Source organism: Streptomyces sp. NPDC058619, assembly GCF_042717785.1.
Lineage (GTDB): Bacteria > Actinomycetota > Actinomycetes > Streptomycetales > Streptomycetaceae > Streptomyces.
Genome location: NZ_JBHXQN010000003.1, coordinates 282,500 through 372,789 on the forward strand (window position 1 = coordinate 282,500; position 90,290 = coordinate 372,789).

The 90,290-nt window shown below is 73.2% G+C and carries 80 protein-coding genes, 1 tRNA gene and 8 pseudogenes; 54 read left to right on the forward strand and 35 right to left on the reverse strand.

The features are described from left to right. The first annotated feature begins 435 nt into the window (after positions 1 to 435). The 6 genes and pseudogenes from ACFWTC_RS05335 to ACFWTC_RS05360 all read left to right on the forward strand — a co-directional run bounded on the left by ACFWTC_RS05335 (position 436) and on the right by ACFWTC_RS05360 (position 9,965). Positions 436 to 1,023 (forward strand): RNA polymerase sigma factor, encoded by a 588-nt coding sequence (locus ACFWTC_RS05335; RefSeq protein ID WP_383932618.1) that lies wholly within the window; start codon positions 436 to 438, stop codon positions 1,021 to 1,023. A gap of 926 nt (positions 1,024 to 1,949) precedes the next feature. After that, positions 1,950 to 2,666, forward strand: a pseudogene (locus tag ACFWTC_RS05340) (IclR family transcriptional regulator C-terminal domain-containing protein); the annotation flags it as partial. A 422-nt stretch (positions 2,667 to 3,088) separates the two neighbouring features. After that, positions 3,089 to 3,958 carry an alpha/beta hydrolase family protein gene (locus tag ACFWTC_RS05345; RefSeq protein WP_383932622.1) on the forward strand — a complete coding sequence of 290 codons (870 nt, stop codon included), beginning with the start codon at positions 3,089 to 3,091 and terminating at the stop codon, positions 3,956 to 3,958. 205 nt (positions 3,959 to 4,163) lie between these two features. Then, complete coding sequence (locus ACFWTC_RS05350) at positions 4,164 to 7,550, forward strand: LuxR C-terminal-related transcriptional regulator (protein WP_384026171.1); 3,387 nt, start codon at positions 4,164 to 4,166, stop codon at positions 7,548 to 7,550. A gap of 104 nt (positions 7,551 to 7,654) precedes the next feature. Then, positions 7,655 to 8,914, forward strand: coding sequence for a PucR family transcriptional regulator (locus ACFWTC_RS05355; RefSeq protein WP_383932615.1), 1,260 nt, complete (start codon positions 7,655 to 7,657; stop codon positions 8,912 to 8,914). A gap of 154 nt (positions 8,915 to 9,068) precedes the next feature. After that, positions 9,069 to 9,965, forward strand: a complete 897-nt coding sequence (locus ACFWTC_RS05360) for an aminoglycoside phosphotransferase family protein (protein WP_383932614.1) — start codon at positions 9,069 to 9,071, stop codon at positions 9,963 to 9,965. Positions 9,966 to 9,974: 9 nt separating this feature from the next. Here the strand turns inward: ACFWTC_RS05360 and ACFWTC_RS05365 are convergent, their stop codons facing one another. Next, positions 9,975 to 10,250 carry a hypothetical protein gene (locus ACFWTC_RS05365; protein WP_384026168.1) on the reverse strand — a complete coding sequence of 92 codons (276 nt, stop codon included), beginning with the start codon at positions 10,248 to 10,250 and terminating at the stop codon, positions 9,975 to 9,977. 322 nt (positions 10,251 to 10,572) lie between these two features. Between ACFWTC_RS05365 and ACFWTC_RS05370 the strand changes: the two genes are divergently transcribed. Together ACFWTC_RS05370 and ACFWTC_RS05375 are read left to right on the forward strand one after the other, a co-directional pair. Beyond that, positions 10,573 to 12,018 carry a glyceraldehyde-3-phosphate dehydrogenase gene (locus tag ACFWTC_RS05370; RefSeq protein WP_383932610.1) on the forward strand — a complete coding sequence of 482 codons (1,446 nt, stop codon included), beginning with the start codon at positions 10,573 to 10,575 and terminating at the stop codon, positions 12,016 to 12,018. A gap of 369 nt (positions 12,019 to 12,387) precedes the next feature. Beyond that, entirely contained in the window at positions 12,388 to 14,328 is a 1,941-nt protein-coding gene (locus ACFWTC_RS05375) for an NAD-binding lipoprotein (RefSeq protein ID WP_384026165.1), read from the forward strand. A 20-nt stretch (positions 14,329 to 14,348) separates the two neighbouring features. Here ACFWTC_RS05375 and ACFWTC_RS05380 read toward each other — a convergent pair whose 3' ends face one another. The 5 genes and pseudogenes from ACFWTC_RS05380 to ACFWTC_RS05400 form a co-directional block, all read right to left on the reverse strand. After that, a complete protein-coding gene (locus tag ACFWTC_RS05380; RefSeq protein ID WP_383927671.1) occupies positions 14,349 to 16,316 on the reverse strand; it encodes a flavin monoamine oxidase family protein in 1,968 nt (655 codons plus the stop codon). A gap of 238 nt (positions 16,317 to 16,554) precedes the next feature. After that, positions 16,555 to 17,017, reverse strand: a pseudogene (locus ACFWTC_RS05385) (NADPH-dependent F420 reductase). A 215-nt stretch (positions 17,018 to 17,232) separates the two neighbouring features. Then, the gene (locus tag ACFWTC_RS05390; RefSeq protein ID WP_383927673.1) at positions 17,233 to 17,610 is read right to left on the reverse strand and encodes a peptidase inhibitor family I36 protein; all 378 of its coding nucleotides are present in this window, start codon (positions 17,608 to 17,610) and stop codon (positions 17,233 to 17,235) included. A gap of 221 nt (positions 17,611 to 17,831) precedes the next feature. Next, on the reverse strand, positions 17,832 to 18,812 hold the full coding sequence (locus tag ACFWTC_RS05395) for an alpha/beta fold hydrolase (RefSeq protein WP_384026161.1): 981 nt from the start codon (positions 18,810 to 18,812) through the stop codon (positions 17,832 to 17,834). Between the two features lie 201 nt (positions 18,813 to 19,013). After that, on the reverse strand, positions 19,014 to 19,808 hold the full coding sequence (locus ACFWTC_RS05400) for a GntR family transcriptional regulator (RefSeq protein WP_383927679.1): 795 nt from the start codon (positions 19,806 to 19,808) through the stop codon (positions 19,014 to 19,016). 351 nt (positions 19,809 to 20,159) lie between these two features. Between ACFWTC_RS05400 and ACFWTC_RS05405 the strand changes: the two genes are divergently transcribed. The 5 genes and pseudogenes from ACFWTC_RS05405 to ACFWTC_RS05425 all read left to right on the forward strand — a co-directional run bounded on the left by ACFWTC_RS05405 (position 20,160) and on the right by ACFWTC_RS05425 (position 26,431). Next, on the forward strand, positions 20,160 to 21,419 hold the full coding sequence (locus tag ACFWTC_RS05405; protein WP_384026158.1) for an extracellular solute-binding protein: 1,260 nt from the start codon (positions 20,160 to 20,162) through the stop codon (positions 21,417 to 21,419). 7 nt (positions 21,420 to 21,426) lie between these two features. After that, positions 21,427 to 22,328, forward strand: a pseudogene (locus tag ACFWTC_RS05410) (carbohydrate ABC transporter permease). Continuing rightward, a complete protein-coding gene (locus ACFWTC_RS05415; RefSeq protein ID WP_384026155.1) occupies positions 22,325 to 23,266 on the forward strand; it encodes a carbohydrate ABC transporter permease in 942 nt (313 codons plus the stop codon). The pseudogene ACFWTC_RS05410 and the gene ACFWTC_RS05415 overlap by 4 nt, the downstream one beginning before the upstream one ends. Positions 23,267 to 23,444: 178 nt before the next feature. Beyond that, positions 23,445 to 24,968 (forward strand): beta-N-acetylhexosaminidase, encoded by a 1,524-nt coding sequence (locus ACFWTC_RS05420; protein WP_384026152.1) that lies wholly within the window; start codon positions 23,445 to 23,447, stop codon positions 24,966 to 24,968. A gap of 26 nt (positions 24,969 to 24,994) precedes the next feature. After that, positions 24,995 to 26,431, forward strand: coding sequence for a cellulose binding domain-containing protein (locus ACFWTC_RS05425; protein ID WP_384026149.1), 1,437 nt, complete (start codon positions 24,995 to 24,997; stop codon positions 26,429 to 26,431). A 103-nt stretch (positions 26,432 to 26,534) separates the two neighbouring features. On the opposite strand, the gene ACFWTC_RS05430 is transcribed toward ACFWTC_RS05425, so the two are convergent. Beyond that, on the reverse strand, positions 26,535 to 27,044 hold the full coding sequence (locus ACFWTC_RS05430; RefSeq protein ID WP_384026146.1) for a MarR family transcriptional regulator: 510 nt from the start codon (positions 27,042 to 27,044) through the stop codon (positions 26,535 to 26,537). Between the two features lie 100 nt (positions 27,045 to 27,144). Here ACFWTC_RS05430 and ACFWTC_RS05435 point away from each other — a divergent pair, with 100 nt between their 5' ends. From ACFWTC_RS05435 to ACFWTC_RS05475, 9 genes are all read left to right on the forward strand, one after another. Next, entirely contained in the window at positions 27,145 to 28,326 is a 1,182-nt protein-coding gene (locus ACFWTC_RS05435; RefSeq protein ID WP_383927698.1) for a PP2C family protein-serine/threonine phosphatase, read from the forward strand. Positions 28,327 to 28,960: 634 nt separating this feature from the next. Further along, positions 28,961 to 30,250: a PP2C family protein-serine/threonine phosphatase gene (locus ACFWTC_RS05440; protein WP_383927701.1), complete on the forward strand. Its 1,290-nt coding sequence runs from the start codon at positions 28,961 to 28,963 to the stop codon at positions 30,248 to 30,250. Further along, positions 30,232 to 31,989, forward strand: coding sequence for an ATP-binding protein (locus ACFWTC_RS05445; RefSeq protein ID WP_383927704.1), 1,758 nt, complete (start codon positions 30,232 to 30,234; stop codon positions 31,987 to 31,989). Before ACFWTC_RS05440 ends, ACFWTC_RS05445 begins: the two co-directional genes overlap by 19 nt. Beyond that, positions 31,986 to 32,444: a response regulator gene (locus ACFWTC_RS05450; RefSeq protein WP_383927707.1), complete on the forward strand. Its 459-nt coding sequence runs from the start codon at positions 31,986 to 31,988 to the stop codon at positions 32,442 to 32,444. Before ACFWTC_RS05445 ends, ACFWTC_RS05450 begins: the two co-directional genes overlap by 4 nt. Before the next feature lie 27 nt (positions 32,445 to 32,471). Next, positions 32,472 to 32,849, forward strand: coding sequence for an STAS domain-containing protein (locus ACFWTC_RS05455; protein WP_383927710.1), 378 nt, complete (start codon positions 32,472 to 32,474; stop codon positions 32,847 to 32,849). A 156-nt stretch (positions 32,850 to 33,005) separates the two neighbouring features. Then, the gene (locus tag ACFWTC_RS05460; RefSeq protein WP_384074057.1) at positions 33,006 to 33,401 is read left to right on the forward strand and encodes an ATP-binding protein; all 396 of its coding nucleotides are present in this window, start codon (positions 33,006 to 33,008) and stop codon (positions 33,399 to 33,401) included. Positions 33,402 to 33,752: 351 nt separating this feature from the next. Beyond that, positions 33,753 to 35,558 (forward strand): diacylglycerol kinase family protein, encoded by a 1,806-nt coding sequence (locus tag ACFWTC_RS05465; protein ID WP_383927715.1) that lies wholly within the window; start codon positions 33,753 to 33,755, stop codon positions 35,556 to 35,558. Between the two features lie 108 nt (positions 35,559 to 35,666). Then, positions 35,667 to 36,620 carry a YihY/virulence factor BrkB family protein gene (locus ACFWTC_RS05470; RefSeq protein ID WP_383927718.1) on the forward strand — a complete coding sequence of 318 codons (954 nt, stop codon included), beginning with the start codon at positions 35,667 to 35,669 and terminating at the stop codon, positions 36,618 to 36,620. A gap of 63 nt (positions 36,621 to 36,683) precedes the next feature. After that, the gene (locus tag ACFWTC_RS05475) at positions 36,684 to 37,532 is read left to right on the forward strand and encodes a phosphatase PAP2 family protein (protein ID WP_383927721.1); all 849 of its coding nucleotides are present in this window, start codon (positions 36,684 to 36,686) and stop codon (positions 37,530 to 37,532) included. 100 nt (positions 37,533 to 37,632) lie between these two features. Here ACFWTC_RS05475 and ACFWTC_RS05480 read toward each other — a convergent pair whose 3' ends face one another. Beyond that, a complete protein-coding gene (locus tag ACFWTC_RS05480; RefSeq protein WP_383927723.1) occupies positions 37,633 to 39,720 on the reverse strand; it encodes a SpoIIE family protein phosphatase in 2,088 nt (695 codons plus the stop codon). A gap of 14 nt (positions 39,721 to 39,734) precedes the next feature. Next, complete coding sequence (locus ACFWTC_RS05485) at positions 39,735 to 40,712, reverse strand: helix-turn-helix transcriptional regulator (RefSeq protein ID WP_383927726.1); 978 nt, start codon at positions 40,710 to 40,712, stop codon at positions 39,735 to 39,737. Positions 40,713 to 41,062: 350 nt separating this feature from the next. Between ACFWTC_RS05485 and ACFWTC_RS05490 the strand changes: the two genes are divergently transcribed. The 4 genes from ACFWTC_RS05490 to ACFWTC_RS05505 all read left to right on the forward strand — a co-directional run bounded on the left by ACFWTC_RS05490 (position 41,063) and on the right by ACFWTC_RS05505 (position 44,970). After that, positions 41,063 to 42,388 carry an ice-binding family protein gene (locus tag ACFWTC_RS05490; protein WP_384074060.1) on the forward strand — a complete coding sequence of 442 codons (1,326 nt, stop codon included), beginning with the start codon at positions 41,063 to 41,065 and terminating at the stop codon, positions 42,386 to 42,388. A gap of 144 nt (positions 42,389 to 42,532) precedes the next feature. Continuing rightward, positions 42,533 to 43,270, forward strand: a complete 738-nt coding sequence (locus ACFWTC_RS05495) for a DUF5819 family protein (RefSeq protein ID WP_383927732.1) — start codon at positions 42,533 to 42,535, stop codon at positions 43,268 to 43,270. Next, the gene (locus tag ACFWTC_RS05500) at positions 43,260 to 44,462 is read left to right on the forward strand and encodes an HTTM domain-containing protein (RefSeq protein WP_383927735.1); all 1,203 of its coding nucleotides are present in this window, start codon (positions 43,260 to 43,262) and stop codon (positions 44,460 to 44,462) included. Before ACFWTC_RS05495 ends, ACFWTC_RS05500 begins: the two co-directional genes overlap by 11 nt. Then, complete coding sequence (locus ACFWTC_RS05505) at positions 44,440 to 44,970, forward strand: hypothetical protein (protein ID WP_383927738.1); 531 nt, start codon at positions 44,440 to 44,442, stop codon at positions 44,968 to 44,970. Before ACFWTC_RS05500 ends, ACFWTC_RS05505 begins: the two co-directional genes overlap by 23 nt. Positions 44,971 to 45,414: 444 nt before the next feature. On the opposite strand, the gene ACFWTC_RS05510 is transcribed toward ACFWTC_RS05505, so the two are convergent. Further along, complete coding sequence (locus tag ACFWTC_RS05510) at positions 45,415 to 46,536, reverse strand: glutamate--cysteine ligase (RefSeq protein ID WP_383927741.1); 1,122 nt, start codon at positions 46,534 to 46,536, stop codon at positions 45,415 to 45,417. 209 nt (positions 46,537 to 46,745) lie between these two features. Here ACFWTC_RS05510 and ACFWTC_RS05515 point away from each other — a divergent pair, with 209 nt between their 5' ends. The 5 genes from ACFWTC_RS05515 (at position 46,746) to ACFWTC_RS05535 (ending at position 49,850) form a co-directional block, all read left to right on the forward strand. Further along, the gene (locus ACFWTC_RS05515; protein ID WP_384026139.1) at positions 46,746 to 47,120 is read left to right on the forward strand and encodes a PRC-barrel domain-containing protein; all 375 of its coding nucleotides are present in this window, start codon (positions 46,746 to 46,748) and stop codon (positions 47,118 to 47,120) included. Positions 47,121 to 47,296: 176 nt separating this feature from the next. After that, positions 47,297 to 47,665, forward strand: a complete 369-nt coding sequence (locus tag ACFWTC_RS05520; RefSeq protein ID WP_383927746.1) for a PRC-barrel domain-containing protein — start codon at positions 47,297 to 47,299, stop codon at positions 47,663 to 47,665. 222 nt (positions 47,666 to 47,887) lie between these two features. After that, positions 47,888 to 48,682: a hypothetical protein gene (locus ACFWTC_RS05525; RefSeq protein ID WP_384026136.1), complete on the forward strand. Its 795-nt coding sequence runs from the start codon at positions 47,888 to 47,890 to the stop codon at positions 48,680 to 48,682. A 78-nt stretch (positions 48,683 to 48,760) separates the two neighbouring features. Beyond that, positions 48,761 to 48,934, forward strand: a complete 174-nt coding sequence (locus ACFWTC_RS05530; RefSeq protein WP_383927751.1) for a CsbD family protein — start codon at positions 48,761 to 48,763, stop codon at positions 48,932 to 48,934. Between the two features lie 127 nt (positions 48,935 to 49,061). Continuing rightward, complete coding sequence (locus tag ACFWTC_RS05535; RefSeq protein WP_383927754.1) at positions 49,062 to 49,850, forward strand: restriction endonuclease; 789 nt, start codon at positions 49,062 to 49,064, stop codon at positions 49,848 to 49,850. A gap of 97 nt (positions 49,851 to 49,947) precedes the next feature. Here the strand turns inward: ACFWTC_RS05535 and ACFWTC_RS05540 are convergent, their stop codons facing one another. After that, entirely contained in the window at positions 49,948 to 50,178 is a 231-nt protein-coding gene (locus tag ACFWTC_RS05540; protein WP_383927757.1) for a DUF6296 family protein, read from the reverse strand. Positions 50,179 to 50,428: 250 nt separating this feature from the next. On the opposite strand from ACFWTC_RS05540, the gene ppk2 reads away from it, so the two are divergent. Then, on the forward strand, positions 50,429 to 51,388 hold the full coding sequence (gene ppk2, locus ACFWTC_RS05545) for a polyphosphate kinase 2 (protein ID WP_383927760.1): 960 nt from the start codon (positions 50,429 to 50,431) through the stop codon (positions 51,386 to 51,388). A 215-nt stretch (positions 51,389 to 51,603) separates the two neighbouring features. Continuing rightward, positions 51,604 to 52,221, forward strand: a complete 618-nt coding sequence (locus ACFWTC_RS05550; protein ID WP_383927763.1) for a DinB family protein — start codon at positions 51,604 to 51,606, stop codon at positions 52,219 to 52,221. Between the two features lie 103 nt (positions 52,222 to 52,324). On the opposite strand, the gene ACFWTC_RS05555 is transcribed toward ACFWTC_RS05550, so the two are convergent. Then, on the reverse strand, positions 52,325 to 53,503 hold the full coding sequence (locus ACFWTC_RS05555; protein WP_384026133.1) for an SDR family oxidoreductase: 1,179 nt from the start codon (positions 53,501 to 53,503) through the stop codon (positions 52,325 to 52,327). Here ACFWTC_RS05555 and ACFWTC_RS05560 point away from each other — a divergent pair. The 3 genes and pseudogenes from ACFWTC_RS05560 to ACFWTC_RS05570 form a co-directional block, all read left to right on the forward strand. Further along, a pseudogene (locus ACFWTC_RS05560) lies at positions 53,481 to 53,984 on the forward strand (transcriptional regulator); the annotation flags it as partial. The gene ACFWTC_RS05555 and the pseudogene ACFWTC_RS05560 sit on opposite strands and share 23 nt — an antisense overlap. 671 nt (positions 53,985 to 54,655) lie before the next feature. Next, on the forward strand, positions 54,656 to 55,471 hold the full coding sequence (locus ACFWTC_RS05565) for a site-specific integrase (protein ID WP_384026130.1): 816 nt from the start codon (positions 54,656 to 54,658) through the stop codon (positions 55,469 to 55,471). 97 nt (positions 55,472 to 55,568) lie between these two features. Then, positions 55,569 to 56,012 (forward strand): hypothetical protein, encoded by a 444-nt coding sequence (locus ACFWTC_RS05570; RefSeq protein WP_384026127.1) that lies wholly within the window; start codon positions 55,569 to 55,571, stop codon positions 56,010 to 56,012. A 1-nt stretch (position 56,013) separates the two neighbouring features. On the opposite strand, the gene istB is transcribed toward ACFWTC_RS05570, so the two are convergent. Continuing rightward, positions 56,014 to 56,685, reverse strand: coding sequence for an IS21-like element helper ATPase IstB (gene istB / locus ACFWTC_RS05575; RefSeq protein ID WP_384026124.1), 672 nt, complete (start codon positions 56,683 to 56,685; stop codon positions 56,014 to 56,016). 12 nt (positions 56,686 to 56,697) lie between these two features. On the opposite strand from istB, the pseudogene ACFWTC_RS05580 reads away from it, so the two are divergent. After that, positions 56,698 to 56,859 (forward strand): annotated as a pseudogene (locus tag ACFWTC_RS05580) (transposase); the annotation flags it as partial. Between the two features lie 80 nt (positions 56,860 to 56,939). Here the strand turns inward: ACFWTC_RS05580 and ACFWTC_RS05585 are convergent. Both ACFWTC_RS05585 and ACFWTC_RS05590 read right to left on the reverse strand, forming a co-directional pair. Continuing rightward, positions 56,940 to 57,281, reverse strand: a complete 342-nt coding sequence (locus tag ACFWTC_RS05585; protein ID WP_383930993.1) for a hypothetical protein — start codon at positions 57,279 to 57,281, stop codon at positions 56,940 to 56,942. 134 nt (positions 57,282 to 57,415) lie between these two features. Next, a pseudogene (locus tag ACFWTC_RS05590) lies at positions 57,416 to 57,865 on the reverse strand (IS21 family transposase); the annotation flags it as partial. A gap of 217 nt (positions 57,866 to 58,082) precedes the next feature. Between ACFWTC_RS05590 and ACFWTC_RS05595 the strand changes: the two are divergent. The 3 genes from ACFWTC_RS05595 to ACFWTC_RS05605 all read left to right on the forward strand — a co-directional run bounded on the left by ACFWTC_RS05595 (position 58,083) and on the right by ACFWTC_RS05605 (position 59,415). After that, on the forward strand, positions 58,083 to 58,355 hold the full coding sequence (locus ACFWTC_RS05595) for a hypothetical protein (RefSeq protein WP_383930996.1): 273 nt from the start codon (positions 58,083 to 58,085) through the stop codon (positions 58,353 to 58,355). 128 nt (positions 58,356 to 58,483) lie between these two features. Then, positions 58,484 to 59,209, forward strand: coding sequence for a hypothetical protein (locus ACFWTC_RS05600; RefSeq protein ID WP_383930999.1), 726 nt, complete (start codon positions 58,484 to 58,486; stop codon positions 59,207 to 59,209). Further along, entirely contained in the window at positions 59,206 to 59,415 is a 210-nt protein-coding gene (locus ACFWTC_RS05605; RefSeq protein WP_383931002.1) for a hypothetical protein, read from the forward strand. Before ACFWTC_RS05600 ends, ACFWTC_RS05605 begins: the two co-directional genes overlap by 4 nt. A gap of 14 nt (positions 59,416 to 59,429) precedes the next feature. On the opposite strand, the gene ACFWTC_RS05610 is transcribed toward ACFWTC_RS05605, so the two are convergent. The 4 genes from ACFWTC_RS05610 to ACFWTC_RS05625 form a co-directional block, all read right to left on the reverse strand. Beyond that, entirely contained in the window at positions 59,430 to 59,603 is a 174-nt protein-coding gene (locus tag ACFWTC_RS05610; protein ID WP_383931005.1) for a hypothetical protein, read from the reverse strand. 199 nt (positions 59,604 to 59,802) lie between these two features. Next, positions 59,803 to 60,570: a dienelactone hydrolase family protein gene (locus ACFWTC_RS05615; protein ID WP_383931008.1), complete on the reverse strand. Its 768-nt coding sequence runs from the start codon at positions 60,568 to 60,570 to the stop codon at positions 59,803 to 59,805. A gap of 331 nt (positions 60,571 to 60,901) precedes the next feature. Further along, entirely contained in the window at positions 60,902 to 61,318 is a 417-nt protein-coding gene (locus ACFWTC_RS05620) for an ATP-binding protein (protein WP_383931010.1), read from the reverse strand. Between the two features lie 93 nt (positions 61,319 to 61,411). Further along, entirely contained in the window at positions 61,412 to 62,296 is an 885-nt protein-coding gene (locus ACFWTC_RS05625; RefSeq protein ID WP_383931013.1) for an RNA polymerase sigma factor SigF, read from the reverse strand. A 351-nt stretch (positions 62,297 to 62,647) separates the two neighbouring features. On the opposite strand from ACFWTC_RS05625, the gene ACFWTC_RS05630 reads away from it, so the two are divergent. Continuing rightward, on the forward strand, positions 62,648 to 63,202 hold the full coding sequence (locus ACFWTC_RS05630; RefSeq protein ID WP_384074066.1) for a polysaccharide deacetylase family protein: 555 nt from the start codon (positions 62,648 to 62,650) through the stop codon (positions 63,200 to 63,202). Between the two features lie 59 nt (positions 63,203 to 63,261). On the opposite strand, the gene cpt is transcribed toward ACFWTC_RS05630, so the two are convergent. The 3 genes from cpt to ACFWTC_RS05645 form a co-directional block, all read right to left on the reverse strand. Continuing rightward, positions 63,262 to 63,798, reverse strand: coding sequence for a chloramphenicol phosphotransferase CPT (cpt, locus tag ACFWTC_RS05635; protein WP_383931019.1), 537 nt, complete (start codon positions 63,796 to 63,798; stop codon positions 63,262 to 63,264). A 117-nt stretch (positions 63,799 to 63,915) separates the two neighbouring features. Then, positions 63,916 to 63,989: transfer RNA gene (locus tag ACFWTC_RS05640), tRNA-Met, on the reverse strand. 54 nt (positions 63,990 to 64,043) lie between these two features. Continuing rightward, entirely contained in the window at positions 64,044 to 65,348 is a 1,305-nt protein-coding gene (locus ACFWTC_RS05645) for an MFS transporter (RefSeq protein WP_383931022.1), read from the reverse strand. Between the two features lie 115 nt (positions 65,349 to 65,463). Between ACFWTC_RS05645 and ACFWTC_RS05650 the strand changes: the two genes are divergently transcribed. Continuing rightward, the gene (locus ACFWTC_RS05650; RefSeq protein WP_383931025.1) at positions 65,464 to 66,519 is read left to right on the forward strand and encodes an AI-2E family transporter; all 1,056 of its coding nucleotides are present in this window, start codon (positions 65,464 to 65,466) and stop codon (positions 66,517 to 66,519) included. A 7-nt stretch (positions 66,520 to 66,526) separates the two neighbouring features. Here the strand turns inward: ACFWTC_RS05650 and ACFWTC_RS05655 are convergent, their stop codons facing one another. The 5 genes from ACFWTC_RS05655 to ACFWTC_RS05675 all read right to left on the reverse strand — a co-directional run bounded on the left by ACFWTC_RS05655 (position 66,527) and on the right by ACFWTC_RS05675 (position 71,857). Continuing rightward, the gene (locus tag ACFWTC_RS05655) at positions 66,527 to 66,847 is read right to left on the reverse strand and encodes a hypothetical protein (protein WP_384026121.1); all 321 of its coding nucleotides are present in this window, start codon (positions 66,845 to 66,847) and stop codon (positions 66,527 to 66,529) included. Between the two features lie 15 nt (positions 66,848 to 66,862). Further along, the gene (locus tag ACFWTC_RS05660; RefSeq protein ID WP_384026118.1) at positions 66,863 to 68,779 is read right to left on the reverse strand and encodes a glycoside hydrolase family 15 protein; all 1,917 of its coding nucleotides are present in this window, start codon (positions 68,777 to 68,779) and stop codon (positions 66,863 to 66,865) included. Positions 68,780 to 68,948: 169 nt separating this feature from the next. Then, positions 68,949 to 69,398 (reverse strand): hypothetical protein, encoded by a 450-nt coding sequence (locus ACFWTC_RS05665; RefSeq protein WP_383931035.1) that lies wholly within the window; start codon positions 69,396 to 69,398, stop codon positions 68,949 to 68,951. Positions 69,399 to 69,647: 249 nt separating this feature from the next. Continuing rightward, positions 69,648 to 71,036, reverse strand: coding sequence for an AMP-binding protein (locus tag ACFWTC_RS05670; protein WP_384026115.1), 1,389 nt, complete (start codon positions 71,034 to 71,036; stop codon positions 69,648 to 69,650). Positions 71,037 to 71,356: 320 nt separating this feature from the next. Next, a complete protein-coding gene (locus ACFWTC_RS05675; RefSeq protein ID WP_383931040.1) occupies positions 71,357 to 71,857 on the reverse strand; it encodes a hypothetical protein in 501 nt (166 codons plus the stop codon). A 275-nt stretch (positions 71,858 to 72,132) separates the two neighbouring features. Between ACFWTC_RS05675 and ACFWTC_RS05680 the strand changes: the two genes are divergently transcribed. Then, positions 72,133 to 72,573 carry a MarR family winged helix-turn-helix transcriptional regulator gene (locus ACFWTC_RS05680; protein WP_383931055.1) on the forward strand — a complete coding sequence of 147 codons (441 nt, stop codon included), beginning with the start codon at positions 72,133 to 72,135 and terminating at the stop codon, positions 72,571 to 72,573. A gap of 55 nt (positions 72,574 to 72,628) precedes the next feature. Here ACFWTC_RS05680 and ACFWTC_RS05685 read toward each other — a convergent pair whose 3' ends face one another. Continuing rightward, positions 72,629 to 74,737, reverse strand: coding sequence for an MMPL family transporter (locus ACFWTC_RS05685; protein ID WP_384074063.1), 2,109 nt, complete (start codon positions 74,735 to 74,737; stop codon positions 72,629 to 72,631). A 53-nt stretch (positions 74,738 to 74,790) separates the two neighbouring features. Between ACFWTC_RS05685 and ACFWTC_RS05690 the strand changes: the two genes are divergently transcribed. Beyond that, positions 74,791 to 75,570: an adenosylcobinamide amidohydrolase gene (locus ACFWTC_RS05690; RefSeq protein WP_383931046.1), complete on the forward strand. Its 780-nt coding sequence runs from the start codon at positions 74,791 to 74,793 to the stop codon at positions 75,568 to 75,570. Here the strand turns inward: ACFWTC_RS05690 and ACFWTC_RS05695 are convergent. Beyond that, positions 75,554 to 76,297 carry an anti-sigma factor domain-containing protein gene (locus ACFWTC_RS05695; RefSeq protein ID WP_384026106.1) on the reverse strand — a complete coding sequence of 248 codons (744 nt, stop codon included), beginning with the start codon at positions 76,295 to 76,297 and terminating at the stop codon, positions 75,554 to 75,556. The genes ACFWTC_RS05690 and ACFWTC_RS05695 overlap by 17 nt on opposite strands. Before the next feature lie 410 nt (positions 76,298 to 76,707). Between ACFWTC_RS05695 and ACFWTC_RS05700 the strand changes: the two genes are divergently transcribed. Continuing rightward, the gene (locus ACFWTC_RS05700; RefSeq protein WP_383931052.1) at positions 76,708 to 78,297 is read left to right on the forward strand and encodes a sulfite oxidase; all 1,590 of its coding nucleotides are present in this window, start codon (positions 76,708 to 76,710) and stop codon (positions 78,295 to 78,297) included. Positions 78,298 to 78,357: 60 nt separating this feature from the next. Continuing rightward, positions 78,358 to 78,477, forward strand: a pseudogene (locus ACFWTC_RS05705) (fasciclin domain-containing protein); the annotation flags it as partial. Between the two features lie 81 nt (positions 78,478 to 78,558). Here the strand turns inward: ACFWTC_RS05705 and ACFWTC_RS05710 are convergent. The 5 genes from ACFWTC_RS05710 to ACFWTC_RS05730 all read right to left on the reverse strand — a co-directional run bounded on the left by ACFWTC_RS05710 (position 78,559) and on the right by ACFWTC_RS05730 (position 83,020). Beyond that, positions 78,559 to 79,434, reverse strand: coding sequence for a DUF4394 domain-containing protein (locus tag ACFWTC_RS05710; protein WP_383933206.1), 876 nt, complete (start codon positions 79,432 to 79,434; stop codon positions 78,559 to 78,561). Between the two features lie 139 nt (positions 79,435 to 79,573). Beyond that, the gene (locus ACFWTC_RS05715) at positions 79,574 to 80,350 is read right to left on the reverse strand and encodes an LmeA family phospholipid-binding protein (RefSeq protein WP_384026103.1); all 777 of its coding nucleotides are present in this window, start codon (positions 80,348 to 80,350) and stop codon (positions 79,574 to 79,576) included. Next, positions 80,347 to 80,973 (reverse strand): TetR/AcrR family transcriptional regulator, encoded by a 627-nt coding sequence (locus ACFWTC_RS05720; protein ID WP_384026100.1) that lies wholly within the window; start codon positions 80,971 to 80,973, stop codon positions 80,347 to 80,349. The genes ACFWTC_RS05715 and ACFWTC_RS05720 overlap by 4 nt, the downstream gene beginning before the upstream one ends. Before the next feature lie 326 nt (positions 80,974 to 81,299). Continuing rightward, complete coding sequence (locus ACFWTC_RS05725) at positions 81,300 to 81,911, reverse strand: TetR/AcrR family transcriptional regulator (RefSeq protein ID WP_383933200.1); 612 nt, start codon at positions 81,909 to 81,911, stop codon at positions 81,300 to 81,302. After that, positions 81,908 to 83,020 (reverse strand): saccharopine dehydrogenase, encoded by a 1,113-nt coding sequence (locus ACFWTC_RS05730; protein ID WP_384026097.1) that lies wholly within the window; start codon positions 83,018 to 83,020, stop codon positions 81,908 to 81,910. The genes ACFWTC_RS05725 and ACFWTC_RS05730 overlap by 4 nt, the downstream gene beginning before the upstream one ends. Before the next feature lie 319 nt (positions 83,021 to 83,339). On the opposite strand from ACFWTC_RS05730, the gene ACFWTC_RS05735 reads away from it, so the two are divergent. Next, positions 83,340 to 84,677 (forward strand): phytase, encoded by a 1,338-nt coding sequence (locus ACFWTC_RS05735; RefSeq protein ID WP_383933196.1) that lies wholly within the window; start codon positions 83,340 to 83,342, stop codon positions 84,675 to 84,677. 109 nt (positions 84,678 to 84,786) lie between these two features. Further along, on the forward strand, positions 84,787 to 85,062 hold the full coding sequence (locus tag ACFWTC_RS05740; protein WP_383917089.1) for a hypothetical protein: 276 nt from the start codon (positions 84,787 to 84,789) through the stop codon (positions 85,060 to 85,062). 157 nt (positions 85,063 to 85,219) lie between these two features. On the opposite strand, the gene ACFWTC_RS05745 is transcribed toward ACFWTC_RS05740, so the two are convergent. Continuing rightward, positions 85,220 to 86,041: an alpha/beta fold hydrolase gene (locus ACFWTC_RS05745; protein WP_383917086.1), complete on the reverse strand. Its 822-nt coding sequence runs from the start codon at positions 86,039 to 86,041 to the stop codon at positions 85,220 to 85,222. A 639-nt stretch (positions 86,042 to 86,680) separates the two neighbouring features. On the opposite strand from ACFWTC_RS05745, the gene ACFWTC_RS05750 reads away from it, so the two are divergent. The 6 genes and pseudogenes from ACFWTC_RS05750 to ACFWTC_RS05775 all read left to right on the forward strand — a co-directional run. Then, positions 86,681 to 87,331, forward strand: coding sequence for an isochorismatase family protein (locus ACFWTC_RS05750; RefSeq protein WP_383917084.1), 651 nt, complete (start codon positions 86,681 to 86,683; stop codon positions 87,329 to 87,331). Next, positions 87,328 to 88,146, forward strand: a complete 819-nt coding sequence (locus ACFWTC_RS05755; protein ID WP_384030598.1) for an amidohydrolase family protein — start codon at positions 87,328 to 87,330, stop codon at positions 88,144 to 88,146. The genes ACFWTC_RS05750 and ACFWTC_RS05755 overlap by 4 nt, the downstream gene beginning before the upstream one ends. Before the next feature lie 444 nt (positions 88,147 to 88,590). Then, positions 88,591 to 88,890, forward strand: coding sequence for a hypothetical protein (locus tag ACFWTC_RS05760; protein WP_384030596.1), 300 nt, complete (start codon positions 88,591 to 88,593; stop codon positions 88,888 to 88,890). A gap of 23 nt (positions 88,891 to 88,913) precedes the next feature. Beyond that, a complete protein-coding gene (locus ACFWTC_RS05765) occupies positions 88,914 to 89,108 on the forward strand; it encodes a hypothetical protein (protein WP_383917079.1) in 195 nt (64 codons plus the stop codon). 304 nt (positions 89,109 to 89,412) lie between these two features. After that, positions 89,413 to 89,616 carry a cold-shock protein gene (locus ACFWTC_RS05770; protein ID WP_014047008.1) on the forward strand — a complete coding sequence of 68 codons (204 nt, stop codon included), beginning with the start codon at positions 89,413 to 89,415 and terminating at the stop codon, positions 89,614 to 89,616. Positions 89,617 to 89,959: 343 nt separating this feature from the next. Continuing rightward, positions 89,960 to 90,290: pseudogene (locus tag ACFWTC_RS05775) on the forward strand (hypothetical protein); the annotation flags it as partial.

Here is a 90,290-nt window from a genome sequence, read left to right on the forward strand (position 1 = left end):
ACGTCCGTCCATAGGCGGCCGAGGAGTCGCACGGCTCCGTACGCCCAGGCCGTCACCCTGGCGGTGGCGCTCGCTCTCGCCGTGGCCGGGGTCCCGGCCCTGGTGAACGGCCGCGTCGTGTTCCCGTGGCTGCGCCGCAGCGTCCGCCGGCCCGCCCTCCGGGGCGTCGGCAACGTGCTGCGGGCGGGCGGGGCGCGTCCGGGTACGGCGGGGGCGCGTACGGAAGCCGGCGCGCCCTCCTCCCGGGTTCATCCCGGGACGGGTCTGCACGATCGGCCGCGTTCTCCGATTGGCTGGTGTCACGCCACCTGAAGGGGTACGCCGACATGCATCCTGCCGAGATCGCCGCCCGCGCGCCGATAGCCGCCGCCACGCTCCGCGCCCACGACGCACCCCCCGCCCCCGGAGGCGGGACGAGCCGGAGCGGGGGACCGCATGGGCGAGGGTGAGTCCGACCCGTCGGGAGCGGGGTACCGGGCAGTCTCCAGCGAACTCGCGGGCGTGCTGCCCGTGGACTTCACCGCCTTCCACTCCCAGCAGCACCGCGCCTACCTGCGCTACGCCCACCTGAACCTGGGCAACGCGCAGGACGCCGAGGACACCGTCGACGACGTCTTCGCCTTCCTGCTGGAGGTGTGGCCGCACGCGCTGCGCGAAGCGAGCCTCCACGCCTTCGCCTGGGCCGCGCTGCGGGAGCACGTCGAGCGGCGCCTGACGGTCCTGGGACGCGCGGCCGCGCTGGTGGAGACGGCCTGGTTCGCCGCGCTGCGCCGCACCTCCCGCGACCGGCTGGAGCTGTTGGAGTCCGAGCTCGGCCTGTACGCGGCGATCGCGGAGCTGCCCTCCGAGAAGCAGTACGACGTGGTGCTGCTGTCCTTCGTCCTCGGCAACGACTCCGACACGGTCGGCCGCATGATGGGGATCTCGCCCGCCACGGTCCGCTCGCACATCCGCGGCGCACGCCGAACCCTGTCCCGCGAGCTCGGGGTGGACTGGATCCCCGGAGAGGAGAAGGACCGGTGAGCGACATGCCACGTGACCGAGACATGCCGCTGTGCGCACTGGACGCCGCCCTGGAGGACGCGGCGGTGCTGGTGGAGGAGTACGCCGGATACGACGAGTACGCGGCCCGGCGCCGTATCGCCCGCCGCGTCGTGGCCCACCGCACCCGCCCGGAGGCCGGCGCCGGGCCGGGGAGCGCGTGCGGGGCCGGCGGCCCGGAACCGGCCACGCCCGCGCAGGGCGGGCACCTGGTGCTGGACGCCGCCTGCCACGTACGGGCCGCCCGGCTCCTGGACGAGACGGCCCGGGCGCTGGTGGAGAGCAGGTCCTACGCCGCCCTCGCGCTCGACGCCGCGTCCTGGCCGCACAGCGCCGAATCGACGCTGCTGTTCGCCGGGCTGCTGCACCTGGCCGGGAAGGGGGAGGGCGCGCAGTTCTGGTTCCAGTACGCGGCCGGGGCCGGGTCCCGCACGGCGGCCCGATGTCTGTACCTCCACCACCTGGCGCGCGCCGAGGTCGCCACGGCACGCCACTGGCACGAGCAGTCCCGGGAGCTGCCCGAGGACGACGGCCTGCCCGACCTGCCACCCGTACCGCACGACCTGGAGGAGGCGCTCGCCGCCTCGGTCATCTGGGCCACCCCGCCCATCACCACGCAGGACCTGACCTCCCTCACCACCGGGCCGGACGGCTCCCGGCGGACCGGCTACCGACTGCCCCCGCGGCTGCGCCTGGCCACCACGGCGCGTACCTGGACGGGCGACCCGGACCTGGGGGAGGTCTTCCTCCCCGCACCCCAGGTCGCGATCGCCGTCGCCCACCAGGCGCGGCTCCCGCGCGCGCACCCGGCGGACGGGGCGCACGCGCGGCCACCGGAGCCGCTCGCACGGGCCCGCGCGCCGCACGCGAGCCGGGCCGCGTCCAGGAGCGCGCCCGCGCCGACGGCCCTGGAGTCCGTACACCAGGCCCTGCGCGTCCTGGAGTCCGTCGACCGCCACGCGGGCGGCGTGGACCTGGCCCAGATCGCCCGGGAGACCCGGCTCCCGCACCTTGTCCTCGCCCGGGCGACCGAGATGCTCGTCCGGGCGGACCTCGCGTCCCCGGCCGGCCCCGACGCCTACGAGGCCGGCGGCACCCTGCGGCTGCCGGGCGGATCCGGCGGGGGCGGGCGCGGGTACGTGGGGGAGACCCTGGCCTGGCTCCGGGACGCCGTCGGCGCCGCCGTGTACGTCGCCCGCTACACCGACGGCGAGGTGGCCGTCACCCAGTACGCCGAGGGCCCGGCCATGCCGGCGGTGGACGAGTGGGTGGACTTCCGCGCGGCCGCCCACGCCTCGGCGGTCGGCAAGGCGCTGCTGGCCCAGCTCGACCACCGCGGGCGCACGGACCACCTGTCCCGCCACCGCCCCGCCCTGTTCACCCCGTACACCCTCGGCAGCCGGGAGGCCCTCTTCCGCCAGCTCGACGCCCGGTGTCCGAACGCGCCGCTGCTGGACCTGCAGGAGTACGCACTGGGCACGGTCTGCGCGGCGGTCCCGATCACGGCCGGCCCGCACGCGCAGTGCGTGGCGCTCTCCATCCCGGTCCCCGACCCCGGTCGCCTGGAGCAGGCCGCCCGCATCCTGCAGAGCGAGGCGGCGGCGGTCCTGCTCGCCCTGATCGTCGCCGGAAGCGCGCCTCGGACGACGGGCGCGGAGGCCGGTACGGGAGGCGCCCGACGGACGGGAGGCCGCGGAGGGGCGGCCGAGGCCGGTCAGGGGCGCGATGTCCTGTCCACCACCGCGTAACCCGTCCCGCGGCAGCGGTACGAGGCCGGTGATTGCACCGATGCGCCCCGCCGCGCTCCGCCGGGACAGTGGTCCGGCCAGCGAAAACGGCGGTCTCCACCGGCGCGTGGCACGGCCTTCGGCTCGGGAGCCGGCGTCGTCCGCATCCGGGGCGGCTCCGCCACGAGCGAGAGGACGACTCCGTCGTGCAGCAGCAGAACAGCGAGAGCCCCCAACGCGCCCACGGGGTCGGCCCCTGCGCCGGGCCGGGCACCGGAGCCGCCCGGGCCGCGGGCCGCGCCACACGCCGGACGGCCCGGCTGCGGACACTCGTCGCAGGGGCGGCGGCGTTCCTGGCCGTCGGCGGGTTCACCACCGCCACGACTCCGGACGCCCGGGCCGCGGACAATCCGTACGAGCGGGGTCCCGCACCGACCGTGTCGAGCATCGAGGCCGCCCGCGGCTCGTACGCGGTGTCGCAGACCACCGTCTCCTCCCTGAGCGTCACGGGCTTCGGCGGAGGCACGGTCTACTACCCGACGTCCACCGGCGACGGCACCTTCGGGGCCGTGGTGATCTCACCCGGCTACACCGCGAGCCAGTCCTCCATCGCCTGGCTCGGACCGCGGCTCGCCTCCCAGGGCTTCGTCGTCCTCACCATCGACACCCTCACCACCCTCGACCAGCCCGACAGCAGGGGCCGCCAACTGCTGGCCGCGCTCGACTACCTGACCGGGCGCAGCACCGTCCGCACGCGGATCGACAGCAGCCGGCTCGGCGTGATGGGCCACTCCATGGGCGGCGGCGGCACCCTGGAGGCCGCCAAGAGCCGGCCGTCGCTCCAGGCGGCCATTCCGCTCACCGGCTGGAACCTGGACAAGTCCTGGCCCGAGATCCAGACGCCGACGCTGGTCATCGGCGCCGACGGCGACTCGATCGCACCGGTCGCCACCCACTCGGAGCCGTTCTACCAGAGCCTGCCGGGCTCCCTCGACAAGGCGTACCTGGAGCTGAACGGCGCGACGCACTTCACCCCGAACACGTCGAACACGACCATCGCGAAGTACAGCGTCGCGTGGCTGAAGCGGTTCATCGACAACGACGTCCGCTACGAGCAGTTCCTCTGCCCGCTGCCGCGGCCGGGCCTGACCATCGAGGAGTACCGGGGCAACTGCCCGCACGCCTCCTGAACCGGACGGCGCCCGGCGGCGGTCACAACCGTCGCCGGGCCGCCGCCGGGCACCGGAAGTTCGGCGCGGGGGCGGCGCGGGGGACGGCCGCGGGGGGCGGCGCGGTGTGGGCCCGCACAGACCCGGGGCGCCGCGCCGGGGAGCGTGCCCAGCCGGGGGCTCCGGGCGCTCCGCCGCCGGTCGACGCGGACCTACCGTGACGGCCGTGACCGGGAAGACGACCCTGAGCCCCGCGCTCCGGATATACGGCCGGAGCACCGCACTGGAGGCCGTGGCAGCGCTGTCCGACCGGCTCCGGGCCGGGCACGGCGGAGCGCTGCTGCTCGCGGCGGAGCCCGGGCTGGGCCGCAGTGCCCTGCTGGCCCGGGCCGCCCGGGACTTCGCGGCCGGACCCGGCCCGGACCTCCGGGCGACCGCCGCGGCCGCGGACCACCGTCTTCCGTACGGCGGGTCGCCCGTGCTGGTCCGCGCCAGGGCCGGCCGGGTCGACGCGGTTCTCCTCCACCCCCTCTGCGCGCCGGGCGGGGTGCGGCCCGCCGGAGCGGGGTCCGGCGGGGGGCCGGGTGCGGGTCCGGCGGACCTGCCGGACCCGTGGGACCTGCCGGACCCGTCGGAGCTGTGGGGCGCTCCCGCCGCCGACGGGCCGCTGCTGTTCTGCGCCGACGACGTGCACCGTTGGGACGCCGCGTCGCGTGCCGCCCTCGGCGCGGCCGTCCGGCGGGCCGGCGCCGCGCGCGGGATCGGGTTCCTGCTGTCGGCCACGGAACACCGCGCGGACGACCCCGACTTCCGGGGCGTGCCCGTGGTCCGCCTCGGCCCGCTGGAGGACGGTGCCGCGACGGCCCTGCTCGACGCGCTGACCGGCGCCGACACCGACCCGTCCGTACGGGACGAGCTGTTGTACGAGGCCGAGGGGAACCCGGCGCTCCTCACGGCGCTCGTCGCCCGCCTGACCCCGGACCAGCTGCGCGGCCACCGCCCGCTGCCCCGGCCGCTCGCGGACGGCGCCGTCCTGCTGGGCACCGTCGGCGACCGGCTGGCCGCGCTGCCCGCCGACACGCGCCTGCTGTTGCTCCTGGCCGGCGCCGCGCAGGCGGCCGAGCCCGACGCCGTCGGCGCGGACGCCGCGCAGGTCCTGCGCGCCGCCCGGGCCGCCGGGCTGGAACCCGCCGCGCTGGACCCGGCCGAGACCTCGGGCGTGGCCCACAGCGACGGCGACCGCATCACGTTCGCCGGCCCGCTGCTGCGCCGGGCCGCGTACGACGCCGAGCCGTCCTCGCGGCGCCGGGCCGCCCATGCGCTGCTCGCCGCTGCCGTCGACGGCGACCGGTACCGGCTGCTCCACCTGCTCCACCGCGCGGCGGCCGCCGACGGCCACGACCCCCGGCTCGCCGACGCGCTCGTGGCCGCGGCGGCGCCCGGCACCCCCACGTCCGGCACGGAACGCTCGGCGGCCCTCGCCCGGGCCGCCGCGCTCACCGCCCGCGGCAACGCCCGTACGACGCGCCTCACCGAAGCGGCCGAGTACGCCCGGCTGGCGGGGCGCTCCCGCAGGGCGCGCGAGCTGCTGGCCGGCACCCGCGACGGGACCGCCCACGACGCCGTGCGCGGCCGGGCGGAACTCCTCCGGGGCACCCTCGCGCTCCGGGACGGGCCCGTGGGTGACGCGTACGAGGCGCTGCTGATGGCCGCGGCCCGGCTGGGCCCGTACGACCGCGAGCGGGCCCTGGCGGCGAGGACGGAGGCGATGGAGGCGGCGTGGGCGGCGGGTGACGCCGCCGCCTGCCTCGCGGCACTCGCCGACGCCCCGGGCCCGGGCCCCGACGGCCCGGCACGCGCCGCACCGTCTCCCGGCGCCCCGGCCTTAGACGGCCCGGCTCTCGGCGGCGCGGCGTGTGACGGTCCGGACTTCGGCGGTCTGGCCCTCGGGGGCGCGGCGTTCGCGTGTACGGCCTGCGGCGGTCCGGCCCTCGGCGGTGCGGCTCGCGGTGGTCCGGCTCTGGGTAGTCCGGCCCCCGGGGGTCCGGCCTGCCGGGATTGCGCCTCCGGGAGCGGTGCTCCCGCCGGTGCGGCTCCCGCTGCCGTGGCCCCCGCCCAGACCCCCGACCGTCGCGGCCGGGCGGGCGGGAGTGGAGCCGGGGTGTCGTCGGGAGCCGCGCTCGGCGGTGCGGCGTACCCGGCCGCCGGCGGTGTCGCGGGGCCGCCCGGGGAGCGGCCCGTACGACGGCCGCCGCGCTCCGGCCCGCCCGCACGGCCCGCACGGCCCGAACCACCCGCGCCGCCCGCACGGCCCGCACGGCCCGAACCACCCGCGCCGCCCGCGCAGTCCGGTCCGTCCGAGCCGTCCGTCCCCGCGCGGGCCCCCGCGGGTCCTCCCGACCCGATGTCCGACTACCGGGCGGGACTCCGCGCCGCCCTCGGCGGTGACCTGCTCGCGGCCCGTGTGCCGCTGCGCCGCGTGCTGGAGCGGGCGCGCGGTGACGACGATCCGGCGCGCCTGCTGAGGGCCGGTGTCGCCGCGCTCGTCCTCGGCGACATCGGGGCCGCCTGCCACGCCAACGCCCGGGCCCTGGCCGTCGTCCGCTCGCGCGGGCTCGCGGCCCTCACCCCCCAGGTCCTGGAGCACCTGGCCTACGCCGAGCTGCGCGCCGGCCGGCACGCCCGGGCCCGTGCCCACGCGCAGGAGGGCCTGCGCGCCGCCCACCGGGCGGGCCAGCGCAACGTCGCCGCGCACCAGCACGCGATCCTCGCCATGGTCGCCTCGGTCGAGGAGGACGCGGCAGCCGTCGCGGTCCACGCAGGCGCCGCCCTGGCGGTCGCCCGCCCGCACGGCCTCGTCCAGGCCGCGACCCTGGCCGCGTGGGCGTCGGCCCGCGCCGACCTGTGCCGCGGACGGGCGGGCGAGGCCGCCGCCCGGCTCGGACCGCTGACCCGGCCGGGGCCCCACCGCGGGCACTTCGCCGTCCGCATGCTCGCCGTACCGTGCTTCGTCGAAGCGGCCGTACTGTCCGGCGAACGGGCCCACGCGCGCGCCGGGGTCGACGCGTTCGCCGTCTGGGCGGCCCGGGGCGGCGACCCGCTGGCGCCTGCGCAGCTGGCCCGCTGCCGCGCCCTGCTCGCCGCTCCGGAGGACGCCGATGCCCTGTACGCCCTGGCGCTGCTCCACCACGAGGGGGCGGACGGCGACTTCGAACGGGCCCGCACCCAGCTCCTGTACGGGAAGTGGCTGCGCCGCCGGCGCCGGCCGGGCGAGGCCAGGAGCCGGCTGCGGGACGCCCGTATCGCCTTCGAGCGGTGCGGGGCCCCCGCCTGGGCCGAACAGGCCCGGGCCGAACTGCGGGCCGCGGGCGAGGCGCCCGCTCCCGCACCGGCGGGTGCCTCGCCCGTGGCCCGCCTGACGCCGCAGCAGCTGCGGATCGCCCGCTGCGTCGCGGAAGGCGCCACCAACCGCGAGGTGGCGGCCCGGCTCTCCGTCAGCCCCCGCACCGTCGACCACCACCTGCGCAACGTCTTCGCCCTCCTGGGCGTGCGCTCGCGGACCGAACTGGCCCGGCTGGTCGACCGTGCCGATAAGGATGGTGCACACCCCTAGGGACCGACCGGGCGGTATGTCATTCTTCGGGAGCCACACAGCCCCGGCGCGGAGGGCGGGTCGCCCCGCGCGCCGGAGCGAGCCGACTCCGGTGGAGGACCGCGATGCCGCACGCCGCACGATCGGGGGTCCGGGCACTGCCCGGCCCGCCGCCCGCCACGCCGCCCGCCCGCTCCCTCGCCACCGCGGAGGCACTGCCCGTCCTGCACCGGGCGGCCCGGAGGCTGATGGACGACCTGCCGGAGCTCACCGACCGGCTGGTCGCCGCCTTGAAGGACCGGGAACCGGCGTACCGGGCCGCCATCGAGGCCGACGCCGCCGAGGTCTGGCAGGAGGCCCACCAGTCCCTGCGGCACAACGTCGGCTCCCTGATCCACCCCCGGGAGTCCCGCGACGCCGCCCGCCGCTGCTCCTGGAGGATCGGGGCCGTGCGCGCCGAACAGGGCCTGCCCCTGGACGCGTTGCTGCACGCCTTCCGGCTCGGCGGCGGCATGGTGTGGCAGGGCCTGATCGAGGAGTCCGCGCGGTACGACCCCGACGACGTACGCCTGTTGGTGCACGTCGCGGCCGACGTGTGGAACTTCGTCGACGAGCACTGCGGGCTGGTCGCCGACGGCTACCGGCAGATGGAGCGGCAGCTGACCTGGCGCCGCGAGAACCGGCTGCGGCTGATGACGGCGGCGCTGCTCGACGGCACGACCCGGATCGCCGACCTGCCCGAGGTGGCCGCCGCGGTCGACCTTCCCGAACAGGGCCGGTACGCCGTCGTCCTGGTCTCCGGCGGCCATCGGGCCGCGTACACGGGCACCCGGCCGCCCCGGGGGCCGGCGGGCTCCCGCGTGCTGTGGCACAGCGCCGCCGACGCGGACCACGGCATCGTCCTGATCGGCGACAGCAGCCTGGACGAGCTGGCCCGCCACATGAGCGGTCCGCCCGGCACCCGGATCGGCATCAGCTCGGCCGTCGACGGTCTCGCGGCCGTCGGGGACGCCCGCCGGCTCGCCGAGACCGCCCTGCGGGCCTGCCCGGAGAGCGGCGGCACCGTCCTGCTCGACGAGCACCTGCCGGCCGCGCTCCTCGTGTCCGCGCCCGGGCTCGGCGCCGCGCTGGCCGAACGCGTACTCGGCCCGCTGCTGCGGCTCGACCCGGGCGACCGGGACCTCCTGCTGGACACCCTGGCCGCCTGGCTGGACTGCGACGGATCGGCGCGGCGGGCCGGCGCCCGCCTGTACTGCCACCGCAACACGGTCCTGAACCGGCTCCGGCGCTGCGAACAGCTCACGGGCCGGTTCCTCTCGCGCCCCGCGGACGTCGTGGAGATCTCGCTCGCCCTGACGGCCCGCCGCCACCTGCGCATCGCCTGACGCCGCGGAACCCGGGCGGCGCCGGCGGGGGCCGGGTCGGCCGGGCGGTGCGAGCAGGCGGCCCCTGGCCGCCTGGACGGACGGCTCGACGCGGTGGTACACCCGGGGAAATCCGGTTGACGGCCGCCGGTGCCGGGCGGTCGGATGGCGCCCCATGACCACAGCGACGCATCCCGACCCGCACCCCGCCGACGAGGACCTCGTACGGCGGCTGGTCGCCGGGCAGTTCCCCCGGTGGGCGGGGCTGCCGGTGGAGCGGTTCCCGTCCGGCGGCACGGTCAACGGCATGTACCGGCTGGGCGACGACATGGTCGTACGGCTGCCGCTGGCGCGGGGCGGCGCCGGGGACGTGGCCCTGGAGCGGGAGTGGCTGCCCCGCCTCGCCCCCCGGCTGCCCGTGGCCGTACCGGAGGCGCTCGGGGCGGGGGAGCCCGCCGAGGGGTACCCGTGGCCGTGGTCGGTGTACCGCTGGCTGGCGGGGGAGAACCCCGAGGCGGGGGCGCTGGACGCACCCGAGCGGCTGGCCCGCGACCTGGCCGCGTTCGTGACGGCGATGCGGGGCGTCACCCTGCCGGGGGCCCCGGCCGCCCACCGCGGCGGGCCGGTCGCCTCGCTGGACGCGGAGACCCGGGCCGCGATCGAGGAACTGCGCGCGATCCCGGAGGAGGGCGTCGACTGCGACGCCGCGGCCGCCGTCTGGGAGGACGCGCTGCGGGCCCCGGCCTGGGACGGACCGCCGGTGTGGCTGCACGCCGACCTGATGCCGGGCAACCTGCTGGTGGAGGGGGGCGTGCTGACCGCGGTCATCGACTTCGGGTGCGCGGGGGCCGGCGATCCGGCCTGCGACCTGTTCCCGGCGTGGAACCTGCTGCCGGCCGGGGCGCGGGAGGTCTTCCGCGAGGCGCTGGACGTGGACGACGCGGCCTGGCGGCGCGGCCGCGGGCGCACGCTCTCCCAGGCGCTGATCGCCCTGCCGCACTACCGGCTGACGAACCCGTCGATGGCGCGCAACGCCCGCCACGTCATCCACGCGGTCCTCACGGACGGCTGACCCTGGTGGTCAGCGCGGTTCGTGGGGTGCCGCCAGGCAGGCGGCGGTTGCGGCGCCGCCGGGTACGCCGGCCGCGGCCAGTCCGTTCCTGCAGCCCTGGAGGTCGCTGACCACACCCTGGTAGCACGCCGTGCGCACAGAGTCGGTGACGGTGACCCCCGCCTGCTCGACCATGTTCGTGCAGGCCGGGATGTCCGCGTGGGCCGAGGGGGCGGCAAGGGCGGCGCCGCCGAGCGTGAGGGCGAGGCCGGCGAGGACGCCGGCTGCGCGGGTCGACGTGCGCATGGGACGCACCTGCTTCCGGGTCGTCGCGCGGCCCGGGACCGATGTGCCGGATCCGCGTGGGAACGGCGCCGAGCGCACGCCGGCCGGTGTGCGGCCGACTGGCCCGTCCCCGTACCGGACCTGCTCGGCAGGGCTGCCCCTCCTCCCCTCCCTCCTTCCGACGCTAGAGCAGCCGGGTGCCGGACGCACCCGCTGGGCGGGCCCGGTCGGCGGTCGACGACCCGCACCGCGCGGGCGACAGAGGCTCCGGGTGGCCCGTTTCAATGATCAAAGTAGGGTCGGGTTAGCATATGAGCGCCGCCTAGCTCGAAAGATAAAACCTGTGACTGTCAATGACGACTCGTTCACCAACTGGAAGAACCGCGAGGAGATCGCGGAGTCGATGATCCCTATCATCGGGAAGCTGCACCGGGAGAGGGACGTCACGGTCCTGCTTCACAGCCGCTCCCTGGTGAACAAGTCGGTCGTCAGCATCCTCAAGACCCACCGGTTCGCCCGGCAGATCGCCGGCGAGGAGCTCTCGGTCACCGAGACGCTGCCGTTCCTGCAGGCCCTCGCCACCCTCGACCTCGGCCCGTCCCAGATCGACATCGGCATGCTCGCCGCGACGTACCGGACCGACGACCGTGACCTCTCGGTGGCGGAGTTCACCGCCGAGGCCGTCCTCGGTGCCACGGGCGCCAACAAGATCGAGCGCCGCGAGTCGCGCGACGTCGTCCTCTACGGCTTCGGCCGCATCGGCCGCCTCGTCGCCCGCCTGCTCATCGAGAAGGCCGGCTCCGGCAACGGCCTGCGCCTGCGCGCCATCGTCGTCCGCCAGGGCGGCGACCAGGACATCGTCAAGCGCGCCTCGCTGCTGCGCCGCGACTCCATCCACGGGCAGTTCCAGGGCACGATCACCGTCGACGAGGCGAACAGCACGATCATCGCCAACGGCAACGAGATCAAGGTGATCTACGCCAACGACCCCTCCGAGGTCGACTACACGGCGCACGGCGTCAAGAACGCCATCCTCATCGACAACACCGGCAAGTGGCGCGACCGCGAGGGCCTGTCGAAGCACCTGCGCCCCGGCATCGACAAGGTCGTCCTGACCGCTCCGGGCAAGGGCGACGTGCCCAACATCGTCCACGGCGTCAACCACGACACCATCAAGCCGGACGAGCAGATCCTGTCCTGCGCCTCCTGCACCACCAACGCGATCGTCCCGCCGCTGAAGGCGATGGCGGACGAGTACGGCGTCCTGCGCGGCCACGTGGAGACCGTCCACTCGTTCACCAACGACCAGAACCTGCTGGACAATTACCACAGCTCCGACCGGCGCGGCCGCTCGGCGCCGCTCAACATGGTGATCACCGAGACCGGCGCCGCCTCCGCGGTCGCCAAGGCGCTCCCCGACCTCAAGGCGAGGATCACCGGCAGCTCGATCCGCGTCCCGGTCCCCAACGTCTCGATCGCGATCCTGAACCTGCGGCTCGCCCGCGAGGCCACGCGCGAAGAGGTCCTCGACTACCTGCGCAACGTCTCCCTGGCCTCGCCGCTCAAGCGCCAGATCGACTTCATCAGCGCCCCCGACGCGGTCTCCAGCGACTTCATCGGCTCGCGGCACTCGTCGATCATCGACGCGGGCGCCCTCAAGGTCGAGGGTGACGACGCGATCCTCTACCTCTGGTACGACAACGAGTTCGGCTACTCCTGCCAGGTCATCCGCGTGGTCCAGCACGTGTCCGGGGTGGAGTACCCGACCTACCCGGTCCCGGCGGTCTGATCGGGGAACTCCCCGACCCGGCGGCGCCGACCCGGCAGGCGGGACGGCCGTGAGGCGGAAGCGGGGCGGCGACCGGTGCCGAGGGGCACCGGTCGCCGCCCCTTTCGCGCGGTGCGCCGCGGCGGGACCGTCCGCCCACGGGACCCCGTCGAGATCGAACTCCCGGCGCTCCCACACCGCGCCCCCTAGCGCCTCTGACACGGAGGCCGAGAAGTCGCCTCCGGTGCCACCGGGGTCCGTGGTGCGTTCATACCTCTGAGTGAGGCCGGCGGGGTTCGAGGGGGTCGGGGGCCGAGACCTGCCTAGGGTGGTCCCGGGGTGGCGGGCAGCGGCTCCGATCGGCGCGTCTACTCACGTACGGGAGCCTGTGTGGCGCAGCAGCACACGACGTCACTCCGGCTTCGCCTCCGGTACCGGTTCGACCATCTCGTCTCGGGCGGAACCACCGCGCTCATCGGCTGGCTCGCCCTGGTCTGCCTCGTGGTCGTCGTTCCGGCGAGCGTGGTCCTCGTCTGGTCCGATCGGGCCGCTCCGGCCACCCTCTCCGGCCGGATCGCCGCCGTGTGGGTCAGTGTCGGTCAGACGCTGAAGATCGGGGGAGCGGTCGGCTCCCCGTTGTTCGTGCTGGCCTCGGTATCGCTCGCGCTCGTGGCGCTGCTCTTCGTGTCGACCCTGGTCAGTCTGATCACCACGGGCATCAACCGGCGCATCATGTCGCTGCGCCTGGGTCACTCCACCGTGCTGGAGACGCGGCACACCGTCGTACTGGGGTGGTCGGACCAGGTCTTCCCCGTGATCGGGGAGCTGGTGGCCGCCCACGCGAACCAGCGCCGCTCCGCCGTCGCCGTCCTCGCCCCGCAGGACAAGGTGTGGATGGAGGACGAGATCTCCAGCCGCATCGGCGACAGCGGCAGGACGCGGATCATCTGCCGCAACGGGAGCACCACCGACCCCACCGGGCTGTGCCGGGTGAGCCCGCACACCGCGAAGTCGGTGTTGGTGCTGCCTCCCACCGGGGACAGCGGTGACGCCCACGTGGTGAAGACGCTCCTCGCCCTCGACGCGGCCGTCCCCGGGCCGGGACAGGGGGATGCGGTGGTGGTCGCCGCTGTCCGTGACGCCCGCAACCACGTGACCGCACGGCTGGCCGCCGGGCCCACGGGACACGTCCTGTGCGTCGACGACATCGTCGCCCGGCTCCTCGTCCAGACCGCCCGGCAGCCCGGCCTCTCGCTCGTCTATTCGGAGCTGCTGGACTTCGAGGGCGACGAGTTCTACCAGGTCCCCGCCGGGGACCTCGTGGGGCGTACGTTCGGCGAGGTGCTGCTGTCGTTCGCCACGTCCTCGGCGGTCGGCCTGCTGCACGACGACGGGAGCGTCACCCTCAATCCGGACCCGTCGGCCGTGCTCGGCCCGGCCGACCGGATCATCGTCATCTCCCAGGACGACGACACGGCCGTGCGGGCGGACGTGGCCCCCCACGTCAAGGAGCAGGCGATCGTGACGGCCGGGCCCAGGGTCGCCCAGGTCGAACGCCTCCTCCTGCTCGGCTGGAACCGCCGCGCCCCGCTCGTCATCGAGCAGCTCGACCAGTACGTGAGCCCGGGAACCATCCTGGACGTCGTGGCGCTCGGCGCGTACGCGGCCACGCACGGCGCCCGAGCCGCCACCGCTGCGCGGTCCCGTCTCGAAGTCTCCTTCCACGAGGGTGACATCACCGACCCGCTCACGCTCGCCAAGTGGGACGTGCCCTCGTACGACAGCGTGATCGTGATCGGCGAGACCGGGCCCGGGACCACGGACGCGACCGTGGACGCCCCGGCTCCGGCGGCGGATCCCGAGGCACGGGCGGACGACCGGACGCTGGTCGCGCTGCTGCACCTGCGGGCCATCGGGGACGCCGCGCAGCGGGACCTCGCCCTCACCACCGAGATGTCCGACGACGGCAACCGGCTGCTCGCGCCCGCCCGGGACGGCGCCGACTTCATCGTGAGCGGCAGGCTGATCAGCCTTCTGATGACGCAGATCTCGCAGAGCCCTTATCTCGCCGCGGTCTTCGAGGAGCTGTTCAGGGCGCAGGGCCACGAGTTCCACCTCAAGCCGGCCGCGGACTACGTCCGGGCCGGTCGTGAGGTCTCGTTCGCCACCGCCGTCGAGTCGGCGCGGCGGCGCGGGGAATGCGCGGTCGGCTACCGGCTGCGGGCGCGCAGCACCAGGGGTCCCGACCACGGAGTGGTGATCAACCCCGACAAGCGGCAGCGGGTCCGGTTCTCCGGGGAGGACTGGCTGATCGTGCTCGCCGAGAGCTGACGGCGCCCACGGGGCGGCCGCTACGCCATGTGTACTTCCAGGGCGGTCCGCACCGCGGATTCCAGGGCTCCCTCGATCCACGCCGGCTTGATGGAGGTGTGGCATCCGGCGAAGTGCAGGCTCCCCTCGGCCCTGCCGACGTGGGGGAAGAGCTCGGTGTGCTGGCCGGGCAGCAGCACGGACGCCTCACCGTAGGCGTACGGGTCGCGCATCCAGGACTGGGTGCGGCCGACGCCGGTGTAGAACACCTCGATGCGCTGCCCGAACACCTCCTGGACCCCGGCGAGGGCGCGCGGGTAGCGCTCCTCGTCGTCCAGGGAGTCCCACTTCAGGGCGTCGTCCGACCAGCTGTAGGCGGCGAGGATGACGCCTCCGGCGCTGCCTTCGACGGGGTAGGAGGGCTGGAACATGAAGCGGTTGGGGTTGTCGGTGGCCGAGCCGCCGCCGATGACGCCGGCCGCCTCGGGCTGGTCGCGCGTGACCACACGGCAGGCGGCGTAGTGGGAGCGCTGGCCGGCGGAGACGTGGCCCTTGGGCACGGAGGAGTGGGCGCCCAGCAGGGTCCCGTCGGCCGGGGTCTGCCCGGTCTGGTACTTCCCGTACAGGCCGGGCCGCACGGCTTCCAGCTCGCGCTTCCAGTCGGCCTCGTCGAACTCCCACCAGCGGCGGCTGAATTCGAGCAGCACCTTGGTGGCGGCGTCGTAGTGCAGTTCGGTGACCGCGCGCCGCTTGCCGTACGAGAGCGCGGGGCTGATGGGGATGTGGCGCAGGCCGGAGAAGGGGACGGTGACGATGGCGGCGTCGGCGGTGAAGGTCTCGCGCCGTACGGGGCTGCCGCCGCGGCCCTCGGAGACGGTCTCGACGGTGGCCCTGCCCTCGCCGTGGGTGATGCGGGTGGCGCGGCGGTCGAGCCGTACGAGGTCCTTCACGCGGGCGTACAGCGCGTCGGCCAGGGTGGCGGTGCCGTCGGGCAGTTCGTAGAAGGCGGTGTCGGGGCTGATCAGGGAGGCGCCGATGAAGCTGTGTACGAAGGCGAGGTGCAGGCGGGACGTGAGGTTCTCGACCGTTCCGATCAGGTCGATGGTCCGTTCGTCGAGCCCGGCCTCCTCCGTCAGGAAGCGGTACATCGACATGTGGCCGTAGCGCTGGATGATGCGTGCCCAGCCCTCGACGAGCGCCCGGTCCTGCTTGCCCTCGATCTCCTTGCGCACGGGGGCGAAGGCCGCGCGGACGATCTGCGCGGCGGGGACGGATTCATACGGCTGCGGTACCCCGAAGGAACGGTTGAGCGCCTGCGGGGCGCGCGCGTAGTCGGCGCGGCGGACGCGGATGCCGTTGACGTGGATCCACGTCCGGTGGGCGGGGCGGCCGGTCCCGTCCACGTCGACCAGGTGGAAGCGACGGCGCTTGAGGCCGAGGCCGTCCATCAGTCCGGTGACCAGGGGGTGGCTGTCGGGGATGCGCATCGCGCCGGCCTCGGCGTACTGCTTCGGGTCGGCGAAGGGCTGGGCGGCGTTCTCGTGACCGCCGGTGCGGAAGGTCTTGATCCGGCCGCCCACCCGGTTGGCGTTGGCCTCGATGACGGTGACCCGGTGCCCGGCCTCGCGCAGGAGGTGTGCGGCGGTCAGCCCGGCCGGCCCGGCGCCGACGATCAGCACCTTCTTGCCGGGTCGGCGCGAACGGGGCAGGCCGGACTTCAGGAGGATGTCGGCATAGCGCGGTACCAGCGGCTGGTCCTGGTCGTCCCGTACGAGGATGGCCCGGGCGATCGCCAGGCAGGCGCCCCAGTCGGTGACCGCGGCGGCCGGGGCGGCCTGCGAGGTCTCGGGGGAGGTGGCGGCGACGGTCAGCCCGCCGGCGCCGGCGACGGCGGCCGCGCCGGCGATGACGGTACGGCGGGAAGGCCGGCGGGAGGGCGCGGGTGCGGGTGCGCCGGGGGACCGGGGAGCTTCGGGGATTTCCGGTTCGGCGTTGGAATTCGTGATCATGAAAGCAACTCTTGCCGCTCGTCCCGGCCCGGACGGCCAGAACGCACCCGCGCGGCCGAGTACCACCCGGACGTGCGGCGCGGGCCGTGCCGTGCTGACGAACTGGGGTTCGGAAGCGCGGCCTTCGGCCCGGCCGGGCAGCCGTTCCCCGGTACGCGACGACCCGCCGGGCAGCGGTGTTTCCCACCGGTCCGCGTCCGTGCCGGCGCGGCGCCCGTCCGGGATCCGTTCGCAGGGGTCACACGGGTGGCAGGGCCCGGGCGGCGGGGGCGGCGACCACGTTGATGGTGAACGTGTGGGACCGCAGACCGCCCGCGATGCCCATGAAGAGCAGGGCGAAGTGCTCCTGTCCGCGTGCGGTGGTGATGCCGCCGATGTCCAGCTGCGACGACGCGGGCCAGCCGAGGTCGGTGAGCAGCCGGCCGGCCGTCCGTTTGGCCTCGGCGTCGTCGCCGGAGAGGAAGACGGTGCTCGGGCCGTCGAGGCCGTCCGGGGAGGTCATGACGGTGGAGTCCATGGTGCACAGCGTCTTGACGACGGGAGCCAGGGGGAACGCCTCCTGGATCTGTTCACCCAGGCTGCTGTTGGGGTGCGAGTTCCTCCGGACGCCGCGAACCGAGGAGGATGTCGTGTCCTGCGGCGCCCCAGCCGTGGGCCAGTGCTCGGGCGACGTTGCCGGTGCCAAGTAGTCCAATGCGCATGCGGCGACGCTAGCCGCCGCCTCGCCCCGGGGAATCGGGCCGCAGGCCCGGACGGACCGGCACCAAAGACGTAGGTCCGCCGGCTCCGCGGGCTCCCCGGCCATGCTCCGGAAACGGCCGGGACGGGGACACCCGGCAACGTGTACGGTCCGGGCCACCCCAGGGGTGTCGCCCCGGGCCCGTCCCCGGGTGCCGTGGCGGGTGGCGCCTTACGCCTACTGGGGTTTGAAGGACCGGATCTGGTAGTTCCCCTGGAGGTTGCCGCCGGCGCGGGCCGGGGTGGAGCCGACGCGGCTGTTGTGGTTGGTCTGGGTGTAGTACTGCACGCGGCGGCTCGTGGCGTTCCAGACCGAGCGGACGTTCTCCCCCCGCTGGATGAAGGAGCAGTCGTCGGCCGTGTTCGCCTTGCTGGACTGCGACCACTGGCATCGCGTCCCCTCGCCGTTCCAGCCGCTGTAGATGCAGAAGTAGCCGGAGGAGCAGTTGAACGCCGCCGCGTCGGCGGGCGCCGCGGACGCGGCGGGCACGGCGCCGAGAGCGGCGGTCAGGGCGAGCGACGCGATAGCGAACGAGCGCATACGGATCCGGATCATGGTGGGATCTTCTCTTCCTCGCGGGCCGGGACGGGACCGGGGCGGGCGGCGTACGGTGCCACCCGCCCCCGGCTTCGGGCGGCGGTGGGTGAAACGTCGCCAGTATGGGGCGAATCGACCATCGCAATCAGGAGGATTTCCGGACAGGCGCGGGCTGTTGGTGCATAACGGCGCATGCGCGGGGCGTGGGCCCGCGCATGCGCCCCGTCCCCCCGCTGGTTTCAGTGGGGCAGGGAGGCGAGCCAGGCCGTCAGGATGCGGTTCGTCTCGGCGGGGCGTTCCTGCTGGACCCAATGGCCGCAGTCTTCGAGGATGTGGGAGCCGCGCAGGCCCAGGAGAGTCGTGCCGAACGCCTCGACGGCGTCGGCCAGCCACGTGATGGAGGGGTCGGAGCCGCCGGCGACGAACAGGGACGGCTGGGTCACCGGGGCGCCGTCGAAGCGGGCGAGGTCCTCCCAGTCCCGGTCCATGTTCCGGTAGCGGGCCAGGGCTCCGCGCAGGCCGGTCCGCTCGAACTCCGCGGCGTAGACGTCGAGGTCGCCCTCGCCGAGCCAGGCGGGCCGGGGCCCGGCCGGGAACCGCTCGCGGAGCGTTCCGCCGTGGCCGACGAAGTACGGGCCGGGCGCGCCGGGTCCGGGCATGGTGTCCGCGGACAGGGCGGCGAAGAAGCCGGCGAGCCAGCCGCGGACGTCGGGTTCGATCTCGGCCTCGGCGCGGCCCGGCTCCTGGAAGTAGGAGACGTAGAACTCCTCCTCCCCGCCCATCCCCGCGAAGACCTCGCTGGGCCGCGGTCCGCCGCGCGGGGTGTAGGGAACGCCGAGCAGGCCCACCGCGCGGAAGACGTCCGGCCGGACCAGGGCCGAGTTCGAGGCGATGGCCGAGCCCCAGTCGTGGCCGACGATCACCGCGCTCCGCTCGCCCAGGGCCTCGACCACGGCGACGCCGTCCTCGACCAGTTCGAGCATCCGGTACGCGTCGGTGCCCTCCGGCCGGGAGGAGCGGCCGTAGCCGCGGACGTCCACGGCTACGGCGCGGTATCCGGCCGCGGCCAGGGCCGGCACCTGGTGGCGCCAGGAGTACCAGGACTCCGGGAAACCGTGCACGAGCAGCACCAGCGGCCCGCTGCCCTGCTCCACGAGGTGGATCCTCCCCGCGGGCGCGGGGAGCAGGCGGTGAACGGGGTCCGTGGACTGCTGCAGCATGGTTCCTCCGGGGTTCGGCGACCGCCTTGGACCAAGGCTGCTGTCGGTCATCCGGGGAACGGCGGGGCCGCGTCGCCTTCGCTTGCCGTTTCGGCAAATACGGCTGCGGCCGGGCCGGGCCGGGTCGGGCCGGGTCGGGGTGGGTCGCGCCGTCGTGGCCAGTCCGGTCGTGTCCGGTCCGGTCCAGTCCGCTCCCGGGCGTCAGGCGCTCGTGTGGATGTCGCCGCTCGTGGTGGACGTGATGATGCCGCGGCGGCCCAGGTCGCCCGGGGGGATGCCCGGGTGGTGGCCGGGCCGCGGGGTGCCGGGGACCGTCGCCCCGAGCGCCAGTCGCGAGACGATCCGGTAGCGGTCGCCGCGGTACACCGAGTGCACGTACTCCACGGGGCGGCCGGTCGAATCGGTGGTGAGCCGCTCGATGAGGAGGGCGGGGGAGAGGAGCGGCACGTCGAGCAGGCCCGCCTCCGCCTCGTTGACCACCGTCGGCTCGATCGACTGCTGCGCCTCGTGCACGTAGACCCCGTGGTGGTTGCGCAGGTGCTCGTAGAGGTCGCCCGCCTCCAGCTCGGCGGGTGTCAGCGCCGGTATCAGGTCGGCCGGGATGTGCAGGTGCTCGATCGCCATCGGCGCCCCGTCCACGAGGCGGAGCCGGGCGATGTAGAGCAGTTCCGCCCCGGGGGAGATCCGCAGGCGGCGCCCGATCCGGGCGCCCGCCTGGATGGTCGAGTGCTCCAGGACCCTGCTGGACCAGTGGCCCGAGGCCTGCCGGACGGCGAACGGGGCCTCGCCGGCGGAGAGTTCCTGCGTGATCTTGGCGGGGGCCACGAACATGCCGCGCCCGTGTTCCCGTACGAGGGCGCCGGTGGCGACGAGCTCGTCCACGGCCGCGCGCAGCGTCGGGCGGGAGACCTCCAGGGTGGCGCAGAGGGTGCGCTCCGACGGGATCGCGTCGCCCGGGCGCCGGATGTCGATCAGGCCGAGCAGGTGCTCGCGCACCCTCTCCCGCTTGAGCACCACCCCGGGCGCCGGTCCCGCCCCGGGCGCCGGCCCCGTTGCCGAAGGTCCCTTGCTCGGCACCGGTGCGGATCCCGTCGCCCCGGGTCCCGAGTCCCCTCCAGGGGAGATCTCTCCCACGGTTCGCCCCCTGCCATCTGGTCATCTGTCCAACTGGTCATATGCATTTAACCATTTGGGTCGCCTCCTCGCGAGGCTCCCGCTGAGAATCCTGCCGCCGGGGAGGGTTGACGTGATGACTGGGTCATGTCACCTTCTAGCCACCCAGCTGACCACCTTGCCAATTGGTCAACTCGCACGTCTCCGTGACGCGTTCAGAACCCGAGGTGATCCGTGAAGAACCGTTCCATCGCCGGACCGGCGGCACTCCTGCTGGCCGCGGCCGCCGTCTCCGCCTGCGGTTCCCCGTCCGAATCCGGCGGCGACGCGGCCGGTGGCACCCGACTCACCGTCTGGATCATGCGCGACAGCGTTTCCGAGGACTTCCTGACCCGCTTCACGGCCGACTTCCGCCGACAGCAACCGGACACCACCCTCGACGTCCAGATCCAGGAGTGGGACGGCATCGGGGAAAAGATCACCGCCGCCCTGGCCAGCAAGAACGCCCCGGACGTCATCGAGGTGGGCAACACCCAGGTCGCCCAGTACGCGGCCGGCGGCGGGGTCGCCGACCTCACCGGGAAGACCGCCGAGCTCGCCGGCGCGGACTGGCTGCCCGGCCTCGCCGCCCCCGGGAGGATCGACGGCAAGCAGTACGGGATTCCCTGGTACGCCGCGAACCGCGTCGTCGTCTACCACAAGGACCACTTCGCCCAGGCGGGCGTCACCGCCCCGCCCCGGACCCGGGACGAATGGCTCGCCGTCACGGCCAAGCTCAACACCGGAGGCCGGCAGGGCATCTACCTGCCGGGCCAGAACTGGTACACCCTCGCCGGGTTCGTGTGGGACGAGGGGGGCGAGTTCGCCGTGAAGGACGGCGGGAAGTGGAAGGGCCCGCTCGACACGCCCGCCGTCCAGCGGGCCATGGACTACTACGGACGGCTCCAGGCCCTCGGCAAGGGCCCCGAGGACTCCGACGAGGCCAGGCCCCCGCAGGCCGAGGTGTTCGCCAAGGGCGACGTCGCCCAGATCATCTCCGTCCCCGGCGGCGCGAAGGCCATCGAGAAGGCCAACCCCGCCCTGGCGGGCAAGCTCGGCTTCTTCCCCGTCCCCGGACCCACCGCCGACCAGCCCGGCTCCGTGTTCACCGGCGGCTCCGACCTCATCGTGCCCGCGGCCTCCGCGCACCAGGAGGCGGCGTACGAGGTGGTCAAGGCCCTGGCGGGGGAGCAGTGGCAGACCGAGCTGGCCCGTGCCATGAGCTACGTGCCCAACCGCACCGGCCTCGCCCACGTCGTCCAGGACAACGAGGGCGCCGCCGCCATGGCGGCCGGCGCGGCACGGGGCCGCGCCACACCGAACTCCCCGCAGTGGGCCGCCGTCGAGGCGACCAACCCGATCAAGAGCTACATGACGGCCGTCCTCACCGGTACGGACCCGGCCCGGGCCGCCCGCACCGCCTCCGACAGCATCACCAAGACGCTGGGCTCCTGAGCCGGACATGCCGAAGCGACCCGGAGCAGGCGCACTCCTGCCCTACCTGCTGATCGCCCCACTCTGCTCGGCTGCCTGCTCCTGCTCGGCTATCCGCTCCTGCGCAACCTGCTGATCTCCGTCCAGCACTACGGCATGACCGAACTGATCCGCGGCGGAGCCGGGTTCGCGGGCCTGGACAACTACCGCAGGATCCTCACCGATCCCGAGTTCTGGGAGGTCACCCGGCGCACCCTGGGGTGGACCACCCTGAACGTCGCCCTCATCATGCTCCTGTCCACCGGCATCGCCCTGCTGCTGCGCCGCCTCGGCCGCGTCCTGCGCGTCCTCGTCATCAGCGGCCTGGTCCTCGCCTGGGCCAGCCCGGTCATCGCCACCACGACCGTCTTCCAGTGGCTCTTCGCCTCCCGCCTGGGAGTCGTCAACTGGCTGCTGGTCACCCTGGGCTTCGAGTCCTACCGCGACTACTCCTGGTTCGCCGACGGCCCGGCCACCTTCACCATCCTCGTCGTCCTGGTCGTCTGGCAGTCCGTCCCCTTCGCCGCCATCACCCTGCACTCCGCGCTGCTCACGGTCCCCGAGGAACTGTACGAATCGGCCCGGCTCGACGGGGCCGGTCCCTGGCGCACCTTCCGCTCCCTCACCCTGCCGATCCTCTCGCCCGTCTTCGGGCTCGTCCTGTGCCTGGAGGTCATCTGGGTCTTCCGGTGCTTCGCCCAGATCTGGGCGATCAGCCGCGGCGGCCCCGACGGAGCCACCACCACCCTGCCCGTCTACGCCTACCGCATCGCCCAGTCCCTGCACCGTTACGACCTCGGCGCCGCCGTGTCCACCCTCACCGTGCTGCTCCTCGTGGGCGTGCTCATCGCGTACTTCCGCCGGCTGCTGCGCCAGGAGGCCGACCAGTGAACGCACCGCCCGCCACCCCGGTCGCCCCGGCCGGGCCCGCAGCCGCCCCGGCGGCCCGCGCCACCCCGGCCGGCCGGCCCGTACGCCGTACCCCGGCCCCGGACCGCGCACGCCGCGCGCTCGCGTCCGCCGCGCGCACCGCCACCGCGCTGGCGGTCTTCCTCGCCAGCACCTTCCCCGTCTACTGGATGGTCCTGACGGCCTTCAAGCCGACCGCCGCCATCCAGGCGGACACCCCCCAGTTCCTGCCCACCTCCCTGACCCTCGACCACTTCCGCACCGCGCTCGCCGCCGACGGGTTCTGGTCCTTCTGGCGCAACAGCCTGCTGGTCACCGCCGGTTGCGTGCTCCTGGCCCTGATCGTCGCCCTCGGCTCAGCCTTCGCCGTGGCCCGGCTCCGCTGGAAGGGCCGGCGCGGGTTCCTGCTCATGGTGTTCATCGCGCAGGTCGCCCCCTGGGAAGCCCTGCTCATCCCCATGTACGTCATCGCCCGCGACGCCGACATGCTGGACCGCCTCCCCACCCTCACGCTCATCTACTTCATGGTGACCCTGCCCTTCACCATCGTGACCCTGCGCTCCTTCCTGACGGCCGTACCGGTCGAGTTGGAGGAGGCCGCGCAGGTCGACGGCTGCACCCGGGCGACCGCCTTCCGGCGGGTCACCCTTCCGCTCCTCGCGCCCGGACTGCTGGCCACCTCGCTCTTCGGCTTCATCACCGCCTGGAACGAGTTCGCCTTCGCCAACATGATCATCATCAAGAACCAGGACGACCGGACCCTGCCGGTGTGGCTGTCCTCCTTCTCCAACGTCTTCGGCACCGACTGGGGCGCGACGATGGCCGCCGCCACCCTCTTCGCCCTGCCCGTCCTGCTGCTCTTCCTGGTCCTGCAGCGCCGGGTCGCCGCAGGCCTGACCGGCGGCGCCGTCAAGGGCTGATCCCCCCGCGTCGACCGTCCGCCGCCACCACCAACACCACCAACACCACCAACACCACCAACACCACCACCGTCCGCCGTCCCGTTGCCCGCCGTCCCGTCACCGCTGTCCCGTCACCCCGCCGTCCAGGCAAGCCCGTTCCACCGGACGCCCGACCAGGTGAGGAGCCCCACCGCGCATGTCCCGCCACACCGCCATCGCGCTCGTCCCCCGACCCGACTCCGTCACCCCCCTGCCCGGCCACTTCACCCTCGACGCCCTCACCGGCGTGCGGGCCGGTCCGGGCGCCGACGCCGCCGCCGACCTGCTGCGCGAGGCGCTCGCCCCGGCCACCGGGCTGCCCCTGCCCCCGCGGTCCGACGGCCGCGTCGTCTTCCTCCTCGATCCCGCGCTCGGCGGCCTCGGGGCGGAGGGCTACGGGCTCACCGTCTCCACCGAGGCCGTCGTCCTGCGCGCGGCCCGCCCCGAGGGCCTGCTCCGCGGCGTGCAGACCCTGCGTCAACTGCTGCCCGCCGAGGCCCTCGCCGGGAGCACGCACCGCGACTCCGCATGGACCCTGCCCTGCCTGCGGATCACCGACCGGCCGCGGTTCGCGTGGCGAGGAGCCATGCTCGACGTCGCGCGCCACTTCCAGCCCGCCGCGTACGTAAGCCGGTTCGTGGACCTCCTCGCCCTGCACAAGCTGAACGTGCTGCACCTCCACCTCACCGACGACCAGGGCTGGCGGATGCCGGTGGCCGCCTACCCCCGGCTCACCGAGGTCGGCGGCCGGCGCGCCGAGAGCACCGGCGACGGCCTGTCCCACGCCGGGGCGTACACCCGCGCGGAGCTCGCGGACCTCGTCGCGTACGCCGCCCGGCGGGGCGTCGCGGTGGTCCCCGAGATCGAGATGCCCGGACACGCCCGGGCGGCCCTCGCCGCCTACCCGCACCTCGGCAACCGCCCCGGCACCCGGCTGGAGACCTGGACGCGCTGGGGGGTCTGCGAGAACGTGTTCGGCGTCCACGACGAGGTGCTGGACTTCTGCCGGACCGTGCTGGACGAGGTGACCGACGTCTTCCCCGCCCCGTACGTGCACCTCGGCGGCGACGAGTGCCCCCGTACCGAATGGGAGGCGTCCGCGGCCGCCCGGGCCCGGGCGGCCGCGGAGGGCCTGGCCGGACCGGCCGCCCTGCACGGCTGGTTCATGCGGACCGTGTCCGCCCACCTCACCTCGCTCGGGCGCCGCCCGCTCGGCTGGACCGAGACCGGCACCGAACTCCCCGCCGCCTTCACCGTGCTGCCATGGCGGGACCCCGAACACGGCCGCGGCGCCGCCCTGCGCGGCCACGACGTGATCATGGCGCCGTTCCGCTCCACCTACCTGGACTACCCGCAGTCCGCCGACCCCGGCGAACCCCGCGGCCAGGACGGCGTCCTCGACCTGCGCGGCGTCTACGACAACGACCCCGCGCCCGCGCACTGGGAACCCGAGGCGGCCGGCCGCGTCCTCGGCACGCAGGCCCAGCTGTGGACGGAGTACGCGCGCACCCCCGCGGAGCTCGAGTACCTGGCCTTCCCCCGACTCTGCGCCCTCGCGGAGACCGCCTGGTCGGCGCACCGCGACTGGCCGGCCTTCCTGCACCGGCTCGACCGGCACCGTACCCGGCTCGCCGCCCTCGGCGTGCGCAGCCGATCCCCGCACACCGTTCCCGCCCCGTGATCCCCCCACCCCGAGAGGAACGCACCATGCGAACCCCCACCCGGCGCACGACCGCCGCCCTGGCCATCGCCCTGACGGCCGCCCTCGGCTCGGCCGCCCTGACCGCACTGCCCGCCGGCGCGGCCGGCGAGTCGGTCAAGGTGCAGTACCGCACCAGCGCCGGCGGGGCCACCGCCGACCAGGTCGAGCCCTGGTTCAAGGTGGTCAACAACGGCACCACCACCGTCGCGCTGAACCAGGTCAGGCTCCGCTACTACTTCAAGGCCGACGGCCCCGCCACCCAGTACCGCTTCGCCTGCTCCTGGGCGGTCAAGGGCTGCGCGAACATCACCGGCACCTTCGGCACCCTCGCCACCCCCACGGCGACCGCCGACCGCTACCTGGAGATCACGTTCACCGGCGGCGCCGGCTCGCTCGCCCCCGGAACCGACACCGGAGACATGCAGTTGCGCTTCCACCGGGCCGACTGGCAGACCCTGAACCAGTCCGACGACTACTCCTTCGACGCCGCCCGCACCGCCTACGGCGACTTCACCAAGGTCACCGCGCAGGTCGGCGGCTCCACCGTCTGGGGCACCGCGCCCGGCGGGAACACGCCCGACCCGGAACCCAGCCCGACCGGCCCCACGCCGAACCCGACCGACCCGGGCCCCTCCGGAGCCACCCTCTTCGACGACTTCAACTACAGCTCCCACACCGACCCGACGATCGCCGCGCACGGCTGGAGCGTCCGCGCCAACGCGGGCGGACCCGGCGTCCCCGGCGCCACCTGGGCACCCGAGAAGGTGACCTTCGCGCGGGAGGCCGGCAACTCCGTCATGAACCTGCAGACCTCCACCGCGGGCACCGGCGAGAGCACCAAGCACACCGAAGTCCTCACCCAGGCCGCCAAGTTCAAGAACGGCACCTACGCGGCCCGGGTGAAGTTCTCCGACGCCCCCGCGTACGGCCCGGACGGCGACCGCCTCGTCCAGACCTTCTTCACCATCAACGACCTCAAGGCCCCCATGGCCGACGACTACGCCGAGTACGACTTCGAGTACCTCCCCAACGGCGGCTGGGGCGAGCCGGCCAACATCCTGTACACCACCTCGTGGGAGACCTACCGCCCCGACCCGTGGGAGGCCGTCAACCAGCACTCCGAGGCCCGGACCAGCTACGCCGGCTGGCACGACCTCGTCCTGACCATCGACAACAACGCCATCACCTACTACGTCGACGGGCAGCTCTTCGGCACCCACGACGCCCGCTACCTGCCCGAGCGCCCCATGTCGATCAACTTCAACCAGTGGCTGATCGATCTGAACGGCCAGCCCAGTACCACGGCCCGCGCCTACGACCAGAAGGTGGACTACGTCCTGCACGTCAAGGACCAGGTCCTCACGCCCGCCCAGGTCGCGGCCAAGGTCGGCGCGTTCCGCACCGCCGGCACCACCTTCCAGGACACCGTCCCGAACGGCTGACGACCCGTCCGACCGGCGCTCCGGGGCGTACGACGGCCCCGGAGCGCCGCGCACGTCCGGACGCACCCCCAGCGCGCGTCGGGACGCACGTCCCGGCGCCCGCTCAGGCGGTCCGGGACTCCGTGCCCTCCGCGCGCCCCGGAGCCGGGAGCCGCAGCGGGTCGGCGACGGCGTCGAGGAGGTCCGACAGCCCCACGGCCAGCGCGGCCCGGGACGCGGCGGGCATGGCGGCCATCGCCTCCGCCAGGGCCTCCTGCCTGCGGGACCGCAGATCCCGCAGGTACGCCCGGCCCCGGGCGGTCAGCCGCACCTGAAGCTCCCGACGGTCGGCCAGGCTCGGGTTCCGCTCCAGGAAGCCGACCGCCTGCAGCCGGTCACACAGCCGGGTGACGGAGGGGGGAGCCGCCCCGAGCAGCCTTCCCAGCGCGCTCAGGTTGATCTCCTCGTTCCGCTCGATCACGAAGAGGACCCGCGCCTGCGCGGAGGAGACCGGGGGAGCGCACACGGTGTCCCGGCCCCGCTCCCAGACGATCTCCAACAGCTCGATCAGCTCGCCGACCTCCACGACCGCGGACGCGACCGGCCCGGAGGGGCGGATCGGGCTCTCGCGCATGTGACACTCCCTACCGGACGTACGAGTCGCCCGAACCGTCGCGGTCGGCGTCTTCGTGGCTTCTATAGTGACAGTTTCGAGAGAGGCAGGGCCCAGGCCGGTGGCCAGACCCGAGGGAGTGGAGCGCATTCTGCGGAATGCCGCGCCGCACGCGCTGTTCGACAAGGTCCGGGACGTCCTCGCCCAGAGGTACCACGCCCACTCCGTCGAACTGCTGATGGCCGACTACGCCATGACCAGGCTCCAGCCGGTGACCGCGCTCCCGGACACCGCCGAACCCGTCTCCGTCCACAGCAGTGCCCCGGGCCGCGCCTTCGGCGCGCAGGAGGCGTACGTGGTCACCGACCGCGCCGGCGCGACGGTGCACCTGCCGGTCAGCGTCCGGGGCGACCGCCTCGCCGTGCTGAGCGTCGGCCTCCCGGTGGACGGCTACACGGCGGACCTGCTCGGCGAGCTGCAGGACGTGGCCGACGCCCTGGCCCATGAGATCCTGGTCGCCGAGCGCGACACCGACGTCTTCCTCCGGGCCAGGCGGGCCACCCGGCTCACCCTGGCCGCCGAAATGCAGTGGCAGCTCCTTCCCGGGCGGTCCTGCTCCCGTCCCGAGTACGACCTCGGCGGGCAGCTGGAGCCCGCGTACGCCATCTTCGGCGACTGCTTCGACTGGTCGACCGCGGCCGACGCGCTGACGCTGACCGTGAACAACGGCATGGGCGAGGGCATCGACGCCGCCCTGCTGACCAACCTCGCCGTGAGCGCCCTGCGCAACGCCCGCCGGGGCGGCCTCGACCTCGTGGACCAGGCCAGCCTCGCCGACCAGGCCGTCTACGGCCAGCACCAGGGCCGGCAGCACCTCGCCATGCTCCTGATGCGCTTCTGCCTGCGGACCGGCGAGGTCGACATCATCGACGCCGGCTCCCCCCGGATCTGGCGGCTCCGGCAGGGTGAGGTGGAGGCGGTCGAGCTGGAGGCCCAGCTGCCGCTGGGCATGTTCGAGGACACCGTCTACACCTGTCAGCGCTTCCGGGTCCTGCCCGGGGACCGGCTCTTCTTCCTGAGCGACGGGGTCTACGACGTCGCCTCGCCCGGCGGCGAGCGGTACAGCCTGCACGCCCTGGCCCGGGCCATCATGAACACCCGGCTGCTGCCGCCCTCCCAGGTGCCCCGGGCGATCCTGGAGGAGCTTGCCGGGCACCGCGGGCAGATCGACGCGGAGGACGACGCCATGGTCGTCTGCCTCGACTGGCACGGTCGCCCGGACGAGACGGTCCCGGACCCGTAGAACGCCCGCAGGAGGGCCCCGCCGCGGTCGGGGCCCTGCCCCGGATCTGCCCGGATCGATCCCGTACGGGAGCGACATCGGGCGGTCACCGGTGGCAGAGTGGGCCGCATGGTGCCTCGCAGCGGTCGAAACGGCGCGGAGGGGCCCCTTCCGCGGCCGTCAGCGCCGCCGCCGAACTGCTGGAAGTGCTCCGGGCCCGGGACAGGACGGTGCGGGGGAAAGCGTCTCCCCTCCCAGCTGAAGGCACTGCTCGGCCCTGATCATCGTCCTGACCGGTTTCCGGGAGGCGGCGGGCGAGGTACTCTCCCGGCCCGGTGAACGAGGTACTCTCCCGGCCCGGTGAAGGTGACTCCGGACACGGCCGGGCGGGCCGAGGCGCCGCCGGACGGAGTCGTCCGGGAGGCGGGGCGGGCCGCGGAACCCGGCGGGGGCAGGGCTTCCGCGCGGATCTCCGACGCTGTCTTCAGAGGCGGCCCGGGGCACGGAACGCGCAGGACGGCGCCGGTGGGGGAGGGCGAGGATAATTGACCAGTTAAAATATTGCCTAACGGCAAATGATCACTCTAAGCTCGCCCCGGACGTAACAGGCGCCCGCAGGGCGCCGCGCTCTCTCGCGAGAAGGGAAACGAACGCCATGGGGAGCGCTCTGGGCCTGGGCTCGCAGTACCCGGCCGACCACGCGAGACCGCCCGCGGCCCGGCCGCCCCGGCAGGCCTCCTCCGTCGACGTCGAGCACGACCGCTTCGAGACGCTGTGGAGCGGCCTGCCGCCCCACGTCCTGCTCGTCGAGGACGATGAGGGAGACGCCCTCCTGGTCGAGGAGCTGGTCGAGGACAGCGGCATCGACGTCCGCCTCGGACGCGCCCGCTCGCTCGCCCACGGCCTGCGGCAGCTGGAGACCGACCCGCCCCAGTGCGTCCTGCTCGACCTGCACCTGCCCGACGCCCAGGGCCTCGACGCGCTCAACCGGGTGCTGGCCGCGTCCGCCGAGGCCGCCGTCGTCGTCCTCACCGGACTCTCCGAGGAGCAGGCCGGTCTCGCGGCCGTCGCGGCCGGCGCCCAGGACTACCTGGTCAAGGGCCGCCTCGAATCCGACGTCTTCATGCGGGCCATCCGCTACGCCGTGCAGCGAAAGCAGACCGAGCTCGCCGCAGCCGCCCTCCAGACGGGCCGGCTGCGCGCGGAGGAGAACGCACGCCTGGAGCGCGGCCTCCTCCCGACGCCCCTGCTGCTCGACGACACCGTCTCCGTGTGCGCCCGCTACCGGCCCGGCCGCGCCCAGGCGCTCCTCGGCGGAGACTTCTACGACGTGGTCCAGACGTCCGACGGGGCCACGCACGCCGTCGTCGGCGACGTCTCCGGACACGGACCGGACGAGGCGGCCCTCGGCGTCTGCCTGCGCGTGGCCTGGCGGGCGTTCGTCATGGCCGGCGCACGAGGCCAGGACCTGCTCGACCTCCTGGAGAAGATCCTGGTCGCGGAGCGGTCCGGACCCGAGATCTTCGCCACCCTGATCTCCGTGACCCGCCGCCCGGGCGACGGACACGTCGCCGTGCAGCGCGCCGGCCACCCCGGCTTCCTGGTGCGCTCCTCCGAAGGCGTACGGCTGGAGGCGGTCGCCGGAGGACCGGCGCTCGGCATCATTCCGGACTGGGACTCCGACTGGCCCGTGACCGAGATCCCGGTCGAGCCGTCCGGCGCCGTGATGCTCTTCACCGACGGGCTGATCGAGGGCCGCACCGGCCCCGGTTCCCAGCGGCTCGACGAGCAGGGCCTGCTCGACATCGCCCGCCGGCACACCCACCTTCCCGCCGATCCGTTCGTCGACGCCCTGATCCACACCGCGCAGAGCCTGGCCGCGGACTGGGGCGGCCTGGCCGACGACGTCGCCGTACTCCACCTCGAATGGAACACCTCCCCGTGACCTCCCCGGAACAAGCAGACCCTCCGCCCGCCCCCGGCGCCCGCAACCGGACCGGCCTGCGCGGACTGAGCGTGCAGGCCTGGTTCATGACCGCGCTCGCCGTGCTCGCCACCATGGTCCTCACCACGGCCGGGGTGGGCGCGGCGCTGCTGTCGAACACCACCGCGGCGGGGGACCGGCTCGTCGACGGGATCGCTCCGGCCCAGCGGGACGCCCTCCGGCTGGAGGCGGCCCTGCTCGACCAGGAGACCGGGGTCCGCGGCTACCTCCTCGCCCGCGATCCCGCCCTGCTGGAGCCGTACGAGCGCGGCCGGGCGGCCGAGTCCGGCGTGTCGAAGCGGCTCGCGATGCTGCTCGGCGACGAGGACGCGGCGCAGGCCGACCTGAGGGCCGTGGAGGACGCCGCGCGCGCCTGGCGCGACGAGTTCGCGACCCCCGCCGTCGCTTCGGTCCAGGCCGGGGGCACCGGCCCCTCCGTCCAGGACGGCAAGGACCGCTTCGACGAGGTGCGTCGGCGAGTCGAAGCGCAGCAGACCCGGCTGGGCCAGGTCCACGCCGACGCGCGCAAGACCTTCGGCGAGGCGCGCTCCGAGCGCGACCGCATCTTCCTGGCCGTCGCCGCGGCCTTCCTGCTGACGGCTCTCTGCCTCGCCGTCCTGCTCCACGTGGGCGTCGTACGGCCGCTCGGCGCGGTGCGCGCGGCGTCCCGCCGGGTCGCCGACGGGCGGTTCGACGAGGAGATCCCCGAACGCGGGCCGGCCGACCTGCGCTCGCTCGCCCAGGCGGTCGAGGCCATGCGCCGCCGTACCGTCGACGAGCTGGAGGCCTCCCGCCGCAACGCGGAGGAGCTCGCGCGCTCGGCCGCGGACCTCGACGCCCAGACGGTGGAACTGCGCCGCTCGAACGCCGAGCTGGAGCAGTTCGCGTACGTCGCGTCGCACGACCTCCAGGAGCCGCTGCGCAAGGTCGCCTCGTTCTGCCAGTTGCTGGAGAAGCGCTACGGCGACCGGCTCGACGAACGGGGCGCCCAGTACATCGGGTTCGCCGTCGACGGCGCCAAGCGGATGCAGGTGCTGATCAACGACCTGCTGACGTTCTCCCGGGTGGGCCGGGTCCAGGACGCGCGGGAGACCGTCCCCCTCGACGGCACGCTCGACCGGGCGCTGCGCAACCTCGCCGCCGCCGTCGAGGAGAGCGGGGCGGAGGTCGTACGGCCCGAAGGCCTGCCCGACGTGGAGGGCGACCCCACCCTGCTCACGATGCTCTGGCAGAACCTCGTCGCCAACGCGGTCAAGTTCCGGGCGCCCGGCCGGACCCCGCGCGTCGAGATCGAGGTCCTGAACGGCACCGGCTCGGAGCCCGGCTTCCACACCTTCAGCGTCACCGACAACGGCATCGGCATCGCCCCCGAGTTCACCGAGAAGGTCTTCGTCATCTTCCAGCGGCTGCACGGCCGGGAGGCGTACGGGGGCACCGGCATCGGGCTCTCGCTCTGCAAGAAGATCGTCGAGCACTCGGGCGGCCGGATCTGGATCGACACCGACCGCACGGAGGGCGCGCGGATGCTCTTCACGCTGCCCGTGCACGGCACGGACGAGCCCGCAGTCGAACCGGCCCCCGCAGTTGAACCGGCCCCCGCGGCCGCCGCCCCCGCAACCCCCGCCGCGCCGGTCCCGGCCCGGACCCCGTCCTCGTCCCAGACCGCCGAACCCGCGGCCGCGGAAGGAAACACCCCATGACCACCCCGAGCCCCGGATACCGGTCCCAGCCCGCGGAAGTCCTCCTCGTCGAGGACGACGCCGGCGACGAGCTCATGACGCGCGAGGCGTTCGAGGACAACAAGATCGGCAACACCCTGCACGTCGTGCGGGACGGCCTGGAGGCCCTGGACTTCCTCTACCGCCGGGGCGACCACACCGGCGCCCCCCGTCCCGACCTGATCCTCCTGGACCTGAACCTGCCCAAGTACGACGGCAGGCAGGTGCTCGAGCAGATCAAGACCGACCCCGAGCTGAGCCACATCCCCGTGGTCGTGCTCACCACGTCGGCGGCCGAGGAGGACATCCTGCGGAGCTACAAGCTGCACGCCAACGCCTACGTGACGAAGCCGGTCGACCTCGACCAGTTCATCCGGGCGATCCAGCAGATCGACGACTTCTTCGTCACCGTGGTGAAGCTGCCGCGGTCCGTCTGACATCACGCAACGAAGAGAGTGGGGAACATGGACACGCACCACGCCGACGCCTACGGCGCCGATGCGCGCAACCGCGTCGAGACGCGGTCCGAGGGCGACGTGCGCATCGTCGTGATGGCGGGCGAGTTCGACATGGACGGAGTGACCGAGCTGCGGACGGCACTCGACCCCGTGGCCGACGGCGTCGCCCGGTTCGTCCTGGACGTCTCCGGTGTCACCTTCGCGGACTCCACCGCGCTCAGCATCATGCTGCAACCCGCACTGGACCGGCCCGTGGTCCTGGCGGGAGAGGTCCCGAACCGGCTGGCACGGCTGCTCGAAGTCACGGGCGCGAACCGGGCCTTCGCCGTCGCGCCGACCGTGGCCGAGGCAATGGTGCTCGACGTCCCGCCGCGGCGCCGCTGACCCGTGAGCGCGAGCGGACGACTGTGATGTTTGCCTCTGCGATTGCGGGGGCGCGCAGTGGGCACACGCACAGCGTCCAGCCGTGACGAGACAGCCGAGGAGGTGAACGTGCGACCCGTGGAGAGCGGACAGGCATACCCGGTCCCACGGACCGCCATGCAGGCCAGGGACCGTGTGCAGTCGCTCATCGAGTCGTCCGGGATCCTGCCGGAAGTCTCCGGTCCCGGGGGCGACGTGTTGAGCGACGCGCTGCTCGTGACCTCGGAGCTGGCGACGAACGCCATCCGCCACGGCGGCGGGATCGTCGGGTTCAGCGCCTCCGTGTCGGCGGACGGGCTGCTCCTCGCCGTCGCCGATGCCAGCGCCGACCATCCGGTGATCCTCGTCCGGCAGCCCGGGACCTTCCCCGTGGGCGGGTTCGGCTGGCCCCTGATCTGCCGGCTCGCGCGGAGCGTGGAGATCCTGCCGGCCGCGCCCGGCGGCAAGCGCATCGAGGTACTGGTGCCGCTGGACGGCGCCCAGGATCCGCCGCCGGTCCCGGACCGGCCCTGACCCGGCGCTCCTGCGCGGCGCCCGCGCCCGGCGTGCGCGTCAGCGTCGGCGCACGGATCGCGGGCCCGCTGGGCTGACCGGTGTCCTTCCTGGTGGCGGGCGGCCTGCTGGTGGGAGGCTGTTCGGCCGCTGACGGCAGCGGCTCGCCGGCCGCGGACCGGCCGGGCCCGGCGACGCCGGCCGCCGGCACGACGTCGGACACCTCGGCGTCCCCGCCCCGTCTCCGTCCCCGCCCTCGGCCGAGGCATCGCCCCGAAGGACCCGTCGGTCCCGACGTACACCCTGCCGCCGCTGCGGCAGTAACCCTTGGTTACGGCGCATCATCCGGCCGGGAGGGGCAACACGTGCTCCATGAAGCGAAGATACGCCGCGCCCGCGCGGGGAACCTGGCCGGTGCTGCTCCTCCCGGTCCAGGCCGCACTGATGGTGGGACTCGGGCTCCTGGTCACGGGACCGGCCGTCGGCCACTGGCCGTTCTCGGAGGAGAACCGGGCCAACCAGGACCTGGCCGAGCGGCGTGCCGCGCCGGTCACCGGCGTCTCCGAGTGGTTCTCCACGCTGGCCGCCACGGAGACGATCATCGGCCTGACCCTGCTCTGCATCGTGGCGCTGCTGGTGCTGCCCCGCGTCGCCTGGCGCACCGAGGCGCTGTTCCTCGGCGCGTCGGTCGCCGCGCAGTCGGCGGTGTTCCTGGTGGTGACGATGTGCGTGGAGCGTCCGCGCCCTGCCGTCCCGCGGCTGGACGGAGCCCCGCCGACGTCGAGCTTCCCCTCCGGACACGTCGGGGCCTCCGTCGCGCTCTACGGCGGGCTGGCCGTCATCGCACTGCTCCGCATGCGGGGCCCCTGGCGGTACGTCCTCTCCGGCGCGCTCCTGCTCGTCCCGCCGGCCGTCGGGATGTCCCGGATGTACCGGGGCATGCACTACCCCACCGATGTGGCGGGCGGCCTGCTCAACGGCGCCGCGACCCTCCTGATCATCGGGTTCGCGGTGCTGTACGGCAGGAAGTCCGCCGCGGCCCCCTCGGCCCCCGCCCCGCGTGACGGCTCGTCCGCCCCCGCAGCCCCCGACGCCGCCGCCGCGCCCGCGGACTCAGCCCGCGCCGGCGGACCCGCCGGCCGGACCGTCGTCGTGGTCCGCCATCCGTACGGCTGCCCGGACGCACTGGCCGACCGGGTACGCGCCGTGCTCACCGCCCGCGGATACCGCGACCAGCGCTGGATCCCGACCTCGGCCGAACGCCCCTGCGGCGCCCTGGCCGAGGAGATCGCCGCGCGCGGCCCCTCGCTCGTGGTGGTCTGCGGGGGCGACGGCACCCTGCGCGCCTGCGCCGACGTCGTGGCCGGGACGGGAATCCCGCTGGCCGTCGCGCCCTGCGGCACCGGAAACCTCCTCGCCCGGAACCTGGGCCTCCCCCTGGACCCGGCCGGCGCCCTGGACGAGGCCCTGGCCGGCGACAGCTTCGGGATCGACGTGGGCCGGGTCGAGGGCGACGGCCTCGCGCCGACCCGGTTCACCGTCATGGCGGGCGCCGGGTTCGACGCCGCGATGGTCCGGGACGCCTCGCCGCGGCTCAAGTCCCGGCTGGGCTGGGCCGCGTACGTGCTCTCCGCCCTGCGGCACCTCGGCGACCCCGGCATGCGGCTGTCGATCCGGATCGACGGGGGGCGCCGCCACCGGCGCCGCGCCCGCATGGTCGTCATCGGGAACGTCGGCACCCTCCAGGGCGGCCTGCCCCTCCTGCCGGGCGCGCGGCCGGACAGCGGACAGCTGGAGGTGATGCTGTTCGACCCCCGCGGCCCCCTCGGCTGGTTCACCGCGGCCGGACACCTCGTCGCCCGGATCCTGCGCGGCGGCCGCCGTGCCCCGCTGCGGCACGCGGTGTCCGCGCAGGCGGGCGGGCGCCGCGAAGCCGGCGGCGCGCTGGAGTACTTCAGCGCCACCCGGGTCGACATCCGCTGCGCGGTACCCCAGCCGCGCGAGATCGACGGCGACGTCGTGGCCGACGGCACCCGGCTGAGCGTCGCGGTCGAGCCCGGGGCGCTGCGGATGTACCTGCCCCGGCCGCCCTCGGCTCCCGCCGGGGTTCCCGGCCCCGCCACGGCCGAAGGCCGCACCGGGCGCGGTCCGGCAGCCCCCGCGCACCAACCGCGCTGACACCGGCCGCGAACGGGCCCGGCACACCGCAGTACCGCAGTACCGCAGTACCGCAGTACCGCAGTACCGCAGTACCGCAGGAAACCGTACGAGGAGGACAGGGGAACGATGGGCACCGCACGACGGGTACCACAACGGCACGACGTGGAGGGCGAGGAGCTGTCCGGCGACGAGGCGTGGACGGCGCTGCGCCGTTACGGCAGCTGGAGCCTGGCCCGCGACTCGTTCGTCCGCTTCCGCTATGCCGACGGCTTCAGTCACGCCCGTGCGCTCGCCCTCCAGACGGTGCTGTCCATCGTCCCGCTGTCCATCGCCGCCGTCGGGCTGTCCGGCGTCCTGCACACCGAGGACGTAGGCCGCATAGCCGAGCTCACGATCCGCCGGCTGACCAGCGGTCCGGGCCAGGCCGTGGTGGACGAGGCGCTGAGCGAGAGCCGCCGCCACGCGGGAAACGGCGGCCAGGCGGCGCTCTGGCTGGGGCTGCTCTTCTCCCTCTCCAACGTCACCACGGGCCTCTGCCAGGTCGAACGGGGCGCCAACCGCATCTACGGGAACGAACGGGACCGGCCCTTCCTCGCCAAGTACGCCCGCGGCCTCTTGATGGCCGCCCTGGCGGGCTTCCCGCTCGGGCTCAGCTTCATCCTCACGGTCCTGGGCTCCCACCTGACCCACGCGCTGGCGGAGGTCTACCAGCTCAGCCCGACCACCGTGCAGGCGTGGGAGATCCTGCGCTGGCCCGTCGGGGTCCTGCTCGCCGTGCTCGCCACGAGCGCGATCTTCCGCCTGTCGCCGCGGCGTCGCCAGCCCGGCTACACCTGGCTGGCGTTCGGCGCCGTCGTCTACCTGCTGCTGTGGAACCTGGCGACCTGGGGGCTGAGCGTGTACGTCGGGGCGAGCAGCTCGTTCACCAGCGTCTACGGACCGCTCAGCGCCATCGTGTCGTTGCTGCTCTGGTCCTACCTCACCTCGATGGCCCTCTTCCTCGGCCTCGCGTTCGCCGCCCAGCTGGAAGCCGTACGGGCGGGAGTGCGGGAGCCGGTGAAGGCCGACCCCGGGGTCTGAACCCGCCCGGCGCCCGGTCCCGCACCGGCCGCCTCCACCGCGAACGAAGGGAGCGTCGCCACCATGGCACAGCGCACCGAACACCCCCGACGGCGGCTCCTGCGGAGCCTGGTCTCACGGCACTCCGGACCCGACGTGACGTTCGGCAGGAGGCTCGTGCTGGCCGCCGTCGCGACGGCCGCGGTGTCCGTGCCCTTCGCCCTCGCCCTGGTGCTGGTCGAGTCCCAGTGGGTCCCGCTGCACCGCCTCGACCGGACCACGGCCGAGCGGCTCCACGCCACGGCCCTCGACCACCCGGGATGGGTGCGCGTCCTGGAGGCCCTCACCGGCATCGTCTGGGACCCGGTGACGATGCGCCTGCTCGTCGCGCTGCTGGTGCTCTGGCTCCTGGTCCGCCGCGCCTGGCGGCTGGCGGCCTGGGCCTCGGTGACCGCGGTGGCGAGCGGCCTGACCGGGCTGCTGACCAAGGTGGCGGTCGAGCGGGCCCGGCCGCACCTGCCGGACCCGGTGTCCCACGCGCCCGGCTTCTCCTTCCCCTCCGGCCACGCGATGACGGCGACCACCTCGTGCGCGGTCCTGCTGCTGGTGCTGCTGCCCCTGGTGCCCCGCGCGTGGCGCCCGCTGCCCTGGGCGCTCGCGCTGGTCTCGGTGGTCGGCGTCGCCTACACCCGGGTCGCGCTGGGCGTGCACTGGGTGAGCGACGTCGTCGGCGGCTGGCTGCTCGGCCTCGCCGTCGTCACCGCGACGACGCTGGTCTTCGAAGCCTGGCGGGTCGATGCCGGGCGGCTCCGCACGACCGTCGCCGAGGGACTGGAGCCCGAGCTCTCCACCACCGATCCCGAACCGCCCGTGGACGTACGGGACCCGGTGCCCTCGGCGCCCCGTGACGAGGCCCGCCGGCCCGTACGCTGACCTGGACCGGCCCGATGTCACCGAACACCGTGCCGCCCGCCGATCGCGGCGGCGACCTGCTCGAAGGTCGGCGCGCCCCGCAGCAGTTGGGGGGTCGGCCTCACCCCGCGGAAGGGAGGCCGTCCGGGCCGATGCGGGCGACGAGGAGGGCGATGTCGTCGTCGGCGGAGGCCGGTACCAGGTGGGCGATCAGGGAGTCGCACAGGTGGTCCAGCGGCTGGTGCGGTTCGGTGAGCAGACCGGTGAGCTCCTTCAGGCGGTCGTCGATGTCGCGGCTGCGGGCTTCGATCAGACCGTCGGTGTAGAGCACGAGGACGCTGCCGGGCGGCAGTTCGAACTCGGTGGTGGTGAAGGGGACCCCGCCGACGCCCAGGGGAACGCCCGGCGGCGTCTCGATCAGGCGGACGGTGCCGTCGGGCTCGGCCACGGCCGGTGGCGGATGCCCGGCCCGGGTGACGCTGCAGCGGCCGGTGGCGGGGTCGCAGACCACGTACAGGAACGTGGCGAGCATCGGCTCGGCCAGGTCGGCGAGGGTGGCCTCCAAGTGGTGCAGCAGCGCGGTCGGCGGCATGTCGAGGCGTGCGAGGGCGCGGACGGTGGCGGACAGGCGACCCATGACCGCGGCGGCCGCGATGCCGTGGCCCATGACGTCCCCGATGAGCAGGCCGGCCCGGCCGCCGCTGAGGGGGAGGACGTCGTACCAGTCGCCGCCGACCTCGTTGACGTCGCTGGCCGGCAGGTAGCGGTGGGCGATCTCGATGCCGGCGGGCGGCGTCACGTGCTGGGGCAGCATGCTGCGCTGGAGGACGACGGCGGTCTCGTGCTCGTGGTGGTAGAGCCGCGCGTTGTCGATGCTGATGGCGGCGCGCGCCCCGAGCTCCCCGGCGAGGGTGACGTCGTCGGACCCGAACGGGCCGACCGGCCGGGTGCGGTAGAAGGTCGCGATGCCGAGCACCACGTCCCGGGCGACGAGCGGGATCATCAGGAACGAGTGCACGCCCGTCTTCACCAGCTGGGCGGGCTTGGGGGAGTGCCGGGCGGCGGGGGCGACGGACCTTTCGTCGAGGCGCGAGATCAGGAAGGGCTGGCGGTCCGAGAGGGCCTGGGTGTAAGGGGCGGCCACCGGGAAGGTGAGGGTCCTGCCGCGCGGGGCCAGGATGTGCGTGACCGCGGACCCGGTCTGCGGGGCCTTGCCCAGACGCCGCAGGGCGATGCCCCCGGTCAGGCCCATGCCCGGCTCGCCGCCGTGGGCGAGCGTCTCCAGGACGTCGACCGTGACCGCGTCCGCGAGGTGCGGTACGGAGAGGTCGGCCAGCTCCTGCGCCGTGCGCTCCAGGTCGAGGCTGGAGCCGATGCGCGCGCTCGCCTCGCTGAGCAGGGCGAGCCTGCGCCGCCCCGCTTCGGCCTCGGTGTGGTCGTGCTGCTGCTCGGTGACGTCGAGGAGGGAGGCGATGACACCGATCGGCCGCCCCCCGGGGTCCTGCACGCGTACGTACGAGCAGGACCACACGCGGTCGTGGTCCGGATCGGCCGGGGTGCGGCCGGTGCGCCGCCGGTCGAGGACCGGTTCGCCGGTCTCCAGGACCCGGCGCATCGCCTCCTCCATCTCGCCCGCGTTCACCTCGGGCAGCACCTCGGCCAGGCGCCGTCCCACGTGGGCGGACTCCGCGAGCCCGTTCATCGCCTCCAGCGCCGCATTGACCTGTAGGAACCGCAGTTGCGTGTCGAGGACGGCGATGCCGACGGGCGAGCGGGCGAACAACCCGTCCCACACCGCCGAAGAGCCCCGGATCCGCCGCGCCGCGTGGGCGTCGGCGGCGAACACCAGCACCGCCGAGGCCCCCGGGCGCCGGTCGGTGACCGGGCACGCCCAGATCTCCAGCTCCAGCGGATGGCCGTCCCGGTGCCAGGTGGTGACCGTACCCATCACCCCGCGCCCGGTGGCGGCCGTCTCCCAGAGCGAGCGGCCCAGGCTGCGGTCGGCCCCCGGGTGGAGCAGATCGGAGATGTGCCGCCCGAGCACCTGAGGCGGGGCGTAGCCGAGCAGGTCCTGCGCGCCGTGGTTCCAGCGCACGATCTGCCCGTCGGCGCTGGTGGCCACGAGGGCAACCGGCAGGGCGCCCAGCCACCCGCCGGCGTCCTGGGCGGCGCTGCTGATCAGGTCCTCCAGTGGCATGTCCTCATGCATCGCGCACCCGCTCCTCACCCGGCACGGCGGGCAGCTGTGCTTCTCCCACACCTCCCATCGTCGCCCTGGCCGTCGTGGGCCGCACTCCGGGTGCGGCGGCCGGAGGACGGGACGGGCCCGTTCGGGCGGCAGCCCGCTTCGGCGTATCGTTCGACGGCTTCGGTCAGGAACCGCCCGGTGGCGTCCGGCTCCGCGGCCCGGTCCCGGAGCCGCCCGTAGGAGGTGGCGTACTCCACCACCTCGGTCGGCTTCTCCAGGTAGACGTCGCTGGTGAAGCGTTCCAGGTAGACCACGCCCGGGTCGGTGCCCTCGGCGAACTCCAGCAGCGAGAACTGCCCGGACACGCCGGGGTGCGCCCCCGCGCCGTGCGGGAGGACGCGCAGGGTGACGTGGGGGTGGGCACTCATCACCGCCAGGTGCTCCAGTTGCGCGCGCATGACGTCGGCGCCCCCGACGGCGCGCCACAGCGCCGACTCGTCGAGTACGACGCGTAAGCGCAGCGGCCGGCTCGGACCGGTGAGACGGTCCTGGCGGCGCAGCCGCACCCTCAGGTGCGTGTCGATCTGCTCGGCCGTCGCGTGGGGGATCGTTCCTGCGATGACCGCCCGGGCGTATGCGGGGGTCTGGAGGAGTCCGGGGATCACCAGGGGGTCGTACGAGCGGATCGATGTGGCTGCCGCCTCCAGGCCGATGTAGGCGCCGTACGGGACGTGGCCGAAGGCGTTCCACCAGCCCTGCTGTCCGGATTCCCGCGCCATGTGGATGAGGGAGTCGACGAACTGCTGGTCCTGGACGCCGTAGAGCGCGCAGAGGTCGCGTACGTCCCGGGGCTTGACGGCGCGGTGTCCGTTCTCCAGGAGGCTCAGCTTGGGCTGGGAGATCATCAGGCTCTCTGCCGCGTGGCGCGCCGTCATCCCTTTGCTCTCACGGAGCTTGCGAAGCTCCGCTCCCAACCGGCGTCTTCCGGCCGTGGGATTGGGGTGTGCTGCCACGGGACGCGTACCTCCGGTTCAGCAACCTGTGTTGGCAGCAGAGTGCCACGGGCGTGTGGAGAATCCGTTCTTCGCCACCCTGTCGGGGGCTCGACGCCTCTAGGCAGCGTGGATGCGGCGATTTCCTGCGGATTTCAAGGCTGGTGGTTTGATCGCAAGGCGAATGCCGGTTCATTAGTGAACTCGTGCGACATTTAAGCGCCCGAACGGGGTGTTCTTTCACGTCACCTGAATGCGGCGCACCGTGCGACACATTGCTGCGTAATATGCCAGCGAAAAGGAATCGGCGGCCCTTTTCTTTCGGGTTCCGCCGATTGCGCCACCGTCCCCTCACAGGAGCTGGCCCCTCGATGACGTCGAACACTCCGGATGCACCCCGTCGGCGCACCACGCCGACATGGATCGCTGCGGCACTCGCCGCGGTGATCGGCTCTGTCGCAGTCGCGATGGTGCCGACCCAGGCGGTCGCCATCGCCACACCCGTACCCCTGGCCGCGGCGGACAGCTTCGCCGTCCTGGCCGGCTCGGAGATCACCAACACCGGACCCACGGTGATCAACGGAGACCTCGGGGTCAGCCCGGGGACGGCCATCAGCGGATTCCCGCCCGGCCTCGTGAACGGGGTCCAGCACTCCGCGGACGCCGTGGCCCTCCAAGCGAAGAGCGACCTGGTCGCGGCGTACAACAACGCCGCCGGACAGGCCACGGACGCCGCCCTGCCCCCGGACGCCGGAGGCCTGACGCTGGTCCCGGGCGTCTACACCGTCCCGTCCACCCTCGGACTCACCGGCACCCTCACCCTGGATGCCCAGGGCAACCCCAACGCCGTCTGGGTGTTCCAGGTCGGCTCGGGCCTGACGACGGCCACCTCCAGCCGGGTGCTCCTCATCAACGGCGCGGCGCCCTGCAACGTGTTCTGGAAGGTCGGCAGTTCGGCCACCCTCGGCACCGACACCACCTTCGTGGGCAACATCCTGGCCCTGACCTCGATCAGCCTCAACACCGGGGCGACGATCGACGGCAGAGCCCTGGCCCGCAACGGTGCGGTGACGATGGACAACAACAGGATCACCCGGGCGACCTGCGCCGCGGGCACCACCGGCGGCACCACGGGCGGCCTGATCACCGGCGGTGTCGTCGCCGGCACGACCACCACGGGCGGCACCGCGACCGGCGGCACCACCGGCGGCACCACCGGCGGCGTCCTGGGCGGTGTCCTCGGCGGTCCGACGACCGGCGGAACCACCGGCGGCACCAGCGGCGGGGTGCTCGGCGGGGTACTCGGCGGTGTCCTGACCGGGGGTACCACGGGCGGCGCCCCGGGCGGCCTCATCGCGGGTACGACGGGCAGCCCGACCGCGGGCACGACCGGTGGGATCAACGGCGGCACGACCGGTGGGATCAACGGCGGTGCGATCGGCGGAGTCAACGGCGGAGTGATCGGTGGTCCGGGTCACGACCACGGCGGCAAGCCGGGTCACGACCACGGCGGCAAGCCGGGTCACGACCACGGCGGCAAGCCGGGTCACGACCACGGCGGCAAACCCGGTCACGACCACGGCGACGACCACGGCCACGGCGGGAAGCCGGGTCACGACCACGGCCACGGCCACGACGGCGGACCCGGCCACGACGGCGGTCACGACCACGGCGGCAAGCACGGTGGCGGCGAGTAGCCGAAGCCCGTCCGCCGTGACGGCGGCTCCCGGAGCGGGACCGAGCGCTCCGGGCGTCCGCCGGACCGTGTGAGCGGTACCAGGGGCGCGCGGCGGCGTTTTCGAATCCGCCGCGCGCCACCGATGAGAGCTCAGGAGAGGCCGATGGGAGCAGTCGGTACGGACCGTCCGGACACGCCGGTGACGGACGGCGCCGTGACGGACGATGTCGTGACGGACAGGTCCGTGGAGCGTGGACCCGGACCAGGGGAACGGGCGGCGGGTCCGCCCGCCGTACTGCTGAAGGCAGGCGTGGGAGCCGCGGTGGTCGCGTGTCTGGCCACGGCCCTGGTCCACGTGGTCCTCGTGTTCCTGCACGTGGCACCCCCGAACCCGGTTTCGCAGCTGTACGGCCGCCAGGTCCACGCGTGGGTCTTCCCCCTGTTCGAACAGAACTGGCGGCTCTTCGCACCGGACCCGGAGTCGGTCAACCGGCAGATCTCGGCCAGGACCGTGCACACCGCCGGGAACGGCACCGTCCGGGTCAGCGGGTGGGTCGACCTCACCGCCGTGGACAACGCCGCCGTCACGCACCACGTGATCCCCAGCCACACGACGCAGAACATGCTGCGCCGGGCCTGGACCTCCTACCTGGAAACACACGGCACCGACGACCGGCCGCACTCGCAGCGCGCCCGGATGATGCAGGAGTACCTGCGCAACATCGCGGCCGACCGCGTCGCCGCCCGGGAACACGGCGCGTTCGAGTCCCTCCAGCTGCGCGTGACCACCCTGCCCATCGCCCCCGCCCCGGCGGCCGGCCCCCGTCCCGCCTCGACCGCCCCCCGGCCCGTTGACGTGCGGTACCTCCCCTGGTGGAAGGCGGTTCCCCGTGGAAACTGAGAAGCGGCGGACAACGGCGTACGAGCGCTCGCCGCGCGGAGTCACCGACCGCATCGACGCGCTCCACACCGCCCTGACGGAGCGACCGGTCGCCCTCTACGGCGCGGCAGTGCTCCGCATCGGCTACGGACTCCTCTACCTGGTCTTCCTGCTGCGCGAGTTCCCCTACCGGGACGTGATCTGGGGGCCCGGCTCGCCGTGGACGCCGGCCCTGGCCGAGGAGCTCTTCGACCAGACGGGCTGGGTCAGCCTGCTCACGCTGTCGGACAACAAGGCCTACTTCGAGGCGTGTTACGCGGCCGCTCTCGTCACCTCCCTGCTGTTCATGCTCGGCTGGCACACCAGGGCGATGTCGGTGCTGTTCGCGCTCGTGGTGACGTCCTTCCACGCCCGGGCGATCTTCATGACGGACGGAGGGGACAACCTCATCCTCCTCATGTCCCTGTACCTCGTCTGCACCGCCTGCGGCCGCCGCTGGTCCCTCGACGCACGCAGGGCCCGCCTCCGGGCGATCCGCGACGACCCGGAGATCCGTACCGGGGACGCGGGCGGCGGCGCCCTGCGGGGCGGCGCACTACGGGCACAACCGGCCGCGGCGCGCACGCTCCTGACCACGGTGCTCCACAACTGCGGGATGTTCGTCATCGCGGCCCAGGTGTGCTTCCTCTACGGATCCGCCGGGCTCTACAAGGTCCAGGGCGGCTCCTGGGGCAACGGCACCGCTCTGCACTACGTGCTGAACCTCGACCTGTTCCGGCCCTGGCCCGGCCTCTCCCACCTGGTCGACGGCCACCCCGTACTGATCGCCGTCGTCGGCTACCTCACCGTGCTGCTCCAGGTCGCCTTCCCGTTCGTACTGTTCGGCAGGCTCAAGTACCCCGTCCTGTGCATGCTGTTGGGCATGCACGTGGGGATCGCCGTGCTGATGGGCCTGCCGCTCTTCTCGGGTGCGATGGTCATCGCGGACGCGGTGTTCCTGCCGGACCGCTTCTACCGGGCCCTGGGGCGGCTGTGCAGGTCGGCCGTCCGGGGCGGGTCCGGACACGGGGCCCCCGCCGCCGACTCCGTGCAGCCCCCTGACGCCGTGGTGACCGAACCGGCAGGATGGGCTGCGGCGCGTGTCGGCCGCCCGAGGGCCGGGCGGGCAGCGGCACCGCAGGGGAGCAGCGGTGGAGGTCCAGGGGTCCGGTAACGCCCGCGAGAGGTGGGCCGAGGAGGCCTACGCGGTGCTGGTCGGCGTGGCGGGCACGTACCGGGCGGTAGTCACCTACAAGGAACTCGGGGCCGAGATCCAGCAGCGGTCGGGGATCCGCACCGACGCCCTGCTGCACAACTGGATCGGCTCGGTCCTCGGCAAGGTGGTCCGCGAGGCGCACGGGCGGGGCGATCCGCCGTTGACGGCGCTGGTCGTGCGCAGCGCCGACGGCATGGTCGGCGAGGGATACAGGGAAGTCCTGGAGCTCGACGGGCAACCGGCCGTGACCGGGATCCGGGAACGCGAACAGCACGCCGCGGAGGCACGGCTCGCCTGTTACCGGAGGTTCGGCGCGACGCTGCCTCCCGACGGAGGGGTGCCCGCGCTCACCCCCAAGTACCAGGCGGCCGTGGACCGCGAGCGTGCCCGCACCGCGCCGCCGCCGGCCGTGTGCACCGGATGCTTCGTACAGCTGCCGGTGACGGGCGTCTGCGACTCCTGCTGAGGGCCGAGGACTGACGGCCGGCGCTGAGGGCCGAACCCTGACCGGCCGTGGCCGCTGTCCCGCGGGGCGGCGCTGCCGTCCGGAATCCGTGCCCGGATCCGGCTGCTCAAGCGCCGGGGCCGGGGGAGTACCGGATCTGCCGCGCCCGGCGGGGGGAAGTGCCGGGCAGGGCGTCCGGTTGCCGTGCGGATCCGGGCGGCAGCTCATCGTGCCGCCGGAGCCCCGGCCGCGTGATGGCGGGGGGATGCCACCACGCGGCTCGGGCCCGCTCGGGATCCCGCGCCGCTCACCGCCGCGGGCTCCCTGTATCCCGCTTTTGGCCGGGATCCGGCCGCTCAAACGGGCAGTGCGCGTACTTTTCCAAGTCCGTGCGGCACCGGCTGCGGCACCGGCACCGGCGCGGGTCACCGGCACACGCCGTCCGGCCCGGACGGGGCACCGCGCTCAGACCGCGGCGCCGGCGGTGATCTCCGCGCAGCGGGTGGCCACGGCGCCGAGCGAACCCTCCGTACGCAGCAACCCGCGCTGGACGCGCGCCCCGTTGCCCCGCTCCAGGAGAGCGGCGATGCCCTCCCGGACGCGTTCGTCGTCGCCGTGGTCGGCCAGGGCCTCGCGCACGTGGGCGTACAGCGCCTCGACGGCCGCCTCGGGCGACGTCTCCCGCATCGTTCCGGGATCGATGAGCGGGCCGTCCAGCCCCGAGCGCCCGGCGCGCCAGGCGGCGAGCCGCAGCAGACCGGTCCCGATCCTGGCGGGCGGCTGTCCGTCCTGCCAGGCGCGGGAGGCGGTCTCGACCAGGCCGCGCACCAGGGCGGCCAGCAGGACCGGGGTCGACGCGTCCAGGCAGACGTCCGCGACCCTGACCTCCACCGTCGGGTAGGCGGCGGACAGCCGGGCGTCGAAGTACATCATGCCCTCGTCGCGCAGCACGCCGGTGTCGAGCATGGCGCGGACCTGCTCGTGGTAGCGGTCGGCGGACCCGAAGACGTCGGTGGGTCCGGCCGACGGCAGCCGGTTCCAGACCCGGCTGCGATAGCTGCCGTAGCCGCTGTCCGCGCCCTGCCAGAACGGCGAGTTCGCGCTCATCGCGGTCAGTACGGGCAGCCAGGGGCGGATCCGGTCCAGGACGGCGACGCCCTCCTCGTCCGACTCCACCGACACGTGGACGTGGCAGCCGCACGTCAGCTGCTCCTGCGCGGTCAGGCCGAACTGCTCGCCGAGCCACTCGTACCGTCTGCCCGTGTTCAACGAGGGCCGGACCGGGAGCGGGGAGGTGCCGAGGGCCGCGACCAGCACCCCGGCGGCCGCGGCGTGCCGGGCGGCCTCCGCCCGCCACCGGGTGATCTCCTCCAAAAGCTCGCCCATCTCCGTGACCGGTTTGGTGGCGAACTCCAGTTGCTCCTTCTGCATTTCCTTTTCGAAGGTGTGCTCCTGAGGTTCGCCGCCCTCCGGCTGCTCCTCCACGGACCGGTCCGCGGCGGCCAGCACGGCCCCGGACAGGGCCAGCGGCTCGCCACTGCGGGCGTCCACCAGCAGCACTTCTTCTTCCACGCCCACGCTTCGCATGTCGCCGCCCATCGGTCCGCTGTTCAGATCGCCCCGCGCCTGCCCTGGCCCACCCCGAACCATGCCGACCAGGGCCGTTCGCGGACCGAGGGCATCGTGCGGGTTGAGGCGCCGGGCGCGGGGCAGGCGCGCCGTCGACGGAGGCGCCGCCGACCCCGGTACCCGGGCGGGCGGGGGCGCCACGGAGCTGATCGAGGGAGTGGTTTCGCGTGACCGAGAACGTGTGGGCCTACCGGGCCGGGGTGGACTACCTGGCGGCGGAACTCACCGGTTACACAGTCGAGGCGACCGACGGCCGCATCGGCAAGGTCGATAAGCATTCCGACGAGGTCACCGACGCCTACCTGGTCGTCGACACGGGCGTATGGATCTTCGGCAAGGAGGTCCTCCTCCCCGCGGGCACGGTGGTGCGCATCGACCACGAGGAGCGCACGGTTCACGTGGACCGTACGAAGGACCAGGTCAAGGCCGCCCCGGAGTTCCACCGGGACAAGCACCTCGACGACGAGCCGTACCGCCGGGAGCTGGGCTCGCACTACGGCTCGGGTGTCTCCGGCATGCCGTTCGGCCTCCCGCCGGCCTGACCCCGACCGCACCGCGGCGGGCACGCGCCCTCCCCCGTTTCGGGATCCGGGACGTGTGAGCCCCGGCTTCCGGGGCACGCGGTGCACCGGGACGGAGCGGTTCGCCCCGTACCCCCTCCCCGCCGACGTATCGACGTACCGACGTACCGAACACAGACCGAAGGAGTTGGGTTCACATGACCGAGCACGGGTGGAGCTACCAGGCGACTTCGGGCTACCTGGCCGGCGCCGACCTGACCGGCTACAAGGTCGAGGCGACCGACGGCAGCATCGGCAAGGTCGACAAGCACTCGTACGAGGCCGGTGACGCCTACGTGGTGGTCGACACCGGAGTGTGGATCTTCGGCAAGGAGGTCCTCCTCCCCGCGGGCACGGTGACCCGTGTCGACTCCGAGCAGCAGAAGATCTACGTGGACCGGACCAAGGAGCAGATCAAGGACGCTCCGGAGTTCATCCGGGCCACCCACCTCGCCGACCCCCAGTACCGCGAGGAGATCGGCCTGTACTACGGCATCGGCGGCCCCTTCGGCGGCCGGCCCGTGTGACGGCCGCTCCGCACCATCCCCCCGTGGGGCCGGACTCTTCCACGAGTCCGGCCCCACGGGCGTTCCGGTGGCCTCACCCCTCCCGCCGGTAGGACCGCCCGGCCCCGGAAGGCCACCACGGCCGAGCGCGGGACACCGGGCACCCGCGGGAGCGGGGCGGGAGGGCGCGACCGCTAGCCTGGCCGCCGGTGGACCGGGTGGGGCGCGAGGGGCGGGGGCGGCATGAAGCACCAACAGGTACTGGACAAGCTGGCGGCGAAGGGGCACGTGCGGGCCCTGGACGAGGAACTGGCGCGCTGGGTGCACTGGCAGATGGTCACCCCGCTCCCCTCCCACGAGGAACTGACCCGCGACGTCGTCACCCCGGTGCTCACCCGCTGGCGCTGCCTGCTCGACTCCGAGGAGGCGCGCCCCGCGACGCGGAACGTCGTCCGGGTCGCCCTCGCCACCCTGCTGCACAAGTACGGGTTCCAGGACCCCGAAGTCACGGCGGCGGCGGTCGAGGCGGTGGACGCCCTCAACCGCGACGTCGTGCTCTCCGACGCCTTCGCGCGGCAGTCCGAGGACATCAAGCGGCTCCTGTGCTCGGCGCCCGTCCCGCTGACCCGCAGGCCGGGCTCGCCGCGCTCCCTCACCTTCCTGCGGCCCGGAGACGTCCTGTCCATCGAGCTGGGCGGCCGCTTCCACGCCGCGTACGTGTGGAAGGTGCACGGCCTCAACGAGACACCCGTGATCGAGTTCTACGCCGGCACGTTCGCGCAGCCGCCCACCGTGGCCGACCTGGCCGACGGTGAGGCGGCACGGCCGGGCGGTCGCGCCCGCTTCGGTGTCGACGGCCTCACGTACCTGCCGGACCCGGCGAACCAGGTGAGGGCCGTCGCCGCGGGGCACGAGCAGGGCCCGCGGGGCGGGGAGCCCGGTCCCGGGCAGGGGCTGTACACGCTGTCGGACGTGATGACCCTCCAGCGGCACATGGCGGACCTCTTCGGTGGGGAAATTCCCGGCTTCGGATCCTGACCTGCGCGTTTGGTGGCCCTGATCCGGGTTAGACGGAGCAGTAAGAGGAGTTCCCGTCCCCCCAGGGAGTGATCAGCTGTGTCGAACAACGAGAAGAGCCAGGCCAAGGTCGAGCAGGCCAAGGGCAAGCTCAAGGAGACGGCCGGCCGCCTGGTGGGCAACGAGCGCATGACGGCTGAAGGCCGCGCCGGTCAGGCGAAGGGCGACGCCCGCCAGGCCAAGGAAAAGATCAAGGACGTCTTCAAGCACTGACCCGCACGAAGCGCCGGCCCCGCACGCCGGTGTCCGCCGCGGTCCCGAACCCCTGGAGGGTCCGGGACCGCGGTGCGTCCGAATCACGGGCGCATCACGTCCGAATCACACGAGGGAGGGCTCCCGCATGACCGTGCCGGGGGAAGGCAGAAGGACGGCCGGGCGCGGTTCCGCGTCGTTCGGGCGCGACGTGGTGCTGGCCGTGGGGCTCGCGGGGATCTGTGTGGGCGGCCTCGCCGTTTTCCTCAAGGCCGCCGGAGGCACCGGAGCGACGCTGCCGGTCGTACCCGTCGTCACGGTACTGGTCCTGGCGGCCGGCGTGGCGCTGGCCAAGTGGGGGGTCTCGCCCGTCAGGCGCCGCTCCGCACCTCGGCCGCCCCGCGGCCCGGCACCGTACGCGGACCCGTGCATGATCGAGGTGACCGCGGTACTGGACGTGCCCGACGCGCGGGAGGTCCCGGACGTACGGGAGGTCCCGGACGTCGATGCCGGCGCGCTGGACCACGCCGCGGTCGATGCCGACGGCTTCGAGCACACGATAGCCGCGCTGTGCGCGCGCGACGGCTGCACGCCCGTGGAAGTGGTGGGCGGCGCCGGTGACTTGGGCGCCGACGTGATCGCCATGACCCCGGACGGACTCCGCATCGTCGTCCAGTGCAAGCACTACGCCGACACGAACCGCGTCGGCTCGCAGGACCTGCAGCGCTTCGGCGGCACCTGCTTCGCCGTGCACGAAGCCGACGTGGCGATCGTCGTCACCACGAGTTCCTACACCGCCCCGGCCCTGGAGTACGCCGAAGGGTGCGGCATCATCTGCGTGGACGGCGAGGCCCTGGCCGCCTGGACCGACCTGGCCTCGCCCCCGCCCTGGGAGTCGGGCAGCCGAGACTCCGCCGCCCGGGTTTCCACGGCCTAGAACGCGGAGGACCGCCGCCGGCGCCGGCCGAGGGCCGCTTTACCCGACGGCGCTCCGGGGGAGCGGGACGTGGACGCGGTCCGCGGAACGGCGCAGGTCAGGACGGCAGCGCCCGCGCGCGCACCCGGTGGGCCGGCTCCTGGCCGCCGCCGCTGGGCAGCACGCGGACCTCGCCGCGGTCGCTGATCTCGGCCCTGACGATGCCGGTCTCGTCGGCGTACACGGGGTGGCCGCCCGGGCCCTTCTGCTCGGTCACGGACACCACCACGATGTCCTGCCCGGACTCGGGACCGTCCTCGAAGACCAGCTCGTACCTCTGGGTCTGCATGTGTGCCATCCGTCCTGGGGGTGCCGGCAAGGTGCTGCGAGCGGATCGGGTAGAGCTCTCGGCCATGCTCCGCCGCGGCCCCGTGCCGCGCATCTCGCGGGCGCCCGGACGGTGGCGCCGCCCCTGCCTGCCTGGGGATCCGGGAGGGAGGGCCGGGGGCCGGTTAGCCCGTCAGTGCACGGGTATGCGCCGCAGAGGGCGATCCGCGGCGGTTCGCGCCGCGGCGGCCACCAGAGGAAAGGCGTACGGGATGACCGATCAGGCGGAAGCGCGGCAGCACGAGCAGCTGCTGGCCGGGCTCAAGGTCGACGCGAGCCGGCCCGAACAGCCCGTCCTGCTCGACGGCGCGGGCCTGCCGATACGGACGTGGCGCGAGAACCACCCGTACGAGCGCAAGATCCGGCGCGGCGAGTACGAGCGCGCCAAGCGGATCCTGCAGATCGAGATGCTCAAACTGCAGAAGTGGGCGAAGGAGACCGGCGCCCGCATCGTGGTGGTCTGCGAGGGCCGGGACGCGGCGGGCAAGGGGGGCACCATCCAGCGGTTCACCGAACGCCTCAACCCCCGAGGCGCCCGGGTCGTCGCCCTCGACAAGCCCACCGAGCGCGAGGCGGGACAGTGGTACTTCCAGCGCTACGTCGACCACCTGCCGTCCGCCGGCGAGATCGTGTTCTTCGACCGGTCCTGGTACAACCGCGCCGGCGTCGAGAAGGTCATGGGCTTCTGCACGGACGAGGAGTACCGGCTGTTCCTCCGCCAGTGCCCGTCGTTCGAGACGATGCTCGTCGAGGACGGCATCCACCTGGTCAAGTTCTGGTTCTCCGTCTCCCGTGCCGAGCAGCGCACCCGCTTCGCCATCCGCCGCGTGGACCCGGTGCGCCAGTGGAAGCTCTCGCCCACCGACATGGCCTCCCTCGACCTCTGGGACGACTACACGGCGGCCAAGATCGCCATGTTCCGCGCCACCGACACGGTCGACGCCCCCTGGACCGTGGTCAAGAGCAACGACAAGCGCCTGGCGCGGCTCCAGGCCATGCGCCACCTGCTCTGGCGGCTGGACTACGCCAACAAGGACCCCGAGGCGGTCGGCCTCCCCGACCCCCTCATCGTGGGCGCCGCCGACACGCTCCTCGAACCCGGTGAAGAGACCACCGACCTCTCGCCGACCCCGCTGGCCGCCCACGCGTCGGGCCCCGGCGCACACCCCTGAGGAACCGTTCCCTCCGTTGCGTCCCCGGGCTGCGCCCCCGAGCCGCGCCGAACGCGCCGCCCGGGGGCGGCCCTTCGTCCGCCCGCGCGGGGAGACGTACGGAAACGGGATGCGGCCAGGTGGGCGCTGTGCCAGGCTGGCGGGCTCGGGGCGGCTCCTGCCAGAGCCGCGGACCGGCCCGTCCCGGGCCGAGCAGCACACCACAGGAGCATTCCGTGATCCCACCCCGCCTGGCCCCGCTGCTGGAGCAGTTCGACTTCGCCGTCGAGCGCCTCGTGGGCCGCATCGCGGGGCCCTTCATGGACAGCGGCGACGGTGCGGACACGAAGACGGTCCCGATGACGGACGAGGAGTACCTGTGGGAGCCGGTGCCCGACTGCTGGTCGGTCCGGCGGCGCGAGGACGGACCGGGGGCGCGGGCGACGCTCCTGGCCGGTGCCGGTCCCTGGGGTCGCGACGCCGCGGCGTACCCGCACCCGTGGCCGCCGCCCTTCACCACCCTCGCCTGGCGGCTCAGCCACCTCGGCGAGATGCTGGCGCTCCGCGCGGAGCACACGGCCGGCGCGCGCGTGCGGATCCGCGACGACCACCCCGTCAGCGGGGACGCGGCTGGGGCGGTCGCGGCCTTCACCGAGGGCGCGGCGGCCTGGCGGAAGGCGCTGGCGGGAGCCGACGACGACGCGCTCGACACCGTGGGCTACTGCACGTACCCGCACGGCAGCGACGCGGAGGAACCGTTCCTCGACATCGTGTGGTGGGTCAACCAGGAGGTCCTGCACCACGGAGCCGAGATCGCCCTCCTGCGCGACCTGTACCGGTCGCGGCAGGCCTGAGCACCCCGGCCTTCTCCTGAGCGCCCCGGCCCTCCTGCGGTCCCCGGCCCTCCTGCGGTCCCCGGTCCTCCCGCGGTCCCCGGTCCTCCCGCGATCCCCGGGGTCAGACGCCCATGGAGGTCAGGCTCTGCGCGATGCTGTTGAGCGTCGCTCCGATGCGCGGGTGCTCGACCTCGAAGCGGGCGAGTGACTGGTTCAGCCCCTCCAGCAGGCCGCCCTCGGCGCCGTGGTCCTCGCGGGCGGACGTGGCTTCGAGCCGTGCGATCAGGTCGTTGAGGTGGGCGCGTTCCTGGGGCGACAGGGACGGGTCCGCGGCCTGCTCCCGCAAGGTCGTGAGGGACGTGCGCAGTTCGTGCGTGGGCATCGGCGGTCCTGTCGTCAACGTTCCGTGGCTCTGACAGTGCTCCGGATACCCCGGTTCCGCCCCGCGAATCCGGGGTGCGCAGCGGTGCCCGGATCGGCGCCCGCCGCCCGCGCGGAGGTCCCGTATATGCGCCGCGCGCCATGACACGGTGCGGCGCCTAGGGAGTTGTGCTCGACCGGCACGAGGCGCTGCGCACCCGGTTGGTCCTGCGCGACGGCGACTTGTGGCAGAAGGCGACCTGGCCGGTGAAGTTGTACGTGGGGTTCCTCGGAGATCTCCAGGAAGGGATTGAGGGGGGCAGGTGGTCTGGCCGCCGTCGACGACGAGGGCGGTGCCGGTGGTGAAGGCGGCGTCGTCGGAGCACAGCCAGAGCACGGCGGAGGCGATTTCTTCCGGTTTGCCGAGGCGGCCGACGGGTTCGTCGGCGATGAGTCCCTCGTGGCCCCCTGGGCGGGTGTCGCCGAAACGGCGGATCATCTCGGTGTCGATGATGCCGGGGCAGACGGCGTTGATGCGGATGCCGACTGCGGCGTGGTCGAGGGCGGCGGAGCGGGTGAAGCCGATGACTCCGTGCTTGGCGGCGGCGTAGGCGGCCTGGCCCTTGAAGCCCTTGAAGCCCTTGACCCCGGCGCCGGAGGAGACGTTGACGATGGCGCCGCCGCCGTCCTGCCGGAGCATCTGCCGGATCTGGGCCCGGGTACACAGGAACGCGCCGGTGAGGCTGACGCTCAGGATGCGGTCCCAGTCGTCCTTGGCGGTGTCGGCGGCCGACTGGACGGGCTGCTCGACGCCGGCGTTGTTGAAGGCCGCGTCCAGGCTTCCGAAGTGTTCGACGCTCCGGTCGACCGCGGCCTGGACGTCCTCTTCGCTGGTGACGTCGCAGGTGAGGGTGAGGGCCTTCGTCCGCAACGGCCGCATGGACGTCCTGGCTGCCAACCAGCTCGCCCGCGCCTTCTACGCCGACGTGTACGCCTCGCCGCACAACCAGGCGAACCTGGCCCGGTTCCAGTTCCTCGACCCCGCCTCCCGCCGCTTTTTCCCCGACTGGGATCTCGCTGCCGACGTCGCCGTCGCCATCCTGCGCACCGAAGCCGGCCGCAACCCCCACGACAAGGACCTCCACGACCTCGTCGGCGAGCTGTCCACCCGCAGCGACGCCTTCCGCACCCGCTGGGGCGCCCACAACGTCCGCCACCACGGCACCGGCACCAAACGCTTCCACCACACGGCCGTCGGTGAGCTCACCCTCGCCTACGAAGGCCTGGAAATGGCCGCGGAACCCGGCCTCACCCTCACCATCTACACCGCCGAACCCGGCTCGCCCTCCGAAGAGGGCCTACGCCTGCTCGCCTCATGGGCAGCCACGCCCCAGGCCCTCGCACCACACTCAAGCGACTGACGATCCCCGGCCGACCGTGACCGTGCTCATCACGACGCCCCTGTCGTTAAACGTCGTTTGACGACGGGCGGCGGGCGTCCAATGAACCCGGACATTCCGGGACCTCGGAGCGCCGTCGATCCGATCAGATCCGATGGTGATTGATGACAGGGTTTGACGGCAGATAGGGTCCGATCCTCCGTACGGAAGGGACCCTAGGCGCCGAACCCGGTCTGTAAGCGGGTCTCGACCGACCAGCAGTCGACCGCCCGGCAGAACCTCGTCCTGGACGAGGCCGGCATCGAGGACCCGGTCGTCTTCGAGGAGGACGGCGGCACCTCCAGCCGTTCGACGGCGCCCAAGGCGTCCCGGCGGTCCCGGCCCAGCGCAAGGCCCGCCGCGAGTACGAGAACCGGGTCAACACACTCGCGCCGCCCGGTCCATGATCAATCTCAGCGCCAACGGCTGTACCGATGTACCTACCGACGTCAATTGCATCGGATGCGAATAGGCGACACCCATCCTGGAGGTTGGCCTGGGACCGCCTGGAAGCGGTCCCACCAGGGACGCTGACCTCGGAACCACGGTAGCGGCCTCCTCGGCGGACATCTGGAAGCCTCACTCCATCACCTCCGGGTCGCATCTGATGCGAAATTCTCGCGTTAGGTGTGATCAACGGAGAGTGATGACGGATGGGTAGGGACGGTCTTGTTCCAGGGTCTGCTCGGCTGCACCTGATCGACGGTCTGCCGTTGCTGCGGCCGGACGAGCAAGTCTTCGAGGCGATGATCATGGGCTGGCGCAACCAGCAGCTCGCCCGGAATCTCTCACTGGGGTACGTCAGTGACCAGGAACGTACAGTCCGGGCGTTCACCCGGCATGCCGATGCGATGCCGTGGCAGTGGACGCCACAGCACGTCGACGAATGGTCGGCCGATCTGCGGGCCGTGCACGGCTGCGTCCGCTCCACCTTGCGGAACTACCAGGGCTCGGTACGGCAGTTCTGCGACTTTCTGACCAACCCGGCCTACGGCTGGGGTGAGGAGTGCCTGCGGCGCTTCGGGACCCACCCCGTCCAGGTGGTCTACGACTGGAACGCCGCGACGCACGCCGACGAGGCCGAGGGTGAGCCGGAACGCCGGGCCTTCACCAGACCCGAGCTGGAAACATTTTTCGACCACGCTGACGAGGAGGTCCTGCGTGTTCGCGGCAAGGGCCGCAAAGGTTGGCTGCCGGCCTTCCGGGACGCCGCCTTGTTCAAGACCGCATACGCCTACGGCCTGCGACGCAACGACACCCGGATGCTGGATCTCACCGACTTCGGCCGCAATCCGGAGGGCCAAGAGTTCGGCGAGTACGGCACTCTGCTGGTCCGATACGGCAAGGCCAAGAAAGGCTCGCCACCCAAGCGTCGCAGCGTGCTTACCGTCTGGTACTGGACGCCCGGCACGATCGATGAATGGATCAGCGAGGTGCGGCCGGGGATGTCAACGCTCTCTGAAATTTGACCCCTGGCCAGTCTCTGAAATCTGACCCCGTTGTGGTTGGTCGTCGAGCGCCCTGGTCGTGTCTGAGTTGTCAGCGGTGGGTGCCAGAATCTGCGGCATGCCGATGTCTGACTACTTTTCCGCTGCTCACGACCAGGCCGCCATCGCGGTCCTCCAGACTCTGGGAGGACCGGGGCAGGCCGGGCTCGACGTGGTCTCGCTCAAGAACATCGACCCGGTCGTCGCGATCGCCCAGCTGGAAGCCGTGATGACCGGCTGCAGCTATGAGGAGGCCAGTGAACGCCCGCGGTCGGGACAACTGCTGTCCTCGCCGGAGGACGAGTCCTTCGTGGTCAGCGTGTCGGACACCTTGGTCGATGCCCTTGCCTCGGCTTCGCGGGACGATCTCGTCCGCTTTGCCGAGCTGTGGTCGATGACCGACGAACTGCGGCAGCTCGGGATCAGCGTCGAGGTCACGGTCGACGTCCTGGAGGCCCTGGCCGGCTTGGCTCGGCGCGCTCGTGCCTCCGGGCTGCGGTTGTATTGCTGGTTGGCACTGTGAGTCACCGGCGTCCGGTGGCGTTGTCCTTGCTCAGCAGTTCGCGTCGCTGGCGGGTGCGGTAGGAGCCGCCGGTCAGGGTGAGGACTTCGGCGTGGTGGACGAGTCGGTCGATCATCGCGGCCGCGACGACGTCGTCGGAGAACGTCTCTCCCCACCGCCCGAAGGGCAGGTTCGAGGTCACCATGACCGAGCCCTGTTCGTAGCGTGAGGCGATGAGCTGGAAGAACAGGTTCGCCGCGTCCTGGTCGAACGGGATGTAGCCCACCTCGTCGATGATGATCAGCTTGTAGCGGCGGATCTTCTTCAGTTCCGCGTCCAGGCGCCCGGCCTGGTGGGCCGCGGCCAGGCGGGAGATCCAGTTGCTCGCGGTGTCGAACAGGACCGAGTGGCCGGCCTGGGTGGCTTTGACGCCCAGGCCGATGGCCAGGTGGGTCTTGCCGAGCCCGGGCGGCCCGAGCAGGATCACGTACTCCGCCTTGGCGACGAACGTGCCGGTCGCCAGGTGGGCCAGGACGTCGCGCCGCAGCGAGGGCAGGTGGTCCAGGTTGAAGTCCTCCAGGGTTTTGACCTGCGGGAAGTGTGCGGTGCGGATCCGCATCGTGGTGCCATTGGACTCCCGGTCGGCGACCTGGCGCTGAAGCGAGTCCTTGCTGACGACCTCCCAGCCCTCCACTCACTGGTCAGCGGCCTGCGACGCGACTTCGACGCCGTCACCGCAGGACTCTCCACACCATGGAGCTCCGGCCAAGTTGAGGGCCACGTCACCCGCGTCAAGCTCATCAAGCGCATGGCCTACGGCCGAGCCAACCTTGACCTCCTACGCCAACGCGTACTCCTGGGCCCATGACCACGCGACAGCACACGATCCCCGGCAGAGCCCGATTTGCCCCAAGAGCCCGTCTGGATGGGGGCTACTGACTCGTCTCGTCAGAGGTCGATGCGATGCTCCGCAGCCGATGGGTCATCGACGGAGCCGTAGCGCAGGACGACGTGCGCTGGCCGGAACGGCAGGTCGTTCAGGATGGGCGCCATGACGGCGAAGAGTGCGTCGGCGTCCGATCCGTAGGCGTAGAGGGCGACCTCGCCGCCTCCGTACTCGTTCCCGTCGAACTCGCCGACGTCGGCTTGCTCGATCGCCTCGGTCAGCAGGGACTGGGCCTGGCGGACGGCCTCCCGCTGGGTTGGATCGCCGAGGCCAGCGTCGGCCAGTCGGTAGTGAGCGATGACGACATGCTCAACGTCGGTTTCTGCTTCGTCTGTGTCGGCCATACGGGAAACGTTCTCATCCCGGACCAACATCCTCGCCGACCTGGCCTTGCGGGATGCGGAGACCTCCACCTCCTACACCAACATGTACTCCTCGACCCGTGACCCTGCGACATCACAAGATCCCCGACAGAGCCGGAAAACCCGAGCGTCATGACCAAGACCGGCAACACTCGCTCCTGCCCGGCCGCGACCTGCACCTTCGTCTCGGGGAACCACAGGTCGCACTGCGTGATCTCGCCCGGCTCGTAGGTCGTCCGATCCACCGGGTCGATGCCGACGTACTCCGGCCGGATCAGTGCCAGCCGCTTGCGCAGGGGCGCCATCGAGTGCGGCCAGCCGATCCGCTCCGCGATCACCGGGGCCGGCATTCGCGGCCACTCGTGTAGCAACGCCCGCATCTGGGGCTCGAACGTGTCCGCCACCTGCCCGCGTGGCGCCCGCTCGTACCTCGGCGGCCGGTCCGAGGACAACGCGGCCCGCACCGTATTGCGGGCCACCCCCAGCCGCCGCGAGATCTCCTTGATGGGCACGCCCTCGGCTCGATGCAGCCGGCGTGTCTCCGCCCAGTCCTCCACCTTTAGCACCCTCCAAGAGTGATCAGGGGGTCAAGGTTGCGAGAGCAGTACGGGGTCAGTCTTCAGGAAGCATCAACAGGTCCGCCTGACACCCGAGGGATGAGCGGTGACGCCGGAGGAGTACGAGCGGTGGCACGTCCGGACCTGCGCACGCTGCGGGCGTCGGGCGGCGAAGTCCGCCGAGTGGTCAGACGGTCCGATCTGCCGGACCTGCTACGAACGCGCGATGCGCATCCGCGGCTGCCGAAGTGACCGACTGTTGCCGGGCCGAAACGATGCTGGTGCACCGGTCTGCCGCGACTGCGCGGGCATCGTCCGCGACTTCTTCGGCGATCGCTGCGGTTTCGAAGGGCTCTTGCTCGGCGGGCGCCTCTGCGAACGCTGCACCCTCGCCGACACCCTCGGCCGACTCCTCGACGACGGCACCGGTCGTGTAGCTCCTTCGCTGCAACCGCTGGTCACTGCCCTGCTGGAGATGGACCGCCCAAGAGCCGCCTGATCTGGCTCCGCAACCCCGACGTTGTCCGCCTCCTGCGGGACCTGGCCACCGGCACTGTCCCGCTCACCCACGACGGGCTGCACCAGGAAACACCCTGGCGAACTGTCGTCCACCTGCGTGACCTGCTGATGGACAGCGGCGTCCTGCCGCGCGTTGACCGGCAGCTCATGCTCTATCAGAGCTGGCTGACCGAACGGCTCGCCACCATCGAGGACCCCGAACACCGTCGGCGTATTCAGCACTTCCCCACCTGGCACCAGATGCGGCGCCTGCGGAGCAAGGCGGAGAAAGGGCCGCTGGGACGCTCCCAGACCAGCCAGACGAAACAGGAGATTACCCAGGCCGGCGCCTTCCTCACCTGGCTTACCGACCGAGGCCGCACCATCGAACACTGCCAGCAGGCCGACCTCGACGCCTGGCACACGGAGAAGCTCGCCACCCGGCGCCCGGCCCAGACGTTCCTGCGCTGGTGCATGAAGACGAGCCGGATGCCCCGCGTCACCCTGCCACCCCAGGTCATCAACCAGGACCAAGCGCCGCTGCACCAGCACCGCCGACTCGCCATTCTTCGGCGGGCCCTCAATGACGACTCCCTGCCCCTGCGGGCCCGGGTCGCCGCCGCGCTGGTTCTCCTCTATGCCCAACCCGTCACCTCCATCGTCCGCCCCACGGTCGACGACGTCCTTGACGACGGGGCCACCGCCGCCGTCCGGCTGGGAGATCCGCCGTCCCCGCTGCCCGAGCCCGTCGCTGACCTCATGCGGACCTACATCCAGTCCCGCCAGCACCTGTCCTACGCCAGCAGCAGTGCTCACACTGGCTCTTCTCCGGCCGCCAGCCCGGACAGCCGATGAACCCGGTCAGCCTCCAAGTCCACCTGTGGGAGATCGGCGTCCCACCGCAGCGCGGCAGGACCTCTGCGATCCGCCAACTCGTCCTCCAGGCCCCGGCCCCCGTCATCGCGAAGGCGCTCGGCTACCACGACAAGACAGCCACCCGCCTGCTCACCGAAGCCGGAGGAACCTGGGCACGATACGCCCCCGGCGACCACTCACGGTGACGTCAGGATCGACCTCACTGAGTCCAGTTGTGGAAGCGCGCCCGCTTGGGACCGCACGCGCCGTCGGCGAGGGCCTTGTCGTAAACCCGCTGCACGGCGGCGTCGGCCTCGGCCTTCGGCGCATTCATGGGGATGTAGACCCCGGAGTAGGCGACGCACAATGAGTTGATCTTGATGTGACTTCGCACGTGGTCAGCACAATGAAGCCGCAGTAAATGCGTACACCTCGCCCTGGCGGCCGGAACGGACCGCCGCAGGTCGCGACGATCACGGCAGGGCTCCGTCGCAGTAAATCCGGTATTTACTGCGGCAGTTGCGAACGTGTTTCCGCGATCGAGCATCCGCCCGAATGTCGTTCTGCTGTGCGGACTTGAGGGAAGGGGACTGTCAGTGCCCGGCGCCAGCATGCTTACCTGGGTCATGCCCCAGATCCTCCGTCACGGGCAGGCACTCGGCGAGCAGGTCGACGACGTCGCGCCAGGCTCGCTGCGCGTGCCGTGGGTGGTAGCCGACGCCGGGGACCACAGGGTGGTCGACCGGCGGGTGGTGGAAGGCGTGCAAGGCGCCGCCGTAGACCGCGAGGCGCCAGTCGACGCCCGCGGCCTGCATCTCGGCGGTGAACGCGTTTCGTTGCGCGGGCGGCATGATCGGGTCTTCCGACCCGACCCCGGCCCACACCGGGCAGCGAATGCGCGCCGCCTCGCCCGGTCGGCCCGTGGTCAGTGCGTTGACTGTTCCGATCGCGCGCAGGCTGACGCCGTCGCGCCCGAGTTCCAGCCCGACGGCGCCCCCGGTGCCGTAGCCGACGGTGGCGATCCGGTCGGGGTCGGTCCGCGGTTCGGCGCGCAACACGTCGAGCGCCGCACGGCCGATGCCCCGCATCCGGTCGGGGTCGGCGAGCAGTGGCATGCAACGGGCCAGCATCTCCTCGGGGTCGCCCAAATAGCGCCCGCCGTGAAGGTCGAAGGCCAGCGCCACGTATCCCAGCTCGGCGAGAGCATCGGCCCGGCGGCGCTCGACGTCGCTGAGCCCCATGCCCTCTGGTCCGAGCAGCACCGCGGGCCGGCGGTCGACACCGGCCGGGAGCGCGAGGTGCCCGATCATCGTCAAACCGTCGGCCGGATACTCGACCGTACGCGTCGTAATCTTCGTCATGAGACTGGACTGTAGTGATCGTCGAGCCCGCTCCGGCTGGTGTTCTGCCGCTGGCAGAACAGCGCGCGTGTCCCTCTGAAATACCGGGGCCAAGCGCTCAGGGCTTCAAGATCATCTAGTTGTCCCTTTGGTGCGTACCTCGGTCACACCCCAGCAAACGATGGCACCTTCGGGCATCCGAACGGCATGGAGCGCCGGCCCTTCTTCTCGAGGGGCCCTTCAAGGACGCGGACGGGAGGCCGGAGCGGTCTTCGCACGACGCCTACGGGGGATACCTGGCGGCCCCGACCGGGCCCGGAAGTGACCACGGGCCGGCAGGCGGGGCGCGGAGTCAGCGGGGGAGGGCCGCGATGATCGCCTTGCCCGGACCGAACTGCGGCTGGACGACGGTCACCGACTGGGCGAGGCGCTGTACCAGGGGCCAGCCGAACCCGCCGGTCCGGCCGGAGAGGTCGGGGCTGCGGTCCTGGGGGTGGGCGGAGCTGGGGTCCTCGACGGTGACGTGGATGAGGTGGCGGTCGGCGCGCAGGTGCAGCGCCGTCACCGCACCGGCGTGACGCAGGGCGTTGGTGACGAGTTCGGAGACCAGCAACAGCACGTTCTGGACGGTCGTCTCCGGCGGGGGCGGGTTCAGGTCCGCCAGGAAGCCGCACGCGGCGTCGCGTGCCTGCGCCGCGCGCACGGGCCTGCAGCTGCATTCGAGCGGATGGCCGGTGGGAGAGTCCTCGACCAGGTTCAGGTTCTGCATGGCGTTCACCCCGTTCTGCGGCGGCCCCGTCCGCGGGCCTTTCCCGCGCTGACCCCGCGGGACGGGTCCGGGAGCGTGGGCTCCCGGGTGTCGTCAGTTGGTGGCGAGCATGCCCTCGCGCAGGCGGGCGAGCGTGCGGGTCAGGAGGCGGGAGACCTGCATCTGTGAGATGCCGAGGCGCTCGCCGATCTGGGCCTGCGTCATCTCCTGGCCGAAGCGCATCTGGATGATGAGCTTCTCGCGTCCCGCGAGCTGCTCCAGCAGGGGCGCGAGGCTGTGCAGGTCCTCGAAGAGCTCCATGGCCGGGTCCTCGTCGCCGAGCGTGTCGGCGAGGGCGCGCGGGGCGCTGTCGGACGACTCGTCCTGGTCGTTGTCGAGGGACTGGCTGGAGTGGCCGTTCGCGGCGACGAGGCCTTCGATGACCTCGTCGTCGGTGAGGTTCAGGTGGGTCGCCAGCTCCCGGACCGTCGGCGCGCGGTCGAGGTCCGCGCTGAGCTCCTCCTTGCCGCGGGCCAGCTGGATGCGGAGCTCCTGGAGCCGCCGCGGGACGTGCACCGCCCAGGTCGCGTCGCGGAAGTGACGCTTGATCTCCCCGGTGATGTAGGGGAGGGCCAGGGTGGTGAACTCGTTCCCCATGGCCGGGTCGAAGCGGTCGATGGCCTTGATGAGGCCGATCGTGCCGACCTGGATGAGGTCCTCGATGTCGGTGCCGTCGGTGCGGTTGCGGAACCGGCGCGCAGCGAACTGGACCAGGGACAGGTTCATCTCGATCAGCGTGTTGCGTACGTACTGACGCTCCGGGGTGCCTTCCTCCAGGGTGCTGAGGCGGAGGAAGAAGACCTTCGACAGGGCGCGGGCGTCAGCCGGAGCGACCTCGCGGGCGTTGTCGATGCGCGGCAGCTGCGCCGGCACGGCGGCCTCTGCCGAAACCTGCTGGGTCGTGGCGGCGACTGCCTGCTGCGTGGCGACGATGTTCACTGTCCGCTCCCTGGCGCGATCTCGACTTCATGGCCGGTGGCACTCCCCGGTGCCGCGGCCGGTGTGGCTGCGCAGCAAGAGCATGGCCTGTGCGGGGCACACCCGTCAAGCAATACGTGAAAAACTTTTCGTGAGTCGTGTTGCGTGAAAGCTGTTTGGCGTGATGAATCTATCCAAACGGGGTAAAACGACGCCTCTTTGTCGACATTCCCCCTTCCTGGGCGGGCGTGGCACGGGATCCGCGGTCCGGGGTGACCGGGATACCGGCCGAACGGACGATGAGGTGCCCGTCGCGTCTTCCGTAGCATCTCCCGCCTCGCCGAGGGCCCCGGCCGCGGCATCGCGATCACGATCGACGACGGCCCGGACCCCCTCTGGACGCCGCAGGTCCTCCAGGTGCTCAAGGAGAACGACGTCAAGGCGACGTTCTGCATGATCGGGACCGAGGCGCGCGCGCATACCGGCCTCGTCCGCCAGGTCGCGGCCGCCGGGCACCGGCTGTGCGACCACTCCGTCGACCACGACGTGACGATGGACCACAAGCCCGTCGCCTACCAGAAGCAGCAGATCCTCGAAGCCAAGGACATGATCGAGAAGGCGGCCCCGGGCGTCACCGTGGACTACTACCGGGCCCCGGGCGGCGCGTTCACGCCGGACAGCCGGGCCATAGCCGCCGCGAGCGGCATGCGGCCCCTGGGCTGGAGCGTGGACCCCAAGGACTGGAGCAGGCCGGGCCTGCCGGCCATCGTGTCCGCGGTGGAGAACGGCCTGCCCCGGCAGCCGACGGTCCTCTTCCACGACGGCGGCGGTGACCGCAGCGAGACGGTCGCGGCGCTGAAGGAGTACCTCCCCTGGCTCGCCGCACGCGGCTACACCTTCACCTTCCCGGACCGCACCACCCCCTGACCCGGAGCCCTTGACCCGGCGCCCCGGGCCTGACCGGCGCACGCGAGGGCGTGCGCCGGTCAAAGGGTGACGTGGGCCGCGATGGTCCGTGCGCTCGCCAGGGGTTCGGTGTGCGTCGTGTCGACCTCCAGGTCGTAGACCACCCCCCGGTGGACCAGGTCCGCCTGTGACGCGGCCATTCCCCGGACCCGGTCGCCCCGTGCGAGCTCGCGGCCCGCGGCGACCGCGCCCTCGCACCTGACGCCGACCCACAACACCTCCAGCCCGCCGACGGCCTCCTGCCACCGCCGCTGGGACGCCGCCCCGCCGAGGAACACGTCGTCGATGACGATCCGGGCGCCCGCACGGGCCATCGCCGCGATGCCCCCGGTCCAGGCCGCCTCCAGCGTCCGGAAGTCCGCCCCGACGCCGACCCGGCCGTCCGCCGCGATCTGGATCCCCGCGTCCGAATCCCGCATGGCCGCCGGCAGTGCGTCGACGAACGCGTCACACCCGAACGCCAGCCACGGATCCGGCAGTACGGCCTGCAGGCACCGGACGATCCCGGACTTCCCCGAGCTGGAACCGCCGTTGAGAATGATCATCCGAGTCGTCACCGCGCCACCGTAGGGGAACCTCCCCACGGCACGAAACGGATTTCGCCGGACGGCGAGGACGGGACCGGAAACGACAGGAGGGCCCGGATCCGTGGGGATCCGGGCCCTCCTGGGCAGTAGCGGGGACAGGATTTGAACCTGCGACCTCTGGGTTATGAGCCCAGCGAGCTACCGAGCTGCTCCACCCCGCGTCGGTGAACACCACCCTACGGCACCCCGCGGCGCCCGACCGCCACACCCCCCGGTCAGGCCGCCGTGGCGCTCGGCTCGGCCCCGGTCTCCGCCTCGCGGGCCGCCCGCTGGTTCACCGCGTCCTCGTCGGTGCGCGCGTCGTACGAGATCAGCTTCGGCAGCAGCGCCGCCAGCACGGCCACCGAGGCCACACAGGCCAGCCCGCCGCTCCAGAACGCCGTACGGGTGCCCGTCCAGCCCGCCATGGCACCCGCCCGTACCTGGCCGAGCTGCGGGCCGACGCTGTACGAGAGGACCTCGATGCCGGCCAGCCGCCCGCGCAGCCCCTCCGGGATCGTCTGGTTCCAGATCGTGCTGCGCCCCAGCCCGCTCAGCATGTCGCCCGCGCCCGCCACCGCCAGGCACAACAGCACCGGCCAGACCGTCGTGAACCAGCCCGCCGCCGCGATGGCCAGCCCCCACGCCGCGGCCCCGCACACCACCAGCAGCCCGTGCCGGCGTACCCGCGACACCCAGCCGCTCGTCAGGCCCAGCACCAGCGAGCCCACCGCACCCGCCGCGTACATCAGGCCCAGCGCCCACACGGCGTCGAGCTCGTCCGCGAGGAACGGCAGGATCGCGTTCGGGAACGCGAAGCACATCGCCGCCAGGTCGATGGCGTACGTCCCCAGCAGCACCGGACGGCTCCACGCGTAGCGCGCGCCCTCGGCGATCCCGCGCAGGGACGGACGCTCGGCGTCTTTCACCGGTGGCGCCGGGGCCAGCCGCACGCACAGCAGCACCGAGACGAGGAACCCGGCGACGGTGACGGCGTAGGCCGAGGCGTAGCCCGCGAACGCGACGACCAGTCCGGCCAGGGCCGGACCGGCGATCGCGCCGAACTGGTAGCGCAGCCCGCCCAGCGCGGCCGCCGCCGCCAGCTGGTCGTGCGGCACGATCCGCGCCATCAGCGAGTCCAGCGCCGGCCGCTGCAGCCCGGTGAGCGCCGACACGCCCGCCGCCACCACGTACAGCGGCCACAGCAGCGGGTCCGGCAGGAGCGCGTTCACCAGCAGAACCAGGGCGAGCACCCCGAGCCCGGCCTCGGTCAGCAGGATCAGCCGCCGCCGGTCAACGGCGTCGGCGAGGGCGCCCCCGTACAGGCCGCAGACCACCAGCGGCACCAGCTCCACCGCGCCCATCGCCCCGACCGCCAGCGGCGAGTCCGTCAGGTGCTTGATCTGGAGCGGCAGCGCGATCATCGCCATGAACGAGCCGAAGAAGGTGACCGTGCCCTGGTAGAACAGCAGCCGGAAGTCCCGGCCGGAACGCCAGGGGGAGAGATCGGGCAGTACGGCGGCCCAGCGGGAAGTGCTCACGACGGTCCATCGTCGGCGTCGGCGAACACCCCCCGCAACGCATTTGTCCGCCCCGGACGGGCGAAACCGGCACCGGGCGCGTGCCAGGGCGGCCGCGCGGTGGCAGCCATGGGGCATGCCACCGGTGTCCGCTTTCCTGCGTACGGCCGCGTCCTACGCCTGGCGTCTGCTGGTCGTCGGGGCCGCCGTCTACGCGGTCTTCGCCGTGCTCGGCCGGTTCCACGAGATCGCCGTCGCGCTCTTCCTCGGCCTGGTCGTCACGGCGCTGCTCTCCGTCCCCGTCCGGCAGCTGGAGCGCGTCATGTCCCGGCCCCTGGCCGTCGCCGTCTGCCTGCTCGGCAGCGCGGTGCTGCTGCTGGGCGGGCTGGCGCTGGTGGGCGAGGCGGTCGCGGGGGAGAGCACCACCCTGGTGCGGGAGTTCCGCGCGGGCCTCGACAGCATCGAGGCATGGCTGGAGCAGCCGCCGTTCCGGCTGAACCCGGGTGCGCTGTCGGACGTCCGGTCGCGCCTCGGGGAGTACCTCTCCAGCCACCGGTCCACCCTGGTCAGCACGGCGCTCAGCGGAGCCGGGCACCTGGTCGAGGTCCTCACCGTGGTCGCACTCGCGCTCTTCTCCTCCGTGTTCTTCCTGAACGGCGGCGACCACCAGTGGTCGTGGTTCTGCGCGCAGCTGCCCGACGCGCCGCGCGACCGCGTCGTGGTCGCCGGGCGGGCCGCCTGGCACACGTTCACCGGCTACACCCACGGGATCGTGCTGATCGCGGCGACGAACGCGCTCCTCGTCGGGGTGGCTCTGTACTTCCTGGGAGTCCCGCTGGCCGTTCCGCTGGCGCTGCTGGAGTTCTTCGCGGCGTTCGTCCCACTCGTCGGCTCGCCGATCGCGCTGGCGGTCGCCGCGGTGGTCGCGCTGGCCGCGAAGGGGCCGGCCACCGCGGCCGTGGTGGTCGCCCTGATCGTGGTAATCGGCCAGATCGAGGGCCACCTGCTGCACCCGCTGGTGATGAGCTGGGCGGTCCGGCTGCACCCGCTCGTGGTGGCGGTCTCGGTGATCGCCGGAGCGATCGCGGCCGGAGTGGTGGGCGCGGTCGTCGCGGTCCCGCTGGTCTCGGTGACCTGGTCGGTGTACACGGCCCTGCGCGACTCCCGCCTCGGCACGGCCGCGGAACCCTGACGGCCGGCTACGCGCCGGCGGCGGCGCCGTCCCGGTCTCCGGCCGCCCACCAGGCCAGTACGCGCGCGGCCATCGCCTGCTCGGCCGGCGCACCGGGCTGCGGGCCCGACGGGCCGAGGCCGAAGTGGTCCTCCAGCTCGTGCCGCAGGAACGCGTCGATCTCCGCCCGGCCGGCGCCGGCGCGCAGGCGCCCGAACAGCGGGGCGATCATGCAGTCGTACTCGTCGCCCACCAGGTCGGCGACGCCGATCGGATCCCACTCGTTGAGCAGGCGCCCAGGTCCCTCGCGGTGGAGGTGCTCCAGGCTCTCATCGCCCCAGACTGCCATCCGGGAACGACCGGCTCACCCGCCCCCTGGCCGTCGTCCGGGCGGACCGCTGTCGTCGCGGCGCGCGGCCCCGTCGAGTTCGGCGTCGAGGGCGACTGCCGCGGTGATCAGGGCGAGGTGGGTGAAGGCCTGCGGGAAGTTGCCGAGCTGCTCGCCGGTGGGGCCGATCTCCTCGGCGAACAGCCCGACGTGGTTGGCGTAGGTGAGCATCTTGTCGAAGGCGTAACGGGCCTGCTCGATCCGCCCCGCCCGGGCGAGGGCGTAGACGTACAGGAAGCTGCACAGGGAGAACGTGCCCTCCGCCCCCTGGAGGCCGTCGGGCGAAGCGGCCGGATCGTAGCGGTAGACGAGGCTGTCGGAGACGAGCTCGTCCTCCATCGCGTCGAGCGTGGAGAGCCACCGCGGGTCCCGGGGGGCGATGAAACCGACGAGGGGCATCAGCAGGAGCGAGGCGTCCAGGACGTCGCTGCCGTAGTGCTGGACGAAGGCCCGCCGCTCCCCGCTCCAGCCGCGGGTCATGACCTGCTCCAGTACGGCGTCGCGGGCCGCGGTCCACCGGACCAGGTCCGCCGGGCGGGCGTTGGCCGTGGCCTGGCGGATGCCGCGGTCGAAGGCCACCCAGCACATGAGCCGGCTGTAGGTGAAGTCCTTCTGGCCGCCGCGGGTCTCCCAGATGCCCTCGTCGGGGCGGTCCCAGTGCTCGCACAGCCAGTCCAGCACCTCCGCGCAGCGCATCCAGCCGTCGTAGCCGATGATGTTCGCGACCTGGCCGGACGGGGCGAGGGCGTAGACGGCCTCGCCGTAGATGTCCAGCTGGAGCTGGCCCGCCGCGCCGTTGCCCGCGCGGACCGGGGCGGAGCCCCGCCAGCCCTCCAGGTGGTCGAGGACCTCCTCGGTCAGGTACGGGTCGCCGTCGACGCGGTACATGATCTGCAAGGGTTCGCCGTTCGGAGCGCGGCCCTCCGCGAGACGGTGCCCGAGCCAGTCGCGGAACTCGTTCGCCTCCTCGGTGAAGCCGAGGTCGCGCATGGCGCGGACCGAGAGCGAGGCGTCGCGGACCCAGGTGTAGCGGTAGTCCCAGTTGCGTTCGCCGCCCTCCCGCTCGGGAAGTCCCATGGTGGCGGCGGCGATCGGTGCGCCGGTCGGCGCGTACGTCATCAGCTTGAGGGTGATGGCGGAGCGGTTGACCATCTGCTGCCACCGGCCGCGGTACGTGCAGCGCCCGATCCAGCCGTGCCAGAAGCGGCGCACGGCGACGAACGTGTCCACCATGTCGGCCATGGTCACCGGCGGCGGGGCCGCGCCGCGGGTGTCACAGACCGTCAGGACCACGGCCGCGTGCTCGCCCGCCTCCAGGGCCACGGCGGCGCGCACGTCCGGGCCGTCGGTCTCCAGCGACATCGGTCCGACCGCCTGCAGGTGCGCGGTGATGCCCGGCCCCTCGAAGCGCGCGGTGGCTCCGTCCGAGGTCAGGGCGTGGGGGAGCCGGCCGTAGTCGAAGCGGGGGCGGCATTCCAGGGTGAAGCGCACCGCGCCGCGGACGACCCGCATGAAGCGCACGATCTGGTGGCGGTCGGTGACAGTGTGCGGGTCGTGGACCGGCATGAAGTCGACGACCTCCCCGACGCCCTCGGGCGTGAGGAAGCGGGTGATGAGGATGCCGGTGTCGGCCAGGTAGAGCTGGCGGGTGGTGACGGCGGGCGGGCCGTACGCCGCGCCGGGGCCGCCGTCCGGGGTGTGCGGGGTCTCCGGGGCGTCGGCCGTGATGGCGAAGTGGCCGCCGCGGTCGTGGTCGAGGAGGCCCGCGAAGACGCTCGGCGAGTCGAAGCGGGGCGAGCAGAACCAGTCGAGCACGCCGTCGGAGGAGATCAGCGCACAGGTCTGGAGGTCACCGATCAGACCGTGCTCGGCGATGGGCGGGTAGCGGCGCATCGGCCCTCCCGGGCTCGCGGCGGCTGCGGAGACCCCCAGGGCGTGGCGGGTGCCACGCCCTGGGGGTGCGCCACGCGGGGGTTCCCGCGCGTCGGGCCTCCCCGGGTCCACGGCCGGGCCGCGGCCGGGCATGCGGCGTACGGTGACGGCGAAGCCGCCGCCGACCCCGTCACGCGGTGCGGGAGTCCTGGCGGAGACTGCCGGTGCACAGGGCCCAGATGACGAAGAGGCCGATGGCGATCGACACGATGGCCCAGATCGGCGTGTAGGGCAGCCACATGAAGTTCAGGATCACGCTGATCCCGGCCAGGGCCACACCCATCACGCGGGCCCAGTCGGCTCCCTTGAAGAGGCCGGCGCCGACGATGATCAGGACGATGCCGAGGATCAGGTGGATCCAGCCCCACGCCGTCACGTCGAGCTTGAAGGTGTAGTTGCCCAGGCGGGTGTAGACGTCGTCCTCGGCGATTCCGGCGATGCCCTTGATCACGCCGAGTACGCCGTCCACGAGGAGCAGGACGGCGGCGAACACGGTGCCGCCGGCCGCCCACGCGCTTCCGCTGTCATGGGTCCGGTGCGGGGCGGGGCTGGAGGGCTGGGGTGTCGTGTGCTGGGCCACGGGATGCTCCTTGACCTGAGGGAACGCCGCTTCAGGCGCGACTTCAGCCTTCGGCCGGGGCCGGGGGAGGGACACCGGAGCGCGGCCGTTCGGGTGAATCCGCGCCGCGGGCGGGCCCCGGATCCGCGGCGCCCGCCGGCCGGCGGGCCGGCCAAAGGGGATGCGTCCGCACCGATCGGATTCTCCCGGCTTACCCGGCCTGACCCGCCTGACCTGCGGATCCGACGCCCCGATCCCCCTCCCGGGCCGTCACACGCCGGAGGGGCCTGCGTGGTCGGCGGGCAGCGGGCGGCCGTCGAGGCGACCGGTCACGACCAGGTCGCCGTCCGGGGCCCGCCGGGCGAGGACGCCGGTGCGGAGATAACCGTCGGCGGTGAAGGCGCGCGCGTTGTGGTCCGGCGCCCGGTAGTAGCCCCGCGGGGTGTACGGACCGCGGGTGAGGAGCTCGCCCGGCTCCCCGCCGGGCACCTCGCGGCCGTCGGCGTCGACCAGGCGCACCTCGTCGTCGGGCGAGAGCGGGCGGCCGTGCGCGGGGGACGCGGCCCCTTCCGGACCGGCGGGGCGGGTGAGGGTGAGCGGCCCCTCGGCCCCGCCCAGGACCTGCTGCGCACGACAGCCCCAGGCGGTACCGATCCGTTCGGCCGTCGCCGGGTCGGGGGCCATCGCGCCGACCTGCACCAGGCGCAGGGAGCCGCCGTCGGCCCGTACCGCGGGAGGCGCGTCCAGCCAGAGCCGGGCGACGGAGGGCGCCAGGGAGGTGACGGTGACCCCCTCCCGTGCGACGAGGGGAAGACATGCGGCGGGGTCCGGGTCCTCGACCAGGACGACGGTGCCGCCGACGGAGAGCGTGCCGACGATGCCGGGGGCGCCGAGGACGAGGTTCGACGCGGCGGGCAGCGCGGCGAGGTACACGTCGTCCCCGGTGAGCGACACCAGCTCGGCGGCGGCCCGCGCCTGGTACGCGTAGTCGTCGTGGGTGCGCGGGACGAGCCGGGGCGTCCCGCCGGCGCCGCCGGAGAGCAGCAGGAGCGCCACCTGCCCGGCGCTCCGCTCGGGCACCCGGTCGGGCGGGGAGTCGAGGGAGCCCAGCGGGAAGTAGTGGCAGCCCGACGGGTCGGTCGTGAAGCCGCCGTACGGGGACGAGTCGCCCGGCGCGTCGAGGGGGAACACCCGCCGCAGGAAGGGGCCTTCCGCGGCGATGTCCGCGGCCATCGCCGTGTGGTCGAAGCCCCGGTACGCGGCGGGGGCGACGTAGCCGACGGCCTGGGTGAGCCGCACCAGGGGGGACACCTCGGCCGCGCGGTACGAGACCGGGCAGAGCACGGGGACGACGCCGGCGCGCATCAGCGCGAACACGGTGACGACCAACTCGGGGACGTTCGGCAGCTGGACGACGACCCGCTGCCCGGTCCGGAGGCCGCGCAGCCGGAATCCGGCGGCCATGCGGTCGGCCCGCCGGTTCAGCTGCGCGTAGGTCAGGCGGGTGGCGCCGTGCACCAGCGCGGTCCGCGGCCCGTACCGCTGGGCCCAGTCCCGCAACAGGTCGTCCAGCGTGTGGCCGCGCCAGTGCCCCGCCGCCCCATAGCGGTCGACGAACTCCTCGGGCCAGGGCGTACATCCCTCAAGCACCGCAGCCATGCGCGTCTCTCCGTCCCCCGCCGTCCCGGTCCCGGCCATCCAATCCGCCCGCGCCGCGGGCCACCATGGGCGTCACGAACCACGGACGCCGCGCTCCGTCGGCGGAAAGCCCAAGGGACGCCGCTGACCAGGAGGTTCACCTTCTTCGAGACCCGTCTTCGGGACCTGTCTCCGGGACCCGTCCTCGGGACTTGTCTTCGCGACCCCGTGACGGAGAAGCCCGCGCCGTACCGTGCGGATCGGGCCGGGGGAGCGCGGGCCCGGCACGATCCACACGGGGCCGATCGAACCGCGAGGGCCGCACGACCCGGAGGAGACGGCTAATACCGCAGTGCCGTGCCGGTCTCCGCCGCGACCGTGCCGGACAGCTTGTGCGTGCTGCGCGCGGTGCCCTGCCCCGTCGCGTTGCCGGGAACGTCCGACACCGTCACCACGACCGTGTCGAGCAGGCTGCCGCTCTCGTCCTTCATGTCCACCTGTACGGCGAACGACTTCGCCGAGCCGTCGGTGTTCTTCACGGAGACGGGCACCGTCGTGAAGCCCTCCGCGTCGGTCGCGGGCGCGCCCAGGGTCACCTCCGCCTTCGCGTCCACACCGTCCTTGACCTCACCGAGCCTGTCCTTCGCCACGGCGGCGGCCGATGCCGCCGCGTCCGAGGCCCGGGACGCCGCGGACGAGACCGCCGCCCCGGCGGACTCCACGGCCGACGCGGCCTTCGAGGCAGCGGTGCCCGGATCGCCGTCACCCGAGCAGCCCGCCGCACCCAGAGCGAGCACCGCCACGGCCGCACCGGCCAGGCCACGCATCCATACGATCGCCATCACGCCTCCTGAAGTTGTTCGTTCCGTCCAGTCAAGGCCGTGACCGCCCGCACGCGGGGCATCACCCGCACGCCATCCGGGTGACGCCCCCGCAGGCGCATGCCGAGCCGTACCCGACCCGCCGGCCGCCGCGGCCCCCGGGCCCGCCCCGGGGCCCGCGGCGGCCATCCCGGGGCGTCCCGCCCAGGGGATAGTCTGTGCGGGTGGAGGCGGCTGACCGGCGAGAAGACGACGGACCCCGTGCCGGGCGGCCGGGTACGGGCGACGCGCGGCTGATGGCCGTCGCCCGCCACCTGCGCCACATCAACGGTGAGATGAACGGCCTGATCCACCGCTTCGCCGGGGAACAGGGCCTGCACGCCACGGACATCCAGGCGCTGGGCGCGATCCTGGACGCCCCGTCCCCGCTGACCCCCGGAAAGCTCGGGCAGCACCTAGGGATCACCTCGGGCTCCGTGACAGCCTGCCTCGACCGCCTGGAGAAGGCGGGACACGTCCGGCGCGTCCGGGACTCGGCGGACCGCCGCGTCGTGCACCTCTACTACGAGCCCACGGCCCGCAAGGTCGCGGTCGATCACTTCCGCGTGCTGGCCCGGGCCACGGAACGCGCCCTGGAGCGCGCCGGCGAGGACGACGCCGCCGCCGCGCTCCGCTTCCTCGCGCTGCTCGGTGAGGAGTTCTCCGCGGGCGCCACCGGCGGCGCCACCGGCACCTGAGCCCGGGGCCCCCGCCCGCGCGCGTCGGCGCACGGGCGGGCCAGGCTCCGCGGACTCAGTCCGTACGCGCCGCCGCGGGCTTGCGCACCGGGGCCGGGGCGGCGGGCCGGCTCAGCCGGCCGGGCCACCAGGCCCGCGGGCCGATGTCCAGGACCAGCGCGGGCACCAGGAGCGAGCGGACCAGCAGGGTGTCCATCAGCACCCCGAACGCGACGATGAACGCGATCTGCACCAGGAACGCGAGCGGGATCACCCCGAGGGCGGCGAAGGTGGCCGCGAGCACCACCCCGGCCGAGGTGATCACGCCGCCCGTGGCCGTCAGCCCGCGCGTCACGCCCTCGCGCACCCCGTGGCGCAACGACTCCTCGCGCACCCTCGACATCAGGAAGATGTTGTAGTCGACGCCCAGGGCCACCAGGAAGACGAACCCGTACAGAGGGACCGAGGAGTCGGTGCCGGTGAACCCGAGGACGTGCCGGAACACCAGGGCCGAGACGCCCAGGGTGGCGAAGAAGTTCAGGGCTACCGTGGCGACCAGCAGCAGCGGCATCACCAGCGAGCGCAGCAGTCCGATCAGGATCAGCAGGATGACGGCCAGGACCACCGGGACGATGAGCGTGCGGTCCCGTTCGGCGGTCCGCTGCGTGTCGTAGGCCTGCGCGGTGTAACCGCCCACGAGGGCTCCGGCGTCCGGCACGGCGTGCACGGCCTGGCGCAGCCGCGCCACGGTCGCCTTCGCCGCCGCGGTGTCGGCCGGGTCCCCCAAGGTGGCGTCGATGCGGACCCGTCCGTCCGCGATCAGCGGCGACTGCGGCTTCCCCCTCTCGGTCACCACGGCGGCCGAGGCCACGCCGTCCGTCTCCTCGACCGCCCGGCGGACCTCCGGCAGCCGTGCGGCGTCGGCGATCACGACGGCCGGATTGCCCGAGCCGCCCGGGAAGTGCCGGCTCAGCTCCCGCTGGCCGGCGACGGACGGCGCCTCGTTCACGAAGATCTCGTCGAGCGGCACGCCCCCGGAACGGAGGGTCGGTGCGAAGGCCGAGCAGGCGAGCAGACCCACCAGCACGACGGACCACACCTTGCGCGGGGCGCGGTCGACGAGCGCGGCGGTCCGCTCCCAGATCCCCCGCCCGCCGTTGCCCTGCCGGACGCGTGCGGGCCAGTACGCCCGGCGGCCGAGCAGCACCAGCGCGGCGGGGAGGAAGGTGAGCGAGCTCAGGACCGCGCACACGATGCCGATCGCGCCGACCGGGCCGAGCGCCCGGTTGTTTGTCAGGTCGCTGAGGACCAGGGCGAGCAGGCCCAGCGCCACCGTACCCGCACTGGCCACCACCGGGCCGGCCGACTGGCGCAGGGCGGCGCGCATCGCCGTGAAGCGGTCGTCCCCGTGCTGGAGTTCCTCGCGGAAGCGCGCCGTCAGCAGCAGGGCGTAGTCGGTGGCCGCGCCGATCACGAGGATCGAGAGGATCCCCTGGACCTGGCCGTCCACGCGCACCAGCCCCCGGTCCGCCAGCGCGTAGACGACGGCGCACGCCGTGCCCAGCGCGAACACGGCCCCGACGATGATCAGTACGGGGAGCAGCAGGCTGCGGTAGACGAGCAGCAGGATCACGAGGACGGTGAGCAGCGCCACGCCGAGCAGCAGGCCGTCGATGCCGGCGAAGGCGTCCGACAGGTCGGCCTGCGTCGCGGCGGGTCCCGTCAGCCGGGCCGTCGTCCCGCCGACGAGGGAGGAGGCGGCGCGGATCTCCTCCAGGGCCGGCGGCAGTTCGTCGCCCAGGTCCGGGCGCAGCTGGAGCACCGCACGCAGCGCCCGGCCGTCCTCGGACGCGGTGACGGGGGACGGCGGACCCGCGAAGGCGGGCCGGCCGTCGAGCCGGGCGAGGGCGGCGGTCGCGGCCGCCGTCTGTTCGGGGGTGACGGGCGCGGAGCCGTCGCGGGTCCAGACGACGACGGCCGGCAGGGACTCCTGCTGCCGGAAGGCGGCCTGGGCCCGGACGGCCTTCGTGGACTCGGCGCTCCTGGGGAGGAAGGCCGCCTGGTCGTTGGTGGCGACCTCGCCGAGCTTGCCGGCGTACGGGCCCAGCGTGCCTCCGATGCCGAGCCACGCCACGAGGATCAGGGCGGGGACCAGCCATCTGGCCAGTCGGGGAGAGGGGGACATGGTGCTCCTGGGGCGGGGGTCTCTCGATAGCCACATATCTTGATGGTCAAGATATGTGGCTCAGGATAGCCCCTCACCGGCCGCGGTTACCCTTCCCTGTGATCTCCGCCCCGCGCACCCTCGTCCCCCTGTCCTCGGCCACGGAGCTGTCCCGCGTCGAGGACGGGCTGCGTCTGCCGCTGCTCGTCTGGGCCCCGGGCCCCGGCTGGCTGATGCTGTCCTCGGCCGTCCTCGGCGGGGGCTGGGGCGAGCGCCGCTGGGTGATGAACGCCCAGGTCCCGTCGGGCTACCGGCGCCACGACCCCGACCGGCACCTGGAGGCCCTGGCCCGGGGCGCACGGCTCTGCGGTCCCGGAGCCGCCTTCATGACCGCGGCCCGGGTCGACGCCCACGGGTACGCGCACGACGGAGAGGCCGAGGCGCTGGTGACGGCCGGTGTGGGCGTGCACGGCTGGGCCGCCTCGCCGGAGCCCGCCGGCGACGGGCCGCCACCGGCCGGCACCATCAACATCATCGGGGCCCTTCCGGTCCCGCTGTCGCCCGCCGCGTACGTCAACGCGGTCGCGACCGCCACCGAGGCGAAGGTGCAGGCGCTGCGGGACGCCGGAGTCGACGCGTCCGGTACGCCCACCGACGCGGTCTGCGTCGCCGCCCCCCATCCGCGGCCCGGGCAGGCGTACGAGGTCTTCACCGGCCCCCGCTCGACCTGGGGCGCCCGCCTCGCCCGGGCCGTGCACCGGGCGGCGTACGACGCCTGCGTCCGCGACCTGCGGGCCCGCGGGGCGGCGGGACCCGAACCCGGCGCGAACGCGGGGGTCAGGCGCGGAGGTTGAGCAGCATCAGTGGACTGGACGTGGGGCGCGCCGCACCGCTTTCGGGTTCGAGGGTCAGGCCGACGGCGAGGGCCTGAGCCGTGTCGCCGTGCAGCAGGACCGCGCCGTCGCGGTGCAACGAGCCCGCCGGGCGCATCGTGCCGTGGTCGTCGAACCACAGCCGGTAGACCGAACCGGGAGGCGCCGGGGGAAGGCCGGAGGCGACGAACACGGACCGGTTCAGCAGCGCCGAGGTCACCACGGTCGCGGTCGCGCCCCCGCGGGTGCGCCCGTGCACGGTCCGCGCGTCCGGCGCGGCCATCACGGCGGACAGCGCCCGCACCTGCCCGTCCGAGAACAGCGCCCCGGGCCGCGCCTGCTGGATCCGCTGGTGCTGCCAGACGGCGGCGGAACCGAAGGCGGCAGCGGCGACGCAGGCCGCCAGGACCAGGGGCCCGGTCCTGCGCGCCAGACGTACGAGCGGCCCGGCCGGGCGGTCGGGGCGGGCGGGCGGGCGCGACTGGCGGACGCTGCCGATGCCGAGCAGGACCGCCTCCTTCGCGCCCGGGGGCGGGGGCAGGCCCACCGCCGCGCCGAGGGCCGCCGACGTGGCCCGGAAGCCGGCCACTTCCCGGGCACAGGCCGGGCACCCCTCCAGGTGGGCGGCGAAGGTGCGGCGCTCCTCGGCATCGAGCGCGTCGAGGGCGTAGGCGCCGGCGAGGGCGTGCGGATCGTCTTCGTGCTTCATCTGTCACCCCATGCGGTCGCGCGGCGGGGCGGGTCCGCCGCGCAGGTCGGGTCCTGCCTGCCCGGAGCGGGCCCGCTCCGGCGCCCGCCCGGCGCCGTCGAACGGCACGGACGGCAGGGCCGTCGCCGGTCCACGGACGGGCATCCGGCCCGGCGACGGGCCCGGCCCCCGTAGCTCCGGGGGCCGGCCGTCGACCCGTCCGTCGCCTGTACGGTCTTCGGAACGGAGGCCGATGAGGATTGGCCGCGGGCAGGGCTCTGCCCGTACGGCTGAACGCAGTTGGAGCACGTGCCCACCCCTGCCGGTGCCACCCGCCGGACCGGCACTCCCGGGCGCGGGCGGACATCGGGGGAGCGGCCGGTCTCCATCTCGTCGGAGGTGGGACCAATCCGCCGGACGTGGCGGCGCGAATGCAGGGTGTGAGCAACTTCCGAACGACCTTCGCCCGCGGCCTCAGGGGCGCCGCGGCCGGCCTGCTGGCCGGTTTCACCGCCCTGGCGGTCGCCGAGCTCGTCGCCTCCCTGGCGCGGCCGCAGGCCGGACCGGTGACCGTCGTCGGAGGGGCGGCGATCGACCGCACCCCGGCAGCGGTGAAGGACTTCGCGATCCGCACCTTCGGCGAGAACGACAAACTCGTCCTCCAGCTCGGCATCCTGGCCACCCTCGGCCTCCTCGCCATCGCGCTCGGCCTGTTCTCCCTGCGGCACCGGCGCACCGGCGCCGCCGGGGTACTCCTCTTCGGCGTCATCGGCGCGGCGGCCGCGCTGACCCGCCCCGACACCCAGGGCCCCGTGGACGCCCTGCCCTCCCTGGTCGGCGCCCTCGCGGGCGCGGCGGTCCTGTACCTGCTGGCCGGACGGGCCGCCCCGGCCGCCGGATCGGAGTCCGCCGCCGGATCGGCAGACGGGCGCTGGTCGCGCCGGGGATTCCTGGCCGCGGCCTCGGTCACCGCCGTCGCCGCCACCGGCTTGGGGGCGCTGGGCCGTACGCTCTCCGGCCGTCGCGGCCAGGGCGCCGTGGCGTCGAGGGAGACGCTGAAACTTCCCGCGCCCGCCTCCCCGGCCCCGGCCCTGCCGGCCGGCGTCCAGCTGAAGGCCCAGGGCATCAGCGCCTTCACCACGCCGAACAAGGACTTCTACCGGGTCGACACCGCCCTGGTCGTCCCCCGGGTCGATGCCGACACCTGGCGGCTGCGCATCCACGGCAAGGGAGTCGCCCGGCCCCGCACCTACACCCTCCAGGACCTGCTCGAACGCCCCCTGATCGAGCGCGACATCACCCTGACCTGCGTGTCCAACGAGGTCGGCGGCCCCTACATCGGCCACGCCCGCTGGCTCGGCGTCCGCCTCGCCGACCTCCTGCGCGAATGCGGGGTCAAGCCCCCCTCGAAGGGCGGCCCGGCCGACCAGCTCGTCGCCCGCTCCGTCGACGGAATGGCGCTCGGCTCCCCGGTCGAGGACGTCATGGACGGCCGCGACGCGATCCTCGCCGTCGGCATGAACGGCGAACCGCTCCCCTTCGACCACGGCTTCCCCGTACGGATGCTCGTGCCCGGCCTCTACGGGTACGTTTCGGCCTGCAAGTGGATCAAGGACCTGGAGCTCACCACCTTCGACGCCTACGACGCCTACTGGGTCAAGCGCAAGTGGGCCCGCAAGGCGCCCATCAAGACGCAGGCCCGCATCGACACCCCCAAGCCTTTCGCCCGCCCGGCCGCCGGCGCCGTCATCGTCGCCGGGGTGGCGTGGGCCCAGCACCGGGGCATCGAACGCGTCGAGGTACGCGTCGACGACGGGCCCTGGCAGGACGCGGACCTGGCGCCCCAGGCCGGTGTCGACACCTGGCGCCAGTGGTCCTACCCGTGGAAGGCCGCAGCCGGCGGCCACACGCTCACCGTCCGGGCCACCGACGGCACCGGCGCGGTACAGACCGAGGAGCGCGCCCGGACCGTCCCCGACGGTGCCAGCGGCTGGCACAGCGTCTTCGTCACCGCCGGATAGCCCCGCGGCGGACGCCCCGGCGAAGGACCCGGTGGCGACGGCGCTTCGAACAACCCGGCGCTGTCGACGCTGGGCTCGGGCGAGGCGTACAAGGTCGCCGGCACGTCCGGCGCCGTCTGCGGCGACGTCAGGACGGCCAACGCCAACGACCACATCGTCGACACCGTCCTGATGTCGAAGCAGCACCCCGCCACCCGGTACGGCACACGCCCGCGGGCCGGGACTCCGACGGGAGTCCCGGCCCGCGGGCGTGCGGCAGTGTCAGTCCTGGTTCAGCGGCAGCGCGAGGTCGGTGACCTGCTGCTGGGCCGGGAACGCACCGCGCCCGGTCGCCTTGCCGTTCAGCACGTTGATCTCGTACAGGCCGTACGACCGGCCGGTGCTGAGTGTGGCGAAGCCCTTGTTCACACCGGTCTTGACGGAGTAGTAGATGTCGAAGCCGGCGTTCGGCGCGGCGTTGACGCCGAGGTTGCCGGTGGGCGCCAGGTTGCCCGCGTTGGCGGGGGACTGCAGCGAGATCCGGTCGGCCGCGGTGTCCAGGTCGAACAGGGACGTGGCCGTCGCGGCGTTCAGGTCGTTGTTCGTGTACGCGGCGCCGGTGACGCCCGTCGCGGTGGACGGCGGCATGGTGGGGTTGGTCAGGGTGCCGTCGACGGTGGTGCCGAGCGGGGCCGCGGCGTCGTCGATGTTGTGGCGCAGGTTCTGCCCGGTGTCGGAGATGACCCGCAGCCGGTTCGCGGCCGGGTTGAAGTCGACGCCGAACTGCGTGCCCGACAGGGCGACGGTGAGCTGTGAGACCTTGACGGCCCTCGCGTTGGTGGTGCTGAGGGTGTAGACGCCACCCCGGTCGCCGACGCCGTACAGCCTCTCGTTCTGGACGCGGAAGTCGATGCCCACGAGCTTGGTGTCGCCCCGCAGACCGGACACCTTGCCGATCGAGAAGGTCTTGGACGGCCTGTCGACGTCGAACTCCACCAGCCTCTGGTCGGCCGTCAGGCCGACGGCCCGCAGGTCGGTGTGCGCCACGGCCGGCGCGGCTTCGCGCGTGCCGCCGGTGTCGGCCGTGGCGAACGCGGGGGCCGCACAGAGGGCGGCGAGGGCGGCGGAGGCGGCGATGACAGTGCTGCGAGTAAGCATGTTCACCTTTCGGAGACGTGCGTACCCCCGCCCGGATCCAGGCGGGGTCCTCACGTGCTTCGGAGCGGTACGGCCCCCGGATGAGGACCACTGCCCGAGTCCACTCCAACGGCCCAGCGCGCGTCGCCCGTCCGCCGCCCTATGCGGTACGGCTGGTGCAGCCGCCCCCGGCAGCTCCGCCGCCGCCGGAGCCCCCCGTCGGGCCGGACCCTCCCAGCGCCTCGCCGGTCAGCGCGAAGGAGAGGACGAGGCCGGAGCCGCCGGCACGCGCCCCGGTGAGCGCGGCACCCGCCGGGAGGTCGTCCAGGCGGACGGTGCGGGGCGCGAGCCGGTCGGCGAAGGCGGAGGCGGCCGGCAGGGAGGACACCCGGTCCACGGGTATGTCCCGGCCGAACACCCCGATGGTGGCGGGCGTGACGGTCAGGCTGTCGGCCGTGGTCGACAGCGTCGTCTTCACGGTGACGGGCAGGCCCAGGTCACCGGCGGACCCGGAGAGGACGAGGTTCTGCCCGTCCGAGCCCACCGTCATCCCGGCGGCCGCGCCACCGGCTTCGCCGCCGAGACGGTCCTGCAGTCCGCTGTAGGGGACGGTGGCCTCGGCGGTGCCGCCCGCGCCGGCGCCGTCGCGGGTCACGTCCTTCAGGACGGCCTCGACGTCCACGTCGGTGCCCTGCCGCCGGACCCCCTGCACCTTGACGCGTACGGTGCCGACGCTGCCGGTCAGGGCCCTCAGCCCGGCGAAGGCGCTGTCCAGTTCCGCGGTGACCGCACCCGTCGCGTGGAGGCGGCAGCTCGCGGCCGACACGACGCGCTCCTCTACCCGGCCGCGGACCACGAGGTCGGTGGCGGTGGCGGCGACCGCCGCCGCGGCGAGGCAGGCGGCGGTGATGACCAACGTCTTGCGGCGGGGCGTCACAGTGAGGGAGTTCCGTTCCGGGCGAGGATGGCGAAGGCCTTGGGCAGGAGCGGGGCCGCGTCTGCGGCGGTGCCGGCCTCGCGGCGGGCCCGCTGGGTGCGCAGCACGGCGCGGGCCGCCGAGAGCGCGGAGCACGCGACCACCATGGCGTACAGGTCGGCGTCGGGCATGTCGTCGGGGAGCCGTCGCAGCACCAGGAGGCTCAGCCGGTCCTCGAACTCCGCGAACGCCTGGGTCAGCCGGGTCCTGATCAGCCCCTGACTCTCGGTGCCCGCCAGCGAGTGGGTCAGTCCCGTCAGGGTGCTCTGCGCGAACGGGACCGCGGCCTCCGTCAGGGCCTGGCACACCGCTTCCAGGGGGTCCTCGTCCAGCGGCCGCGCGGTCAGCGCCGTCTCGACGAAGGCGAACAGCTCCGCGCTGTCCGGCAGCAGGAGGGACTCCTTGCTCTCGAAGTAGCGGAAGAACGTGCGCTCCGACACGTTCGCCGCCGCCGCGATGTCGGTGACCGTGGTGCCCACGAAACCGCGCTCGGCGAAGAGAGCGGCGGCGCACGCACGCAGGGTGCGCCGGGTCTGCTCCTTCTTGCGTTCCCGCAGGCCGGGCAGGGCGTTATCGGGTGCCATGCCGTACACCCTCACCCATATGCGGCAGACATGTCAATTGGCAGTGCTGCCACTTGTCACCTTGTGTCTCTTGACGGCCCTGCCACGTCATGGGAGTCGCCGTGTCCCCTGCCCCGCCCGCGTCCCGAGCCGCGTCCCCGCTCCCGCCCGAGAGCTCCGAGGGGGCCACCGCCCACCTCACCGGTGGCACCAAGGGCACGGTCTGGCCGTCAGCGTCGTCATCGACGCGACCGTCGTGCGCCTCGTCACGGTGCCCGCGGCCGTGTTCCTGACGGGCCGCGCCAACTGGTGGCCGCCGCGGCGGCTCGACCGCGTCCTGCCGCATTTCACGGTGTGAGCCCCGGCCCCGACAGGAGGGCGTACGCCGTCTGCGCGATCAGGGAGTCCGTCGCGGGCGACGCGTTCCCCGCGATGCCCGAGCGCATCAGCGCGCTGCCTTCGAGCAGGGCGATGAACGCCTCCGCCCGTGCGCGCCGTTCCTGCTCCGGCAGGCCGGGCAGGTGCAGCCGGACCTGCTCGGCCACCAGGTCCGCGTAGCGCCCGTAGAAGGTCCGGACCGCCGCGGCGACCGCCTCGTCCCGCGCGGCCAGGGCCCACAGCTCGACGAAGACCCGTACCAGGTCGGGGTCGTTCTGCTCGGCGAGGAGCAGGGCGATCACCCGCTGCAGCGGGACCGGCTCCGCGGCTTGTTCCCCGCCCCCGCCGAGGCCCGGGGCGACGTCCGCGAGGCGTTCCAGGGAGCGGCTCAGGAGGCGGTCGAGGACCGCGTCGAGGAGGCCGTCGCGCGTGGGGAAGTAGTACTGGAGGTGGCCGAGGCGCACCCCGGCGGCCTCGGCCACGGCGCGCAGGGACAGTGCGCCGTGGCCGCCGCCGACGAGCGTGCGCTCGGCGGCGTCGAGGAGGGCGGCGCGGCGGGCGGACCCCTTCGCCGTGCTCACGCGGCGGCCCCCGCGACGGGCCCGGCGGTCTCGCGCGCGGTGACCTCGACCCGTACGCCCGCTGCCTCCAGCGCGGGCAGCAGGGTGCGCGGCAGCGGGTGGGACTCGGGGAAGGCGAGGCCGGTCCGGGCCGGCGCGCCGTCGGCGCCGAGGACCCGGCGCAGGCCGAGCAGGGCTCCGACGGCGGTGAGCCGGGCCTGGCCGTGCGGATCGGTGACGGTCGCCCGCAGGGCTCCCAGCCGCCCCTCGACGTCGATGCGCAGGGCGGCGGTGCCGCCGTCCCCGGGGGCGTAGAGCAGGCGCCGCCGGACCGGACGCCACCGCTCGCCGCGGGCGCGCCGGAAGAAGCCGATGCGGCCCAGGCCGACCAGGGTGGACGTGGCGGCGGCGCTGCTGAAGCCGATGCGGGTCGTCACGGTACGGGCGCCGAGTGTCAGCGGCAGGGTGAACTGCTCGGGCGTGTCGATCCGGGCCACCTTGGTGCGGTGGTCCCCGATGGTCAGCGTCCGCGCGCCGCTGAGCGGGGTGACGCTCCGGGAGAGTCCGCCTTCGCGCACCTCGAAGTCGACGCCGAGGCGGTCCATGAACTCCACCGAGTCGGCTCCGGCGCGGTCGGCCAGGTCGTAGCGGACGGAGGTCTCCACGCTGTCGGCCCCGCCGAGGCGCTCCGCGAGCGCGGCGGCGACCAGCGGCACCACGCCCCCCATCCAGCCCGAGGAGAGCAGCACCGGCGCGGCGGGACCCGCGTCGGGCCGGCCGACCGAGGCCAGCGTGGCTGCCCGCTGCACACGGGACGTCCAGCGCGTCACGTCCACGTACGGCACCCCGCCGGCGAGGGCGGCCCTCAGGACCCGGTCGTCCGGATCGTTGACGACGCCCACCACGGCCCGCACCGCGGCGTGGAACGGCTCCGGGTCGGAGAGGTCCCAGCGCCGCGCTTCGGCGCCGAGTTCGCGGCACAGGTCCCCGGCCCCGGCGGGCGAGCGGCCCGTGAGCAGGAGGGGCCACTGCCCGGCCGCCATGCGGGCCAGTTCCGCGCCCACCGTTCCGTACCCGCCGACGAGGAGCACCGGTCCGGCGGGGTCGTGCACCAGCTGATCGTTTTCCATGGGGGAGACTATAGGTCACTCGACCTAGAAAATGTCGCGAGCGGTACGGGCGACGTGGACGGCACGGGCGACGCGGGCGGTTCGAGTAACGGCTGGTATTTCCCGCCGCGCTTCCGCCGCGCGTTCGCGCATCTGCGCATCCGCGCCTCCGCGGGTGGCAGGGGTGCGGTTCATCCCGTGGTCATGCTCGCGTCATGCCCGCTTCGTGGTGGCTACCCGCAGGTAGCCCAGGGTGGTTGCGATCCTTGGAGGTGCGGCCGCGTTCCCGTCCCGACGCGCGCGGCCGGCCCCTGAGTCCGTCCCCCGAGCAGGAGGCAACATGAGCGTGACCCCGGGCAGGAAGACGATCACCGCCGTGGCGGTGGTCGCGGCCCTCACCGTGATCGCCGGTCCGGCGTACGCCCGTACGGACCACGGTGCCGCACTGTCGATGCCCGAGGTGTCCCCCGCCGTCGAGACCCCCTCCCTCTTCGACGACGAGGAGGGCGGCAACGCGAACGCGGACGACCCGGCGATCTGGCGCAACGCGCACGACCCCGACCGCAGCCTGGTGATCGCCACCGCCAAGGAGGGCGGCCTGCGCGTGTACGACCTAGACGGGCGCGAGGTGCAGTCCCTGCCCGCGCCGCCACCGCCGCGGGAGGGCGACAAGCCCGGGCGCTTCAACAACGTCGACCTGATCACCGGCCTCCGCTTCCCCGACGGCCGCCACGACGTGGCCGTCGTCTCAGACCGGGGCCGCGACCAACTGCGCGTCTACCGCATCGACCCCGGACGGCCCGCCGGCCCCCTGGTCGACGTGACGGACGCGACGGCCGCCCCGCACGTGTTCTCCACCGGCCAGGACGAGGTCAACGAGCAGCGCACCGCCTACGGCCTCGCCGCATACACCGACCGCCGTACGGGCCGGTCCTTCGCCGTCGCCAGCCGACGGGGCGCCACCGCCCTCGCGCTCGCCGAGCTCACGCCGACCTCCCGCGGCACGGTCGGCTACCGCACGGTCCGCACCGTCACGCTGCCCTCCGCCTTCGCCCTGCCCGACGGCACGCGGTGGTCACCCTGCGACGAACCCGGCGAGCTCCCCCAGGTCGAGGGCATGGTCGTCGACCCCGACACCGGCGACCTGTACGCGGGCCAGGAGGACGTCGGCATCTGGAAGCTCGACGCCGACCTGCGCTCCCCGGCCCGGCTGATCGAGAAGGTCCGCTCCTACGGGGTCCCCGGCACCTGGAATCCTGACACCGAGGAGTGCGGCGCGGGCGCCGACCCCGGCTTCGGCGGTCGGCACATCACCGCCGACGTGGAAGGACTCACCATCTGGCGCGACCCGCGCCACCCCGGGCGCGGCGGCTACCTGCTCGCGTCCAGCCAGGGGGACAACACCTTCGCCGCCTTCGACCGCGACCGCGGCAACGCGTTCGTCCGCAGTTTCCGCGTCGCCGCGGGCACGAAGCCGGGAACGCCCGACGGCTCCGAGGAGAGCGACGGCGCCGCCGTCACCAGCGCACCGCTGGGGACGAAGTTCCCCCGGGGCCTGCTGGTCGTCCAGGACGGCGCCAACACCCCCGCGGCCTCCGGACCCGGCGGAGAGGTGCGTACCGACACGAACTTCAAGTTCGTCGACCTGGGCGCCCTCGCGCGCGCCGCGCGTCTGTAGTACCGGCCCGGTTCCCCCGTTCAGCCGGTCGTCGGGCCGCCCGCCCGGCGCGGGCGGCCCGACGGACGGAGACTGGGAGGGGACGGGACTCGCCGGACGGGAGACGACCATGGCCAGGCACCACCAGTTCAGTGCCGACCGGGAGGGTCACTCGGTGACCGTCACCGTGCACGGCGACCACCCGCATGTCATCGAGCTGCTCGTCGACGGCAAGGAACTCGACCGCCGCGCGGCGCGCACGGGCAGCTGGATCCTGGACGCCGAACTGGCCACCGACCCTCCGACTCCCCTGCGCGTACGGGTCCACTTGCCCCACACGGCGAGCACTCCCCGCTGCACCCTGGAGATGGACGGCAGGGAAGAGGTCATGCCCCAGCGGTCGTGAAACGGGCTCGCTGAACGGGCTCGCTGAACGGGCTCGTGGAACGTGTCCGTGAAACGGAGGGCAAGAAACCGACGGCCGGAATCCGATGCGTACTCCATCGGGTTCCGGCCGCCGTCGTCACCGCCGCCCGCGCCCCTGCCGGAGGGCGCTTACGGGCTCAGGCCCGGATGAAGTCGAGCAGGTCGGCGTTGAAGGCCTGCTCGAAGTCACCCGTCAGGCCGTGCGGCGCGCCGGGATAGACCTTGAGGACGGAGTCCTTGACCAGGGTGGCGGACTTGTGCGCGGCCGCGCCGATCGGCACGATCTGGTCGTCATCGCCATGGGCGATGAGGGTCGGGACGTCGATGCGCCCCAGGTCCTCGGTGAAATCGGTCGCCGAGAACTGGGCGACGCAGTCGTACGCGGCCTTGAGCCCGGCCTGCATGCCCATCAGCCAGAAGGCGTCGCGCGCGCCCTGCGACACGTTCGAGCCGGGCCGGTTCGCACCGTAGAAGGGCTCGCTCAGCGTCCGGTAGAACTCCGAGCGGTCCAGGCGCACTCCCTCGCGGATGCCGTCGAACACCTCCAGGGGCAGGCCGTCCGGGTTGGCATCCGTCCGCAGCATCAGCGGCGGCACCGCGCCGAGCAGCACGACCTTGGCGACGCGCCCGGTCCCGTGCCGTCCGATGTACCGGGCGACCTCGCCCCCGCCGGTCGAGTGGCCCACGAGGACCGCGTCGCGGAGGTCAAGGTGCTCGATCAGCTCGGCCAGGTCGTCGGCGTACGTGTTCATGTCGTTGCCCTGCCAGGGCTGCGCGGAGCGGCCGTGCCCGCGCCGGTCGTGGGCGACGGCGCGGAAGCCGTTCTCGGCGACCAGGCGGAGCTGCCCGTCCCAGGCGTCGGCGTTGAGCGGCCAGCCGTGGCTGAAGACGACGGGCCGGCCGCTGCCCCAGTCCTTGTAGAAGAGGCCGGTGCCGTCGCTGGTGGTGAAGGTGGTCATGGGAACGTCCTCAGGTCGTGTCGGGGCGGTGGTCGGACGGGGCGGCGCACGAACGCCGGGGCACTGCCGGCAGCCTCCAGTCGGCCGCGTTCGATGGTCGGCTCGCGTCCCGGGCCGGGCAACTCGGCGAACCCCCCGTCGCGTGTACCCGTACCGGTGCTTCCCCTGGTCCGCGCGGGTGGCCGGCGGGCTGGGCATCAGGATCCCGTCCGGTGCCGTGCGGCCGTCCGGGGCAATACAGCTAGGCCGTCTCATTCGGACCGCCTTTCCCGCGAGGGCCCCGAGGGGCTCCCCGCCGGGGCGGCAGAGCGGGTTCGTCGCCGCGTCCTGGGCCGACCCCAGGCGGCGCGGCCGGCTCCTCCGTGCCCCTGCGTGCACGGGCATTTGCCTCAGACGGCACGGCGGGGCCGCGCGTCGGCCGGGAGACGGCGCCGTGCGTTCTGGGGCTAGCGCCGGGCGCGGGCGGGAAAGAAGCGAGGCCACCGCGGCCCTAGCGTCGATTCCGTCCGGCGGCGGAGCTCACGGCCCGCGCCGGAATTCCCTCCCACCCCTTTTCCTTCCGCAGAGGACTGCCGTGTTCGACATCAACCGGGCCAGGCCGCACCGAGCGGGGACCTGCTGACCCCCGACGACTCCGTCATGGTGTTCGTCGACCACCAGCCGCAGATGTTCTTCGGCGTGGCGAGCGCGGACCGCGCGGGGATCATCAACGCCCCGATCGGCCTGGCCAAGGCCGCCCGGGCGTTCGACGTCCCGGCCGTGCTCACCACGGTGGCCGCCGCCTCGTTCTCCGGCCCGATCCTTCCCCAGCTCGCCGACGTCTTCCCCGGACAGACGCCCGTCGACCGCACCTCGATGAACGCATGGGAGGACGAGGCCCCGGTCGCGGCCGTCAAGGCGACAGGCCGCAAGAAGATCATCCTCTCCGGCCTGTGGACCGAGGTCTGCCTCGTCCTGCCGGCGCTCTCGGCGCTGCTGGCCCAGGGCTACGAGGTGTACGTGGCGCCACGGCCTGTGGGTGCAGAACGACGGGTACGAGTACCCGCTGTTCCTCGTCGTCACGGCCGCCGCGCTCGCGGCCACCGGCCCCGGCCGCTGGTCCCTCGACGCCGCCGCCGGCCTCGCCCCGTACCCCCTGTGGTGGGCGCCTGCGGCGGTCGCCACGGGCCTGGTGAGCGGACTGTCGACCCGGCTGGTCCTCCACCGGCGCACCCCCGGCCGGTGCTCGACGAGGCGGACAAGCGCACCTCCACCCGCCACTTCCTGCGCGAGCTCAACCCCTTCGCCTGACCTCCGCCGTAGACGACGCCGGCGGCTTCCGGAACTTCCCCGACAACTACGCCACCGTCACCGACCTCGCGCGCTCCGGCGAGCTGTCCCTGCGGATCGCCTACCACCTGTTCCCCCAGACCGCCGGGCAGGAGATCGCCGACCTGACCCGCTGGACCGAGACCGTGCGCCCGCAGGACGGCGACGAGTGGCTCCGGCTGAACGGCGCCGGGGAGAACCTGACCTGGGCGGCCGCGGACTTCGAGAACTTCGCCGAGCCCCGGCCCGGACTTGCCGGCGGCTACGAGGCCGAGTTCGGACGCGCCGTCCGGCTGCTCATAGAGAACGGCTGGGGCTTCCGCCTCCACGCCACCTACGACGAGACCATCCGGCGCGACCTGGCCGTCTTCGAGTACCTGGCCGCCGACGGGCTCTTCCCCGCGGGCAACCGCTGGCTGTTCGACCACGCGGAGACCGTCTCGGACGAGAGCCTCGACCGGATCGCCGCCCTCGGCGGCCGAGAAGGCCCTGGAGCTGTACACCCGCTGGCGCGGCCTTCACGGGCGAGGAAGGGGTCAAGGGAATCCTCAAGGAGGGCTTCTACGGCGACCCCGCTGAGTTGTCCGAGGACTACTTCACCGCGGTCGAGGACGACATCCCGCACATCGAGGCAGTCCTCACCGTGGCCGGCGGCCGGATCGTGTACGCCACCGCCGAAGAGGGCCTCGACGAGGCGGTGCCGGCGGTGTCGCCCGCATGGAGCCCGGTGGCCCACTTCGGCGGCTACCAGGCGACCATCCGGCCCAGCGTCACGGGCGCCCGGCAGGCCGACCTGATGGCGGAGGCCGTCGCGGAGTCCGAGCAGCACCGCCAGTGGCGCGTCGCCCGGGGGTTCGCGCCCGAGGACCGGCCCCCGGGTGTTCGACCCCTGCTTCGTCCTCTGACGGCGCCCCGCCCGACCCCCGCTCCCCGCGGGCACCGACAGGTGCGGGGCGGCGCCGGCTCCCCCCGGCCGGCCGCCGCCCCGCACCGCAGCACCGACGGTCTCCGACCACCCTCGGAGGTACGCATGCAGCACCCCGCCCCCGCAACCGGCGGAGCCGGCCACGGCCCGGCCCCCGTGGAGGGGCGCCGCTTCGAGCCGGACCTCCGCTCGATGACCCGCATCACCCTGCGCCCCGTGGCGTCGCCCATGCCGCTCGGCTTCGCCCTCGTGATCGCCTCGGTCATGACCGGCCGCCTCCGGCTGGGGGGTCTTCGGGGAGACCGGCCACCGCGCGGTGGCCCTGGCCGTCCTGCCGGCCTTCGTGCTGCAGCTGCTGGTCGACGTGCTGGTCTTCGGCGCGCGGGACGTGATCGCGGCCACGCTGATGTGCGTGTTCGCCGGCAGCTGGCTGGCCTACGCCCTCGTACTGGGCACCGGGGCGGCCGGCGGCCCCTGCGTCCTCGCCGTGCTCAACCTGGCCCTTCTGGGATTCGGCGCCCTCATGACTGCCGTCACCCGGCCCAAAAACGGGCCCTGTGGTGCGTCCTCGTCGCCTCGCTGCCCCGGTGGGCCGCGGGGGCGGCCTCCGGGCTGACCGGCATCCCGTGGCTGGGGCACGTGTCCGGCGTGCTGGGCCTGCTGGTCGCGCTGATCGCGGGCTACGCCGCGTTCGCGCTGATGCCGGAGGACATGCGCAGCGAGGAGGTGCTCCCGATCGGCCGCAGCGGCCCGGCGCACGCGGCCGTGGAGGGCGATCTCACCGTCCAGCTGCGCCACCTGGAGCGCGCGGCGGGCGTACGGCGAACCCTCTGAACGCTGCGTTCCGGGCTTATCAATATCTGTTGCCGTGGAGTGAGATATGGGCACGACGCGCCATGAGTATTTCTTCCACAGCAGGCCGAGCAGAATGATTCACCGTGCACGCACCATCCCATCGTGCTACTGTCGATCTCAGTTGCAGTTGTGGTTCCCAAAAACTTCAAGTGCCCTCACCGGTGTTCTGCGCCGGTGGGAGCACTTCTGTATTTCCGGTCATTTTTCCGGGTGGGGCAATCATCGCGGCGACACGGAGACCGCACGGTGTGGTTTCCGGGTACTGCCCCAAAGGAGAATTGACATGGCATCTGGCACCGTGAAGTGGTTCAACGCCGAAAAGGGTTTCGGCTTCATCGAGCAGGACGGCGGCGGCGCTGACGTCTTCGCCCACTACTCGAACATCGCCGCCCAGGGCTTCCGTGAGCTTCAGGAAGGCCAGAAGGTGAACTTCGACATCGCGCAGGGCCAGAAGGGCCCGACGGCCGAGAACATCGTTCCCGCCTGACGCTGACGCGTATACGCAGCTGGGGCCCGCACCTTGGGGTGCGGGCCCCAGCTCGTTGCGTTCTCGGGCGCAGATTTCCCCCGGGCGGCACGACCCGACCCGTTCGGGGTGTCCCGTCGTACGGTCCGCCCGACCCGGGCTCCGGATTTCACATCCGTCAGAGCCTCCCGCAGTCGGCGCCGCGGATTTCACGTCCGCGGTGCGCCACTGATTTCAACGCCCGATCCGGTCCACGGCCATTGCCGCCGGACGGATCCGCTTTCGCTTTCGTATTCATTCGGCTCGTTCTCGCGAATCTCCCTTCGGGATTCCTCGATACGTGCCGCATCGAGGAAGGTTCTGCATGAACCGCACCATTCGCACGAATGACCGTTCTTCCCGAGGCCGCAGTGGCGGTTCCGCCGGCTCGTCCGGCGGCTCGTCCGGCGGCTCGTACGGCGGCTCGTCCGGCGGCTCGTACGGCTCCGGCAACTCCGGGAGCTCCGGCGGGTCCGGCGGTTCGGGTCGCGGGAGCCGTTTCGGGTCCTCCGTGCCGTCCCGTTCGGGTTCCTCCGGCCGCTCGGGTGGTTCCGGGTACGGCGGCCGCCGCTCGTCGGGGCCGCAGGGCGAGTTCGCGCTCCCCAAGACGATCACTCCCGCGCTGCCGGCCGCCGAGGCGTTCGCCGACCTCGACA

Coding starts and splice junctions, on each gene's coding strand:
- ACFWTC_RS05720 (WP_384026100.1), bottom strand. CDS start 80,973: ATGGCACCCGATAACGCCCTGCCCGGCCTGCGGGAACGCAAGAAGGAG.
- ACFWTC_RS05585 (WP_383930993.1), bottom strand. CDS start 57,281: ATGGCCGACACAGACGAAGCAGAAACCGACGTTGAGCATGTCGTCATC.
- ACFWTC_RS05535 (WP_383927754.1), top strand. CDS start 49,062: ATGACCGTGCCGGGGGAAGGCAGAAGGACGGCCGGGCGCGGTTCCGCG.
- ACFWTC_RS05520 (WP_383927746.1), top strand. CDS start 47,297: ATGACCGAGCACGGGTGGAGCTACCAGGCGACTTCGGGCTACCTGGCC.
- ACFWTC_RS05425 (WP_384026149.1), top strand. CDS start 24,995: ATGCGAACCCCCACCCGGCGCACGACCGCCGCCCTGGCCATCGCCCTG.
- ACFWTC_RS05740 (WP_383917089.1), top strand. CDS start 84,787: ATGGCCAGGCACCACCAGTTCAGTGCCGACCGGGAGGGTCACTCGGTG.
- ACFWTC_RS05675 (WP_383931040.1), bottom strand. CDS start 71,857: ATGGCGATCGTATGGATGCGTGGCCTGGCCGGTGCGGCCGTGGCGGTG.
- ACFWTC_RS05440 (WP_383927701.1), top strand. CDS start 28,961: ATGGGGAGCGCTCTGGGCCTGGGCTCGCAGTACCCGGCCGACCACGCG.
- ACFWTC_RS05365 (WP_384026168.1), bottom strand. CDS start 10,250: ATGCGCACGTCGACCCGCGCAGCCGGCGTCCTCGCCGGCCTCGCCCTC.
- ACFWTC_RS05360 (WP_383932614.1), top strand. CDS start 9,069: ATGACCACAGCGACGCATCCCGACCCGCACCCCGCCGACGAGGACCTC.
- ACFWTC_RS05605 (WP_383931002.1), top strand. CDS start 59,206: ATGAACCCGGTCAGCCTCCAAGTCCACCTGTGGGAGATCGGCGTCCCA.
- ACFWTC_RS05750 (WP_383917084.1), top strand. CDS start 86,681: ATGGTGTTCGTCGACCACCAGCCGCAGATGTTCTTCGGCGTGGCGAGC.
- ACFWTC_RS05475 (WP_383927721.1), top strand. CDS start 36,684: ATGGCACAGCGCACCGAACACCCCCGACGGCGGCTCCTGCGGAGCCTG.
- ACFWTC_RS05745 (WP_383917086.1), bottom strand. CDS start 86,041: ATGACCACCTTCACCACCAGCGACGGCACCGGCCTCTTCTACAAGGAC.
- ACFWTC_RS05595 (WP_383930996.1), top strand. CDS start 58,083: ATGCGCATCCGCGGCTGCCGAAGTGACCGACTGTTGCCGGGCCGAAAC.
- ACFWTC_RS05700 (WP_383931052.1), top strand. CDS start 76,708: ATGCAGGGTGTGAGCAACTTCCGAACGACCTTCGCCCGCGGCCTCAGG.
- ACFWTC_RS05620 (WP_383931010.1), bottom strand. CDS start 61,318: ATGCAGAACCTGAACCTGGTCGAGGACTCTCCCACCGGCCATCCGCTC.
- ACFWTC_RS05565 (WP_384026130.1), top strand. CDS start 54,656: ATGGGTAGGGACGGTCTTGTTCCAGGGTCTGCTCGGCTGCACCTGATC.
- ACFWTC_RS05570 (WP_384026127.1), top strand. CDS start 55,569: ATGCCGATGTCTGACTACTTTTCCGCTGCTCACGACCAGGCCGCCATC.
- ACFWTC_RS05420 (WP_384026152.1), top strand. CDS start 23,445: ATGTCCCGCCACACCGCCATCGCGCTCGTCCCCCGACCCGACTCCGTC.
- ACFWTC_RS05650 (WP_383931025.1), top strand. CDS start 65,464: ATGCCACCGGTGTCCGCTTTCCTGCGTACGGCCGCGTCCTACGCCTGG.
- ACFWTC_RS05455 (WP_383927710.1), top strand. CDS start 32,472: ATGGACACGCACCACGCCGACGCCTACGGCGCCGATGCGCGCAACCGC.
- ACFWTC_RS05480 (WP_383927723.1), bottom strand. CDS start 39,720: ATGCATGAGGACATGCCACTGGAGGACCTGATCAGCAGCGCCGCCCAG.
- ACFWTC_RS05555 (WP_384026133.1), bottom strand. CDS start 53,503: ATGCGGCCGTTGCGGACGAAGGCCCTCACCCTCACCTGCGACGTCACC.
- ACFWTC_RS05510 (WP_383927741.1), bottom strand. CDS start 46,536: ATGCGAAGCGTGGGCGTGGAAGAAGAAGTGCTGCTGGTGGACGCCCGC.
- ACFWTC_RS05355 (WP_383932615.1), top strand. CDS start 7,655: ATGCCGCACGCCGCACGATCGGGGGTCCGGGCACTGCCCGGCCCGCCG.
- ACFWTC_RS05390 (WP_383927673.1), bottom strand. CDS start 17,610: ATGATCCGGATCCGTATGCGCTCGTTCGCTATCGCGTCGCTCGCCCTG.
- ACFWTC_RS05735 (WP_383933196.1), top strand. CDS start 83,340: ATGAGCGTGACCCCGGGCAGGAAGACGATCACCGCCGTGGCGGTGGTC.
- ACFWTC_RS05335 (WP_383932618.1), top strand. CDS start 436: ATGGGCGAGGGTGAGTCCGACCCGTCGGGAGCGGGGTACCGGGCAGTC.
- ACFWTC_RS05660 (WP_384026118.1), bottom strand. CDS start 68,779: ATGCGCCGCTACCCGCCCATCGCCGAGCACGGTCTGATCGGTGACCTC.
- ACFWTC_RS05395 (WP_384026161.1), bottom strand. CDS start 18,812: ATGCTGCAGCAGTCCACGGACCCCGTTCACCGCCTGCTCCCCGCGCCC.
- ppk2 (WP_383927760.1), top strand. CDS start 50,429: ATGACCGATCAGGCGGAAGCGCGGCAGCACGAGCAGCTGCTGGCCGGG.
- ACFWTC_RS05495 (WP_383927732.1), top strand. CDS start 42,533: ATGGGAGCAGTCGGTACGGACCGTCCGGACACGCCGGTGACGGACGGC.
- ACFWTC_RS05600 (WP_383930999.1), top strand. CDS start 58,484: ATGGACAGCGGCGTCCTGCCGCGCGTTGACCGGCAGCTCATGCTCTAT.
- ACFWTC_RS05685 (WP_384074063.1), bottom strand. CDS start 74,737: ATGTCCCCCTCTCCCCGACTGGCCAGATGGCTGGTCCCCGCCCTGATC.
- ACFWTC_RS05690 (WP_383931046.1), top strand. CDS start 74,791: ATGTGGCTCAGGATAGCCCCTCACCGGCCGCGGTTACCCTTCCCTGTG.
- ACFWTC_RS05490 (WP_384074060.1), top strand. CDS start 41,063: ATGACGTCGAACACTCCGGATGCACCCCGTCGGCGCACCACGCCGACA.
- ACFWTC_RS05450 (WP_383927707.1), top strand. CDS start 31,986: ATGACCACCCCGAGCCCCGGATACCGGTCCCAGCCCGCGGAAGTCCTC.
- ACFWTC_RS05430 (WP_384026146.1), bottom strand. CDS start 27,044: ATGCGCGAGAGCCCGATCCGCCCCTCCGGGCCGGTCGCGTCCGCGGTC.
- ACFWTC_RS05680 (WP_383931055.1), top strand. CDS start 72,133: ATGGCCGTCGCCCGCCACCTGCGCCACATCAACGGTGAGATGAACGGC.
- ACFWTC_RS05710 (WP_383933206.1), bottom strand. CDS start 79,434: ATGCTTACTCGCAGCACTGTCATCGCCGCCTCCGCCGCCCTCGCCGCC.
- ACFWTC_RS05525 (WP_384026136.1), top strand. CDS start 47,888: ATGAAGCACCAACAGGTACTGGACAAGCTGGCGGCGAAGGGGCACGTG.
- ACFWTC_RS05695 (WP_384026106.1), bottom strand. CDS start 76,297: ATGAAGCACGAAGACGATCCGCACGCCCTCGCCGGCGCCTACGCCCTC.
- ACFWTC_RS05465 (WP_383927715.1), top strand. CDS start 33,753: ATGAAGCGAAGATACGCCGCGCCCGCGCGGGGAACCTGGCCGGTGCTG.
- ACFWTC_RS05540 (WP_383927757.1), bottom strand. CDS start 50,178: ATGCAGACCCAGAGGTACGAGCTGGTCTTCGAGGACGGTCCCGAGTCC.
- ACFWTC_RS05670 (WP_384026115.1), bottom strand. CDS start 71,036: ATGGCTGCGGTGCTTGAGGGATGTACGCCCTGGCCCGAGGAGTTCGTC.
- ACFWTC_RS05380 (WP_383927671.1), bottom strand. CDS start 16,316: ATGATCACGAATTCCAACGCCGAACCGGAAATCCCCGAAGCTCCCCGG.
- ACFWTC_RS05460 (WP_384074057.1), top strand. CDS start 33,006: ATGCAGGCCAGGGACCGTGTGCAGTCGCTCATCGAGTCGTCCGGGATC.
- ACFWTC_RS05770 (WP_014047008.1), top strand. CDS start 89,413: ATGGCATCTGGCACCGTGAAGTGGTTCAACGCCGAAAAGGGTTTCGGC.
- ACFWTC_RS05730 (WP_384026097.1), bottom strand. CDS start 83,020: ATGGAAAACGATCAGCTGGTGCACGACCCCGCCGGACCGGTGCTCCTC.
- ACFWTC_RS05445 (WP_383927704.1), top strand. CDS start 30,232: ATGGAACACCTCCCCGTGACCTCCCCGGAACAAGCAGACCCTCCGCCC.
- ACFWTC_RS05615 (WP_383931008.1), bottom strand. CDS start 60,570: ATGACGAAGATTACGACGCGTACGGTCGAGTATCCGGCCGACGGTTTG.
- ACFWTC_RS05470 (WP_383927718.1), top strand. CDS start 35,667: ATGGGCACCGCACGACGGGTACCACAACGGCACGACGTGGAGGGCGAG.
- ACFWTC_RS05655 (WP_384026121.1), bottom strand. CDS start 66,847: ATGGCAGTCTGGGGCGATGAGAGCCTGGAGCACCTCCACCGCGAGGGA.